Source organism: Bifidobacterium parmae, assembly GCF_002860365.1.
GTDB classification, from domain to species: Bacteria; Actinomycetota; Actinomycetes; order Actinomycetales; family Bifidobacteriaceae; genus Bifidobacterium; species Bifidobacterium parmae.
This window is the reverse complement of sequence record NZ_NMWT01000028.1, coordinates 1-111,511: the sequence shown is the minus strand read 5'-3', so window position 1 is coordinate 111,511 and position 111,511 is coordinate 1. Positions and strand designations below refer to the sequence as shown.

108 protein-coding genes, 4 tRNA genes, 3 pseudogenes and 1 riboswitch (1 of these 116 cut by a window edge) are annotated in these 111,511 nt (G+C 66.5%); of the genes and pseudogenes, 47 read left to right on the top strand and 68 right to left on the bottom strand.

Annotated elements, in window-relative coordinates:
• Both Uis4E_RS09625 and Uis4E_RS09620 read left to right on the top strand, forming a co-directional pair.
• On the top strand, positions 1-308 hold the 3' portion of the coding sequence (locus Uis4E_RS09625; protein ID WP_101622941.1) for a type II toxin-antitoxin system RelB/DinJ family antitoxin. The gene continues 67 nt to the left of window position 1, outside the view; the window shows 308 of its 375 coding nt (coding positions 68-375); its start codon lies beyond the left edge, outside the window; its stop codon occupies positions 306-308.
• Positions 305-901, top strand: a complete 597-nt coding sequence (locus tag Uis4E_RS09620; RefSeq protein WP_165784947.1) for a PIN domain-containing protein — start codon at positions 305-307, stop codon at positions 899-901. Before Uis4E_RS09625 ends, Uis4E_RS09620 begins: the two co-directional genes overlap by 4 nt.
• 30 nt (positions 902-931) lie before the next feature.
• Here the strand turns inward: Uis4E_RS09620 and Uis4E_RS09615 are convergent, their stop codons facing one another.
• Positions 932-2,347 (bottom strand): MFS transporter, encoded by a 1,416-nt coding sequence (locus Uis4E_RS09615; RefSeq protein ID WP_101622939.1) that lies wholly within the window; start codon positions 2,345-2,347, stop codon positions 932-934.
• 217 nt (positions 2,348-2,564) lie between these two features.
• Here Uis4E_RS09615 and Uis4E_RS09610 point away from each other — a divergent pair, with 217 nt between their 5' ends.
• Positions 2,565-3,455: a LysR family transcriptional regulator gene (locus Uis4E_RS09610; RefSeq protein WP_101622938.1), complete on the top strand. Its 891-nt coding sequence runs from the start codon at positions 2,565-2,567 to the stop codon at positions 3,453-3,455.
• Here the strand turns inward: Uis4E_RS09610 and Uis4E_RS09605 are convergent.
• The 3 genes from Uis4E_RS09605 to Uis4E_RS09595 form a co-directional block, all read right to left on the bottom strand.
• Positions 3,452-4,072 carry a DedA family protein gene (locus Uis4E_RS09605; protein ID WP_101622937.1) on the bottom strand — a complete coding sequence of 207 codons (621 nt, stop codon included), beginning with the start codon at positions 4,070-4,072 and terminating at the stop codon, positions 3,452-3,454. The genes Uis4E_RS09610 and Uis4E_RS09605 overlap by 4 nt on opposite strands.
• A gap of 174 nt (positions 4,073-4,246) precedes the next feature.
• Entirely contained in the window at positions 4,247-5,233 is a 987-nt protein-coding gene (locus Uis4E_RS09600) for a sensor histidine kinase (protein ID WP_165784946.1), read from the bottom strand.
• 8 nt (positions 5,234-5,241) lie between these two features.
• The gene (locus Uis4E_RS09595; RefSeq protein WP_101622935.1) at positions 5,242-5,979 is read right to left on the bottom strand and encodes a response regulator transcription factor; all 738 of its coding nucleotides are present in this window, start codon (positions 5,977-5,979) and stop codon (positions 5,242-5,244) included.
• Between the two features lie 128 nt (positions 5,980-6,107).
• Here Uis4E_RS09595 and Uis4E_RS09590 point away from each other — a divergent pair, with 128 nt between their 5' ends.
• The 5 genes from Uis4E_RS09590 (at position 6,108) to Uis4E_RS09570 (ending at position 10,618) form a co-directional block, all read left to right on the top strand.
• A complete protein-coding gene (locus Uis4E_RS09590; protein ID WP_101622934.1) occupies positions 6,108-6,938 on the top strand; it encodes an ABC transporter ATP-binding protein in 831 nt (276 codons plus the stop codon).
• Positions 6,935-7,735, top strand: a complete 801-nt coding sequence (locus Uis4E_RS09585; RefSeq protein ID WP_101622933.1) for an ABC transporter permease — start codon at positions 6,935-6,937, stop codon at positions 7,733-7,735. Before Uis4E_RS09590 ends, Uis4E_RS09585 begins: the two co-directional genes overlap by 4 nt.
• Before the next feature lie 188 nt (positions 7,736-7,923).
• The gene (locus Uis4E_RS09580) at positions 7,924-9,513 is read left to right on the top strand and encodes a PolC-type DNA polymerase III domain-containing protein (protein ID WP_101622932.1); all 1,590 of its coding nucleotides are present in this window, start codon (positions 7,924-7,926) and stop codon (positions 9,511-9,513) included.
• Between the two features lie 133 nt (positions 9,514-9,646).
• A riboswitch (Fluoride riboswitch) is annotated at positions 9,647-9,722 on the top strand.
• A 60-nt stretch (positions 9,723-9,782) separates the two neighbouring features.
• Positions 9,783-10,244: a fluoride efflux transporter FluC gene (locus tag Uis4E_RS09575; RefSeq protein ID WP_101622931.1), complete on the top strand. Its 462-nt coding sequence runs from the start codon at positions 9,783-9,785 to the stop codon at positions 10,242-10,244.
• 2 nt (positions 10,245-10,246) lie between these two features.
• Positions 10,247-10,618, top strand: a complete 372-nt coding sequence (locus Uis4E_RS09570) for a fluoride efflux transporter FluC (protein WP_101622930.1) — start codon at positions 10,247-10,249, stop codon at positions 10,616-10,618.
• A 30-nt stretch (positions 10,619-10,648) separates the two neighbouring features.
• On the opposite strand, the gene Uis4E_RS09565 is transcribed toward Uis4E_RS09570, so the two are convergent.
• On the bottom strand, positions 10,649-11,182 hold the full coding sequence (locus Uis4E_RS09565) for a PadR family transcriptional regulator (protein ID WP_243394514.1): 534 nt from the start codon (positions 11,180-11,182) through the stop codon (positions 10,649-10,651).
• Positions 11,183-11,343: 161 nt separating this feature from the next.
• Between Uis4E_RS09565 and Uis4E_RS12265 the strand changes: the two genes are divergently transcribed.
• Positions 11,344-12,057 (top strand): NADPH-dependent F420 reductase, encoded by a 714-nt coding sequence (locus tag Uis4E_RS12265; protein WP_101622929.1) that lies wholly within the window; start codon positions 11,344-11,346, stop codon positions 12,055-12,057.
• 99 nt (positions 12,058-12,156) lie between these two features.
• Here the strand turns inward: Uis4E_RS12265 and Uis4E_RS09555 are convergent, their stop codons facing one another.
• The 6 genes from Uis4E_RS09555 to Uis4E_RS09530 form a co-directional block, all read right to left on the bottom strand.
• On the bottom strand, positions 12,157-12,687 hold the full coding sequence (locus tag Uis4E_RS09555) for a PadR family transcriptional regulator (protein WP_101622928.1): 531 nt from the start codon (positions 12,685-12,687) through the stop codon (positions 12,157-12,159).
• Positions 12,688-12,811: 124 nt separating this feature from the next.
• Positions 12,812-14,119, bottom strand: a complete 1,308-nt coding sequence (locus Uis4E_RS09550) for an MATE family efflux transporter (RefSeq protein ID WP_101622927.1) — start codon at positions 14,117-14,119, stop codon at positions 12,812-12,814.
• Between the two features lie 103 nt (positions 14,120-14,222).
• A complete protein-coding gene (locus Uis4E_RS09545; protein ID WP_101622926.1) occupies positions 14,223-14,693 on the bottom strand; it encodes a MerR family transcriptional regulator in 471 nt (156 codons plus the stop codon).
• Between the two features lie 123 nt (positions 14,694-14,816).
• On the bottom strand, positions 14,817-17,390 hold the full coding sequence (locus Uis4E_RS09540; protein ID WP_165784945.1) for an excinuclease ABC subunit UvrA: 2,574 nt from the start codon (positions 17,388-17,390) through the stop codon (positions 14,817-14,819).
• Between the two features lie 60 nt (positions 17,391-17,450).
• Entirely contained in the window at positions 17,451-19,160 is a 1,710-nt protein-coding gene (locus Uis4E_RS09535; RefSeq protein ID WP_101622925.1) for a serine/threonine protein kinase, read from the bottom strand.
• Between the two features lie 38 nt (positions 19,161-19,198).
• Positions 19,199-19,642 (bottom strand): helix-turn-helix domain-containing protein, encoded by a 444-nt coding sequence (locus Uis4E_RS09530; protein WP_101622924.1) that lies wholly within the window; start codon positions 19,640-19,642, stop codon positions 19,199-19,201.
• A 422-nt stretch (positions 19,643-20,064) separates the two neighbouring features.
• On the opposite strand from Uis4E_RS09530, the gene Uis4E_RS09525 reads away from it, so the two are divergent.
• From Uis4E_RS09525 to Uis4E_RS09515, 3 genes are read left to right on the top strand one after another with little or no spacing between them, the layout of a single operon-like run.
• Positions 20,065-21,546, top strand: a complete 1,482-nt coding sequence (locus Uis4E_RS09525; RefSeq protein ID WP_101622923.1) for a DUF6591 domain-containing protein — start codon at positions 20,065-20,067, stop codon at positions 21,544-21,546.
• A gap of 37 nt (positions 21,547-21,583) precedes the next feature.
• Entirely contained in the window at positions 21,584-21,820 is a 237-nt protein-coding gene (locus tag Uis4E_RS09520) for a hypothetical protein (protein ID WP_101622922.1), read from the top strand.
• 33 nt (positions 21,821-21,853) lie between these two features.
• Positions 21,854-23,074, top strand: coding sequence for an SPFH domain-containing protein (locus Uis4E_RS09515; RefSeq protein WP_101622921.1), 1,221 nt, complete (start codon positions 21,854-21,856; stop codon positions 23,072-23,074).
• A 15-nt stretch (positions 23,075-23,089) separates the two neighbouring features.
• Here the strand turns inward: Uis4E_RS09515 and Uis4E_RS09510 are convergent, their stop codons facing one another.
• From Uis4E_RS09510 to Uis4E_RS09470, 9 genes are all read right to left on the bottom strand, one after another.
• Positions 23,090-23,677, bottom strand: coding sequence for a helix-turn-helix transcriptional regulator (locus Uis4E_RS09510; RefSeq protein WP_101622920.1), 588 nt, complete (start codon positions 23,675-23,677; stop codon positions 23,090-23,092).
• A gap of 135 nt (positions 23,678-23,812) precedes the next feature.
• Positions 23,813-24,856: a zinc-dependent alcohol dehydrogenase family protein gene (locus tag Uis4E_RS09505; RefSeq protein ID WP_101623129.1), complete on the bottom strand. Its 1,044-nt coding sequence runs from the start codon at positions 24,854-24,856 to the stop codon at positions 23,813-23,815.
• A 148-nt stretch (positions 24,857-25,004) separates the two neighbouring features.
• Positions 25,005-25,688 carry an HAD family hydrolase gene (locus Uis4E_RS09500; protein WP_101622919.1) on the bottom strand — a complete coding sequence of 228 codons (684 nt, stop codon included), beginning with the start codon at positions 25,686-25,688 and terminating at the stop codon, positions 25,005-25,007.
• Positions 25,689-25,778: 90 nt separating this feature from the next.
• Positions 25,779-26,081: a hypothetical protein gene (locus Uis4E_RS09495; RefSeq protein ID WP_101622918.1), complete on the bottom strand. Its 303-nt coding sequence runs from the start codon at positions 26,079-26,081 to the stop codon at positions 25,779-25,781.
• 82 nt (positions 26,082-26,163) lie between these two features.
• Positions 26,164-26,649 carry a D-aminoacyl-tRNA deacylase gene (gene dtd / locus Uis4E_RS09490; RefSeq protein ID WP_101622917.1) on the bottom strand — a complete coding sequence of 162 codons (486 nt, stop codon included), beginning with the start codon at positions 26,647-26,649 and terminating at the stop codon, positions 26,164-26,166.
• 177 nt (positions 26,650-26,826) lie between these two features.
• Complete coding sequence (locus Uis4E_RS09485; RefSeq protein ID WP_101622916.1) at positions 26,827-27,681, bottom strand: transporter substrate-binding domain-containing protein; 855 nt, start codon at positions 27,679-27,681, stop codon at positions 26,827-26,829.
• Between the two features lie 94 nt (positions 27,682-27,775).
• The gene (locus Uis4E_RS09480; RefSeq protein WP_101622915.1) at positions 27,776-28,561 is read right to left on the bottom strand and encodes an amino acid ABC transporter ATP-binding protein; all 786 of its coding nucleotides are present in this window, start codon (positions 28,559-28,561) and stop codon (positions 27,776-27,778) included.
• Complete coding sequence (locus Uis4E_RS09475; protein ID WP_243394509.1) at positions 28,554-29,279, bottom strand: amino acid ABC transporter permease; 726 nt, start codon at positions 29,277-29,279, stop codon at positions 28,554-28,556. Before Uis4E_RS09475 ends, Uis4E_RS09480 begins: the two co-directional genes overlap by 8 nt.
• A complete protein-coding gene (locus Uis4E_RS09470; protein WP_101623127.1) occupies positions 29,266-29,928 on the bottom strand; it encodes an amino acid ABC transporter permease in 663 nt (220 codons plus the stop codon). The genes Uis4E_RS09475 and Uis4E_RS09470 overlap by 14 nt, the downstream gene beginning before the upstream one ends.
• Before the next feature lie 543 nt (positions 29,929-30,471).
• Between Uis4E_RS09470 and ychF the strand changes: the two genes are divergently transcribed.
• Positions 30,472-31,566 carry a redox-regulated ATPase YchF gene (gene ychF / locus Uis4E_RS09465; RefSeq protein WP_101622914.1) on the top strand — a complete coding sequence of 365 codons (1,095 nt, stop codon included), beginning with the start codon at positions 30,472-30,474 and terminating at the stop codon, positions 31,564-31,566.
• Positions 31,567-31,757: 191 nt separating this feature from the next.
• Here the strand turns inward: ychF and Uis4E_RS09460 are convergent, their stop codons facing one another.
• Together Uis4E_RS09460 and Uis4E_RS09450 are read right to left on the bottom strand one after the other, a co-directional pair.
• Positions 31,758-32,147 carry a GNAT family N-acetyltransferase gene (locus Uis4E_RS09460; RefSeq protein WP_279324956.1) on the bottom strand — a complete coding sequence of 130 codons (390 nt, stop codon included), beginning with the start codon at positions 32,145-32,147 and terminating at the stop codon, positions 31,758-31,760.
• A gap of 769 nt (positions 32,148-32,916) precedes the next feature.
• On the bottom strand, positions 32,917-33,801 hold the full coding sequence (locus Uis4E_RS09450) for a LysR family transcriptional regulator (RefSeq protein ID WP_101622911.1): 885 nt from the start codon (positions 33,799-33,801) through the stop codon (positions 32,917-32,919).
• A gap of 157 nt (positions 33,802-33,958) precedes the next feature.
• On the opposite strand from Uis4E_RS09450, the gene Uis4E_RS09445 reads away from it, so the two are divergent.
• The 4 genes from Uis4E_RS09445 to Uis4E_RS09430 all read left to right on the top strand — a co-directional run bounded on the left by Uis4E_RS09445 (position 33,959) and on the right by Uis4E_RS09430 (position 38,033).
• Positions 33,959-34,792: an SDR family oxidoreductase gene (locus Uis4E_RS09445; protein WP_101622910.1), complete on the top strand. Its 834-nt coding sequence runs from the start codon at positions 33,959-33,961 to the stop codon at positions 34,790-34,792.
• Between the two features lie 72 nt (positions 34,793-34,864).
• Positions 34,865-35,920: a zinc-dependent alcohol dehydrogenase family protein gene (locus tag Uis4E_RS09440; protein WP_207764573.1), complete on the top strand. Its 1,056-nt coding sequence runs from the start codon at positions 34,865-34,867 to the stop codon at positions 35,918-35,920.
• A gap of 14 nt (positions 35,921-35,934) precedes the next feature.
• Positions 35,935-36,465, top strand: coding sequence for a flavodoxin (locus tag Uis4E_RS09435; RefSeq protein WP_101622909.1), 531 nt, complete (start codon positions 35,935-35,937; stop codon positions 36,463-36,465).
• A 308-nt stretch (positions 36,466-36,773) separates the two neighbouring features.
• Positions 36,774-38,033 carry a tyrosine-type recombinase/integrase gene (locus Uis4E_RS09430; RefSeq protein ID WP_101622908.1) on the top strand — a complete coding sequence of 420 codons (1,260 nt, stop codon included), beginning with the start codon at positions 36,774-36,776 and terminating at the stop codon, positions 38,031-38,033.
• Positions 38,034-38,098: 65 nt separating this feature from the next.
• Here Uis4E_RS09430 and Uis4E_RS12260 read toward each other — a convergent pair.
• The 3 genes and pseudogenes from Uis4E_RS12260 to Uis4E_RS09420 form a co-directional block, all read right to left on the bottom strand.
• Positions 38,099-38,290 (bottom strand): annotated as a pseudogene (locus tag Uis4E_RS12260) (helix-turn-helix transcriptional regulator); the annotation flags it as partial.
• Positions 38,280-38,429 carry a hypothetical protein gene (locus Uis4E_RS11960; protein WP_165784943.1) on the bottom strand — a complete coding sequence of 50 codons (150 nt, stop codon included), beginning with the start codon at positions 38,427-38,429 and terminating at the stop codon, positions 38,280-38,282. The gene Uis4E_RS11960 and the pseudogene Uis4E_RS12260, both read right to left, overlap by 11 nt.
• A gap of 35 nt (positions 38,430-38,464) precedes the next feature.
• Complete coding sequence (locus Uis4E_RS09420; RefSeq protein ID WP_101622907.1) at positions 38,465-38,842, bottom strand: type II toxin-antitoxin system HicB family antitoxin; 378 nt, start codon at positions 38,840-38,842, stop codon at positions 38,465-38,467.
• Between the two features lie 750 nt (positions 38,843-39,592).
• Between Uis4E_RS09420 and Uis4E_RS09415 the strand changes: the two genes are divergently transcribed.
• Entirely contained in the window at positions 39,593-39,898 is a 306-nt protein-coding gene (locus tag Uis4E_RS09415) for a hypothetical protein (protein WP_243394507.1), read from the top strand.
• A 162-nt stretch (positions 39,899-40,060) separates the two neighbouring features.
• Here Uis4E_RS09415 and Uis4E_RS09410 read toward each other — a convergent pair whose 3' ends face one another.
• Positions 40,061-40,264: a hypothetical protein gene (locus tag Uis4E_RS09410; protein ID WP_101622906.1), complete on the bottom strand. Its 204-nt coding sequence runs from the start codon at positions 40,262-40,264 to the stop codon at positions 40,061-40,063.
• Entirely contained in the window at positions 40,257-40,412 is a 156-nt protein-coding gene (locus Uis4E_RS11955) for a hypothetical protein (RefSeq protein ID WP_165784942.1), read from the bottom strand. The genes Uis4E_RS09410 and Uis4E_RS11955 overlap by 8 nt, the downstream gene beginning before the upstream one ends.
• Positions 40,413-40,738: 326 nt before the next feature.
• Here Uis4E_RS11955 and Uis4E_RS09405 point away from each other — a divergent pair, with 326 nt between their 5' ends.
• From Uis4E_RS09405 to Uis4E_RS09360, 10 genes and pseudogenes are all read left to right on the top strand, one after another.
• Entirely contained in the window at positions 40,739-41,083 is a 345-nt protein-coding gene (locus Uis4E_RS09405) for an HNH endonuclease (protein WP_243394505.1), read from the top strand.
• A gap of 122 nt (positions 41,084-41,205) precedes the next feature.
• The gene (locus Uis4E_RS09400) at positions 41,206-41,613 is read left to right on the top strand and encodes a hypothetical protein (RefSeq protein ID WP_101622905.1); all 408 of its coding nucleotides are present in this window, start codon (positions 41,206-41,208) and stop codon (positions 41,611-41,613) included.
• A complete protein-coding gene (locus Uis4E_RS09395) occupies positions 41,591-42,937 on the top strand; it encodes a terminase large subunit domain-containing protein (protein WP_101622904.1) in 1,347 nt (448 codons plus the stop codon). Before Uis4E_RS09400 ends, Uis4E_RS09395 begins: the two co-directional genes overlap by 23 nt.
• Positions 42,934-44,442 (top strand): phage portal protein, encoded by a 1,509-nt coding sequence (locus Uis4E_RS09390; RefSeq protein WP_165784941.1) that lies wholly within the window; start codon positions 42,934-42,936, stop codon positions 44,440-44,442. Before Uis4E_RS09395 ends, Uis4E_RS09390 begins: the two co-directional genes overlap by 4 nt.
• Positions 44,378-45,685 (top strand): VG15 protein, encoded by a 1,308-nt coding sequence (locus Uis4E_RS09385; RefSeq protein ID WP_101622902.1) that lies wholly within the window; start codon positions 44,378-44,380, stop codon positions 45,683-45,685. Before Uis4E_RS09390 ends, Uis4E_RS09385 begins: the two co-directional genes overlap by 65 nt.
• Positions 45,686-45,687: 2 nt before the next feature.
• Positions 45,688-45,996 carry a hypothetical protein gene (locus tag Uis4E_RS09380; RefSeq protein ID WP_101622901.1) on the top strand — a complete coding sequence of 103 codons (309 nt, stop codon included), beginning with the start codon at positions 45,688-45,690 and terminating at the stop codon, positions 45,994-45,996.
• 169 nt (positions 45,997-46,165) lie between these two features.
• A complete protein-coding gene (locus Uis4E_RS12255; protein ID WP_133125447.1) occupies positions 46,166-46,684 on the top strand; it encodes a capsid assembly scaffolding protein Gp46 family protein in 519 nt (172 codons plus the stop codon).
• A gap of 16 nt (positions 46,685-46,700) precedes the next feature.
• Positions 46,701-47,609 (top strand): annotated as a pseudogene (locus Uis4E_RS09370) (phage major capsid protein); the annotation flags it as partial.
• A 10-nt stretch (positions 47,610-47,619) separates the two neighbouring features.
• Positions 47,620-48,024 carry a head fiber protein gene (locus Uis4E_RS09365; protein ID WP_133125445.1) on the top strand — a complete coding sequence of 135 codons (405 nt, stop codon included), beginning with the start codon at positions 47,620-47,622 and terminating at the stop codon, positions 48,022-48,024.
• 10 nt (positions 48,025-48,034) lie between these two features.
• The gene (locus Uis4E_RS09360; protein WP_101622897.1) at positions 48,035-48,427 is read left to right on the top strand and encodes a Gp19/Gp15/Gp42 family protein; all 393 of its coding nucleotides are present in this window, start codon (positions 48,035-48,037) and stop codon (positions 48,425-48,427) included.
• A gap of 85 nt (positions 48,428-48,512) precedes the next feature.
• Here Uis4E_RS09360 and Uis4E_RS09355 read toward each other — a convergent pair whose 3' ends face one another.
• Positions 48,513-50,327: a CocE/NonD family hydrolase gene (locus tag Uis4E_RS09355; RefSeq protein WP_165784940.1), complete on the bottom strand. Its 1,815-nt coding sequence runs from the start codon at positions 50,325-50,327 to the stop codon at positions 48,513-48,515.
• An 89-nt stretch (positions 50,328-50,416) separates the two neighbouring features.
• The gene (locus Uis4E_RS09350; RefSeq protein WP_101622895.1) at positions 50,417-51,811 is read right to left on the bottom strand and encodes a DHA2 family efflux MFS transporter permease subunit; all 1,395 of its coding nucleotides are present in this window, start codon (positions 51,809-51,811) and stop codon (positions 50,417-50,419) included.
• Positions 51,812-52,026: 215 nt separating this feature from the next.
• Here Uis4E_RS09350 and Uis4E_RS09345 point away from each other — a divergent pair, with 215 nt between their 5' ends.
• The 5 genes from Uis4E_RS09345 to Uis4E_RS09325 all read left to right on the top strand — a co-directional run bounded on the left by Uis4E_RS09345 (position 52,027) and on the right by Uis4E_RS09325 (position 54,262).
• A complete protein-coding gene (locus Uis4E_RS09345) occupies positions 52,027-52,557 on the top strand; it encodes a TetR/AcrR family transcriptional regulator (RefSeq protein WP_133125444.1) in 531 nt (176 codons plus the stop codon).
• A 234-nt stretch (positions 52,558-52,791) separates the two neighbouring features.
• On the top strand, positions 52,792-53,037 hold the full coding sequence (locus tag Uis4E_RS09340) for a type II toxin-antitoxin system RelB/DinJ family antitoxin (protein ID WP_101622893.1): 246 nt from the start codon (positions 52,792-52,794) through the stop codon (positions 53,035-53,037).
• On the top strand, positions 53,024-53,347 hold the full coding sequence (locus Uis4E_RS09335; RefSeq protein ID WP_101622892.1) for a type II toxin-antitoxin system PemK/MazF family toxin: 324 nt from the start codon (positions 53,024-53,026) through the stop codon (positions 53,345-53,347). Before Uis4E_RS09340 ends, Uis4E_RS09335 begins: the two co-directional genes overlap by 14 nt.
• A 111-nt stretch (positions 53,348-53,458) precedes the next feature.
• Positions 53,459-53,935, top strand: coding sequence for a DUF4160 domain-containing protein (locus Uis4E_RS12080; protein ID WP_207764572.1), 477 nt, complete (start codon positions 53,459-53,461; stop codon positions 53,933-53,935).
• A gap of 15 nt (positions 53,936-53,950) precedes the next feature.
• A complete protein-coding gene (locus tag Uis4E_RS09325) occupies positions 53,951-54,262 on the top strand; it encodes a DUF2442 domain-containing protein (RefSeq protein ID WP_101622890.1) in 312 nt (103 codons plus the stop codon).
• 148 nt (positions 54,263-54,410) lie between these two features.
• On the opposite strand, the gene Uis4E_RS09320 is transcribed toward Uis4E_RS09325, so the two are convergent.
• A complete protein-coding gene (locus tag Uis4E_RS09320; RefSeq protein WP_101622889.1) occupies positions 54,411-55,679 on the bottom strand; it encodes a Fic family protein in 1,269 nt (422 codons plus the stop codon).
• A 301-nt stretch (positions 55,680-55,980) separates the two neighbouring features.
• A complete protein-coding gene (locus tag Uis4E_RS09315; protein ID WP_165784939.1) occupies positions 55,981-57,492 on the bottom strand; it encodes an MFS transporter in 1,512 nt (503 codons plus the stop codon).
• 149 nt (positions 57,493-57,641) lie between these two features.
• On the opposite strand from Uis4E_RS09315, the gene Uis4E_RS09310 reads away from it, so the two are divergent.
• Together Uis4E_RS09310 and Uis4E_RS09305 are read left to right on the top strand one after the other, a co-directional pair.
• Entirely contained in the window at positions 57,642-58,334 is a 693-nt protein-coding gene (locus Uis4E_RS09310; protein ID WP_101622887.1) for a helix-turn-helix domain-containing protein, read from the top strand.
• Positions 58,335-58,380: 46 nt separating this feature from the next.
• Positions 58,381-58,770: a hypothetical protein gene (locus Uis4E_RS09305; protein WP_101622886.1), complete on the top strand. Its 390-nt coding sequence runs from the start codon at positions 58,381-58,383 to the stop codon at positions 58,768-58,770.
• A gap of 21 nt (positions 58,771-58,791) precedes the next feature.
• On the opposite strand, the gene proC is transcribed toward Uis4E_RS09305, so the two are convergent.
• Positions 58,792-59,637 carry a pyrroline-5-carboxylate reductase gene (proC, locus tag Uis4E_RS09300; RefSeq protein ID WP_101622885.1) on the bottom strand — a complete coding sequence of 282 codons (846 nt, stop codon included), beginning with the start codon at positions 59,635-59,637 and terminating at the stop codon, positions 58,792-58,794.
• 74 nt (positions 59,638-59,711) lie between these two features.
• Positions 59,712-61,208: an alpha/beta fold hydrolase gene (locus tag Uis4E_RS09295; protein ID WP_101622884.1), complete on the bottom strand. Its 1,497-nt coding sequence runs from the start codon at positions 61,206-61,208 to the stop codon at positions 59,712-59,714.
• Between the two features lie 638 nt (positions 61,209-61,846).
• Here Uis4E_RS09295 and Uis4E_RS09290 point away from each other — a divergent pair.
• Both Uis4E_RS09290 and Uis4E_RS09285 read left to right on the top strand, forming a co-directional pair.
• A complete protein-coding gene (locus Uis4E_RS09290) occupies positions 61,847-64,324 on the top strand; it encodes a DUF7134 domain-containing protein (protein ID WP_243394503.1) in 2,478 nt (825 codons plus the stop codon).
• Between the two features lie 65 nt (positions 64,325-64,389).
• Positions 64,390-65,193 (top strand): response regulator, encoded by an 804-nt coding sequence (locus Uis4E_RS09285; protein ID WP_101622883.1) that lies wholly within the window; start codon positions 64,390-64,392, stop codon positions 65,191-65,193.
• Between the two features lie 13 nt (positions 65,194-65,206).
• On the opposite strand, the gene Uis4E_RS09280 is transcribed toward Uis4E_RS09285, so the two are convergent.
• The 3 genes from Uis4E_RS09280 to Uis4E_RS09270 form a co-directional block, all read right to left on the bottom strand.
• Positions 65,207-67,867, bottom strand: coding sequence for an ABC transporter permease (locus tag Uis4E_RS09280; RefSeq protein ID WP_101622882.1), 2,661 nt, complete (start codon positions 67,865-67,867; stop codon positions 65,207-65,209).
• Positions 67,868-67,908: 41 nt separating this feature from the next.
• A complete protein-coding gene (locus Uis4E_RS09275; RefSeq protein ID WP_101623123.1) occupies positions 67,909-68,652 on the bottom strand; it encodes an ABC transporter ATP-binding protein in 744 nt (247 codons plus the stop codon).
• Between the two features lie 309 nt (positions 68,653-68,961).
• On the bottom strand, positions 68,962-70,278 hold the full coding sequence (locus Uis4E_RS09270) for an O-acetylhomoserine aminocarboxypropyltransferase/cysteine synthase family protein (RefSeq protein ID WP_101622881.1): 1,317 nt from the start codon (positions 70,276-70,278) through the stop codon (positions 68,962-68,964).
• A gap of 328 nt (positions 70,279-70,606) precedes the next feature.
• On the opposite strand from Uis4E_RS09270, the gene Uis4E_RS09265 reads away from it, so the two are divergent.
• The gene (locus Uis4E_RS09265) at positions 70,607-71,479 is read left to right on the top strand and encodes a pyridoxamine kinase (RefSeq protein ID WP_101622880.1); all 873 of its coding nucleotides are present in this window, start codon (positions 70,607-70,609) and stop codon (positions 71,477-71,479) included.
• Positions 71,480-71,569: 90 nt separating this feature from the next.
• On the opposite strand, the gene Uis4E_RS09260 is transcribed toward Uis4E_RS09265, so the two are convergent.
• From Uis4E_RS09260 to Uis4E_RS09245, 4 genes are all read right to left on the bottom strand, one after another.
• Positions 71,570-72,304, bottom strand: coding sequence for a hypothetical protein (locus Uis4E_RS09260; protein ID WP_101622879.1), 735 nt, complete (start codon positions 72,302-72,304; stop codon positions 71,570-71,572).
• An 85-nt stretch (positions 72,305-72,389) separates the two neighbouring features.
• On the bottom strand, positions 72,390-72,845 hold the full coding sequence (locus Uis4E_RS09255; RefSeq protein WP_101622878.1) for a hypothetical protein: 456 nt from the start codon (positions 72,843-72,845) through the stop codon (positions 72,390-72,392).
• 92 nt (positions 72,846-72,937) lie between these two features.
• Complete coding sequence (locus Uis4E_RS09250; protein WP_101622877.1) at positions 72,938-74,278, bottom strand: sensor histidine kinase; 1,341 nt, start codon at positions 74,276-74,278, stop codon at positions 72,938-72,940.
• Positions 74,275-74,997 carry a response regulator transcription factor gene (locus Uis4E_RS09245; protein WP_165784938.1) on the bottom strand — a complete coding sequence of 241 codons (723 nt, stop codon included), beginning with the start codon at positions 74,995-74,997 and terminating at the stop codon, positions 74,275-74,277. Before Uis4E_RS09245 ends, Uis4E_RS09250 begins: the two co-directional genes overlap by 4 nt.
• Positions 74,998-75,177: 180 nt before the next feature.
• Here Uis4E_RS09245 and Uis4E_RS09240 point away from each other — a divergent pair, with 180 nt between their 5' ends.
• Positions 75,178-75,519, top strand: a complete 342-nt coding sequence (locus Uis4E_RS09240; RefSeq protein ID WP_165784937.1) for an MGMT family protein — start codon at positions 75,178-75,180, stop codon at positions 75,517-75,519.
• Positions 75,520-75,537: 18 nt separating this feature from the next.
• Here the strand turns inward: Uis4E_RS09240 and Uis4E_RS09235 are convergent, their stop codons facing one another.
• From Uis4E_RS09235 to Uis4E_RS09225, 3 genes are all read right to left on the bottom strand, one after another.
• Positions 75,538-76,977, bottom strand: coding sequence for a DNA-processing protein DprA (locus Uis4E_RS09235; RefSeq protein ID WP_101622875.1), 1,440 nt, complete (start codon positions 76,975-76,977; stop codon positions 75,538-75,540).
• A gap of 129 nt (positions 76,978-77,106) precedes the next feature.
• Positions 77,107-78,660 carry a YifB family Mg chelatase-like AAA ATPase gene (locus tag Uis4E_RS09230; RefSeq protein ID WP_101622874.1) on the bottom strand — a complete coding sequence of 518 codons (1,554 nt, stop codon included), beginning with the start codon at positions 78,658-78,660 and terminating at the stop codon, positions 77,107-77,109.
• Positions 78,660-79,103 carry a YraN family protein gene (locus Uis4E_RS09225; RefSeq protein WP_034529977.1) on the bottom strand — a complete coding sequence of 148 codons (444 nt, stop codon included), beginning with the start codon at positions 79,101-79,103 and terminating at the stop codon, positions 78,660-78,662. Before Uis4E_RS09225 ends, Uis4E_RS09230 begins: the two co-directional genes overlap by 1 nt.
• A 200-nt stretch (positions 79,104-79,303) precedes the next feature.
• Here Uis4E_RS09225 and Uis4E_RS09220 point away from each other — a divergent pair, with 200 nt between their 5' ends.
• The 6 genes from Uis4E_RS09220 to Uis4E_RS09195 all read left to right on the top strand — a co-directional run bounded on the left by Uis4E_RS09220 (position 79,304) and on the right by Uis4E_RS09195 (position 85,166).
• Positions 79,304-81,232, top strand: coding sequence for an FAD-binding protein (locus Uis4E_RS09220; protein ID WP_101622873.1), 1,929 nt, complete (start codon positions 79,304-79,306; stop codon positions 81,230-81,232).
• A 118-nt stretch (positions 81,233-81,350) separates the two neighbouring features.
• On the top strand, positions 81,351-82,301 hold the full coding sequence (locus Uis4E_RS09215; protein WP_101622872.1) for a succinate dehydrogenase/fumarate reductase iron-sulfur subunit: 951 nt from the start codon (positions 81,351-81,353) through the stop codon (positions 82,299-82,301).
• Between the two features lie 150 nt (positions 82,302-82,451).
• Positions 82,452-83,123 carry an O-methyltransferase gene (locus Uis4E_RS09210; RefSeq protein WP_101622871.1) on the top strand — a complete coding sequence of 224 codons (672 nt, stop codon included), beginning with the start codon at positions 82,452-82,454 and terminating at the stop codon, positions 83,121-83,123.
• Between the two features lie 124 nt (positions 83,124-83,247).
• Entirely contained in the window at positions 83,248-84,240 is a 993-nt protein-coding gene (locus Uis4E_RS11950) for a hypothetical protein (protein WP_165784936.1), read from the top strand.
• A 276-nt stretch (positions 84,241-84,516) separates the two neighbouring features.
• Positions 84,517-84,837, top strand: coding sequence for a type II toxin-antitoxin system Phd/YefM family antitoxin (locus Uis4E_RS09200; protein WP_101622870.1), 321 nt, complete (start codon positions 84,517-84,519; stop codon positions 84,835-84,837).
• Positions 84,834-85,166 (top strand): type II toxin-antitoxin system RelE family toxin, encoded by a 333-nt coding sequence (locus Uis4E_RS09195; RefSeq protein WP_101622869.1) that lies wholly within the window; start codon positions 84,834-84,836, stop codon positions 85,164-85,166. The genes Uis4E_RS09200 and Uis4E_RS09195 overlap by 4 nt, the downstream gene beginning before the upstream one ends.
• Positions 85,167-85,651: 485 nt before the next feature.
• Here the strand turns inward: Uis4E_RS09195 and Uis4E_RS09190 are convergent, their stop codons facing one another.
• The 18 genes and pseudogenes from Uis4E_RS09190 to Uis4E_RS09105 all read right to left on the bottom strand — a co-directional run bounded on the left by Uis4E_RS09190 (position 85,652) and on the right by Uis4E_RS09105 (position 103,043).
• Entirely contained in the window at positions 85,652-86,419 is a 768-nt protein-coding gene (locus Uis4E_RS09190; RefSeq protein WP_101622868.1) for an LOG family protein, read from the bottom strand.
• A 41-nt stretch (positions 86,420-86,460) separates the two neighbouring features.
• Positions 86,461-87,735: pseudogene (locus Uis4E_RS09185) on the bottom strand (Na+/H+ antiporter NhaA); the annotation flags it as partial.
• Positions 87,736-87,810: 75 nt separating this feature from the next.
• Positions 87,811-87,884 (bottom strand) — tRNA-Arg (locus tag Uis4E_RS09180).
• Positions 87,885-87,916: 32 nt separating this feature from the next.
• A tRNA-Arg gene (locus Uis4E_RS09175) sits at positions 87,917-87,993 on the bottom strand.
• 45 nt (positions 87,994-88,038) lie between these two features.
• Positions 88,039-88,112, bottom strand: a tRNA-Arg gene (locus Uis4E_RS09170).
• A gap of 32 nt (positions 88,113-88,144) precedes the next feature.
• Positions 88,145-88,221 (bottom strand) — tRNA-Arg (locus Uis4E_RS09165).
• A 71-nt stretch (positions 88,222-88,292) separates the two neighbouring features.
• A complete protein-coding gene (clpX, locus tag Uis4E_RS09160) occupies positions 88,293-89,657 on the bottom strand; it encodes an ATP-dependent Clp protease ATP-binding subunit ClpX (protein WP_034529983.1) in 1,365 nt (454 codons plus the stop codon).
• Positions 89,658-89,762: 105 nt separating this feature from the next.
• Positions 89,763-90,464: an ATP-dependent Clp protease proteolytic subunit gene (locus Uis4E_RS09155; RefSeq protein WP_101622866.1), complete on the bottom strand. Its 702-nt coding sequence runs from the start codon at positions 90,462-90,464 to the stop codon at positions 89,763-89,765.
• A 5-nt stretch (positions 90,465-90,469) separates the two neighbouring features.
• The gene (locus Uis4E_RS09150; protein ID WP_101623121.1) at positions 90,470-91,084 is read right to left on the bottom strand and encodes an ATP-dependent Clp protease proteolytic subunit; all 615 of its coding nucleotides are present in this window, start codon (positions 91,082-91,084) and stop codon (positions 90,470-90,472) included.
• Between the two features lie 159 nt (positions 91,085-91,243).
• Entirely contained in the window at positions 91,244-92,566 is a 1,323-nt protein-coding gene (locus Uis4E_RS09145; RefSeq protein ID WP_101622865.1) for a chloride channel protein, read from the bottom strand.
• A 106-nt stretch (positions 92,567-92,672) separates the two neighbouring features.
• Positions 92,673-94,040 (bottom strand): trigger factor, encoded by a 1,368-nt coding sequence (tig, locus tag Uis4E_RS09140; RefSeq protein ID WP_034529993.1) that lies wholly within the window; start codon positions 94,038-94,040, stop codon positions 92,673-92,675.
• 51 nt (positions 94,041-94,091) lie between these two features.
• Complete coding sequence (locus Uis4E_RS09135; protein WP_101622864.1) at positions 94,092-95,408, bottom strand: HRDC domain-containing protein; 1,317 nt, start codon at positions 95,406-95,408, stop codon at positions 94,092-94,094.
• A complete protein-coding gene (locus Uis4E_RS09130) occupies positions 95,401-96,051 on the bottom strand; it encodes a DUF3000 family protein (RefSeq protein ID WP_101622863.1) in 651 nt (216 codons plus the stop codon). The genes Uis4E_RS09135 and Uis4E_RS09130 overlap by 8 nt, the downstream gene beginning before the upstream one ends.
• Before the next feature lie 61 nt (positions 96,052-96,112).
• The gene (gene pflA, locus Uis4E_RS09125) at positions 96,113-96,991 is read right to left on the bottom strand and encodes a pyruvate formate-lyase-activating protein (protein ID WP_101622862.1); all 879 of its coding nucleotides are present in this window, start codon (positions 96,989-96,991) and stop codon (positions 96,113-96,115) included.
• A gap of 190 nt (positions 96,992-97,181) precedes the next feature.
• Positions 97,182-99,557 (bottom strand): formate C-acetyltransferase, encoded by a 2,376-nt coding sequence (pflB, locus tag Uis4E_RS09120; protein ID WP_101622861.1) that lies wholly within the window; start codon positions 99,555-99,557, stop codon positions 97,182-97,184.
• A 211-nt stretch (positions 99,558-99,768) separates the two neighbouring features.
• Positions 99,769-99,975, bottom strand: a complete 207-nt coding sequence (locus tag Uis4E_RS09115; RefSeq protein WP_034529998.1) for a hypothetical protein — start codon at positions 99,973-99,975, stop codon at positions 99,769-99,771.
• Positions 99,976-100,025: 50 nt separating this feature from the next.
• Positions 100,026-101,723 (bottom strand): NAD+ synthase, encoded by a 1,698-nt coding sequence (locus Uis4E_RS09110; RefSeq protein WP_101622860.1) that lies wholly within the window; start codon positions 101,721-101,723, stop codon positions 100,026-100,028.
• Positions 101,724-101,798: 75 nt separating this feature from the next.
• Positions 101,799-103,043: a M20 metallopeptidase family protein gene (locus Uis4E_RS09105; RefSeq protein WP_101622859.1), complete on the bottom strand. Its 1,245-nt coding sequence runs from the start codon at positions 103,041-103,043 to the stop codon at positions 101,799-101,801.
• 151 nt (positions 103,044-103,194) lie between these two features.
• Here Uis4E_RS09105 and Uis4E_RS09100 point away from each other — a divergent pair, with 151 nt between their 5' ends.
• On the top strand, positions 103,195-103,998 hold the full coding sequence (locus tag Uis4E_RS09100) for a Cof-type HAD-IIB family hydrolase (protein ID WP_101622858.1): 804 nt from the start codon (positions 103,195-103,197) through the stop codon (positions 103,996-103,998).
• 48 nt (positions 103,999-104,046) lie between these two features.
• Here Uis4E_RS09100 and Uis4E_RS09095 read toward each other — a convergent pair whose 3' ends face one another.
• From Uis4E_RS09095 to Uis4E_RS09065, 7 genes are all read right to left on the bottom strand, one after another.
• Entirely contained in the window at positions 104,047-104,586 is a 540-nt protein-coding gene (locus Uis4E_RS09095) for a peptidylprolyl isomerase (RefSeq protein WP_101622857.1), read from the bottom strand.
• A gap of 204 nt (positions 104,587-104,790) precedes the next feature.
• Complete coding sequence (locus Uis4E_RS09090) at positions 104,791-105,471, bottom strand: methionine ABC transporter permease (protein ID WP_101622856.1); 681 nt, start codon at positions 105,469-105,471, stop codon at positions 104,791-104,793.
• Between the two features lies 1 nt (position 105,472).
• A complete protein-coding gene (locus tag Uis4E_RS09085) occupies positions 105,473-106,312 on the bottom strand; it encodes a methionine ABC transporter ATP-binding protein (protein ID WP_101622855.1) in 840 nt (279 codons plus the stop codon).
• 133 nt (positions 106,313-106,445) lie between these two features.
• Positions 106,446-107,285: a MetQ/NlpA family ABC transporter substrate-binding protein gene (locus tag Uis4E_RS09080; RefSeq protein ID WP_101622854.1), complete on the bottom strand. Its 840-nt coding sequence runs from the start codon at positions 107,283-107,285 to the stop codon at positions 106,446-106,448.
• 147 nt (positions 107,286-107,432) lie between these two features.
• Entirely contained in the window at positions 107,433-109,763 is a 2,331-nt protein-coding gene (locus Uis4E_RS09075; RefSeq protein ID WP_101622853.1) for a RelA/SpoT family protein, read from the bottom strand.
• A gap of 77 nt (positions 109,764-109,840) precedes the next feature.
• Complete coding sequence (gene dut, locus Uis4E_RS09070; protein ID WP_101622852.1) at positions 109,841-110,323, bottom strand: dUTP diphosphatase; 483 nt, start codon at positions 110,321-110,323, stop codon at positions 109,841-109,843.
• On the bottom strand, positions 110,323-110,616 hold the full coding sequence (locus Uis4E_RS09065; RefSeq protein WP_034530006.1) for a DUF4193 domain-containing protein: 294 nt from the start codon (positions 110,614-110,616) through the stop codon (positions 110,323-110,325). The genes dut and Uis4E_RS09065 overlap by 1 nt, the downstream gene beginning before the upstream one ends.
• 154 nt (positions 110,617-110,770) lie before the next feature.
• Between Uis4E_RS09065 and sepH the strand changes: the two genes are divergently transcribed.
• Positions 110,771-111,511 (top strand): septation protein SepH (sepH, locus tag Uis4E_RS09060; protein ID WP_101622851.1); only part of this gene is annotated, 741 nt, incomplete at its 3' end.

Sequence of the window (111,511 nt, the reverse complement as noted above, 5' to 3'; positions counted from 1 at the left end):
GCGGGAGCGGCGTTTCCGCGAGCGACGTGGTCCGGTCGCTGTGGGCGTATATCGCCGATCGCGGTCAGGTGCCCCGGTTGGAGACTTCGGCCGAGGAGCGGGCGCGCGAGGAGGAACGCCGGCGGAGGATGACGGTCGTCGAGGATTCCGCCGGGTGCCTGCAACGGGAGCTGGCGGCGGCCGGCATGGCCGGCGGGTCCGCGGACCCGTTCGCATCCGCGTTCGGCGGTATGACGTCCAAGCGGATTCGTGATGCCGTGTACGACCAGATGCTCGACGACTATCTCGCCATGGGGAGGAGCGAATGATGTCGGACCCCACCGCTTCCATCGAAAACACCCGGCCCTCCGGACATGTCGTCGCACCGGACCCGCCGCGCGATGTCTTCCTCGACACCAACGTGCTGCTGGATCATCTCATGCGCCGGAACGGGTCCGAACAGGTGACGTCCATGCTCAAGGCCTGCGTCCGGCATGACGTCGTCCTGCGGTGCGCGGCGACGTCGTTGAAGGACATCGCCTATGTAACCGAGGCGGCTCTTCGACGGGAATTCGCGACGGTCCGGCATACAGGAGAGGATCCCTCCCCGTCCAAGGAGGGTGCGGAGGGATCCCCGCTCGAGGACGGGACGATGCGCATGCTCATCCGGCGGATACCATGGCATTGCGTCGAGCAGGCCCGTGCGCTATGCGACGTCGCGGTCGTCGGCCGGGAGACGTGCGACGCGGCCCTCGCCCTTCGCACACGGCACGACGATTTCGAGGACGATCTCATCATCGCCGCCGCGCAGCATGCGGGGAGCCGTTACGTGGTGACATCGGACCGGCGGCTCATCGAGCACTTCCCGGAGATCTGCATCGCCCCGACCGCCCTTATGGAGCTGCTCGACGGTTCCCGCTGACGCGGCGCAATGCGGCGCCCCCGCCGCACGTCAGCGTTCCCGCCAGCGCAGGAGTTCGAAGGCGAGGATGAGGGCGAGCAGGAGCGCGGAGGCGAGGAACACGGCTCGCAGGGCCAGGGTGAGCGAGGGCAGGAACGTGGCGATGACGCCGAACACGGCCACGCCGACCGCGCCGCCGACCTGGCGGAACGTGTTGAACATGGCTGAGGCGATGCCGGCCTGCGCCGGGTCGACGCTTTTGAGCACCACGCCCGCGGCCGCCGGCGTGGTGATGGCGGCGCCGAATCCGACGACGCTGAGCCCCGTGGCGATCGCCCATACGGGTATGGGCGACGGGTAGCTGAATTCGAACAGGAATCCGGCGATCATGATCGCGAGCCCCAGCGTGATCGAGAACTTCGATCCGCGCGCGGTGATGATGCGCCCGCCGGCGAGGTTGCCGGCGATGGTGACGAACGCGGACGGCACGAACACGAGCCCGGCGGCGAAGGCGCCCATGCCGAGCCCGTTCTGCAGGAACAGCGTGCAGATGAACACCATGCCGTACCAGTTGAAGATCATGACGAACCCGATGAGCAGCGCGACCTGCATGCCGCGCACGTGGAACAGGTTCAACGGCATCATGGGCGCGCGCACCTTCGCCTGGGAGCGGACGAACGCGACGAGCAGGACCATGCCGACGCCGACGAGCGCCCATGCGAGGGGCGAGGCGACGCCGAGGGCGCCGATCTCGATGACGCCGGCGATGAGGATGACGAGACCGGACAGCGCGAGCGTCTGCCCCACCCAGTCGAACCTCCTGACACGCTGCGGCGAGGGATTGACGCGCGTGCACAGGCCGAGGACCAGCAGGCAGAACGGCACGTTGACCGCGAACACGAGACTCCAATGGATGGGTGTGAGCAGCCCCCCGAGCAGCGGCCCCACGGCGGATGCGCTCGCGCCGCCGGCGCCCCACAGGGCGAGAGCCCAGGCGCGTCGTTTCGGATCGGGGTTCGTCTCGTTGATGAGCGACATGGAGGCGGGCAGGATCAGCGCGGAGGCGACGCCGAGCAGGCATCGGCCGAGGACGAGCGCGCCCATCGACCACGCGAACGAGCTGAACAGGGACGCGGCGGCGAACAGGGCGGCCCCGCAGACGAACACGCGCCTGGCGCCCCACCGGTCGGCGAGGTTGCCGCACAGGAGGAGGAGCGCGGCGAACAGGAGGCTGTAGCCGTCGACCACCCACTGCTGGACGGCCATGTCGCCGCCGAGGTCGCGGCTGATGGTGGGCAGCGCCACGTTGACGATGAGCACGTCCATGCCGACGAGGAACGAGGCGATGGACGCCGCCGCCGTGGCGAACGGCGCGGAACGGGCGACGCCGCGCGCGCGGTCGTCCGCAAGCGCCGGCGACGGAGTCGACTGGACTGGCGATGAAACGGTCGATGAGGTGGTCGTCATGCTCTCCTTACGCTATGGATCGGAATGTCATATCGGTTGTCGCGTAGGATATGGTACGGCGCGCGAGATGTCGGGGACGTTGGGATGTGAGTGATTATGGTTCATGGTGTATGAACCATAGGTTCACACCCACCCCCTCAGCCGGCTTCGCCGGCAGCTCCCCCTGAAGGGGCGCAGATGAAACGTCCGTCCGGACGGACGGACGGAAAGGACGACGATGTACGACAGGCGGTTGGATGCGATCGTGGCGGCGGCGGACACGGGCAGTTTCGCGAAGGCGGGCCGGCTCCTGCACATCTCGACGCCGGCGCTCGCCAAGCAGGTCAACACGTTCGAGGCGGAGTACGGGCTCACCCTGTTCGCCCGCTCGCATGGCGGCGTCGCCCTCACGCCCGCGGGCGAGGAGCTCGTGGAGGGGGCGCGCGATCTGATCCGCCGGTCGGACGAGATCGTCCGCAGGGCGCGGCGGCGCGCCCGGCCGGACACCGTGCCGGTGCGTCTCGGCATCTCCATGCTGCGGCCGGGCAGACGCATCCTCGACCTGTGGCAGCATGACGCCGGCCGTACCGCGGGCATCCGCCTCGAACTCGTCTCCCTGCCGGACAACCGCATGTCCATCACCGACATCATCGCCCGGCTCGGCGACACGATCGACGTGATCGCCACCGCGTTCGTGCCCGACCATTGGACCGGCGTATGCAACACGTTGGCGTTGTCCTACGAGCCGCTGAGCCTGGCGGTGCCCCTCACCCATGCGCTCGCCCGCCGTGCCAGGGTGACGCTCGACGACCTCGCCGGCACGCGCATACGCATGCTGCCGCGCGGCAACGGCACGGACGACGTCGCACGCGACCTGTTCGAGCGCGCCGGCGGCATCGAACTGGCCGACATCGACCATTACGACCTGGACGTGTTCAACGAGTGCGCCCAGACCGGCGACCTGCTCATCTCCAAACCGATGTGGGCCGACGTGCACCCGCAGCTCGCCAACGTGGCCGTGGATTGGCCCGAACCGGTCGGCATGCAGTACGGTCTGCTCTACCCGCTCGACCCATCGCCCGCCGTGGCCGCGTTCGTGGACCGCATCGCCGAGCTCGCCGGCGTCTAGACGCGCCGCGCGGCCAGACGCGAACGCACCTTGACGACGACGTACCAGACGAGCGCGGCGAGCGCGACGGCGGCGACCGCGTACTGGAACCGGTCGAGGAGGCCGAGGATCGAGCACCATCCGGCGCCGAGCAGGTAGCCGGCCATGACGAGGATCGTGTTCCACACGGCGGAGCCGACGGCGGTGAGCAGCGTGAAGCGCGCGAGATCGGTGCTGGCGATGCCGGCGGGGATGGAGATGAGCGAACGGACGATGGGGATGACGCGGCCGATCAGCACGGAGAGGAGACCGTAGCGGGCGAACCATGCGTTCGCCTTGTCGATGTCCGTGGCGTCGGTCAGGGGCATTCGGTCGAACAGGCGGCGCATGCGTTCCGCGCCGATCGCGTAGGCGACGCCGTAGAGCATGAGCGCGCCGATCACGGAGCCGGCGGTCGCCCCGCCGATCGCCTCGGCGAGGGTCATGCGCCCCTGTGCGGCGGTGAAGCCGGCCAGCGGGAGGATCACTTCGCTGGGGATCGGCGGGAACAGGTTCTCGAGGAGGACGGCGACGCCGGTGCCGAGCCCGCCCATGACGGACATGAGGCCGACGAGCCAGTTGGTCATCGCGCCGACCATGCCTCCCGTGTCGATCGGGCAGACGGAGGCGGGGGCGACGGCGGCGAGCGTGGACGGGGATGCGGCGAGCGCCGCGATGATCGTGGTGTTCTGGCCTTCACGCTAGGCCATGCCCGCTTGTCTGCCGCTAAGGTTCGTGAAGACGCCGTGGGCGTCGGGAGGGACGGCCGGAGGCTACCGTTCCCCGTCCGCGAGCGGCAGGGTGAGGCGCATCGTGGTGCCGGCGGGCGACGTGGATTCCACGTCGAGCGCGCCGCCGTACCGGGTCGCCACGTCGCGGGCGAGCGCGAGGCCCAGCCCGTAGCCCTGGTGCGCGGTGCCGTCGTCGTCGCGGGCGAACCGGCGGAACAGCCGTTCGGGATCGTCGCCGATGCCGCCGCCGTGGTCGGTGACGCGCACGACGGCCTGTCCGCCGTGCAGGTATCCGGTGGAGACGGTGACCTTCGCGCCGTCGGGCGAGTGGGCGATGGCGTTGTCGAGCACGGCGACGAGGCACCGTGACAGTCCGATCGCGTTGCCGCGCACGACGAGCCGGCCGCGCTCCCCGTCGACGCGCACGTCGAGGTTCACGCCGCGCGTCTCGGCGAGCGGACGCACCTCCTCGACGGACTGGTCGGCCACGTCGGCGAGCATGACGGGTTCGGCGTTGACGGCGCCGCGTGCGGCGACGAGCAGGTCGGTGATGATCGCGGTCATGCGGTCGACGTCGCCGCGAAGGGCGGCGAGCGGCGCGTCGATGTCGCCGCCGTGGGCGCGGCGGAAGTCGATGAGGTCGATGCGCGTGGCGATCACGGCGAGCGGCGTCTTGAGCTCGTGGCTCGCGTCGGCGACGAAGTCCTTCTGGAGTTCGAACGCGCGTTCGAGCGGTTCGACCTCCTTGCGCGCGTAATACCGGCCGACGACGGCCACGGCGGCGATGACGCCGACGACGAACAGGAGGGTGAACGCGATGGCCTTCCTCGTGTCGATGACCATCATGCCGGAGCCGAACTGTTCGGTGACGCTCATGGCGTCGGGGTCGAGGCCGCGTTCGGCGAATTCGTGGCGCGAGCCGAGCAGCACGCCGAGCGTGAAGAGGATGCCGCCGATCGCGGTGATGGCGGCCATGGCGATGGTCATGCGCAGGCTGATGAGCCGTGCGCGCCCCTTGTCCGATGGCATGGTTCTTCTCATCCTTCCGGTGTGCCGATGCGGTAGCCGCGGCCGCGCACGGTGTCGATGATGCGGCGCGTGGTCTTGCCGCGCACGTAGGAGACGTACACGTCGACGGCGCCCAGGTCGCTGCCGGGCGAGAACGCGCCGGCGAGCAGCTCCTCGCGGGTGAACACGTGGTCGGGCGAGGTGGCGAGCATGGCGAGCAGCTTCGTCTCGACGTCGGTGAGGGGCACGGCGCGCCCGTCCGGATCCTCGATGATGTTGGAGTCGGGTTTGAGCAGCCAGTCGCCGACCATCACGCCGTTGGCCTGCGCGTGGAAGCCGCGCAGGAGGGCGCGCAGGCGCGCTTCGAGTTCGACGAAGTGGAACGGTTTGGTCAGGTAGTCGTTGGCGCCGGCGTCGAGCCCTTCGACGATGTCGTCGACTTCGGCGAGCGCGGTGAGGATGAGCGCGGGCGTGGTGACGCCGGTGCCGCGCAGCATGCGGACGAGGTCGAGTCCGTCGCCGTCGGGCAGCCGCCGGTCGACGATGAGCGCGTCGTGGCGTGCGCCCGCCATGAGCCGGTTCGCCTCCGTGACCGATTGCGCCCAGTCGGTCCGGTAGTCGGCGGCGAGCATCTCGGCGGTCATGGCGCCGAGGTTCGGATCGTCCTCGACGAGGAGGACGGCGGGCAGGAGCAGTCGTTCCGGGGATGCGGCCGCCGCCGGCCCCGGCGCCTCCGGCGTCGCCGTCGCGTGCGTCGTCTTGTCCATGCGCGTCTCACCTCACGGGGAATCGGGGATTCTCTTACGGTTATATCAGACCGCCGGCCGGCTTAGGAACCGCTAAGAAACGCGGTCGCGGTTGGTCTGCCGGCGGCCGCGGCGTTATCGTGCGCGGTATGCGAAGTGATTCCCCTCTTTTCACCGCGGACCGGGTGTCGTGCACGGTGCCGTCGCCGGACGGCGACCGGACGGTCTTCTCCGGCCTGTCGTTCGCGATCGGCCGCGGCGAGATCGTCGACCTGGTGGGTCCGTCCGGTTCGGGCAAGAGCAGTCTGCTGACGGCGTTCGCGCGGCTCAACCCGCATGCGTCGGGATCGTTCGCCCTCGCCGGGCGCGACGCCGGATCGTTCACGCCGCAACGGTGGCGCCGCGAGGTCGCGTACCTGCCGCAGAAGCCGATCCTGCCGGGCGACACGGTGGCGGACGCAATCAGGCTGCCGTTCACGCTCGCCGTGCGCGCCGACTCGACGGTGCCCGCCGGCGGCGGCGATGGCGACGCACGGGACGGAGGCCGGCGGATCGGCCTCGTCGGCCGGTTCGCGCGCCTGTTCCGCGACGATGCGGCGCACGCGCGCGGCATGCTGCCGGACGCGCGCATCCGCGAGACGTTGGACGCGATGGGATGCGGGGACATCGATCTGACGCGGCGGCCGCACGACCTGTCCGGCGGGCAGGCGGCGCGCGTCTCGCTCGCCCGCACCCTGCTGACCGAACCGAAGGTGCTGCTCGCCGACGAGGTGGACGCCGGGCTGGACGACGAGAACGCCGCCAAGGTCGCCTCGATCATGGCGTATGCGGCGGGGCGCGGCATGGCGATCGTGCGCATACGGCACCGCCCGCCGGACGGGCGAGCCTCGCGCGTCGCCACGCTGGCCGACGGCGCGCTCACGTGGACGGACGCGACCGGATCCGCGACGGGAGCGACGAATGGGAGGGAGACGGCATGAGCGGCAACGCGTACGACATCGACATCTGGGGTCTCGCCGTGGCGATGGCGATGGTGGCCGTCGCCGCCGGCGTGAGCGGGCTCATGCGCATGGGCATCGGCCGGTCCCTCCTGTGGTCCGCCTGCCGGGCGCTCCTGCAGCTGTGCGCGATGGGGTTCGTCGTCGGCTACGTGATCCGCGCGGACGACGTGTTCCTCGTGTTCGCGACGATCGGCGTGATGCTCGTCGCCGCCGTGCAGATCACCCTGTCGCGCGCCAAAGGCGTGCCGAAGGGGCTCGCCGGCCCGGTGCTGCTGAGCCTGACCATCACGATGCTGCTCATGATCGCCCTGGTCACCGAGCTCGTCGTGCGCCCCCACCCGTGGTACGCGCCGCAGCTCGTCGTTCCGTTGACCGGCATGCTGCTCGGCAACACGGTCTCCGCGCTCGCCGTGGGCCTGAGCCGGTTCTACGAGAGCATGGACGAGCGGCGCGACGAGATCGACACGATGCTCGCCTTGGGCGCGACCGCGTGGGAGGCGGCGCGACCGTCCATCGTCTCGTCGATCAGGCTCGGGCTGCTGCCGACGATGGCGACGCTCGCCTCCTGCGGCATCGTCACGATCCCGGGCATGATGGCCGGCCAGGTCATCGCCGGCGGAGACCCGTTGGAGGCGGCGAAATACCAGTTCGTCGTGTTCGCGGCGATCGCCGCGCTGACGCTCGTCGCCGACGGGCTCATCATGGCGATGACGTACCGCACCTGCTTCACCGAGGCCGACCAGTTCCGCCCGCGGGACATGCGCGGCGTGCGCTGAACGCGGGAACCCGGTACGGACGGCAAACGGCGGGTGGCGGGGCGCGGAACCCCCCCCACCCGCCGTTTCCCCATTGTTTCCGGCGATTCGCGCATGGGAGCCGCCGTGAGCGCTACCATGGAGGTGACGGGACAAGGCTCCCGCAGGTATGAATGAGTATGAGTAGCGAAGAAAACAGTACAAAGACAATGGAAAACAGTGGATATGCGATCGACCGCTCGTGGCTGACCGAGGCGAAGGAAAGCATCAGCCAGTGGTCGTACATCATGTTGAAGGACGCGGACGACAACGACATCGACTGGGATTGGGTGCGTTCGCTCGACCTGGAGCACGGCATCGGCGTGGCCTCCCCCGAGGACTATGAGGCGGGCGCCGCGTCCAGCGTGCACGACCTGCTCAAGGCCGATCTCGCGATCCGCGACCGGCTCGAGGCGATCATCGCGAAGATGAGCATGACGTTCATGCGCGACTTCGACCGCAGGATCAAGACCTATGATCTGCCGCGCGCGCTCGCCTACGCGGACCGCCGTCTCAACGACCAGATCGCGCTGCTGCGCGACCGCGGCATCGCCGAGGGCCTGTGGACCGTCGAGGACGAGGACCGCCAGCGCGTCACCGTGCCGGTGCTCACGCCCGCGAAGGAGGGCGTGGCCGTCGACGACATCCAGGACCGCACCGCGGAGATCGTCAACGCGCGCGCCGAACGCCGCAAGGCGGACCGCGCCAAGCGCGAGGCGGCGCGGGCGCACCGCGAGCACGCGCTGTTCGAGGCGGACGAGGTGCGCAACGGCTCCGTCGAGGCGGGTCCGGACGAGTCCGCGCCGATCGAGTCGAGCTCCGACCAGGGCAGCTCCGACTATCTCATCGAGGGCCAGCCGGTCATCAACGACGACAATCCCGCCGTGCCGACGGTCGAGCAGGTGAACCGCGACGAGACCGCCGTACCCGAGGCGCGCTTCGAGAAGTCGCGCCACGCGGCCGCCGAGCATGTGGCGGCGCGCGAGGCCGCACGCCCGAAGGACTATTGGCGCGAGGTGTTCCTGCCGGGCCGCGACGTGGACAAGGTGATGGGCATCGACCTGGAGACGAACGGCACCGAACCGTACCGCGCGTACATCATCGACGTGGGCTTCGAATATATGAACATGCGCTCCCCCCGTCCGGCGGACGCGCCCACCGGCTACCAGTACGACAAGGACTACTACGAGGGCGGCGACGCCTACGACCAGCACCGGTTCTCGTTCGGCGTGACCGACGAGGCGGCGCGCCACGGCAACCCGTTCATCATCCAGCTGACCGGCATCGACATCAAGCAGCGCGTCGGCGCCGACTATCCGATGTTCGACGAGGACGCCGAGGCGCAGGCCGACCTGCTCAAGCGTCTGACCGCGCAGCCGTTCGTCGCGCACATGGCCACGTTCGAGCACAGCTTCTTCATGCTCAACGTGAAGGGCTACGCGGAGGCGTACCGCAACGGCCACGTGACCATCATCGACACGCTGCCGATGAGCCGCCTGTGGGACGAGGGCTCCATCCCCAGCGAGGAGCATCCCGACGGCGACAACCGTCTCGACGCGTACGCGAAGCGCCAGGGGGCGCTGCGCGAGGACGACGCGGAACGCCACCTCGGACTCGAGGACACGCACATCATGCTGCTCGCCATGAAGCACCACCTCAAGCAGCTCCAGGCCGAGGCGCGCGGACCGTGGGGCCCGAACGGCAAGGCGGGCGTCGGCGGCAAGCGCATCGTCAGCCATCGCCGCCATTGGCGTCGCTGACCGGCGCCGCGATTCGGCGCGATCGTTGAACGGACACCGTGTCGTCTGTTTTATGCAGTTGAAACAGACGACACGGTGTCCGTTTATGGTATCCCACGTATATGCCGCCGCATTGTCGCGGCGCGGAGTAGGCTTGCACGCAGGCGATGGAACCCGCCCGGAAACCCCGTTTTCCGAACCGCATTACCGCTGATAGTTCCTACACGATTCCCCACCTAGGGGCCGTCGTGTCTTCAGCGGACCGCGGCGGCATCCGGAAAGGCACTGACATGGGTCATCGCATACCCCAGATCCATCCCGACATCCTCGCCGTCGTCTTCGTCGGCGGCGCCATCGGCACCGCATTGCGCTACGCGTTCGCGCAGATCCCCTCGTCCGGCGACTTCCATACCGGCACGTTGGCCGCGAACCTGCTCGCCTGCTTCTGCTATGCGGGCCTGACCACGTTCCTCGCCGGCTCCACCGCGTTCGCCGCGCGGTTCGGCGCACGCGGGAAGGAGTATGCGAGCCGCGGGCTCGGCATGGGCCTGTGCGGAGGCCTGTCCACGATGTCCACGCTCGCGCTGGAATGCTTCACCGCGATCCGTTCGGGCGATGCGGGCGTCGGCGTCCTGTATCTCGCCGTGACGTTCGCGCTCGGCATCCTGTGCGCCGTGGCCGGCGCGTGGGCGGGCGGGCGTCTCGCCGCGTCCGGCGCCGTCGCCGACGACGACGTGCGGAAGGAGGCGTGACGATGGCCGCATTCCTTCCCGTGCTCGTCTGCCTGTTCGGCGGTCTGGGAGCCTCCTGCCGCTACCTGCTCGACACGGCCGTCAAGACGTATTGGACGCGCGCGTTCCCGCTGTCCACGTTCGTCATCAACCTGCTGGCGGGACTGCTCGCCGGCCTCGTCGCCGCGGCAGCGCTCGGCGGCGGGCTGGACGAGTCGTGGCGGCTGACGCTCGCCACCGGTTTCCTCGGCGGCTTCTCCACGTTCTCCACCGCGATCAACGAGATGGTGACGCTGTTCCGCAGGCGCCGCTACCCCACCGCCGCCGGCTATCTGCTGGCGAGCGTCGTCGTCCCGCCGCTCGCCGTGGCGGCCGGGTTCATGCTCGTCGCGTGACGTGCGGTCGCATGGGCTCCGGCGTCCGGATCATGCGCGGACGCCGAGCTCGCGTTCCAGCCACGCGCGTTCGGCGTCGATCTCGGCGTCGTGCACGGCGATGATGGCGCGACGGTACCGGTCCTCGACCTTGTCGTTGTCGATGGGCCCTTCGCCGTCGCTGTAGAGGCGGCGCACGTCGGCTTCGGCCAGTGAGTCGAGCCGACGGCGCAGCACCGCGTTCCTGTCCGCCTCGTCGGGGATGACGGACAGGAACGACATGACGACCGCCCACTTGGTGATGTTGGTGAGCATGTATCCGCTCGTGCCCTTGAGCTCGGCGATGAGCGCCTCGCGACCGGCCGGTTCGAGATGGAATTCGCGCAGACGACGGCCGTTGACGACCGTGTGCGTCTCGCCGATGTAGCCGGCCTTGACGAAGCGTCCGGTGACCGCGTGCAGCGTGCCGTCGGAGACCGCCTGCATGTAGCCCTGGAGCTGTTCCATCTTCTTGCGCAGCCTGTAGCCGCACGCGGGCCCCTCCGTGAGGAACCCCAACGTCATGAGTTCTATCGTGTTCATCATGCCCACCATGATACCTCGCTTCGATATATCTCGAAACGACACGCCGACGGCGAAGAGCGATCGCCGCGCGCCTCTTCCGCGGAATCACGCCGTTCTGCAACCCGCCATACATTGATTCGATATATCTCGGCTTGAAATATCCCTATACCTCGAATAGAGTGATGACCAACGCGAGGGCGACGGTAACGGCGACCGCACCGCCGCCGGCAGCGACAAGCAGAACGACAACGAAACCACACCACCGGAAGGAAACCATCATGAGCACCATCACCATCTTCGGCGCGGGCAACATCGGATCGGCCGTGGCGGGCATCGCCGTCAAGGCGGGCGCGGCCGTGCAGGTCATCGACCGCAACCCGGACAAGGCCGCGGCCGCCGCCGAGGGCGTCGCCGGCGCGAAGTTCGGCGAGGCAGTCACCGGCGACATCGTCGTGCTCGCCCTGCCGTTCCCCGCCTACGAGGAGACGCTCGCCGCCTACGCCGACCAGTTCGCCGGCAGGACCATCGTCGACGTGTCCAACCCGATCGACTTCACCACCTTCGACCTGGCGCTGCCGGAGGGCGCGAAGTCCGCCGCCGAATGGCTGGCCGGCAAGCTGCCCCAGTCCAAGGTCGTCAAGGGCTTCAACACGACCTTCGCCGCGACCCTCGCCACCGGCGTCAACGACGGCGCCCCGACCGTCGTCCAGCTCGCCTCCGACGACGACGCGGCCAAGAAGTCCGTCGCCGCGTTCATCGAGGCCGCCGGCCTCAAGACCGTGGACGCCGGCCCGCTCAAGCGCGCCCAGTACCTCGAGGGCTACGGCGCCCTGCAGATCGTCCTCGGCGTGACCGAGCAGACCCCGTGGACCGGCGGCTTCAAGGTCGTCAAGTAAGCGGTCGCCCGAACACGACGAACGGCTGGGCCCCGACGCGATACGATTCGCGTCGGGGCCCAGCCGTTTCGACGTACAGAAGGAAGCGCCGCCGCGCCGTCACGCCTCGATGCCGAGCATCGAACGCAGCCAGTCGAGTTCGGCCGCGACCTGGGCGTCATGCACGGCGATGAGCCCCCTGCGGTACGGGTCGTCGATGTGGTCGAGCGACAGCGGGTTGCCGGCATCGCAGTAGAAGAAATGCACGTCGCCGCCGGAGAGGAAGTCGTAGCGGCGTCGCAGCACCGCGTCGCGGTCGGCCTTGTCCGGCACGACGGACAGGAAGGTGAGCACGACGCGCCAACGGTTGAAATCGGTGAGGATGAAGCCGTCCGCGGTCTTCAACGCCTCGACGAGCGCCTCGCGTCCCGCCGGCTCCAACGTGAACAGGTGACGCTGGCGGCCGTCGCGCACGTCCGTCTGCTCGGAGATGAGGCCGGCCTTGGCGAGACGGCCGGTCGCCGGGTAGATGGCGCCGTCGCTGAACCGGCGCATGTCCCCCTGCAGCTGCTCCATCTTCTTGCGCAGTTCGTAGCCGCACATCGTCTTCTCGGACAGGAATCCGAGGATCATCATCTCGATCAGGCTCATACCCTACTTCTCACCTCGTTTCGAATACCCAGCCATGATAGCGGCCGGCGCGGATGCACGCCGCCGCGTTCCGCCCGCGGCTGACCGCCGCACGGGCGGACGTGACGGCCCACCGCCGCATCGCTCAGCGCAGCACCTTGCCGAGGATATGCCGCATGAACGGGATGGTCGTCGCGAACGTGAGGATGTCCGCCAGCGACTGTGCGGCCTCCACGCCGGTCACGCCGAGCAGATGCGGCAGGACGAGCACGATCGGCGCGAGGTAGAGGCCGGTGCGGCATACGGCGAGGAAGGAGGCGATGCCGGTCTTGCCCAGGGTCTGGGAGATCATGTTGCCCATCATGTTGACGCCGTTGAGCACGACCGTCACGCATTGGAAGTGCAGGGCGGCGACACCCACCGCGACCACGGCCGGGTCGGAGCGGAAGATCTCCACCAGCTGCGGCGCGATCGCCCAGATGACCACGGCGAGCACGAGCAGCACGCCGGTGGCGAGCTTCACGCAGAACCAGTAGGCCTCGCGCACGCGCGCGAACTTCCCGGCGCCGTAGTTGTAGCCGCACACGGGCTGGAATCCCTGGCCGAGGCCGATGATGACGGAGTTCGCGCCGAGCATGATGCGCATGACGATGGCCATGCCGGCGATGGCCGCGTCGCCGAACGGGTTGGCCGCGATGTTGACGCACGTGGTGGCGATCGATCCGGCGCCCTGCCGGACCAGCGACGGCAGGCCGCCGCCCGCGATCTCGCGAAGAAGCAGCGGGTCTGGACGGCAGTTGCGCAGCGACAGCTTCAGCACGCCGAACCGGGCGCTCATCACGGTGAGGATGACGAAGCTCACCGTCTGGCAGATGCCGGTGGCGAGCCCCGCGCCGAAGATGCCCATATGCAGGACGAAGATGAACAGCGGGGCGAGCAGGAAGTTGAGCAGCGCGCCGGTGACGAGTCCGATCATGCCGAACGCGGACTGCCCCTGATAGCGCAGCAGTCCGTTCAGCGCGAACGAGCCGCACACGCACGGCGCGGCCACGAGGATGGGCGTCAGATAGGTGACCGCGTACGGTGCGATGGTCGCGGTCGAACCCAACGCGACGACCAGCGGGCGCAGCGTGGAGAGGCAGACGACGGTCACGACGAGGCCGGAGAGCACGGCCCCCGCGAATCCGATGGCGAGCAGTTTGGAGGCGCGTTCGTCGTTGCGTTTGCCGAGTTCGCGGCTCATCGAATTGCCCGCGCCGTTGCCGAAGAAGAATCCGAGCGCCTGCAGGATCGTCATGATGGAGAACGCGATGCCGATCGCGCCCGACTGCGAGGTGCCCAACTGGCCGATGAAGAACGTGTCGGTGAGGTTGTACGCGGTGGTCACCAGATTCGACACGACCGCCGGGATGCATAGTCTCAAGATCAGCGGCTTGACGGGGCTTTGCGTCATCTGCCGGTATTTCGCGTCGGCCGACGCCTGTTTGATTCCTGCGAGATTCTGAGCCACGGAACGCTACTGTACTCCCGTCGCGGCGGATGCGCCCCGCGTCGTCCTACCGGCTGGTCTGCGCCTGCGCCTGAAGACGTTTGACCTGCGTGATGACGTCGCGATGTTCGTCGAGCAGCGCCTGCGCGTCATCGTCCCGGCCTTCCGCGACGGCACGCCAGTAGAGGGTCTTCAATGAGACGTACGCCTGCTGCATGCGGATGGCCTCGGCGCGTGCGGCGAGCCGCAGCGCCTGCGCGTCGAGCAGTTCGATCTGGCGTTGCGCGCCCGCCGCGCCGTCCTGCGAGTTGCGCAGGTATTCGCGCATCGATTCGAGCGGCATGCCCGTGGCGGACAGGCATGCGATCGTCGTGAGCCGGGTCAGGTCGTCGTCCGAATAGGCGCGGTGCCCGGACGGGTCGCGGGCGATCGGCGGGATGATGCCGATCTGCTCGTAGTAGCGCAACGTGGATTCCGGCAGTCCGGAGGCGAGCGACGCCTCACGGATCGTATGCCAAGCGATGGTGTTCAGGCTCATGCCACCCATCGAAACACCACGGTCCGGCGATGTCCAATGCCCGCGCCCAATCGTCGATCATGCCCGTCATGCATGTTGCAGCGCGATATCTACGATTCCACAGACGATCGACGGCGATCGCACCTACCGCAGATACCGGCCCGTCACGCTGCCCGGGTTCACGGCGACGGCTTCCGGCGTGCCGGTGGCGACGATGCGGCCGCCGGCGGCGCCTCCGCCGGGTCCCATGTCGATGATCCAGTCGGCGTTGGCGATCATGTCGAGATCGTGTTCGATGACGATGACGGTCGCCCCGCCTTTGACGAGCCGGTCGAACACGTCGAGCAGCACGCGCACGTCCAACGGGTGCAAGCCGATGGTCGGCTCGTCGAACACGAACACGGCGTCCGACTGGGCGCGCCCCATCTCGCCGGCGAGCTTCAACCGCTGCGCCTCGCCGCCGGACAGAGCGGGCGTCGGCTCCCCCAACGTGAGGTAGCCGAGTCCCAGATCGTGCAGGGTCTCCAACCGCGCATGCACCTTGCGCATGTCGCCGGTCGCGTCCAGCGCCTCGTCGACGCTCATCGCCATCAGCTGCGGCAGGGTGAGCGAACGGCCGTCCTTCGACACGCGGTGAACCGCGCCGGCGGCGGGCGCATAGCGCGAGCCGCGACAGTCGGGGCAGTCGATGCTCACGTCTGGCAGGAACTGCACGTCGAGCGAAATCGACCCGGTGCCGTCGCAGGTCGGGCAGCGCAATCGCCCCGTGTTATAGGAGAAGTCGCCGGCCTTCCAGCCGCCCCGCTTCGCCTCGTCGGTGCGGGCAAACGCGCGGCGCAGGTCGTCGTGGATTCCCGCGTAGGTGGCAACGGTGGAGCGCACGTTCGCGCCGATCGGCGTCGCGTCGATGAGGTTCGCGCGCCGGATGCCGTCCGCCGCGATGGCGCGCACATGTGTGGGCACCGCGGCATCTTCCGCGTTCGCCCGCAGCGCGGGGATCAGCGACTCCAATACCATCGTCGTCTTGCCGGAGCCGGACACGCCCGTCACCACGGTGAGACGGCCGCGCGGCACATCCACCGTCAGCGGTTTCACCGTGTGCAGCGGACCGGTCTCCATGTGGATCGACCCCAGGTCGAACATGTGCGACGCGTCGACCCGCGCACGCACCCGTTCCGGCCCGGTCTCGGCGAGGAACGGCGCGATGCGGCTGCCCCGATTCCCCATGGCCGCCACGTCGGCGACCGTGCCCTGCGCGATCACGTGGCCGCCGGCCGCGCCCGCCACCGGCCCCATCTCGATGAGATGGTCGCACGCCTTGAGCACGCGCACGTCATGATCGACGACGACCACGGTGTTGCCGTCCGCCACGAGGTCGCGCATCACGCCGATCAGCCCGTCCACGTTCGCCGGATGCAGGCCGATGGATGGCTCGTCGAGCACGTACAGCACGCCGGTGGTCCTGTTGCGCACGGCGCGCGCGAGCTGGACGCGCTGCCGCTCGCCGGTGGACAACGTGGCGCCCGCGCGGTCGAGGGAAAGATAGCCGAGGCCTAGCTCCAGCAGGCGTCTGGCCACGTCGAGGAACGATTCGGCGATGTTCGTCGCCATCGGACGCATCGCCTCGGGCAGCGCGCCGGGCACGCCGCGCACCCAGTCGACCGCCTCGTCCAGGGTCATGGCGCTCGCCTGGGCGAGATCCAGCCCGCGCACCTCGGGGCCGCGCGCCGCCTTGCTCAGGCGCGTGCCGCCGCAGTCCCGGCACGGCTTCTCCTCGAGGAACCGTGCGACGCGTTTCAGCCCCTTCTCGTCCTTGGCTTTGGCGAGCGCGTTCTCGACCGTGTACACGGCGTTGTAGTAGGTGAAGTCGAGTTCGGCGAAGTCGTCGCTTTTCTTCGACCGGTAGAGGATGTGCTTCTTGACGGCGGGCCCGTGGTACACGATGTCGCGTTCCTTGTCTGTGAGCTCGCGGAACGGCACGTCGGTGCGCACGCCCATCGCGCGGCACACGTCCTTCATCAGGTCCCACATGAGCGACCCCCATGGGGCGACGGCGCCTTCGTCGATGGTCTTCGACTCGTCGGGCACGAGCGAGGCGAGGTTCACTTCGCGCATGACGCCGGTGCCGGAGCAGGTGGGGCATGCGCCGGCCGAGTTGAAGGCGAGGGATTCGGCGCCGGGCCCGTAGAACGTCTCGCCGCAGTCAGCGCATCGGATGGGCAGTTCGGCGGCCACGTCGAGCGTGGGTTCGTGGCGGGCGCCGCAGTGGGGGCATACGTGCGCGCCGCAGCGGGAGAACAGGAGGCGCAGGCTGTTGAGCAGTTCGCTCATCGTGCCGAACGTGGAGCGCACGCCGGGCACGGCGGGCCGTTGGTGGAGTGCGAGCGCGGCGGGCACGTGGCGCACGTCGTCGACCTGCGCGCGCGTCGCCTGGGTGAGCCGGCGGCGCGTGTACGTGGACAGGGCCTCCAGGTAGCGGCGCGAGCCTTCCGCGTAGAGCACGCCCAGGGCGAGCGAGCTTTTGCCCGATCCGGAGACGCCGGCCACGCCGGTGAGCGCGTTCAGCGGCACGTCCACGTCGATGTCCTTGAGGTTGTGCACGTGCGCGCCGCGCACTTCGATCGCGGTGGGCGCATGGCGCTCCCCCTCGCGGATGCCGTCTTCCGTCCGCGCTTCCGTCCGTTCTTCCGTCCGTGCCTTCGCATGCTCATCCGTCATGCGGCCCATTGTAGGTGCCGTGCGCCCGTTCCCGTCGCGCGCCCGTCCATGCCGCGCCGCTCACGCGGTGTGCGCGTGGATCTCGTATGACGCGTATGCGGGCAGATCGTAGGTCTCGATGGAGAACGCGCGGCTCGTCCCCTTCGCCGGTTTGGCGACGTACTCGTTGCGCCCGAATACGATGCGTCCGGTCTTGTCGCGCAGGACGAGCGTCACGATGATGTCGTCCGTGTACACGCCTTTGCCGTTGTCGTCGTCGCGGTCAGCCGTCACCTCGCCGCCGAACGTGACGCCGTCGAGATCGGTCTTGCGTTCCTTCACGTCGTGCACGCCGTACGATTCGGCGCCGCCCGTGTCGAGCAGATCGTCGGAGGCCGGCGTCTCGACGCTGAACTCGACGGTCGCGGGTTGCTCCCCGTCGCCGCTCTGCCCGCTGAAGTACGCGGTCTCGCCGGCGAAGACGAGCGGGAAGACGGGCGTGTCGGCGAACATGACGGATCCGTCGGCGGCGCGTCCGGTGATGGTGACTTTCGGGAATTGGACGGCGTGCGTCGTATCCGTGTTGCGCAGGGCGAGCGCGTATTCCACGTATCCGTTTTCGGCCGACCAGCCGGATTCGACGAGTTCCAGCGGATTGTGTTCCACGGTGTCCGCGCCGCCGGTCGAATCGCCGGTCGAATCGTGCGAACCGTCCGCACCGGTTGCACCCTCATCGGAGGATGTCCCATCACCGCCCGTCGAGGGCCGCGACGTCGCCGACGATGCGGATGATGCATCGCCGGCGGAGAGACGCACCGCCACGTATCCGATGCCGCCGGCGAGCAGGAGCGCGACGAGACCCGCCGTCGTCCACGCGACGATGCGGCGGGAGGCGGGGACACGGCGCACGGCACCGGTCGGCGCGGACGCGCCAACGGTGCCGTCGCCGGCGATCGTCGACGTGGATGCCGCGACCGGACCGCCGGCGGAAGGCGCCACGCCTTCCGCGCCGCGTTCCGCCCGTTCCAATTCGTCGCGCAGTTCGCGCACCGTCTGCATGCGCGCGCTCGGCTCGAACGCGCACGCCTTGGCGACGACGGCGCGCAACGCGGGCGGCGGCGTCGCGGCGTCGGCGAGCGCACGCCCGTACGTCGCCGTATCGGACGGGTCCACGCCGGTGAGCATGAATCCGAGCACGCGCCCGATCGCGTACACGTCGGTGCGGGCGTCGGTGGGCGCGAACCCGTACTGTTCCGGCGCCGCGTACCCCCATGTGCCGAGCGTGGTCGTGTCGCGGGCGCGCGCCGCGCCGCCCGCGACGATACCGGCGTGCTCGCGGGCGATGCCGAAGTCGATGAGGTGCGCGCCGTCGGCGGCGATGATGACGTTCGTGGGCGTCACGTCGCGGTGGATGATGCCGTGCGCGTGGAGTTCGCCGACCGCCTCGCACAGTTGGACGGCGATGGCCGTCGCCTCGGGCGCGGCGAGCCGTCCGTGTCCGGCCACGTGCCGTTCGAGCGTGACGCCGGGCACGTAGTCGTAGACGACCACGAACCGGTCGGGCAGTTCGTAGGTCGCCTCGACGCGGGGCAGGCGCGGCGACGTGCAGTCGGCGAGCGTGGACCAGAGGCGTCGGCGGGCGAGACGCAATGGGATCTTCTTGCGGACGAACGGGCCGGCGCCGTCCAATGTGACGAGTTCGGTGACGCCGGACGGCCCGTCGGCGAGCGTGCGTTCGACGTGGTAGGCGTCGTCCAATCCCATGGCGTGCAGGGTCTGCGTGTCGTCCATATGATCGCTCCAGTCGCTCCCGTCGTTCCGGTTCCCGCTCAGTCCCGCGGCGTGAGCGTCGGCTCGTCGAACCGGTAGAGCTCGTCGTCGGTGGCGGCGAGGTCGAGGCCGTTCTCCATGCACCAGATGACGATCGCGTCGCGGCGTTGCCGGCACCACAGTTCCGATACGCCGGCGAGGCGCAGCAGGCGTTGCGTCTCGCGCAGGTCGCAGCCGAGGCCGAACGCGAGCCGGATCGCGTGGTCGCGGCCGGGGCGGCTTTTGCCGGAGAACACGTCGTAGACGACGGTGGAGTTGATGCCGGAGGCGCGCGCCACGTCGGCGCGTTTGAGGCCGTGACGGTCCAAGAGGAACCTCAGGTAGTCGACGAGCCGGTAGTCGCGTGGGCGTTCCTCGTCGAGGTACGCGTCGATGCTGCCGCTGGCGAGCAGACGGTCCAGCAGTTCCTCGGTGAGCCGCCGCTCCCCTCCCGTTGCGTTCATTGCCATGTCTCCTTTATACCCTGCGTGGTCATGTCCGCGGCGCATCGACGCGGCCCGGCGCCGGCATCGCGCGCCTTCATCCGATCGCGTCCGGACGCATTCGGCCGCATTCAGTCGGCGACTGAGGACGGGCGGCGTGCCGTCCGTGACGATGCCTTGTAGGAATCATGCGCCCCTGTGCCATGGACGGCGGTCCTCCGCCATCCGCATATGCCAATTTAATAACACTACGCCAATTTGATTACGTTTTCACATTGGATTACATTGAAGGGGACGCATGGACGCATCGCATGCACGGGAGAAGGAAGGGCAGTCATGAGCGAACGTTGGAGAACCGCCATCGCGGTCGGTTTGACGGTGACGGTCGCCGGGCTCGCCGCGTCCACCATCACCATGCTGCTGCTGAAGAGAAGGAACAGGATATGACCAGCCCCACGGACCAGCCCACCCAGCCCATCGAACCGGCCCCGGCGTCGCTGCCGGACCAGCCGACGCAACCCATCGAACCGGCCGCGCGGGAGCCGCAGGCCGCCGCTCCCGCGGCTCCCGCGGCCGACCGCATCTACCAGGCCGCCCCGCAGCAGGTGTTCCAGGCGGCGCACGACCAGCTGTCCACCGGCGCGACGTTCACGTTGGACACGGAGGACGCCCGCACCGGCACGATCGCCTTCCACGACTACGAGGACGCCCGCTTCACTCTGACGTTGACGCCGACGCCGGAGGGCGGCACCGAGGCGCGCCTCACCGCGGATGGCGACGGCAACGGCAAGCGTGCCGGCGAATTCTACACGGCGCTCGACGCCGCCGCGTCGATGCTGCCCGCCCCATCCCCCGTCTCCGCCGCAACGGCAGCGTCCGGCGCCGCAGCCCCCGGAGCCCCCGCGACGCCGGTCATCCCCGCCAAGGGAAACGCCCATGCGGAACCGGCGAAGAAGACCTCCAAGCTGGCGGTGTCCGCGATCGTCATCGGCGCGCTGTTCCTCATGGGCGCGTTCACGACCCTCAACGAATGGTCGGACGTGGTGGCCTTCGCCGTGTTCAACGGCCTGCTGTCCGGTTTCGCCGTATACGCGACACGCAAGGGCGGCAAGGTCCGGGGACGGCTCCTCGCGTGGGTCGCGGTCGGACTCACCGTCGCGGCGTTCGTCGTCGGCGGCGTGCACGTCCTGATCGCCGCCGGCCAGGAGAAGGCGGACCACGCCGCCTTGGAGCAGTCGTTCAAGGAATCCCAGAAGGTCACCTGCAAGGACCTCGCATGGCCGACGACCGGACTCGCCACGCAGCTGCCGCAGCCCGCATCCTCGTCCGGAGAGGTCAACAACGAGAGCTCCAGCTCGTTCTCCGTCTCCGTGTGCGACACCGACGCCTCGCAGTACGCGTCCTACGTCACCTCCGTGCAGGAGAAGGGCTTCACCGTCGACTACTCCAAGACCGACACCGCGTTCAACGGCAAGAACGAGGCCGGCTACAGCGTGCACGTGTCCGTGAACGAATACAACAAGAACGTGATGGACATCGCCGTCTACCCGCCGGACGACTCCAGCGACGACTCCGCGACCACGGATTCCGGCTCCTCCGACGGCGCCGACGGCTCCACCGGCACGGATTCGGGCGCGGACACCTCCGGCCAGTCCTCCACGCAGTCCGGCGCGTCCGACGACTTCAAGGCCGCGATGGACAGCTACGAGCAGACCATGAACGGCTACGTCGACTTCATGAACAAGTACAACGCGGAAGGCCAGCCCGCCTCGATGCTCGTCGACTACACCAAGTGGCTGAAGCAGTACACGGACACCGCGCAGAAGCTCGACGCGATCGACGAGTCGACGCTCAGCCCGGAGGACCAGCAGTACTACATCGAAGTGCAGACCCGCATCAACCAGAAGCTCGCCACGCTGCAGTGACGACCGCCATCGGACAGAACAGGAGCAGGAGACCGGCATGGGACTGATCGACATCGTCAGCAAGGGGCGGAAACCCGGGTTCTCGCGCGCCATCCCCGGCGCCGAGGAGCTGGGCAGCACGTTGAAGGACACGTTCGGCGCGTTCCGCACCGGTCTCGGCGTCCCCGAATCGAAGTCGACGGGCGTGTGCGAGGGATGCGGCGCACCGTTGTCCGGAGCACGCCACGAGACCGTGCAATGCCCGTACTGCGACCGCCAGACGCGCCTTGCCTGACCGGCCATCCAACGACAAAAGGAACCTCGAAACATGGCAATCATCAGGGCGTTCTCCGGCGCACTCGGCGGCACGTTCGCCGACCTGTGGAAGGACATCATCACCGCCGGCGGGTTCGCCGAGCATACGGTCGTCTCCCCCGGCGTGCCGCGCGGCACGAACAACGGCCGAGGCTCGAACGATTCGGGCTCGAACGGGGTGATCACCAACGGTTCGCGCATCTATGTGCCCGAGAACACGGCCGCGTTCATCTTCAGCCAGTCGGGCATCGAGAACGTGATCCGCGAACCCGGCGGCTACGAGTACCGCAACGGGGAGAAGAGCGTCCTCGCCGGCGACGGGTTCGGCTCGCTCATCGACCAGGTGGCCGACCGGTTCACGTTCGGCGGCCAGCCGGGCGTCACCAAATACGTGGCGTTCATCAACCTGCGTGAGATCCGCGGCGTGAAGTTCGGCACGCCGTCGCCGCTCGTCTACCACGACCGCTTCTACGACACGGATCTGGAGATCCGCGCCCGCGGCGCCATGTCGCTCAAGGTCACCGATCCGGTGCGCTTCGTGCGCAACTTCGTGCCGGCGAACGTCACCTCGTACTCGTTCGACGAGCCGGGCGCGCGACGGCAGATCCTGTCCGAGTTCATCCAGTCGTTCAGCGTGGCCGTCAACTCGCTGTCCGACGAATACCGGATCTCCCAGCTGCCGGCGCAGTCGAACGCGATCGCGCGCACCGTGCGCGCCGATCCGGCGAACGCCGGCACCTGGGGTCCGCGGTTCGGCTTCGAAGTGACCAACGTGGGCATCGAAAGCATCGAGTTCACGGACGAATCGCGCGAACTGGTGAAACGCTTCTCCTCGAACCGCATGGACGTGACCGCCTACGAGGGCGTGTCGGCGCAGGCGGGGAACATGGCCGCCCAGCAGCGCATCGCCGCGGGCATCGGCGAGCACGGGTTCGGCGACGGCGGCATGCTGCTCGGCATGAACATGGCGCAGGCCATCAACCCGATGAACGCGGCCCCCGCGGTACAGCCCGCGCCCTCCGCCGCGCCGGCTCCGTCATCCGTTCCACCGACGCCATCCGCTCCTGCCGCGCCGGCCGCGACACCATCGCCCTCCCCCACGCCGTCGCCGGCTCCGTCACTGTCGTTGGACGAGCAGCTGGACGCGTTGAAGAAGCTCAAGGAGCTGCTGGACGCCGGCATCCTCTCGCAGGAGGAGTTCGAGGCGAAGAAGAAGGAGATCCTCGGACTGTAGGCGACGGCAGTCGCGTCAGCGTTTGCCGAGACCGCCGTCGGGGAACATGAGGAACGCGAGCGCGCCCGCCGCGGCGCCGCTGGCGAGCGCGCCGGTCACGACGGTGAGGATGCGCATGGCGGCGCCGGGCGTCACGCGTCCGTTCTTCGCCGCGGCGCGTGACGTCACTCCGGCGCCGGCGATGCGCTTGCGCGCCGCGTCCGTCGACGTCGCGCGTCCGGCCGTGTCCGGAGCGTCGCCGCTGTCCGTCGTCGCGCCGTCGGCGTGCGTGTCGCCGCCGCTCTCCGCGGCCGTCGTCGCGCCGACCGTCGCGTCGTCGCCGTCTTCCTCGCCTCGCAGCGGCTCGTCGACGAGCGTGGTGATGACGCGGGCGAGGTCGCGGTTGTCGTGTTCGGCGATCTCCGCGTTGAACACGGTGCGCAGGGCGAGGTATTGGAGTTTGCTCATCGGCGTCTTGCCGGTCTCGAGGTTGGAGACGGTCTGCCGGGCGACGCCGAGCTCGTCGGCGAGCTCCTGCGTGGTCCATCCGGCGACCTTGCGTATGATCGACAGGTTCTCCTGGAACTTGCCGATCCATCGGCGTTCGATTTCGGGTACCGCCATGACGTGTTCTCCTTCCGCGCTGCCACCCATCATACGCAATGGCCGCGTGCCGTCCCGTTTCCTGCGGGTGGCACGCGGCCATGATGTCGCGCGGCTTCGGCCGGATCCGTCGGAACGGCCGGAGGCGTCGGCGCGTCAGAAGCGGATGAGCGACTTGATGACCTCGCGCCGGTCCATCGCCTCGTACGCCTCCTGGATGCGGTCGAGGTCGTAGGCGCCGGTGAACACGCGGCCGGGGTCGATCTCGTGGTTCACGACCGCGTCGAGCAGTCCGGACTCGAGGTCGTAGTGGCGCACGGGCGCGAGGCCTCCCTTGATGCCGATGTTGCCGTAGAACGTGCCTTCGGCGCTGATCTCCACGTCGTGCGGGAGGCCGACGCGGCCGATGACGGCGCCGCGGCGGGCGAGGCCGATGGCCGTGTCGAACGACTGCTTGGAGCCGACGCATTCGAGCACCGCGTCCGCGCCGTAGCCGCCGGTCATGGAGAGCACCTTGTCGACGGCGGCCTGGTCGCGTTCGGCGACGACGGCGGTCGCGCCGAATTCGCGGGCGAGGACGGCACGGTCCTCGTGGCGGCTCATCGCGATGATGCGCGCCGCGCCGAGCATCCTCGCGGAGAGGACGCCGCACAGGCCGACGGCGCCGTCGCCCATGACGACGGCCGTGTCGCCGGGCTTGACCTCGGCGGAGACTGCGGCGTGGTAGCCGGTGGACATCACGTCCGCGATGGTCAGCAGCGAGGCGAGCGTCTCGTCGTCATAGTCCTCCGGCGTGCCGGGGACCTTCACGCACGTGCCGTCGGCCTCGGGCACGCGCACGTATTCGGCCTGGCTGGCGCCGAAGTAGCCGCCGTGCGGGCACACGGACTCGAAACCGGCCTCGCACACCGGGCACTTGCCGCAGCTGTACGGGAACGGCAGCACGACGAAGTCGCCGGGCGCGACCGTCGTGACGGACGCGCCCACCTGTTCGACCACGCCGATCGACTCGTGGCCGATCTGGCTGTTCTCGGGGTGCGGGGAGAGCCCGCGGAAGTACCACAGGTCGGAGCCGCATACGCAGGCGCGCACCACGCGCACCAGGGCGTCCGTGTCCTGTTCGACGCGCGCCTTCGGCACCTCGCGCACGGCCATCTCGCCGGGCTTCACGAAGATCGCGGCCTTCATCGTCTCGCTCATGATCGTCTCCTTCATCGTTGTCGTCGTTCGATCCGCGACTTCACATCGCGGCGACGGCTCCCACCGTACGCACCTGAAGCGCTTGAGGGGCAACCCGCGACACGCCGCCGCGGCGTGGCCGCGGGCCGGTCGCCGGCCGCCACGTGGTTCATTTCACGCGCGTGATGGCGTTCCCCCTGACCATGAACCCCTTGCGCGCCATGTCGATCATCGGCTGGTCGAACATGCTGTCCGTGTAGAACTCGTCGATGACGGCGCCTGCGCCCAGCACCTCGCGCAGACGCTTCGGCTTGTTCGTGTTGAAATTGAGGTACGTGACCTCGAAGGTCGCGGGGTCGATGGTGGAGGCGATGAGACGTCTGACGCCGAGCCGACGGCACGCCTCCCCCACGGTCGCGTCGAACGAGGCGGTGAGGATCACGTCGTCGGGCCGCGGCTCGTACCACGGTTTGATCTTGCGCATGTTGCGGTCCCAGAACGCGTTGACCAGGGATTTCAGCCCGCCGGTCAGGTCGTCGGCGCCGGCCGCCGAGGCGTCGGCGGCGAGGATGTCGTCACCGAGCCCCGCCTTCGCCGCGTCGTTCAGGGCGCTCACGCGCAACGCGTCGACGCCCTTCGACGTGGAGAGGTCGCGCAGGTACTTGCGCGCCACCTCGCCCACGCCGCTCTCCATCTGTTCGAGCGTCGCCCTGCCCAGCTTGTATTTGACGGCGTAGCGCAGCACGGGGGCGAGATGGCGAAACACCTTCATGTCGTAGCGCGCGCTGAACAGGTAGAGGTCGAACAGGCTCTCCCCGTCGTAGATGGTCCCGTCGAAATCGAATACCCGCATACGCCCCTCGCAATCATCGCCCGGCTTCACGATCCACTATAGACGTGCCGGCCATGGATGCGACGGCCATGGCCGCGACGCCGAGGGGCGTCATTGGTTGAGGCTCGTCGTCACCTGCTGCTCGACGCGGTCGTACGCCTGGGAGAGCAGCATGTTGCCGGGCACGGTGGTCAGCAGGAACGCGAGCACGGCGGCGATGACCGACGCGATGATGCCCTTGATGAGCCTGACGACGATCCTGAAGACCACGTAGGCGATGGCCGCGCCGACGGCGACGGTCAGGCAGGTCCGCACCTCGGCGGGCAGGCTTCCGTACCATAGGGCGATGCGGTCGAAGACGGACAGGTCGAGGCCGGACAAGTCGACGTTGGTCAGGTCGATGGCTGGGATCATGGGGTTTCCTTTCGAAGTATCGTGCGGTTGGACCGGTGGCGGGGATGTCGGGAGAAGAGGGCGTCGGGGAGGCGGGCCACTCTCACGCCTTGTGCGGCATGTCCGTCTCGGTGTCGATGACGATGGTGACCGGCCCGTCGTTGACGAGGCCGACGCGCATGTGCGCGCCGAAACGGCCTTCGCGCACCGGCACGCCGCCGGAGCGCAGCGCCTCGTTGAAGCGGATCCACACGAGGTCCGCGTGTTCCGGCTTGCCCGCCTTGATGAAGCTGGGACGGTTGCCCTTGTGCACGTCCGCGTAGAGCGTGAACTGGGAGATGGACAGGATCTCGCCGCCGACGTCCTGGATGGACCGGTTCATCTTGCCGTGCTCGTCCTCGAAGACGCGCAGGTTGAGCACCTTGTGGGCGAGCCAGGCGATCTCAGCGTCGCCGTCCGCGTCGGACACGCCGACGAGGATCATGTAGCCGTGGCCGATCTGCCGCGGCTCGAACGTGGGGTCGATGGTCCCGAGCTCGTTGACCACGTCGACGCTCGCCTGGGACACTTTCTGGATGACGATTCGCATGCCCCCGATTATGCCACGGGTTTGTTCGCCGGAACCTTGCGGCCGGCTGGAAGCCTGCCGCCGTGGGGATGGAAGACGGCCGCCCGGGGCGCGTGCGCCGCGGATACGCGAAAGGCGGGAGGCCCGGTCGTGGACCGGAGCCTCCCGCCTCGTCATGCGTGACCGGCGGTCAGCGCGTCACTTGATGATGACGTCCTCGGGCTTGATGTCGGAGGTGAAGCTCGGGGCGAGCTCGCTCTCGTACGCCTTCTCGAAGAAGCCGTCGTCGGTGAGGGTCTTGATCTCCTTGTTCATCCAGTCGAGCAGGCTCTTGTTGCCCTTCTTCACGGCCGGCGCGATCGTGGACTCGTCGCCCAGGGTCTTGATGCCGACGGTGTAGCCCGGGTTGTCCTTGGCCCACGCGTACAGGTACGTGTTGTCGTCGGCAAGGGCGGCGACGCGGCCGTCCTTGAACGCCTGGAACTGCTGGGTCTTGGAGTCGAACTTCTGCAGGTTCACGTCCGGGTAGTTCTGGGTGAAGTAGGTCTCGGCGGTCGTGCCCTTGGTGACGGCCAGATCCTTGCCCTTGAGGTCGTCGGCGCTGGTGATCTTCGCCTTGTCCGGGGAGACGACGCCGATGGAGACCTTCATGTACGGGCTGGCGAAGTCGACGACCTGCTTGCGCTCGTCGGTGACGGTGAAGTTGGCGAGCACGAGGTCGACCTTGTCGGACTTCAGCGAGTCGACGCGGCCGTCCGCGTTGACCTGCACCCACTCGACCTTCACGCCCAGGTCCTTGGCGACCTGGTTGCCGAGCGCCACGTCGTAGCCGGCGCGGGTGCCGTCGTTCTTCACGTAGCCGTACGGCGGCAGATCGCCGAACGTGGCGATGCGGATCTTGCCGGCCTTCTTGATCTGCTCGACGGTCTGGCCCTGCTGGCCGGACGCGGACGAGCCGCCGGCCGCCGGGTCGGGGCCGTTGCCGCAGGCGGCGACGGAGATCAGCGTGGCCGCGGCGAGCACGCCGGCGGCGATCTTCTTCAGGTTGAACATGATGGTTCCCCTCTCTCTGTTGGTTGGTAAATTGGCAAATCTTGATGGCGACGCGCCGGCGGTCCGGGGCTTCCGGGAGCCGGCGCCCGGCATGTCACTCGTCGCCGACGGGCGACATGCTGTCGAGGAAGTTCCTCGCGCGGTCGGTCTCCGGGTTGGTGAAGAAGTCGGAGCCGGACTGGCGTTCGAGGATCACGCCGTTCTCGAGGAACATGACGGTGTCGGCGACGCGACGCGCGAACTCCATCTCGTGCGTGACGACGATCATCGTCATGTGGCGCTTGGCGAGACGCAGCATGAGCTCGAGCACCTCGCGCACCATCTCCGGGTCGAGCGAGGCGGTGACCTCGTCGAACAGCATGAGCTCCGGGTTCATGGCGAGCGCGCGCACGATGGCGATGCGCTGCTTCTGGCCGCCGGACAGTTCGCGCGGGTACGCGTTCTTGTATTCGGACAGCTGCACGTCCGCGAGAAGCCTGTCCATCTGCTCGTCGACCTCGGCCTTGGGGCGCTTCTGCACCTTGGTGGGACCGAGTTCGATGTTCTTCGCGACCGTGAGGTTCGGGAACAGGTCGTAGCTCTGGAACACCATGCCGATCTCGTTGCGCAGACGGCGCCACGCCTTCTCGCTGTTGTTCGGCACGACCTCGCCCTTGAAGCGGATCTCGCCGCCCTGGATGGTCTCCAGACCGTTGAGGCAGCGGATCAGCGTGGACTTGCCGGATCCGGACGGACCGAGCAGGACGAGCACCTGGCCGCGCTTCACGTCGAAGCTCACGTCCTTGAGCACCTCGTGGTCGCCGTAGGATTTGCGCAGATGGCGCACGGACAGCAGCGGCTCCTCGCCCGCGACGGTGGTTTCGTTGTCGGCTTCAGCCATTGTTACGCTCCTTGGCTCGCTTCTCCAGGACCTTGGCGATCATCGCCAGCGGCCAGCAGATGATGAAATACAGGAAGAAGATGAATCCGTACACCCAGAAGGCGGCGTCCGGATGGGTCATGCGGTTCGCCTCCATGATCTGCTGGCCGACGGTGATCACGTCGATGACGCTGATGAGCAGCAGCAGCGACGTGGTCATGATGACGCGGGCGGCCAGGTTGATGGTGGCGGGCACCATGAGGTTGACGGACTGCGGGATGCGCACGTACCACAGGATCTGCAGGCCGTTCATGCCGAGCGCCTTGCCCGCGTCGACCTGATGGTCGGACACGGAGATGAGGGCGCCGCGCACGATGTCGCTGATCTCCGCAGCCACCCACAGGCCGAAGGCGACCACGGCGACGGTCACGCCGTCCACCTGCACGCCGAGTTCTCGCGGCAGGATGTAGTAGGACAGGAACAGGATGACCAGCGTGGGCACGATGCGGAAGAATTCGAGGTAGAGGCGCAGGACGGCGCGCAGGACCGGATTGTGCAGGATGCGCAGCGCGCCGAGCACGATGCCCAGCGGGATGCCGACGACGAGCGCGAGGCCGGCGACGGTCACGGACGTGCCGAGACCAGACAGCAGTCGCGTGAGATTGTCTCCCGTGAAGATGACGCCCGCGCCGGAGGCCACCGTGACGTATGCGGCGCCCGCGGCGTCAGTTATCGCCAAAGGTTCCACGACGGACCCTCCTTTCGATGAGCGTGAGGATGACGGACAGCGGGATCAGGATGATCGCGTAGGCGACGACCAGCATGAACAGGTATTCGTCGCTGCGGTAGTACATGCCGATGAGGTCGCGCGCCGTGTTGGTGAGCTCCGGCACGGCGATCACCGTGAACACGGACGTCTCCTTGACCATGAAGATCACGTTCGCGGCGACGGCGGGCACGCTGCGCGTCAGGCCCTGCGGGAGGGTGACGTGGCGGATCATCTGCAGCGGCGACAGGCCGAGGGCGCGCGCCGACTCGTTCTGCACGCGAGGGATGCCGGTGAAGCCGCCCTCGAACGCGCCGCACATGTAGGCGGCGCCCAGGATGGACATGCCGACGACCGCACAGGTCTCGGCGCTCCACTTGACGCCGATGGACGGCAGTCCGTAGTACAGGAAGAACAATTGGATGAGCAGCGGGGTGTTGCGGAACAGCTCCTGGAACACGGTGCTGATCTGGGCGAGGACGGGCACGCGGTATTCGCGCAGCAGCGCGAGCACGAGCCCGAGCAGCGTGGCGAGCACGACGCTGACGGCGGAGAGCCTGAGCGTTAGGACGAACGCCTTCTCGAACAATGGGAGCGCACGTTGGATGACTTCCCAGCTCACTGCCGTCCTCCTTTCCTGGTCTTGGTTTGCTTTGATGTCATGGTCATGTGATGTTCGCGGGTGCGCGATTCTCTCTTGCGGTTTCTTCTTGTCTTGTTTTCGTCCCCGGCGGGCCCGACGTGTCGTGCGGAACCGGATCCGATCCGCCCGGTCGGGGGCGAATCCGTTTGCTACCCATAAGAATAACGGGTAGCAGACCAGCCGATTCTACCAAATATCGAACATTTGCAACCATTATCTCACAATCGGTTTCGATTCGCGAGACGCCGGAACAATCTGAAAAACGTAACACCACCTATGGAAAACCAATGGTTCCAACGCCTGAGACAATGTTGCGACATCACGCGGACCGCTTCGGAAACCCCTGCGACGGGAATGTCGCTATGAAGATTGCTTATACCCCGCTATCGGATAGTCGGAAATCGGAAATGGACATGCGCGCGGAGACGACGCTCCCCCGCCGCGTCGCCCGGCTCCCGCACGCCGCGGACGGACGCGCGCCGCGGCGCCGGCGTTGTCGCTTTCGCCCTTAGACTGGAGGGCATGTCTCTAACTATCGGAATCGTCGGACTGCCGAACGTCGGCAAGTCCACCATGTTCAACGCACTCACCCGCAACAACGTGCTCGCCGAGAACTACCCGTTCGCCACCATCGAGCCGAACACGGGCGTCGTGCCGCTGCCGGACGACCGCCTGCCGGTGCTCGCCAAGCTGGTGCACACGGAGAAGATCGTGCCCGCCACCGTGACGTTCGTCGACATCGCCGGCATCGTCAAGGGCGCCTCCGAAGGCGAGGGCCTGGGCAACAAGTTCCTCGCGAACATCCGCGAGGCCGACGCGATCTGCGAGGTCGTGCGCGCCTTCGAGGACGACGACATCGTCCACGTCAACGGCAAGGTGGACCCGGCCGACGACATCGACACCATCAACACCGAACTGATCCTCGCCGACCTGCAGACCATCGAGAACGCGCTGCCGAAGCTGGAGAAGGACCTCCGCGGCAAGAAGATCGAGCCCGAATACATGGAGGCCGTCAAGCAGGCCAAGACCATCCTCGAAGGCGGCGAGACGCTCGACAAGGCGGCGCGCGAAGGCCGCTTCGACAAGGACTCCGTCTACGACCTGCACCTGATGACCGCCAAGCCGTTCATCTACGTGTTCAACGTGGACGACAACGAGCTCGCCAACGACGAGCTCAAGACGAAGCTCGCCGCTTCCGTCGCCCCCGCGCCGGCCGTGTTCCTCAACGCCCAGTTCGAGGCCGACCTGACCGAGCTCGACGAGGCGGACGCCCGCGAGATGCTCGAGGACGCGGGCCTCAAGGAGTCCGGCCTCGACCAGCTGGCGCGCGTAGGCTTCGACGTGCTCGGCCTGCAGACGTTCCTGACCGCGGGCGAAAAGGAGGTGCGCGCCTGGCAGATCCACAAGGGCTTCACCGCCCCGCAGGCCGCCGGCGTGATCCACACCGACTTCGAGAAGGGCTTCATCAAGGCCGACATCGTCTCCTACGACGACTTCGTCGCCGCCGACGGCTCGATGGCCGCCATCAAGGAGGAGGGCAAGCTCCGCCAGGAAGGCCGCGACTACGTCATGCAGGACGGCGACATCGTCGAGTTCAAGTTCAACGTGAGCAAGTGATTGGCGAATAGTGCCGGGGGCCTTGGAATCCAAACGGTTCCAAGGCCCTTGTTTATACCGGCCATACGGAACTCTTCAGGGGTGCTTCCATCTCGAATCGCCATGCCGGACGCCATTGGCGGCTCCTCCGGGTTTGTCCCAGACCTCGGAGTCATGCCATAGACAGGTCTTCAGTCAGCGGCCGCCAACCGCTACGGACGGGTCATCAGATAGTTGGTGAATGAAACAGTCCCGATCGTCGGATGCCGAGTCTCGACCATGCGGAATCCATGACGGGCAAAGAACGGATGCGCGGTGATGCTGGCGTGGACGGCGAGACGTACGATACCATGGTCGGCCGTGAATTGCTCCACTCGCGCAAGCAGCAACGTGGCGACGCCCAGACGCCCGTACGCCGGGGCGACGAACAGCATGTCGATGTATCCGGAGTCGTCCACGTCGATGAAACCAATCGGAGTGCCGATTGCGGAATCGGGCGAATCGCCGTCACAGGCGTCGTCGGCCAGTGCGGCGACCCATGTATGCGCCGCCATCCGACGGATATTCCATCCGGCGGCCGAACCTGTTCGGCTGGCCCACATGCGCGTCTGTTCCGCATCGTAATCCCGCGACGCCGTTTCGAGGATAGCGCGACGGAAGACTTGCATCGTTGCCGTCGCGTCGGATGGCCGATACTTCCGGATGATGACTCGCATGATGTCTCAGTGTAGGGGGCATCGGCCCCATCGTGAAACGGTTCGGCGACCAGTTGGTTCTCTTCGAGATCGAGTTCCATGAAGCCAGCGTGACGATCGATCTCGCGCATTCGGGCATCTTGAAGCTCTAGACATGGCCATGCCCCTCGATTTCATGAATTGATCATTTCATTGGGCTTCTTCGCGGGCTTCATCGACGCTTCCAGAAAGGAAGGAAGCCTTCCTGGTTGCGCACTGTGAGGAGGCGTGGAAGGCTGCTATTGGCTTGAATTCTATTTGCGTGACCATGACCGTGCACAAGCCGATTGCCGGCGACGACGCTCCCGCTGCGGGATGAGAAGACGTTCGAGGACTTCCATATCGATCACGGGGTTCTGACCTGGTGTGACGGAGACATCGACATCTCTCCCACGTATCTGTACGGACATTCGTATGAGTACGCCGCTCATGACGAACTGGTTTCGGTGTGATGTCGTTCAGCGACATCACACCGAGTTCAAGTTCTCACCAACGCCTAAGAAGTGATTGCTTCATAGCATCGAGGGCCTTGGAATTCCAGTGATTCCAAGGTCCTCGTCTCGTATATTGTGATCGGCCACCGTCGTGTGGGGTTGCGGCGTAAAGGATGCGGCGTGAGTTGGTGGACGATGGCGTCCTATGCCGCTATCACGGCGCGCAGCGCGTCAAGGAACGCGGTGGCCGACGGGGTGAGGGGCTGCTTGTTTTTCCACGCAACGGCCAGTTTTGTATGCATCGGTGGGTCGAGCGAGCGGAATGTCAGCCCCGATTCCCATGAGGTGTCGATCAGTTTGGCTGGACCGATTGCGCAGGCATAACCCTCCTGTACGAAACAGCTTGCGTTGTACATGAGATTCATCGTGCCGACGATGTTCATGGATTTCGCATGATGGCCGAGCCAGCCGGATAGGTCGCCGCGTGCAAGCACACCCTGCGGTACGATGACCGGAACGCCATTGAGATCAGCGGCGGTGATGGTTTTGCGAGCGGCCAGAGGATGGTCATGCCGCATGAGCACGCCCATCGAGTCCCCGCCCGGCAGTGGCAGGTAGTCATAGCGGCTCATGTCGATCGGTTGGACGAGCACGCCGAAGTCCGCGAACCCGTTGTCGAGCCGTTCGATGATGTTTGCGCCGTAGTCGTCGTGCAGGCGAATGCAGATCCCCGGATGGCGCTGGCGCAGCCGCACGGCCGCCTTGGCGACCGTGCGCATGGCGGCGGTCTGTGCGCCGGCGATGTGCACGTCCCCCTCGATCATGTCGCCCTCCGTAATCTCGTCGCGCGTCCGGTCGGCCAATGCGACGATTTCCCGTGCCCGACGGTACAACAGTTTTCCCTCGTCGGTCAGGCCGATTGTGCGGGAACGGTTGCCGCGTATGAGCAGTGTGGCATTCAGCTCGTTCTCAAGCTCTTTGATCTGGCGGGACAGTGCCGGTTGGCTGACATGCAGCGTGTCGGCCGCGGCACTGATTCCCTCTTCCTGCACGACCGTGATGAAATTGCGCAGCGTTTTGAGTTCCATGCGGCCCTTCCGGTTTCGACGACGAAAATTATATGCATTAATTCTATCTATTGAGATAGAGAAATCATATTTGTAATGCATTGCGCATGGGCATATCGTGACGTTAGCGTCCGGCGGCAAAGCCGGGAGGACGCGAGACACATGGGAAGGAAGCGATATGACAACACGACGCAAGGTGATGCTGCTGGTCGGCGCCGGGCAGATCGGCATGGCGATCGCACGGCGCATGGGCTACGGCATGCGCATCCTCGTGGGCGACAAGAAGCCGGAGAACGCCGAGGCGGTCGCCCGGACCATGACCGACGCTGGATTCGACTGTACGCCGACGACCGTGGATCTGGCGTCGCGCGATTCGATTCGCTCGGCCATCACGCTGGCACAGGGCATGGGCGAGATCACGATGCTGATCAACGCGGCCGGCGTCTCGCCGAGCCAGGCGCCCATCAAGGCGATTCTCAAGGTCGATCTCTACGGTACGGCCGTGCTGCTCGAGGAGGTCGGCAAGGTGATCGCGCCCGGCGGCGTGGGCGTGACCATCTCCAGCCAGTCCGGCCATCGCATGAGGCAGCTCACACCCGAGGAGGACGAACAGCTCGCCGTCACGCCCGCCGAGGAACTCTTGGACCTCGAGCTGCTGCAGCCGGAGAACATCCGCGACACCCTGCACGCCTACCAGCTGGCCAAGCGCTGCAACGAGAAGCGCGTGATGGCTGAATCCGTGCGCTGGGGCGAACGTGGGGCACGACTCAACTCCATTTCGCCCGGCATCATCGTCACGCCGCTGGCCATCGACGAATTCAACGGGCCGCGCGGCGACTTCTACAAGACCATGTTCGCCAAATGCCCGGCCGGACGACCCGGCACCGCCGACGAGGTGGCGAACGTGGCCGAACTGCTCATGTCCGATCGCGGCGCGTTCATCACCGGCGCCGACTTCCTCGTCGACGGCGGCGCCACCGCCAGCTACTTCTACGGTCCACTGCGACCGTGAAAACGTACGGCGGTTCGGCGATAAACCCATTCATTAATTCATTGCATAAACCCTGATCCAAAGGAGAACATCATGACCAACAGTATGAAAGCTGCGGTATTCGTCGAACCCGGACGCATGGAGGTGCACGAGGTCCCCCGACCTGTGATCGAAAAGCCGGACGACGCGATCGTGCGCGTGATCAAGGCGTGCGTATGCGGTTCCGACCTGTGGTGGTTCCGCGGCATCTCGCAGCGTCCGCACGGTTCGCTCACTGGACACGAGGCCATCGGCATCATCGACGAGATCGGCGACGAAGTGCGAGACCTTCAGCCTGGCGATCTCGTGATCGTACCGTTCACTCACGGCTGTGGGCATTGCGCCGCATGTCGCGCCGGATTCGAGGCGAACTGCGTGAACGCCGAACCGGGTGGTAACGCCGGCTATCAGGCCGAATACCTGCGTGCCGCCAAGGCCGACACCGCGCTGGTGAAGGTTCCCGGCGATCCGAAGTCATACGGTGACGCGACGCTGGACTCGCTGCTCACTCTGGCCGACGTGATGGCCACCGGCTACCACGCGGCGGTCTCGGCCGAGGTCAGGCCGGGGGATACGGCTGTCGTGTTCGGTGACGGCGCGGTAGGACTGTCCGGCGTGCTGTCCGCGCGCATGCGCGGGGCCTCGCGCATCATCGCCATGAGCCGGCATGAGGATCGTGCGGCGCTCGCCCGAGCGTTTGGCGCTACCGACATCGTGCCCGAGCGGGGCGACGACGCCGTGGCACGAGTCATGGAACTGACTTATGGCGACGGTGCGGACGCGGTGCTCGAATGCGTCGGCTCGGCCCAGTCCATCGAAACCGCCGTACGTGTGGGACGCCCCGGCTCCACGGTCGGACGCGTGGGCGTTCCACACGACGCGCATATCGACGTGGATGCCCTGTTCTGGCGCAACATCGGACTGAAGGGCGGCCCAGCATCGGTCGCCACGTATGATCGCGAGGTGCTGCTGCCCGCCGTGCTGTCCGGCATGATCGAGCCCGGTCTCATGTTCACCGGCGCGTTCGATCTCTATCACGTTCAGGATGCCTACGAGGCGATGGATCAGCGCCGCGCAATCAAGTCGCTCATCAACATCAGCGAAATCTGAGGGGAAGCATCACGATGAACAACAATGGCAATACGGTGGTTGTGTACTTCTCGCGCACCGGCGAGAACTATGCGGTGGGGAAAACCACCGTAGGCAGTACAGCAAAGGTCGCGGCTGAAATCATGCAGCAAACAGGCTCGATGGGCGTGGAGATCGTGCCGGTCGAACCGTATCCGGATGCATACGATCAGGCGGTGGCGCAGGCGACCGAGGAACGTAGGAATCATGCACGTCCGGCGTTCGTGCTGGACGGGGACACGGCGGCGCTGGATACGGCTGAGATGGTCTTCCTTGGCTATCCGATCTGGTGGTCGGATATGCCGATGCCGGTGTACACGTTCCTCGAAAGCCGTGACTGGACGGGCAGGACCATCGTCCCGTTCTGCACGCACGAGGGCAGCGGATTGGCCGGCACCGAAGAGACCTTGGCACGTGTCACCGGGGCAAGGGTATGTGACGGGTTGGAATTGCGAGGTGAGCTAGCCCAGCATGATGCGGCCTCGGTCAAACAGGCCATCGAGACATGGCTGAAGGCAATCGTCTGACGACGATTGCCGAATCATGCCACCGATTTTGTAGCTGCAACGACAGGCTGCTGGAGGAAGGACAATCGGTCGAGTTCAAGTTCAACGTCTCGAAATAGGGGGTAAGCCCCTGTAAAAACGGCGGAATTCCAACGTTTCCGGTTCGTGGAACGGTGCGGATTCCGCCGTTTTTCGATTCACGGGGAATGGCGGATTATGCCCCGTATCTGGCCGTTTGCGGCACCGTTAGGGTACCTTTAGGGTACCTTTGGGAGGCCGGCGCGGGCGGTGGACCCGGAAGACGCCCCCGACCTCGCAGGGAGGGCATCATGACGGACACGAGACGACGCACGCCGGGAGCCGGAAGCGTCATCCACGCCAAGGATGGCACGTGGATCATCCGCAGGGAGCTGGAACGCGACCCGGCCACTGGCCGGCGCCGGCGCATCCAGGCCAAGGGCAGGACGAAGGCGGAGGCGCGCGAACGCTTCGAGGCCAGGGTGGCGGAGATGGAGCGTACCGGGCTGCTGCCCGGCACGAAGTCGCCGTATCTGAAGGACTACGCGGAACGGTGGCTGGAGGAGTACCGCATGAACGTGAAGCCGACCACGTACCGGACGCGGGCCGGGCGCATCAAGGCGTGCATGGAGGTCATCGGCCACGTGCGCCTCACGGATCTGACTGCCGAGCACGTGCGCCTGTGCATGCGCGTCCTGTCCAAGAGGCTCGCGCCCTCCACGTTAAAGGACCATTTCGTGAGCTTGAAGATGATGCTCGACCAGGCGGAGCTCGAGGAACTCATTCCCGTGGACCCGTGCCGCAGGGTGCGCCCGCCGCGCGTGGAGCCCACGGAGACCCATATCCTCTCCCCCGACGAGCCGAGGAAGCTGCTCGAGGCCGTGCCCAACCGCGGGGCGAAGCGTCGCGGCCCCGCGCCGACCGCGGACATGGACGAGATGTGGGCGCTGCTGTTCGAGCTGGCGTTCGCGGCCGGCATGAGGGAGGGAGAGCGGTACGCGCTCATGCCGTTCCAGTTGAAGCGGCGCGACGGCGTGCCCGGCATCGACGTGTGCCAACAGCAGATCCAGCAGTATGGCAGACCGGGCGAGGTGGAGATACCCGGCTGGTTGAAGGCCGAGCACCTGTACGGCGTATTGTGGCTGACCACGCCGAAGACGAGGGCCGCCCGCCGGTTCGTGCCAATCCCGGAGAGCCTGTGGGAGCGGTTGTGGGCGCGCATCAAGCGGCTGGGCGTCGGGCCGCGGGAGCTGGTGTTCACGAACTCGCGCAGCAACCCGGTGCGCAGCTCGACGGAACGCTACAACTGGCGCAAGGCGTTGAGGGCGGCCGGCCTGCCCATGGTCAACGTCCACTCCGCACGCCACTGGACCGCGTCGATGGCCGCCCGCGCGAACATGCCCGACGATGCGCGCACCACCATCATGGGCCACGCGAGCATCACGATGACCAACCGGTACACGCACAGAGACGCCGCGTCCCTCGCCGCACTATTGTGCCGGGCGATACCCGACCTGCATGGCGACGCAGGCGACGTGATCGACGCCGAGGTCGTCGAGGAGGCCGCATAGGCGAAACGGACGAGGACGCCCCGGCGCCCGCCGATACAGGCGCCGGGGCGTCCTGCATCTATTCCTTGGGGTGTTCCGCCGCCGACCCCGCGGCCGGGGCGGGCGGCGTTCCACGCGTCGATCGTCTCGGGGAGCCAGCCGCGCGTGCGGCCTATCAGCGCGTCCGGCTCGGGGAGCCTGTAGCCGGAGGCGCTCGCGTTCTTCACGCCGATGCGTTCGGCGACCTCCGCGATGCTGAGATACCGTCTAGTCGTCATTCCGTCCCCTTCCGGCCAGCCAGCCGAGCGTGCCGGCGCAGAGGGCGAACACGCCGCCGGCGACGTCGTGCGAGGTGACGGCGATGACGAATCCGACCGCTCCGAAAAGGAGCGAGAACAGTCCTGTCTTGTCTTTCATGGTGGTTCATGGCCAGTCTTGGAGCAGGGGCGCGGTCAGGCGTTCTGCAGGGCGCTGACGCGCTGGGGGCTGACGCCGGTGACGGTGGCGACGTCGCGCACGGTCAGCCCTTCGCCGCGCAAGGTGGCGACGGTGCTGCGGGCGAGCTTCGATGCCTCCTCCTGCGCCTTGCGGGCGGCCTCGCGCTTGGCGAACAGGTCGTCGACCATGCGCTGCGTGGCCTCGTCGAGCTGCGGGTCGATGGCGACGTCGCCGACCTCGACGCCGAGCATGTCGGCGGCGTCGCGCACCATGGCCTCGACCTGGTCGAGACGACGCGCCTGGGTGAACAGGCCGGGGATTTCGGGGACTTCGACGGCCCACCAGCCGTCCGCGCGCCGGCAGACGGCTGTGGCGTTTACGGGATTGCTCATTTCATGTTCCTTTCGATGTAGCGCAGGATGCCCCTAGCGGTGATCTCGTTGACCTCCCCGTGCCGGGGGACCGTTGTCTGGGCGTTGCCGACGGTGACCTTGCTGTGGTTGCCGCCTTCGGTCCAGATGTCTTCGAGGCCGTTGTCCTTGGCGAGCTTGTGGATTCGCTTCTCGAGGTCTTTTTCTTTTCATATCTATAGTCTATAGTTATTTACTTTTCAAGTAAAGTAGTATTGACTAAGTTGTGTCGCGGGTGGAATCCGTGGAGACCCACGACGAAACGGACACTGGGACGAACAAAGAAACCCCCGGAGCTCGCCAATGGGCACCGGGGTGTCCTATTCGCCGCAGGACGACGCCCCGCCCCCGCCGGCCGCAATATCAGGCATCCGCACGGGGGACAGCCCCCACACCCCCGGCGATGCGTTCGACATCCCCAATCGCCCACTCCTTCTCCCCGGCGATACGCTGCCTGACATATGTCTCGCTCCGGCCTATCGACCTCGCCAACTCGCGCCCCGACATCCGCCGCACGCCCAATTCCGCGCGCACCTGAAGACCATCCGCCGACCAAGCCCGCTCACGCCGATTTTCCGTTGTCCCATGACCCCTCCCGTCAGACGGCACGATCGTGCAGCAGCAGCCGATACGACTCTGCGTTCCGCCGTCCACGCGCGCCTGCGCATCAACCCACTCGTCGACCGGCGGCCGCGCACCCGGCGCATCGTCGGCCACTGCCCCACGTGCGGCGTGGAAATCACCGCAGCCAAGGGCGAGCAATGGCGCGTATGCGAGACCTGCAAAACGCTCGTCGATGTACGGGAGCTTCGCGAGCAGGTCGCCGAGACCGTCGACCGGTACCATCTGACACGCACGCCCGCCGGCCTCGCCGAATGGCTCAGAAGCGAGTACGGCGTCAAGGTGAGCCGCAAGCAGGTGTCGAACTGGATCAACCGCGGCAAGCTCCCCGGCACCCGCCCGGTCGACGGCGCACCCGGCTACTACGAATTCAGCATCCGCGAGATTACGGCACTGGCGGTTTCCAAGCGGCAGTAGGGTGAATCCGCTTCGTGGTATACTGCGTATCAGCAGTAGTGTGAGAACCCGGAGACCGAATGGATTCCGGGTTTTTCACTACCCGCCAGCCCGTAGTCGCTCAACTGCAGAAGCAGCCCGACAAGGGACCACGGTGCGGGTATCGAATCCCGCCTACGGGTATCAATCACGTTTCTTGCGTGGGCGTCCGCCGCCGACGCCTCGGCCGGGGCGGGCGGCGTTCCACTCGTCTATCGTGGTCTCGCTCCAGCCCCGTGCCCTGCCGACGGTCACGTCGGCTTCTGGCAGCTTGTATTGCGCGAGGGCCCCCTTGGTGATGCCGAGTTTTTCGGCGACCTCGGTGAGGCTGAGGTAATGCCTAGTCATGGCGGCCGCCTTTATCGTATGCGGCGGCGAGGCCGAGCAGCCCGGCGGTGAGGGCGAAGCCTCCGGCGAACATGCCGGCGAGGTCCATCGCCAATGCCAGCAGTCCGAAGGCGAGGGAGAGGATTCCCCAGATGCGGGGGCGTTTCATTGGATTCTCCGTTCTGCTAGAGTCTGAGTAGAGGGGTTCTGGATGATACCCGCATCCGGAACCCCCTGCCCTACTCACTTCTTGTGTCGGGGCTTCTTTTTATCTCGTGTCCCCCATGCCACCCAGAACGCCGTTCCGGTGGATATGGCCTGAAGGATGAGCGATAGCCAATCCTTGATGGTCATTGGCCTGCCCTTTCACTTTTCTGCTATCGTCGGTCTTCCTTGCCGACACATCTATAATAACAAAGTATGTAAAGATATGCAAGTCGAGAGGGCGCGACACGCCAGACATTCCAACGTTCTCAGAGACGGGGAGATGCGGCAATGAGCCGATACAACCCACGCTACAAGAACGGCCACCGCCGCCGCCAGATGCGCGCCCGCCTCAAAGCCGCCAACACCTGCTGCTACATCTGCGGCCGGCCCATCGACTACACACTCAAACCACCACACCCATGGAGCTACGTCGTAGACGAGACCATCCCATTGGCACGCGGCGGCACGCTCACCTACCACAACAGCGGCGCCGCACACCGATGGTGCAACCAAGTCAAAGGCACCCACACGCTCGCATGGGCACGCGAGGAAGTCAGACGCATCCTCACCGGCCAAGGCAAAGGCACACAGACCAGACCGACCGCGATCCCATTCACCGCGGTCGACCTGTGACCCACCCCGGTACGCCCCTCCCGCCCGGCCTTGGCTCCCCCCGGCGCATAGAGCCTTCCTCTCCCCGAGGTTTCGGTAACGGTAACGCGTTACGGCAACGGTAACGGCCCGAAGGAGGCGTTATGGCTGGGAAAACCCGGAATTGCGTTGTCTGCGGCCGTGAGCTGCCGAAGGACGTGCGCGCCGGCGCCGAATACTGCTCCGCCAAGTGCAAGCAGAAGGCGTACCGGTCGCGCAAGGCGAAGGGCGAGCCCGTCAAGCCGAAACCGAAGGCGAAACCGTCGCCGGCGATCGACCGGCGCGAGTTCGAACGGATGATGGACGAGCCGATGGAGGACGCGCTGCGGCATACGCGCGACGTGCTCCGCAAGGCGTTGGACGACCCGGACACGCGGGCCTCGGACCTGCCGGCCTTGTCCCGCCAGTATCTGGCCGTGTGCCGCGAACTCGAAGCCCAGTCCGGCGCCGGCAGCCTGTTCGACGACGACACGATGGAGATGAACACGAATGCCGGAACGTCGATTGTCTGAACTGGCCCGCGTGCTGTCCATCCCGTCGGGCATCGTCTCGTCGGACTTCCCAAAGGTGGAGAAGGCCGCCAGGCGTATGGGCATCGAATACGACCTGTGGCAGAAGGGCCTGCTCTACCTCATGTTCGGCCGTCGCGAGGACGGATTGTACGCGTGCGGCGAGGGCGGCGCGGTCATCTCGATATGCCGTCAGGTCGGCAAGACGTTCACCATCGGCAGCGCGATCTTCATCCTGTGCGCCGGCCGCAAGGACCTCAAGGTCCTGTGGACCGCGCACCGCACGAGAACGTCGGACGAGACGTTCCAGACGATGTGCGGCTTCGCCCGCAACAAGCAGATGACCCCCTACGTCGACCACATCCGGCGCGCCAACGGCCAGCAGGAGATCGCGTTCCGCAACGGCAGCCGTATCATGTTCGGCGCACGCGAACAGGGCTTCGGCCGAGGGTTCGACGCGGTCGACATGGAGATATTCGACGAGGCGCAGATCCTCACCGTCAAGGCGCTCAACGACATGGTGCCCGCCACGAACGTCAGCCCGAACCCGCTGATCGTGATGATGGGCACCCCGCCCCAGCCCGGCGACCCGTCGGAACAGTTCTCGCAGAAACGCGCCGACGGACTCGCGCACACGGACGGCATGCTCTACGTCGAATTCTCCGCCGACCGCGACGCCGACCCCGACGACCACGAGCAGTGGGCGAAGGCCAATCCAAGCTATCCGAAGCGCACGAGAGAGACGGCCATTCTGCGCATGCGCAAGATGCTGGGCGGCGTGGACAACTTCCGTCGCGAGGGTCTGGGCATCTGGGACGAGGACACCACCACGAGCGCCATCGACCCGAAACAATGGGCCGCCGGCACCGTCGAGACCCCCGACCTCAAGGGCCGCGTCGCCTACGGGCTCGACATGCCGCCCGACAGGTCGGCGCTCGCCATCGCCGCCGCCGTCCGCCACGACGACGACACCGCGGTCGTCATCGACGCGCAGTCGCCGGCCATGAGCCTCGTCCCCGACCTGCGGAAACAACACATCAAGGTGACCATCACGCAGACGCGCGACCTCGGCGCCGCCACGGGAAGGACGCTCGACATGATCCACGCCGGCACCCTCCAACACCTGGACGCCGACCACCAGCCCCAGTTGAACACGGCCGCCCTGAACGCCACCACCCGACCCATCGGCCAATCCGGCGCGTTCGGATGGAACAAGACCGGCGGCGACATCGACATCAGCCCCCTCGTCGCCGTCACGCTCGCCGCCTACGGCACCACCATCACCAAACGCAACCCCAACCGACGCCAGATCATAGGAGGCGCATGATGCCGGAAATCACCATGTCACAGAACGGCTGGACCGGTGGCGGCCATGCGGCCGCGCTCAAGCTGCTCGCCCCCTCGCATGTCGAAGGCCTGTCGGACACCGAGAACGCACTGCTCGCGGAACTGTGCGACACGTGGACGCGCCATGCCGGGCGCAACGCCACGCTCACCGCATACTACGAGGCCAAGGAGCCGTTGAAGGATTTCGGATTGACGATGCCGAAATCGATCACCGCGAACTACACTCCTTTGGGGTGGGCTCGCAAGGCCGTGGACATGCTCATGGAGCTGTGCGTGTTCGAGGGGTTCGTCGCCCCCGGCATGGACGACCCGTTCGGCCTGCAGGATTTCATGGCGTCCATCAGGTTCACGAGCGTGCTGCAGCAGGCGATCCAGACCGCCCTCATCCACGGATGCTCGTTCCTCACCGTCGGCCGCGCGGCCGACGGACAGCCGACGATCCGCACCCACACGACCGAAGCGTCAGCGGCGATATGGGACTACCCGAACCGGCGCATCAAGGCGTGCATGAGCATCTGCGACCAGGACAAGCACGGCAACGCCACCGGCCTGATGCTCTACATGCCCGAACGGAACATCCTCATCGAGCGACGTGACGGCGTGTGGGCCATCCCGCAGGATGCCACGCCCGAGCCGACCGTGGGCGGCCGGTGCATGGCGTTCCGTCTCGCCTACAATCCCACGCAGATCAAACCGTTCGGACGTTCCCGCATCAGCCGCGACGCCATGCGCATCATCGACGGCGCCAACCGCACCATCTGCCGCGCCGAAGGCAACGCGGAATTCTACTCGTTCCCGAAGATCCTGCTGCTCGGCGTCAGCGAGGACATCGCCTCCATGAGCGGCGACCAGGCCTTGGGCCTGTACATGGGCCGCTGGAACGCAATCAGCAAGGACATCGACGGGGACACACCTTCGGTGGTGCAGCTGTCCGCGTCGACCATGGACCCGCATCTGACGATGCTGAAATCCTGGGCGGCGATGTTCGCCGCCGCGGTCAACATCCCCGCCTCCAGCCTCGGCGTGGTATCGGACTCGAACCCGACCAGCGCCGAAGCGACGGAAGCCCAACGCGAGGACCTCATCATCGAGGCCCGTCACGCGGACAGGGATTTCGGCGACAGCATCCTCGAGACGATCCGCATGGCGGTGCGCATGCGCGATCCGTCCGTCGACGAGGCGGATCTGCTCAAGCTCCAGGTCGATTGGATGAACCCGAGCATGCCCGCGACGAGCATGAGCGCCGACGCGTACAGCAAGCTCGCCGGCTCCATCACCGGGTTCGGCGACAGCGACGTGGGCATGACCCGCGCCGGGTTGAGCCGCAGCGAAATCATCCGCCTGAAGGCCGACCAACGCAGGACGAACGCGTCGAAGATCATCGACAACATCAGAGCAGGGAACACGGTCGGAGGCGTGAATGTACTACGACAGCCTGAACCTGCCGGCGGAGAAACGCCAGCAACTGGAACAGGAGCTGAATGACCTGTACGACGACTACGTGGACACGCTTTCCCGACTGGAGCTGGAAGCGGGCAATCTCGCATCCGGCATGGTATGGGACGGGGAATCACCCGAACTCGTCAAACAGGCCATGGTCCAATACGCGGAGGCTTCCAACGAGTTGACGGCCTCCTACTACCAGAGCGTACGCGACACATGGTCAAGGTACATGGGAGTGGATTTCCCCGCGTTCACTCCGGCGAGCATTGACGCCGACCGTGCCGTCTGGCAGATCGAGGGCGGCTTCGCGAACACCGATTTCAACGGTCTGACCTACAAGCAGGTCATGGAGGGACGGTCACGGGCCGGTAAGACTATCGACGACCTATGGCCCAGTTTCACCGTTGACAAGTACATGGACGCCTATCGGTACGCGAAGGAGCTGGTCAGGACGACCGCCCGGCTCACCGTCGAACGCAGTGCCGCCGTGGACCCGACACGGCCGAAATACGCGCGAGTGCCGACCGGCTCGTATACGTGCGCGTTCTGCGTCATGTGCGCGTCCCGAGGCTTCGACTATTCCAGCGAGGAGACCGCCGGCAAATTCAAGCCGTTCCACACGGGGGACGATTGCCGGATCATCCCGAGTTGGGGCGTGTACAAGTTCAATGCGTACAACCCCGAATACTACATGTCCATGTACGAGGCGGCGAAGAACAAGGCGCCGGACACGTCCAGCGATGCGATCTGCGCCGAAATGCGCCGTCTTTACCCGAAGGCCCTCACCGATGGCGTGTTCAAGGACGACGCGAAATTCACCAAGGACAACAGTCTCCGATATGGCATCTGGCGCGCGAACCGTGTCAAGGCCATGCACGCGCACAGCTTCACCCGTTCCCCGCTCGACCTCATCCCACCCCCGACACCAGCCGAAGCCCCGGAATGGCCGTCCGACCTGCCGTTGACCATACGCGCCAAGGAATGGAACCACATCCTCTACGGGTCGGACGACGGCGGCGGCCACCTGCACGGGTACGGTTGGCAGAACCCGGGGAAGACCGTCGAGTTCCCCGAACACTGGACGGCCGACGACATCCGGGACGCCGGCATCACGATTCTTGATTCGAAGGAGAACCGTGCGTTCATCACACAGCTCCTCGCCGAAGGCAAGAACCGTGGCACCGTCTCGGGTACAATCGATGGCATCGAAATCAAAGTGGCGTTCGCCAAGGCAGGCAAAGGAACAGCCCGCGTCACCAGCATGTTCCCGGTCAGGAAGGAGTAGTCATGGGGTTCAACCAGGTAAGCCTCGCCTATCAGCATCACGAACAGCTCGCCGCCGCCATGATCTCCCTACTGCGCCGGCACGGCGACTCCTATGACGCCGACCTCGCCCAAGACCTGCTCGACCACGACGGCCCGGGCATGGCGGTCGAAACCTGCTGCGAATCCATCATGGAACAGGGAATCAACCCCGCATCCATCACCCCCTTGTTCACGCTCCTACGGGAGGAGGACGACGTGTTCCGCGAGGAAAGCCAGGAATTCCACGAATACCTGCAGAACCGCAGCACCGAGATCGTCCCGCTCGACTGACCGCATCAAGACAGCATGAAGCCACTCGATTCGAGTGGCTTTTCTCATATTCCACGGATTTCACACCCGCATCCCGTGCGGGTGGGCGCAGCCATGCGCATCACAACAAGAATGGCCGTCCACGCGCGACGTCAGCGCGGAAACCCCTAACCACAAGGAGCCGTATCCCATGGCAGAAGACCAGTCAGACAACCAGTCGCAGGCACAGGAGCATCAGGACGACACCGTCACGTCCCCCGCTCCCAAGGAGCCGGAGCAGCGGTCGCGTTCGTACTCCGAAGACGATGTGAACCGTATCGTCAAGGACCGTTTGGCGCGGGAGCGTGCGAAGCACGCCGACTACGACGATGTGAAGCGCCGGGCCGGCGAAGCCGACACGCTCCAGTCGGAACTGGAGAAGTCCAAGGCCGAGACCGCCGAGCTGCGCGCCAAGGTCGAGCAGGCCGAGCATGAGCAGAAGATTGCAGGCATCCGTTCCACCGTGGCGGCGAAGTACGGCATCGCCGACCCGACCATCCTCATGGTCGGCGACGACGAGGAGCAGATCGACGCGTACGCGCAGAAGCTCATGCAGGTCTTCCGCCCGTACGCCCGCCTCGACCAGGCGCGCAGCACCGAAGCCTCCGGGAAGATCCCGCGCGACAACGCCAAGGACTTCGCCGAAGCCATGGCGAAAGCCGGCTACTAACCCCCATCATCGAAAACAACCAGCTCGAAAGGAGCAACATATCATGGCCGATCCGACTATGAACCGTCAATCCGGCGGTCTCGACCTGACCCCGGAGACCCAGGCGGAGATCTGGCAGACTGCCACCTACCAGAGCGCGTTTATGCAGCTCGTCCCGCAGATCAACCTCCCCGGCAAGGGCGTGCGCGTGCCCATCATCACCGGTGACCCGGAAGCCGACTGGGTCGCCGAGGGCGCCGTCAAGCCGAAGAGCGGCGTCGGCTTCTCCAAGAAGGACATGGTGCCGTACACCATCGCGGTCATCATGCCGTTCTCCAACCAGTTCCGCCGCGACTTCGAGGCCCTGTACGCGCAGGTCGTCGCCAAGGGCCCCTCCGCGATCGCCCGCAAGATCGACCAGACCATCATGGGGCTGGGCACGACTCCGGGCGCGGACTTCGACACGCTCGCCTCCGCCCCGCAGGTGCAGCTCGGCAAGACCGTGTGGAAGAGCCTGAACGACGCGGACGACAAGGTCACCGCCGCCGACGGAACCGTGGACGGCTGGGCCCTGAGCCCGCAGGGCCGCTCGATCCTGCGCCAGGCGACCGACAACAACGGCCGTCCCCTGTTCCTCGGCAGCATGGGCGAATCCGACGTGAACACCGTGCTCGGCAACCGCACCTACATCAGCAAGGGCGTGCACGTGCCCGCCGGCACGGGCGAGACCGCGACCCCGGAGATCGTGGGCGTGGCCGGAGAATTCGCGTCCGCCGCATGGGGCACCCCCGAAGGCATCCAGACCTCCATCAGCGACCAGTCGACCATCACCATCGACGGCCAGCCCGTGAACCTGTGGGAGCAGAACATGTTCGCCGTGCGCATCGAGATGGAGTTCGGCTTCCGCGTGCGCGACATCAACCGCTTCGTCCTGCTCACCAAGTGAGGCGATGACCATGACGTTCAAGATTCACGCGATCCCGGCCGCCGACGCGGCCGACCGCATCGCCCCCTATGACGGCGTCGCCGAAGCCGTGTTCGTCGACGCGGACGGCAATCCCGTCGACCTGACGGCCGGCTCCACGCCGGCCGATGGTTCCATCACCTCGGACATGCTCGCGGCCGGCGCCGTGAACACGGCGGCGATCGGCGACGGGCAGGTCACGGCGGCGAAGCTCGCGAAGGGCGTGCTGCCTGCCGCGTACACGCTGCCGGCCGCCACGGCGACCGCGCTGGGCGGCGTGAAGCAGGGCGCGGCCGTGCCGAACGTGGCGGCGGACGCGGACGCGGCGGCGCTGGCGTCCGCGTTCAACGGGCTGCTCACCCAATTGCGCGCGGCCGGCGTGATCGCCCCCAAGTAAGGAGGCCGTCATGGCGGACGACAATCCCACGCCGGCGCCGCCGTTCGCGCTCGTCTCCGAACTCGAATCCCGATGGAGGCCGTTGACGCGGGACGAGCGGGTGACGGCCGGCGTGCTGCTGGAGGACGCGTCGGACAAGATCATGACCGACTGCCCCCTGTGGGCGCAGGCGTCCCCGGCGACGTTGAGGCGCGTCACCTGCCAGATGGTCAAACGCGCCATGCTCAACGCCGACCAGGCGGGCGTGTCCCAGGGCACGCAGACCGCGAACGGCTTCTCCGAATCGCTCTCGTACAGCAACCCGGACGGGGACCTGTATCTGACGAAATCGGAGAAACGGTCGCTCGGCGTGGGCGTGCAGCGCATGTGGAGCATCGATCTGAAGTTTAACGTGAGCAAGTGATTGACGAATAGTGCCGGGGGCCTTGGAATCCAAGCGATTCCAAGGCCCCCGGTTATTTCGCCATGCGGAGCTTCTCGGTTCGATATCACGGTTTTGCGATCGGCATGAGCAGGACGCTGTCGCAGACGCCGCCCGTATGCACGGTGTGCCTGCCCTGATTGACGGTGGGCAGCTGTGCGTCCGGCGCTTCATCGCTGGCGCGGGCCTCGGCTACCGGACCGCAGGCATGTCCTCCGATCTCCAGCACCAGGGTCTCTCCTTCATGCAGGAGCATATCGGTCGGCCATAATCCCAGATCGATCTGCACCGGTACGAACGGGGTGACCGGTTGCGGGTTCGTATAGGTCATGTATGGTTCGGTCGGCGTCGATCGTTTCGTATCGAGTTCGCGGTGCGAGGCGCGCAGCCGGCCGTTGGGACCGACGTAGATCGGCCCGCCGGGAAGCTGCTTGCCTTTCGGCGTGAGCGCTATCATCATGCGCAGTTTCTTCTCCAAGCCGGGGAAGACCACGTGGTACAGCACTTTGCCCTTCGCGTCCTTCTTGTACAGCTGGGCGAACAGATCCATGTCGTCGCCGGCGTCGGTGCTCATCCATAGGCGGGCATTGAGCGGCCCGTGGATTTCCATGTCCCGGGGAATCCGGTATTCGAAGCGTGCGACGGCGCTCATGTCACGACTGACGGCATCGTATTCGGCGCTGGATTCCAGTGCGGCCTTTTGCTCGTTCATAGTGCCGTCCGAGGCGTTCAGGTACAGTGCCATCGTTTCGGTCCGCACGCAGGGATAGTCGTCGGACGTGGAGAACAGGTTGTGTTTGGCTCCCACGTCAAGCCGCGAATAGCGTACGCGCGGCGCCCGCTCCCACCCGTTGTCGATGCCCTTGAGATAGTGGTCGAAGAAGCGACGCAGGTCGTCGCAGTTCTCCCGGGTGTCGAGGTCGCCCCATTCATGGGTGTCGTGGATGCGCAGCCATTTGTCCGTCGACCCGAGTCGTTTGAATCCGGAGAGTGTGCTGCGGGTATGGATCGGATGCGTCCAGCTGGCCACCACATAGGCGGGGACGGTGACATGTTCGAGATCGGGGATCTTGTCGGTCCAATAGTCATCCACGAGCGGGTGCTGTTCGAGCATGCCGGTCACATCCTCGAATCGGCTCTGCCCGTACAGGAAGCCGACGATGTCGATGTCATGGAACGTGCCGTTGGGGATGCCTCCTCGGCATACCACGTCGCGGTATTCGTCGGTAAGGCCCTCCCACGGGGCGATTGCGGCCAGATGAGCCGGCTTTGCTGCGGCGGCGGCCCATTGGATCATGGCGAGCTGTGAATTGCCCATCATGCACACCTTGCCGGTGCACCAGTCTTGGCCCGCGATGTATTCGATGGTGTCATGCACGTCTCGTCCGGCCTGAGTGCCCATGAAGTACATGTCGCCGCCGGAGTGGCCGATGCCCCGCTCGTCCACCACGCAGATCGCATATCCATACCTGCACCAGTAGGCCGGGTCGGGAGACTCGAAACGTTGCAGACCGGATACCTGATCCTTGGGGAACCCGGTGCTGGTCACATCGTAGTTGGCGTTGAACGGGCCTCCGCGCTTGCTGTAGAGCGAATAGACGAGAATGACCGGGGTGCAGGTGTCGCCCTGCCTGCGCCATAGGTCACCGTAGATGACCGTGCCGTCGCGCAGCTCGATCGGGATATCCTCCAGGCATTCGATGTCGATCGGCAGCCTCATGGCTCCCTTGGCGTTGACGCTTCCCTTCCTGTAGAGGACGGTTCGCGTTTCCAGCGGCGGAATCGGAGGCTTGGCCTTGTCCAGTGGATTCGCCGGTTTGAACAGGATGTCGCTCCCGTTGACGTCAAGCAACGGTGCGCTGCTGTTGGTGGTATCGGTCATGATGTTCCTTTCCGTGATGGGACTTGTAATGGAGGACAGATGATGCGATTCGGCCGGCATGTCCTTTTGGACGATGGGCCGGGTATTTCCTATCCGACGATGGTGTCGGTTTCGCGGTCGCGTATGAAGATCGCGATGAATGCCGCCAGTGCCAGCAGGATCGCCGCGGCGGCGATGAATGCGATTTTGTCGCCGTAATATGCCGCTTCAAGTTCCGTGGCCGTGGGCGCGATCACGGAGGATAGCGCGGAGAACGATATGATCAGCGCGACCATGAAGGAATTGCTGATCTGGTTTGAGGTCTGGGCGGCGGCGTTCGCATGGCGCACGAGAGTATTGCTCAACGAATTGATGCCCCATGTGTTGCAGGGCGTGATGATCAGCTGCACGCCTATCGAGCAAAGGGCGTATGCGATGGCGACGACCGGCATGCCGGCGTCCATCGGCATCGTTGCAAGCAGCGCGATGCCGGCGAGGGCGCACACGCTGCCCGCCCGAGCCGGGACATGCACGCCGAACCGGTCGTACAGTTTGCCGGATACCAGCGCCATCGCCGCGCTGAGCAGAGCGCCGGGCAACACGACGAGTCCGCTCATCACGGCGGATTCGCCTCTGACGATCTGAACGAACAGGGGCAGCACGGTGCCGATGCCGAGATACACGCCTTGTGTGAGTGCGATGACGACGACGGAACTGGAGAACCTGCGGGAACGGAATACGCGCATGTCAAGCATGGGTTGGTCGAGCTTGCACTGGCGAACGACGAACAACGCGATGAGAGCGGCGCCGATCACGATGAGGAAGACGACGGTGACCGTATTGCCGGTCGATGCGAACGTCGACAAGCCGTACAGTATGCACAGCAGCCCGATCGACGACAATGCCACGGACAAGGCGTCGAACGGCGTCCGAGTGGCCGTCTCCTTGGTCTCAAGCACCACCATTGAGACGCAGAGAATGATGATGCCGAGTGCGCCGACGATCAGGAACAGCGCATGCCAGCCGACGGAATCGATCAACAGGCCGGACACCGTCGGACCTATCGCCGGTGCGAATCCCACCAATAAGCCGATCAGGCCCATGGCCGTCCCGCGTCGTTCGCGAGGAAAGATGAGTACGATCTCGGTCATCACCATGGGCAGCAGAATTCCTGTACATGCCGCTTGGCAGACGCGGCCGACGAGCACGACTCCGAAATTCGGACCCCACGCGGCCAGCAGGCTTCCTGCGGAGAATATGCTCATCGCGGCGACGAACAGGTGCTTGGTCGAAAAACGTCCAAGCAGGTATGCCGACAGTGGGATGATCAACGCTTCGACCAGCGAATACGCGCTCGACAGCCACTGGGCCGTGGTCGCGTCGATGCTGAAGTCTTCCATGATGGATGGCAACGCCGGAGACAGAAACGACAGGTCGAGAATGGCGAGCACCGTGCCCGTCAACAGCACGTTGACCGTAATGCGTTGTTTTCGGGTCAATCCCATAAGAACAGGTTCCTTTCCGTCGGTGGTCCGGCGCTGATTTCGTCCGTACCGCTGCAATTTGACCGTGGTTGGTTATTGGTCTAATGTTTATTTAGCAACCAAAGTCGCATATCTTCAACCGACGGAAATCGCCGCAGGCGAGCATATGCGACCGATGAACGAAAATGTCGCTTATCGACATCGCCCATATGGATACGGAAACGAAGGGACCATGCATGGCGGAGGATCTACGTATCGTCAAAACCAGGAAGGCGATCCGCGAGGCCTTCCTGACATTGCGGCGAACCCAACCGCTGGAGCGGGTCAGGGTGCGCGACATCTGCGTGGAAGCACTGATCAACAAGTCGACGTTCTATCATCACTACACCGACGTGTTCGACCTGTCGGACCAACTTGAGGACATGGTCCTTGATGAATGCTTCGAGGCGTTTCAGTACAAGGACAAGCTGCTCACCGATCCTTTGGTCTTCCTCGGAAACGTGCCGGCGGCCATGAACACGAGAAAAGACGCCATAGACATACTGTTCCGCGGCAGGCAGGACGTGCTGTACGACAAGATAGAACGACATCTACGGCAGTTCTATCTGACGGAAGACACCACCGAGCAAGAGGACATCCTCCTTACCTTCATCATCGGAGGAGCGATGTACGCCATGCGTACGCTCGCGGCCGAAGGGCCGTACAGCCGGGAATCCGTCACCGAGGTCTCGGCCCGCATCATCGGCAAGCTCGCGCAACGGGAATGAGACCCGCCTTTCGGCGGCTGACGCGATTCCCTCCGTTCCGAACCGCCGTACCGAACACGGTCCGTTTTCTGCCACAGTGAGGCGAAAAGGTCGAGCCCAAGCTCTCTCCAACGTCTAAGAAGTGATTGCTTCATAACATCGAGGGCCTTGGAATTCCAGTGATTCCAAGGCCCGTGTCTATAATTTGATATAATAGCGGTGCAAAAAGATAGTGAATAGTAATAAGGAGTGGCTATGAGCATACAGATTGCCACGCGTGTTGATGATGAGCAAGCGGCGTTGTTCAAGGAGACCACCCGACAGTTGGGCACCACTCCGGCCGATGCCCTGCGCATGTTCATCGTTGCATTCAACGATTACCGCGGGTTCCCCTATGAGGTGCGGTTGCCGCGGAATGACGTGGAGCCGTTTGCGTCCGAACGGGAGGCCACTGAATACGCCAGCCGCCTCGCCTTGAGGATGTCCGATGAAGCGAGGTGAGATCTGGGCGTTGCAGGCCGACGGCTACGCCAGTAAACCTCGACCGGTCGTCATCGTGCAGAACGACGTCGTCGACCGGTTCGACTCCGTCATCACCTGCCTGCTGACCTCATACGATTCCTCCGACATCGACACGCGGGTTCGATTGGAGCCGAGTCCGGAGAACGGCCTGAACAAGGTGAGTTACGTGATGACGGACAAAATCGTCACCGTCGACCGCAAACTGCTGGGATACAAAGTCGGCGTGGTCGACGATAGGGCCATGGCGAATATCGGACGCCAGCTCATGCGGGTTCTAGGTTTGCTGTGACGCTTGGGATGGCTGGCGGGCGTGCGTCTACTTGTGACATCGTTTATGCGCCCTTAAGACTGTACGGCAAGTCGGTCGAGTTCAAGCTCAACGTGTCCAAGTAGTTGTCGAATGACGCGCAGCGTCGAGGGCCTTGGAATTCCAGTGATTCCAAGGCCCTCACTTATTTTGGACGACGCCATCGCTTTGAGAGACGAGGCTGTCTTCGATTCGGTGTTGGCGAAATTGGATGTCGCCGTCAAGCACGATGCCGGTGCACTTGATTGGAATATACTCGAACTATCGTCTTCCCCCGTATGGGATATCGGATGGAAGGTGCGGCATGCCGAGTTGAGTCGGTTCTTTGGAATCATCATCCGCATGATGTATCAGGACGAGAGCGAGCACCACAAGCCGCATGTCCATGTGTACTACGGCGACTTCAAGGCGTCCATCGGCATCGACGGCGAGCTGTTGGCCGGCTCCCTTCCCGCCAAGCAGTACAAGCTGGTGGCCGCATGGCTGGTGCTGCATGAGGATGAGCTGTACAAGGCGTGGAACGAGGCCGTGTCCGGACGTCCGTTCGACCGTATCAAGCCGCTTTCGTGAGGAAGGGGACCCGTCATGTTCGAGATAAACGGCATCCTGTATGCGGATGAACCCGCCCGGGAGTTGGAAGTCCGGTCGGCCCGCGTCACGGATGATCACATCATGCTGGTGACGTTCTCCACGGGCGAGACGCGCCTGTGCGATTTCACCGAAATGTACGACGATGTCCCCGCCTTCGACCCGCTGCGGGATGAGAAGACGTTCGAGGATTTCCATATCGATCATGGGATTCTGACTTGGCGCGACGGCGATATCGACATCTCTCCCACATATTTGTACGAACATTCATACGAATACGCCGCCCACGGCGAACTGGTTTCGGCGTGATGGCGTAAAGCGATGGCGTCGAGCTCAGGCTCTCCAGCGTACAAGAAATGATTACCGTATACTCCGGAACCTTTGAAACCTTAGCGATTCCAAAAGTTCCGGAGTATCGGAGGGGCGGTCGCCTTCGGAGGAGACGGCCGGGGTTCGACTACCGCTCTTCGACGGAATCCTCCGTCCCCGGCGAGAGGACGCTTCTCACCGATTCCGACACCCGTATCCTCAACGGGCGTTTCCCGGACCGGGTCACGAGTCCGGTTTCCAGAAGCTCTCCCACGTATTTCCTCGCGCTCTGCCTGGATAGTCCGATCTGGCTGGCGGCGTCATCCAGCGACATAGACTTGGACGAATCGAACAGCTCCTCTTGAATCACGCCGTATAGGATCGAAGACGCCTTCGAGGACAGGTTCCACTCCCGTTCGAGCCGTTCACAGACCGCGCCGCCCTTGTCGAGCCGGTCGACTCTGACCTCGAGTTCGTCGATCAGCTCGTCCTGGGCCTTCCTGACGAATCCGAGGATGGTGTTCACGAAGAACGTCAGCTCGCCGCAGTTCAGCTTATCCTCGGCTTCGGTGAACGCCTTGTAGTAGGCATTCTTGTTGTAGGCTATGGTCCTGGACAGGGACAGTACCGTGGGCACGGTCAGATCGTGGTTCAGGTACAGGGCCAGAAGATACCTGCCGGTCCGGCCGTTGCCGTCGTAGAACGGATGGATGTATTCGAACAGGAAATGCGACATGATGGCCGATTGCAGACGGGGCATCTCGTCGGAGGTCGCAAGATGGATCATATCGGCGAGGAGCGCGCCGATATTGCTTTCGCCGCGGACGCCGTTGTGGATCGCGAGACCGTGCGGTCCCTGTATCTCCACGTCGTCTTTCCGGAACAGTTCGCCGTCGGGTATGTCCTTGTCGTCGATCTCGTCGAGCACAACCTTGTCGTAGATGCCGCGGATGTCCGCGATTCCCGATGGCAGCGCGGTTTCCTTGTCGGTGAGGTTCAGATACAGTTTGGCGAACTCGCTGAACCGCGCTTTGGAAGCGTCGCCGTCCTTCATTGCTTTGTCGGCGGCCTCCACGGCGTTACGCATTTCTCTGCGGGTGCTGCGCACGCCTTCCATCTCGTTGGTGGCGAACAGTTCCTCACTGACGGCGTGCCGTATGTAGTCCCAGTGCATGACGCCCGGAATCTGGTTCCAGAGCCGGGATATGCGCCGTTCGGCGAGGAGTATCTTCTCCGTGAGCATGGACGTCTCGCGTGGCGTTGCGGTGAACAGTTCGCCCAGTGGCGTGATGATGCCGGTACGGAACGTGGAGTCGGCTTCAAGGCGCTGCCGGGCAAGTTTCTCATGGTTGCTGAAGGAGTCGGTCGACCGGTCGGCGTGGAACACTCTTGCCAAACTTCTATATTTCATATCCATGATAACACCTACCGCATCAAATGCGTCGTAATGATAAAAACTATAAGATAGAATACGCGGTAAGTCAATGCACGACTTCAAGAATATAGAACCCCATAGGATTGTGGGGCGCCGCACCTCTATGCGATGTCGTCGTCGAATATTGTTCGCGAAAATGCAACTAGACCACACATACCGCGCCCGCAAGAACCCGGCGGGAGAAGGGCGCACGTAAGATCCATCAACGCCTAATCCCCACCTATACAGCCGATTCTATGCCTGTAACGGGGAAACACCGACGGAATCCGCCGATGCCCGACTCTCACCGCGACGCCCTGCGGGATATCAGCGCGACGATTCCGAGAGTGACGCCGATCACCGCGGCGGCCGCCGCGAAGCTGCCGGTCATCGCGGATTCATAGGCGCGGGAGGCCACCTGCCGCATCAGGTCGCCCATAGTCCCCGCGGATCCGGCCGCCTGCTGGAAGTCCAATGTCACGGAGCCGACGGACCGCAGGTCCAGTCCGGCGGATCGTGCGAGATCGCGGAACCCCGCCGCATACAGTCCGCTCTGTATGCTGCCGAAGATTCCCACGCCGATGATGGATCCGAATTGGCGGAACACGGTCAGCAGGCTGGAACCGGCACCGGACCGCTCGACCGGGACCCGGCCCATGGCCCAGGTCAGCATCGCCGGCTGGCCCACGCCCAATCCGAATCCCGCCACGGTCTGGCCGATCATCGCCGTCGATTGCCTCATCGTTTCTCCGGGCCACCACATGGCGTCGCCGATCGTCAGCATGCCGGCGGCCAGACAGCCCAAGGCCATCAGGCTCGCACCTCGCGAACCGATCCGGGAGACGACCCAGTCATCCATCCGCGCCCCCACGATGGACGCGACGACCAGCGGCATCAACAACATTCCTCCGACCAGCGCACCGTGGCGCAGCACCGTCTCCAGATAGGCCGGCATGATGAAGATGATGCCATACATCGAGAAGTTCAGCATCATCAACGCGGGAGCGCAGGCGGCGAACGCCCGATCCCTCATCAGTCCGAGCTCCATCAGCGGGTTGCGGGATGCGCGGTCATGCAGCACGAACCCTGTCGTCAGCATGACTCCGACCACCATCGGAATCCAGGCATCTACGGATAGAATGCCATGTTGCGCATTGACCAGGCCGGCGGAGAACAGGGTGAATCCGGCGAACATCATCGCAACCGACATCCAAGGCATACGCAACGACCGCGGCCCATGCGACGCTCCCCTCCGCGGCACGTTCACGCGGATGACCACGATCACGGCGAGGAACACCACGCCGTCGAATCCGAAGATGCCGCGCCATCCCAGCGTCGCGGTGAGCGCTCCCCCGACGAGCGGGCCGAACGGGACGCCCAAGGTGCCGGCTATCGCCCATGCGGTCATGGCGCGGGACAGTCCGGGCCCTCGGAACAGGATGCCGAGCAGCGCCTGCCCCATCGGGATGACCACGCCCGCGCCGGCGCCCATGATCGCCCGCGAGACGAGCAGCACCGGCACGTTCCCGGCCACGAGACCGATCGCGGACGCGACGACGAACATCATCAGTCCCGCAAGCATGGTCTTCAGGTGGCCGAGCCGGTCGCCGAGGAATCCGGCCAGCAGCACCACGGCGGCGAACACGAGATTGTAGCTGGAGACGATCCACTGCTGTTCTGCCATGCCCGCTCCGAGGGATTCGGCGATGTCCGGCAGCGCTACATTGAATGCGGTGGTGTTGATCATCATCACCAGCTCGGCCGAGCACAGGCAGATCAGGGAACGACTCAGATTCCCCGTTTCCGTTTCATCCATCATCCAGCCCTTTAAGATACCGATACGTTTCTTAACAACAACACGTGATTATAGACACCGGTAGATAAGAAACGCCGTGGTATCTTGTAGAAAGGAAGGCGAACAATCATCAGACACGACACCCATGCGCCGCGAACGGAGATGGACCGATGGAAGCGAACGAATCGACGGAAGCGAACGGACCACTGGAAGCGAACGGACCACTGGAAGCGAACGAATCACCGGAAACGACCAACGCACCGAAACAGACGCGCCGACGGGGCAAGGCCCTGGAAGCGGCCATTCTCGAGGCCGCGTGGGAGCAACTGTCCACGCGCAGCGCCGAAGAGTTCACCTTCGACAACGTGGCCGCCAGAGCGCACACCAGCAAACCGGTGCTGTACCGCCGATGGCCGAACCGCACGGAACTGTTCGTGGCCGCGGTGAGGCGGCATCGCCGTCACGCCGCCATCGAACGTCCGGACACCGGCACGCTCAGAGGCGACGTCATCTCGATCCTCCTGCAGCTCAACAGCAGACAGTCCGACGCGGTGATGGTGCTGGCCAAGTTCGGCGTCTACGCCGACTGGCTCGGCGTGGACGCGCACGACCTGTACGAGCGCACGATGATGAGCGACCATCCCAGCATCATGATGGCCGTCGAGAACGCGAGGGCGCGCGGCGACATCACCTGCGAGCTGCCGGAATCGCTGCTGCGCATGCCCGGGGAGCTCGGCCGCGCGATCATCCTGCGCGACATGCGCCCCCTGTCCGAAGCGGACATCGTCGCCACGGTCGACGAACTGTTCCTCCCGCTCGTCGATTATTACGAGCATCGGGCACGGACCAAGGCCGGCAGGTGACGCATCGGCGGACGTCCGACACGTCACGCGACTACAGTGGAACGGTATGGCGGATACGGTACGTGTGATCTTCGAATTTCCCGACGAGGAGGCGGCGCACGCGTGGCTCGACGCGCTCGCGCTGCTCGGGTCGGGCACGCCGACGCCCCTGATCGACGGCGCCACCGTGACGGGCACGAAACGCAATGGCCCGCAGCTGGCCAAATGGCTGACCGCGAATCCCGGATGGCATCGCGTCGCCACGCCGGCGAACCGCGCCGCGGCGTTGAAGGCCGCGTACAAGATCAACCGGGGCGACCGCCGCGGCTTCGAGTCGGGCGAGTTCGAGGCGCGCGCCCGACTGGCCGACGGGGCATGGATCGTCGAGGCGCGCCTCATCCCGAAACGGCGCAGGGCGGCGACGCCCGAAGGCATGTCGCCGCTGTTCGGGGAATAACCGCCGCCCCGACCAATCCCATTACGCCATGATTGCGTCGACGCCGTCGATGACGGCGCCGCGGAACCCGTCCTTCTCCAGTTTCGCGACGCCGCGGATCGTGGTGCCGCCGGGCGAGCAGACCGCATCCTTCATCACGCCCGGATGGTCGCCGGTCGCCATGTAGAGCGCGCCCACGCCTTCGACCATCTTCGCGGCGAGACGGTAGGCGGTGGCGCGCTGCAGACCGTATTCGACGCCGGCGTCGCCGAGCGCCTCGATGTACATGTCGGTGAACGCGGGGGCGCACCCGGCGATGACCATCGCGATGGTCATATGCGCGGTGTCGACGCGTTCGATGAGGCTGATCGGCGAGAACAGCGCCTCGAACGTCGCCGCCTCTTCCTCGGTCAGCGTGTTCGCGGTCTCGGTGACGAGCACGCCCTTGCCGACGGCCATCGGCGTGTTCGGAATCGTGCACTGGACGTGCACGTCCGCACCGTCCGCAGCCCCGGCCCCGCCATCCGCGCCATCAGCACCGCCGGCGAACAGGTTCCGGTACTTCTCCAGATCCCAGCCGGCGGCGATGGACACGACGATCCTGCCGGGCTTGGCGAGCTCCTTGGTGAGCGGGCCCACGACCTCCTCGATCTGGTACGGCTTGACGGCGACGACGACCACGTCGGCCGCGACGGCGACCTCGAGCGCGTTGTGCAGCGGACGCGCGCCGAGTTCGGTCGTGGTCCGCTCCAGCTTGTCCCAATGGGCCGCGCAGGCGACGATCTGGCCCCCGCGCACGACGCCCGCGTCGACGAGTCCCCGCGCGATGGCCTGCGCCATGTTGCCGTAGCCGATGAATCCGATGGTGATGTCGTTCAGATCGGTCATATCCGTCCGTAGCCTTTCCCTAGGTGCCGTGCTATCCGCACGCCATCATAGCGCCGCCGATGTTTCGGGAAAGGTCAGAACAATTCCGCGAGGTCCCCCCTGTTCAGCGCCTCGTCCCACAGGCGACGGAACACGACCGGACCGTGCAGGCCGTCATGCTCGAACTCGTTCGTCGTCCAGTAGTGGCTGTTGCCGACGCGCGACAACGTGTCGATCTGGAGGCCGGAATCGACGTACATGTCGTCGAAGTAGACGGCGGCCTGCAGCGGCACCTCGTTGCGGGCGAGCTGCTCCTCGTCGTAGATCACACCGAAGTGTGTGTCCTCCATGAGCACATCCATCGCCGCCCTGAACGGACGCAGCGCCGCCTCCTGCTCGAACATCCACGGGAACATCGCCTCGCCGGTGAACGTGAGCGGGCGCTCCCCCGCACCGAATTCCGGTTTCGTGTCGCGCACGCGCTGCGCCGCCCAGCGGATCGGCGCGTCGAGCTCGCCGTTCGCGTAGATGAACTCCTGCAGCGGCCAGTAGAGCGGGCGCGACGAGGTGGCGTTCATCACCTTGGCGAGGAACTCGTCGGACAGCGTCGCGCCGCCGGCCGATGGCGTGGAGCCGTCGCCGTCGGCGAACGCGTCGTCGAGGATCCAGTGGACGCGTTCGAAGCTCGGCTTCATGCCGAAATCGGATCCGAGGCATTGCAGTCGTTCGACGGTCAGCGGGTCGCCGTTGGGCAGCACCGGGAAGCCGTACGCGGCCATGCCGGCGATCATGCCGAGCCGGCGTCCGAGGCCGTCGGAGGACATCGTCTCCGGCACGGTGCCGGCGAGGTGGTCGGTGAAGTCGCGCACGTCGGCGACGGTGGGCAGCATGTCGGCGAGCGCGGCGACGCGTTCGCGGTCCTGCGGGTAGCGTTCGTAGAACCGCCGGGTCTTGCGCGCCATGCGCGGGAATGTGTGTTCGTAGACTTCGGTGGCGTCGGCGGGCACGTGCGGGATGCCGCCGGTGGTGAAGCTCGCGGTCACGCCCTGCGGGTAGAGGGACAGGTAGGTGAGGGTGAGGAATCCGCCGTAGCTCTGGCCCAATGTCACCCATGCGCGTCCTCCGAATGCGGTGCGGCGCAGGTGTTCGAAGTCGCGCACGATGGAGTCGGCGAGGAACTTCTTGAGGTAGTCGGCCTGTTCGCGTGCGGCGGCTGCCGCGGATCCGGCTCCGTCGCCGTCATGCGCGGCGGCGATGCGCGCCATCGTGTGCGTGTCGACGCGGTTGGAGCGGCCGGTGCCGCGCTGGTCGGGCAGGATGACACGGAAGTGCTTCGTGGCCTCTTCGATCCACCCGTCGCTCGTCGGGTTCAGCAGGCGCGGGCCGGCGCCGCCGGGGCCGCCTTGCAGGAAGACGAGCAGCGGCAGGTCGTCGTGGATGTGTTCGGGCGTGGTGACGACGCGGTAGAAGAGTCTGATGCTCTCCCCGCCGAAGCCTTTGCCGGGTTCGTGGCCGGTCCAGTCGAGCGGCACGTCGATGGCATGGTCTTCGATGTGCAGTCCGGGCACATAGTATTCGTCGAGCAGCGTCATGTGCAAGCGTCCTTTCCGATGTCCGCCGCACCCGGAATGGCCCGGCGGAATTCCTTCTCTCATTCCACGTGTGCGGGCGGACAACGGTCGGACGACATTCAGACGGCATTCCGGCGGTGCGCTTTTCCGCTTGCGGCATCATACGACGTCTGGTGTCCCTCGACGCTGCCGATATCGTTCGTGTATGGTTCGACACCGTTCCTGCATGGTTTCCGGTCACTTGTGCATGGTTGGGAGCGCAACCTGCATGGTTCGTCACCATTGCTGTAGGATCGGAGCCCCTATCTGCATGCCTCCCTCGGGTAGACGGCCGGATTCTCCGATGCCGCTCGATGCCATATCGGCCATTTTCCGCGGTTCCGCGTAATCGTCGCCACCGCCGCGACCGATTTCTTCGGCACCACACCATGCAGGTTCGACCGAAAAACCTACAGGTTCGCCCTCGAACCATACACGACAGTTGCCACACCATACAGGTAGTCTCCCGAACCGTACAGGTTCGCCCCTGAACCATGCAGATCGCGCCTCGACGACCATGCATCCCACGTATCCAGTCGCGCACCTTCCATCCCGGCTCATCCTCGAGCATGATTGCGGGGAATCACGGACGCGATAGCCTTGAGCGTATGGGTGTCGTAATGGGACGGATCGCGGCGTGGGGCCGCTCGCACATGCTGGTCGTGGATGTGCTGCTCGCATGTGCCGTGGAGGTGTTCTCCCTGTGGCTGACGGCCAGCACCGATCCGAGCACCGTTCCGGGGTTGGTGTTTCCCGCGACCCTGCGCTCCATGTATCTATGGTCGACCGTCGTCCTCGTGCCGGTGGCGCTGCGCCGACGTCAGCCCGAGGCGGCCGCATGGCTGTTCGTCGCGCTGTGCGCGGCCCAACTCATGTTCGGCCCGACGGTCACGTACACGGATCTCGTCTCCCTGCTGATGCTGTATTCGGCATTGCTGTACGGCGATCCGCGTCACGCCCCGCGTTTCGTCATCGCCGCGTTCGCAATGGGTGCGGTCGCCTCCCTTGCCTGGTCGCTGGCGTTCAATCTGGGACCGTTGCTCGACGGGGCAGGAGATCCGGCCGCCTGGCCGCCGACGGCACCGTCCACGCCGGCGTGCCGTTCGGCGACCAGCGGCGTGTTCGGCGCGCAATCGGCGAGCTGCGCCGGCAGGATCGCGATCGACGCGGGACTCATGTCCCTGTTCGTGGCGGCGTGCCTCGTCAGCGCGATCGTCATGGCGTTCTGGCAGCGCGCACGGCTGGCCACGCTCAACGCGATTCGCGAACGCAATGCGTCGATCGCCGCGCGGGAGGCCGAGGAGACGCGTATCGCGCGGTTGGCCGAGCGCGCGCGTATCGCCCGGGACATGCACGACGTGGTGGCGCACACCCTGTCGACGATCATCATCCAGTCGGATGGAGGACGGTACGCCGGTGCGCACGATCTTGCCGTGGCGAAACGCACGATGACGACGATTCGCCGCGAGGCGGCGCACGCCCAACACGACATGCACCGGCTGTTCGACGTGTTCGGCGGATCGGCCGGCACCGGATACGCGGGCATCCCCGACCTGTTCGACGGCCGTCCGCCGGTCGCGCGTCACGTGTGCGGCGATGCGCGTCCGGATCGCCTCTCCCCCGATGCGGACACCGCCGTGTTCCGCCTCGTGCAGGAATCGCTGTCCAACGTACGCAGGCATGCGGGCGACGGCGCGCGCGTGACGATGAATGAGACCTGGAGGCCGGACGCGTTGAAAGTCGTTATCCGCGATGACGGCGTGGGGGCGGCTTCCACCGTCGACGGCCATACGCCAGGATATGGGCTGGTCGGCATGCGCGAGCGCATCGTCGCCGCGGGAGGCGCCGTCGAGGCCGGGCCGGCGCCCGCCGGCGGGTTCATGGTCGTCGCGACGGTTCCGCTGCGGCCCGACCGCCGCTCTTCCCCCGACCGTCCCGCCCGTCCCGCCCGTTCCGACCGCGTGGGCTCCGTCGGCTCCGTCGATTCCGCGAGGCCCGACGACGTCAATCCGGCGGCCCTGTCAAAGCTGCACGCCGGTCTGGCGTCGCTGCGCTCCCGCCTGTCCGGCATCGATGTGGGCGCCGGCGGCAATGCTCCCGCCGACGCGTCGGGCGGGACGCGCATCGCGCGGCTGGCATGGTGGACCGAACGGCACTACCTGTTCATGGACACGTTGGCCGCGGCGCTGCTGACGCTCGTGTTCCGCACCGCGACGTTCAACGATTCGGGCCTGGCCTCCGCCGCGTTCGCACCGCTGCCGGCGAGGCGCGCGGTCGCCGTCGCGGCGACGGCCGCCCTGCTCGCGCCGTACGCGTTGCGCCGCCGCTTCCCGGAGTCGGCCGCCCTGGCGATGGCCGTCATGTCCGCCGTGGAACTGCTGTTCGCGCCCTCGACGCTTGCCGTGAACGTGTTCGCGTTGGCGTCGGTGTATTCGGCGGTGCTGTACGGGCGAGATGGGGCCTGGCGTTGGGTGTTGGGGTGCGTCGCGTTCGATTCGTGGCTGTTCGGGGCCCGCGTCATGGCGGGTCGTGCCGGCTGTGATTCGCTCATCCGGGCGCTGCTGCATGGCGATGGCGGCGGGCCGGCATGGGATGTGGCGCTCGGCGGGCTGCCGGTCGGCGGCGTGGTGATGCTGCTGTGCGTGGCGTGCATGGCGATGGCCGAATGGCGTCGTTCGAGCGGGACCGACGTGTTGGTGCTGCGACAGCGCGAGGAGGCGTTGCGTGCCGAGGAGGATCGGCGGAAGGTGCTCGCGGCGAATGTGGAGCGCGATCGCATCGGCGCCGCCATGCGTTCCGAGGTCGCGGCGACGCTCGGCACGGTCATCGATTGCGCCGACGAGGGACTGGCGATGCTCGACGGGACGCCCGCGCCGTCGCCGGAACGCATCGCCGCATTGTTCTCCGGCATCGGCGCGCAGGGGCGTGAGGCGCTGGCGCACATGCGCGGGTTGCTCGCCGTGCTGCGCGAGACCGGGTTCAGCGATGCGACGCACGAGCATGCCGGAGCGGAGGCGCCGCTCGCCCCGGCGGCATCGTTGGATGACCAGTTGGGCAGGCATTCGGGCGGACAGGCGGACGGTCGGATCCGGGATTGACTCAGGGAGGAATCAGGGTGCGGCGACGTCCATCGGATGCCGGACACCGGGTAGGGTGGTTCGGTATGAGTGGAAGCGACAGGATTCGAGTGGTCATCGCCGACGATCAGGAGCTGGTGCGGGCCGGGTTCGCCATGGTCATCGGCTCGCAGCCGGACATAGATGTGGTCGGGCAGGCCGGCGACGGCGGCCGCGCCGTGGCGTTGGCCGAACGGCTGCACCCCGATGTGGTGCTGATGGACGTGCGCATGCCCGGCATGGACGGCATCGAGGCCACGCGGCGGATCGTCGGCGCCGGTGCCGTCACCGGTGACGCCGATGCCGCGGCAGGCTCCGGCACGTCCGACGCCGCCGACGGCGAGACTCCGCGGGCGCATGCGACGCGCGTGATCATCCTCACGACGTTCGATTTGGACGAGTACGTGATGGCGGCGATTGATGCCGGCGCCTCCGGATTCCTGTTGAAGGACGCGGAACCGGAGACGCTGCTCGATTCGATCCGCACCGTGTTCCGCGGGGATGCGGTCATCGCGCCGTCCGCGACGAAACGGCTCATCGAGCAGATGATGAACGACGGGTATGCCGAGGGGCGCGTGGCGGGGGATGATGCACGGTCCGCGTCACGCGTCGCGGCCGGCGGCCGGCCCGACGGACCGGGCTACACCGATCCGGAGCTGGAGCTGCTCACCGACCGCGAACGCGAGGTGCTGGTGGAAGTCGCGCACGGCCTGAGCAATCAGGAGATCGCCGACAAGCTGTTCATATCCCTGCCGACGGTGAAGACGCATGTGGCGCACATCCTCGCCAAGATCAACGCGCGCGACCGCGTGCAGGCGGTGGTGTTCGCCTACGACAACCGGCTGGTGTGAGCCCGGTTCTCCGTCAGGCTTCGGCGAGCGCTTCGACGGGCGGCGTGTTCGCGGCACGGCGCGCGGGCAGAAGGCTGGCCAGGAGGGCGGCGAGCGCGGAGACGGCGAGGACGATGCCGTTGGTCTTCCATGCGAAGGGCATGGCGACGGTGCCGTAGAGGCTGAACACCATGGTGGAGCCGAGCCAGCCGAACAGGGTGCCGAGAAGCACGCCGGCCACGCCGGAGACGAGCGACAGCAGGAGCGCTTCGACGGCGAGGGATCGGCGCAGCTGGCCGCGGGTCATGCCGATGGCGCGCAGGGTGGCGGATTCGCGGACGCGTTCGATGACGGACAGGCTGAGCGTGTTGGCCACGCCGATGAGGGCGATGAGCACGGCGACGGCGATGAGTCCGACGAGCAGGGCCATCATGGCGTCGATGCTGGTGTCCCACATGTCGCGTTCGGCGATGGGTCCGGTGACGTTGGCGTCGGGGGTGGCGTTCAGGGCTTCGCGGACCCCGTCGATGACGCCGCCGACGCCGTTGGGGTTGGCGTCCGGGTCGGCGGTCATGAAAAGGATGCGCCCCTGTTCGGTCAGGTCGCCGTCAGTGAAGTGACCGGCGGTGACGAAGGCGACGGCGTCGTAGACGGAGGAGACGCGCCGGTAGTCGGCTTGGACGACGGTGAGGCCCGGTCCGGACGCGCCCGTGGCCGCAGCGGTGTCGGTGCCGTCCGTGGCGGCGGCGAGGTCGGCCGTGTGGGTGCGGTCGAAGTCGATGACGGTGCCGCCGAGGCTCTGCCGGGGCATGAGGATGTCGCGGTCGGTCAGGGTGACGCCGGTCAGGTCGGCGTGCATGACCTTCGCGAGATCGTGGAGGCTGGGGATGCCGACGATGAGGACGTCGATGCCGTGGCCTTGGTCGTCGGTGACGTGGCGCAGGGCGGTCGGCGCGTCGAGGACGCGGCCGACGCCTTTGACGCGGCGCACCTGCCGGCTCTGCTCTTCGGTCATGCCGGTGCCGGTGGCGATCATGTCGACGCTGTAGCGGGTGGCGAGTGCGTCGGCCATGGTGGTTTTGGCGCTGGCGGCGCCGGTGGCGATGGCGGAGACGAGCGTGACGCCGATGAGGAGGGCGGCGCCGGTGGCGGCGACCCTGCGCGGATTCTTCTGGATGTTGGCGTGGGCGATGGCGGCGCTGGGGCCGGTCGTGGCGGCGAGCGCGCCGGCGCCGCGCATGAGGGCGGGCATCCAGTGGACGGCGGAGACGACGAGCGCGGTGAACGTGAGCGCGCATCCGCCCATGGCGGCGAGCAGGACGGCGGGGTAATGGTCGTCGGCGAGGGATGCGCGGCCGATGACGGACAGGTGCGTCTGCCATACGCCGAACGCGCATAGCGCGATGCCGCTGGCGAGCATGAGGGCGGAGAGGATGGCGCGCGCACGCCCGCGGCGGGTGGTTTCGGCCGGTTCTACGGGGCGCAGCGCTTCGAGCGGGGTGACTGCGGTGGCGGCGCGTGCGGGGCCGAGGGAGGCGACGACGGTCATGATCATGCCGAAGGCGACGGGGACGGCGATGGCGGGCCAGGTGACGATGAGGCGCAGGGGCGCGCCGGTGGTCTTCATGACGCCGGTGGCGCACAGCAGTGCCATGAGTCCGATGCCGAGCGTGACGCCGAGCAGGGATGCGACGAGGCCGAGGATCCCGGCTTCGCAGAGGACGGAGGCGTACAGCTGGCGGCGATCGGCGCCGATGGTGCGCAGCAGGGCGAGTGTGCGCCGGCGTTGGGCGACGAGCACCTGGAACGTGTTGGCGATGACGAGCGCGGCGACGAGCAGGGCGAGCACGCCGAAGCTCATGAGGAACGTGGTGACGACGCTGGTGCCGTTGGTGCTGAGGGATTCCACGGCGAGCCGGTCGGCTTCGTCGCGGTCCACGAGCCGGCTGTATCGGGGAAGGAGGAGCGTGATGGCGGCCGTGTCGGCGTGGGCGTCGAGGTCGAGGTAGACGGAGGCGGCGTTGACCTGGCCGAAGTCGGCGACGCCGTTGACGGCGGCCATGAGGTCGTCGGAGAGGATGGAGACGCCGCCGTCGTACGCGTAGGCGCCGTTGGGGTCGGCGGTGAGGCCCGTCACGCGCGCTTCGACGCCGTCGGCGGGGGCCTGGCTTCCGGCGGTGTTTCCGGCGGTGTTCGAACGTGGGGAGACCCGCACCGTGTCGCCCACGCGCAGGCCGAGCTGTTCGGCGATGCGTTCGGGCAGGGCGATCCCATGACCGCCGACGGGCCGGTCGCCGTGTGTGACGGTCACGGGCAGCAGGCTCGTCTCGCCCGTGCCGATGGCATAGCCGGTGGCGTGGCGGGCGCCGTTGGACAGTGCGATGGCGGCGGCGGTGACGGCGCGCGCGCCTTCGACGCCTTCGATGGCGCGTATGCGGTCGAGATGGTAGTCGACCACGGTGCGCGAGTATGCTTCGTCGGCCTGCTTGTCGGTGGGGTGTTCGGGCAAGTCGGTCAGGACCATCGCGTCCGCGCCGGCGTAGATGGCGGTCTGCTGGCGGGTGAGGGAGTCGTTCATGGCGTTGCCGAACAGGAACGTGGAGGCGATGAACGCGGTGCCGATGAGCACGGCGACGCCCGCGGGGATGAGCATGCGGGCGGTTTTGCGCATGAGGTTCACGGTGATGCGGAACATGGGTCGTCCTTGTCTGCGTGGGATCGCTGGGATCGTGTCGGTCAGCGGGCGTGGCGTTCCGCCATGAGCAGCGTGTTCATGCGGTCGGCCGTGGGATGGGTCTCGTCGGCGACGATGCGCCCGTCGGCGAGCACGATGGCGCGGTCGGCCCAGGATGCGGCGACGGCGTCGTGCGTGACCATGATGATGGTCGCGCCGAGTTCGTCGACCGCCCGCCGCAGGAAGGAGAGGACCTCGGTGCCGGAGACGGAGTCGAGGGCTCCGGTCGGTTCGTCGGCGAACACGAGCCTGGGTTTGGCGATGAGGGCGCGGGCGATGGCGACGCGCTGCTGCTGGCCTCCGGACAGTTCGTTCGGACGGTGGTCGAGCCGTTGGCCGAGTCCGAGCGTGGCGACGAGCAGCCGGAACCATGCGCGGTCGGGTTTCGCGCCGGCGAGCGTCAACGGCATGAGGATGTTCTGCCGGGCGGTGAACATGGGCAGCAGGTTGAAGCTTTGGAAGATGAATCCGATCTGCTCGCGCCGCAGCAGGGTGAGCTGGTCGTCGCCGAGCTTCGTCAGGTCGCGGTGCTGGAACAGGATGCGGCCGGAGGTCGCCGAGTCGAGACCGGCGAGCGTGTGCATGAGCGTGGATTTTCCGGAGCCGGACGGCCCCATGATCGCGGTGAACCGCCCCTTCCCAAAGCTCACGTCCACGCCGCGCAGCGCGTGCACGACGTTGTCGCCTTCGCCGTAGTCCTTGGTCAGTCCGATCGCCTGGATGGCGGGGTTCGCCGTCTCGTCCATGTCGTCGCTCCCATACGTCAGGCCGGACCCGTCGTCCGGCGTATGGTCCATACGATATGGGCGTTCTCCCGCGCGCCCCATCGTGCGCGGGAACGATTCGCGACGGCCGCCCTGCGCGCCGCATCATCCTCGAGGATGATGCCGGCAACGCGAAAGGGGCGGTGGACGACGAGCAATCGTCGTCCACCGCCCCTTGTCGGGCGTATCGCCGTCAGCCTTCCCTTGTCTCGGGCCTCCTATCCGTCACGTCGCCGCGTCATGACCCGTGGCGACGCCCCTTCATACGGATGGGATCCCCTCAGGCGAGGCTCACTTGGCGAGGCCGGAGGCGCGGACGGCCTCGAAGCCGCCCTTGAGGTCGTCGAGGATGTCCTCGATGTTCTCGGTGCCGATGGACAGGCGGATGGTGCCCTGGTGGATGCCCTGGTCCTCGAGCTCCTCCAGCGTCTCCTGGGAGTGCGTGGTGGAGGCCGGGTGGATGACGAGGGACTTGGCGTCCGCCACGTTGGCGAGCAGGCTGAACAGGTGCAGGTTGTCGATGAAGACGCGCGCCGCGTCCTTGCCGCCCTTGATGTCGAACGTGAAGATGGAGCCGGCGCCCTTCGGGAAGTACTTCTTGTACAGCTCGTGGTCCGGACGGCCCTCGATGCTCGGGTGGGAGACGGACTCGACCTCCGGCACGGTCTGCAGGTACTCGACGACCTTGAGCGCGTTCTCGACGTGGCGCTCGACGCGCAGGGACAGGGTCTCGGTGCCCTGCAGCAGCAGGAACGCGGCGAACGGGCTCAGGGTGGCGCCGGTGTCGCGCAGCAGGATGGCGCGGATGCGGGTCACGAACGCGGCGCCGCCGAGCGCCTCGTAGAAGTTCAGGCCGTGGTAGGACGGATCCGGCTCGGTGAGGGTCGGGAACTTGCCCGGGACGGCGTTCCAGTCGAAGTTGCCGCCCTCGACGATCACGCCGCCCAGCGTGGTGCCGTGGCCGCCGATGAACTTGGTCGCGGATTCGACCACGACGTCGGCGCCGTGCTCGAGCGGACGGAACAGGTACGGGGTGGCGAACGTGTTGTCGACGATCACCGGCAGATGATGCTTGTGGGCGATCGCGGAGATGGCCTCGAAGTCCGGCAGGTCGGCGTTCGGGTTGCCGAAGGTCTCGAAGTAGACGAGCTTCGTGTTGTCCTGGATGGCGTCCTCGAACTCCTGCGGGTTCTCGGCGGAGACGAAGGTGGTGGTGATGCCGTCGCGCGGCAGGGTGTGGCGCAGCAGGTTGAAGGTGCCGCCGTAGATGTTCTTCGCGGCGACGATGTGGTCGCCGGACTGGGTGATGTTGCGCACCGCGTATTCGACGGCCGCGGCGCCGGAGGCGACCGCCAGGCCGGCGGTGCCGCCTTCGAGGGCGGCGATGCGGTCCTCGAACACGCCCTGCGTGGAGTTGGTCAGACGGCCGTAGATGTTGCCCGGGTCGGCGAGGCCGAAACGGGCCTCCGCGTGGTCGAAGTTGTGGAAGACGTAGGAGGTGGTCGCGTAGATCGGCACCGCGCGGGAGTCGGTGGCCGGGTCGGCCTGCTCCTGACCCACGTGCAGCTGCAGCGTCTCGAAACGGTAGTTCTTGTTCTTCTCGGCCATGATGTCGTGCTCCTTGTCGGTTGGTCGCGAGGTCTTGTTTCTTCGTCACCCGCCGGCCGTGTTCGGCGGTTGGCGAGGTGTTGGTTATGAAGGTACGACCCGGGCCCCGCGCGCCGCAAGCCCGACGTTATCGGGGTTGCCTATAGGGGCTTATCATCCGTTGGCATCATTGGCGTCGCGGGGTGCCGCGATCGCCGGATTCATCGCCGCGAACCATGCGACACGCCGTGACGACCCGCAATGTGGATGGCGCGCGCTCCCCCGCCGACGACGCGACTACGCTCGTCGATGCTGCAAGTTTTTCGTCCGATTGTCGATTGGAGTTCCCATGACCGACGTCACCCTCTACGACCGCGATCCCCTGTACATCCCGCGCGTGGCCGCCGTGCACGACATGTGCGGCTACGGCAAGTGCTCGCTGACCGCCGCCATCCCGATCCTGTCCGCCGCCGGCTGCGACGTGTGCCCGGTGCCGACCGCACTGTTCTCCGCGCACACGCGCTACGAGGTGTTCACCTTCCACGACACGACGGAGATCCTGCCCGGCTACCTCGACGCGTGGCGCAAGGAGAACGTTGACCTGGACGGCGTGTACTCCGGCTTCCTCGGCTCCGCCGAGCAGGTGGCGCTGATCCAGCGCCTGTACCGCGAATACCCGAAGGCGCTGCGCCTGGTCGACCCGGTGATGGGCGACGCGGGCCAGATGTACCCGACGTACACGCCGGAGCTGTGCGATGCGATGGGTGCGCTCGCGGACGGCGCGGACGTGCTCATGCCGAACCTGACCGAGGCGTCGATCCTCACGAAGCGCGACTACCCGGGCCAGGATCTGAATGACGCGGCCGTCACCGACCTGCTGGACGCCCTGCTGAAGCTCGGCGCGAAGAACGTGGTGCTGAAGGGCATCGACCACGGCGACGGCAAGATCGTCAACTACGTGGCGAGCGCGGAGACCGGCGCGGAGAACAAGATCGAACTCGCGCACGAGAAGCTGCCGTACATGATCCACGGCACGGGCGACGCGTTCGCCTCCGCCCTGTGCGGCGCGGTGCTGGCCGGCCGCGGCCTCGCCGAGTCGGCGAGAATCGCCGGCGAGTTCGTGCGCCATTCGATGGAGAGCACCCGTCACCAGCCGAACTTCGAGGAGCGCGGCGTAAGCTTCGAGCTGAACCTCGGCGAGCTCACCGGCCTGGTGAAGTGACGTTCCGCCCGTGACGGCGGGGAGGGGTGTGAGGCTTCGCGGCTCCACGCCCCTCCCCCGTTTCATGCGCGTCCCGCGCATATCACACCGTCACTGGTGCAACGGGTCGGTCTCGCACAGGTAGAACTGATGCCCCTTCTGCGTGTTCTGGCCGTATTTGAAATCCGGATTCGGCCGGTCGCCGATCTGTTCGAAGTATTCGCCGAAGAACTCCTGGTACCGTCGGTCGGCCTCCGTGATCTGCTCGGCGCTGGGCCGCGTGACGGCGCTCACGGTCATCGTATCGATGTACTCGTCCTCGCTCAGCGGCCCCGGCAGCAGATCGTGTTTGACGTAGCACCGGTAGCTGGCCCGGGCCAAGGCCTCGGCGTCGAGGTTGTCGGGATTGTCGCGCATCTGCTGGTAGATGGATTGCACGTTCCACCAGTCGGTCTTCTTCGCGCAGTCCTCCTGCACGTCGAGGATCTCCTGGTCGGAGAGGCTGCCGCGCATCTGCCGTATTTCGGTTTCGTTGGCGACCAGACCGTAGGGCGCGAGACATTGCTGTTGCGCGGCGAGGATCTCGTTGAGCTCGGCGTCGGTCACCTGACAGTCCTCCAGGATGTGTTTGGCGAGTTCCGTCTTCGCGTTCCCGTATTCCCGTTTGAATTCATCGGCGTATGGACCGGAGAAATCAGGCGCCTTGCAGGTCGCCGACGACGCGGCGGCCGAACCGTCGCCGCCCGCCGCGTCGCCTCCGTCGGCGCCGTTCGCACCGATGCCGCATCCGGCGAGCGCGACGCACATGGCGGAGATGACGGCTACCGTGACGATTGTCCTGTTCATGACGGCCTCCTTGCCTTCCGATGCCTGTGACGCCCAGCGTAGGCCCGATGCCGCACGACGCGCTGACGCGCCGTAGTCCACGCGGTTACGCGCCGGCCAACGGTTCCAGCCATTGGTAGTCGGATTCGATCCGGCATTGGTCGACGATCGACGACTGTCGCCGGTCATCCATCGAACCGCGGACCGGGACGACGCTCTCGCCTATCGGGTTGCCGTCGCCGTCCGTGATCGTCCTGACCTGCATCCCGTAGACGGACAGGCACGCGTTGTAGGCCTTGCGCACTTCAGCCAGTTCGTCGGGCGTCACCGTGCCGTCTTCGAGTATGCTGCGCCCGAGTTCGGTGTGCAGGTTGTTCCAGGCGTCCAACGCCTCGTACTTGTGCGGACCGGTGAATTCGGGGTGGTCGCTGGTGGTAGGCAACGTGCGGCTGGACCCGTCGCCCGCGTTGGACGCCACGTCGCTCCATGGCCGCGGGAGCAGCGACGTCGGCATCGCGGTGACGGCGATGCACGCGGCGAGGAGCGTGACGGCCGTCAACATGAGGCGATGCCGCCGATCGAGTCTGGCGACGATGCCGTGGATTGGTGTCCGGCGACCCCGTCTGCGTGGTCGGTCACCGCCGCGGATTCCGGTCATGATGCACGCTCCCGGCGACGTGCCGGACCGGGATGCGCGGGGATGCGGGCGTACAGTATCCAGTCGCCGTCTTCGGCCGTGGTGTTGAGTTCGCCGCCCATTCCCCGGATGATGCGCCGGTGCAGGGCGAGTCCGCTGCCATGCGGTCTGGGAGCGTCCGGCATGCCGTCGCCGGCGTGCCGCGCGGCACCGCCTTGCGGGGCGGCCGGATTGGTCTCCATGATTTCGACGGCGTGTTCGCCGAAGGTGATGACGCAACGGTATTCGCCTGCATCCGGGCTCATGTGCCGGGTGATGTTCGCCGCGATCTCGCCGATGAGGTCGGCCGCGGCCGCCAGCGACTCCCCGGAGCACTCGTCGCCCGTTTCGCCGCGCAGGTCGAACCGGCCATGGAATCCGAGACGCGCGAGCCTTGTCTCGGCCGTCCGTGCGGCGGTCGAGACGTCCTCCCGCCGGCGGGAGACGGCGCGAGACGCCGGAGGGATCCCGTCGTCCGGCGAAGCGTGACGTTCCGGCGCCTCCGATGCCGCCGGAACGGGCCGCCCACCGCCGTCGGAGGATGACGGCCGCTCGAGCAGGTCGATCACATGGTGGATCTCATCGAGCACGGACAGCGCCTGGTCGTTGACGAACCGCCAGTCGGCGCGTTCGCCCGCATGCGCCGCGTCGTCGCCGATGCGCCGCAGCTCGCGTTGCGCGGTCAATGCGATGTAGGAGAGCCCGCCGGATGCGGAATCGTGGATGCGCGAGGCGAGACGCGTGTTGCGTTGCAGCGTGTCGAGCTCCCATTGCCGTCGTTCCAGGGCCATCGCCTGTTCGCGCATCTCGTCGCGTTGCCTGCGCCAGCGGAACGACATGCCGCCCATCGTGGCGAGCGTGAACATGCCGATGTAGTTGACCATGCCGATCCATGTGGCGGACAGCGCGTTGAACGTGTTCAACGCCACCGGCACGCATTCGGCGAGCGTCACCGTGAGCAGCGCGCCGACGGCCACGGGGATGGCGCTATCGTATCCGATGACCGCGAGCGCCAGGTACGCCGCCCACAGCGGGTTCGGCCCGGACAGGTCGAGCACGAAGAGTCTGGCCACCACGGTCATGATGATGAGCCAACCCGAGATTCGTGGGAGGAACGGCGAGAGCACGATGGCGACGACGGAGATCCCGGAGAACAGGAAGTTCAGCGGGTAGACCGGAGGGATCGCCGCCCATTCGATCAGCGTGGCGGCGAGGGTGAACGCGGCGATGGCGATGCGGAACCAGTGCGTGCGCAGCCACTGGAGCGGACGTGACGGTCCGCCGCCGGGATCCACGTCCCTGTCCGGCACGACGTTCATCGTTCGTCCTCCATCGAGCCCGTCCACAGGGCGACGGCCTGGCCGCGCGTGGAGACGCCGAGCTTGTGGATGGCGCGCGTCAGGTAGGTCTTGGCGGTGGAGACGCCTACCTGCATGTCGGCGGCGATCCGGGCCGTGTCGAGGCCGCGCGAGCACAGGTTCATGGCTTCGGCCTCCCGGTCCGACAGGAGGAAGCGGCGCGGAATACGCCCGCCGGCGAGACGCACGTGCGCGGCGGCGGACGTCTCGAACGTGGCGTCCGTCGCGCCGGACGGCCACGTGCCGCCGGCGGCGAGCGCGCGGACCGCCTCGACGATCGGTGTTTCGACGGCTTTGGGGACGATGCCCTGCGCACCGGCATCGGCGGCTTTGGACGCGTAGACGGCGAGCGAGAACGAGGTGACGGCGAGGATGGCGACGCGTGCGGTCTTCACACGGATGGCGCGGCAGACGGCGGGACCGGACAGTTCGTCCATGCTCATGTCGGTCAGGAGCACGTTCGGCGCGGTATCCGGGGAAAGGCATCGGGCGAGCGCGTCACGTCCGGACGTGGTCTTCCAGATGACGCGCGCCTCGTCCATGAGTTCGGTGATCGTGCGTTCGAGGAAGGCGAGCGCGAACGGGTCATTGTCGAGCAGTCCGATGGTGACGATGGGACGTGCGGTCCGTGCGGTTGCGGCGTGTGCGGGCGAGGCGGGCGGCCTGTCGTCGGCGGTCATGGCGTTCCCCTTCCTTGGCTCCCGTCGCCTCCGCGTCGATGCGGGCCGTCCCGGAATCCGGTTTCCACGGTAGCACCGGATGCCCTCCGGCGACGGCATTGTCGTCGTCCGCCGGATGACATTCGGCCGCATCCGCTTCGAGCCGCGCCGGCGGCGTTCCCCGCTCGTAGACTGGAGGGCATGGGTTCTGCTTCGTTCAATGAACGCGTGTATGCGGTGGTGCGCCGCATCCCGCGCGGCATGGTCGCCACGTATGGGCAGGTGGCGGCGTTGGCGGGCGCGCCGCGCAACGCACGCATGGTCGGCTACGCGCTGCACGCCAATCCGGAGCCGGGCGTGATCCCCTGCCATCGCGTCGTGTTCCGCGACGGTTCGCTCGCGCCCGGTTTCGCGTTCGGAGGCCCGGACGAGCAGCGCGCCCTGCTCGAGGAGGAGGGCGTCGTGTTCGTCCCGCCGGCGGCGAAGCCGGCGGGCGATCCGGGTTGGCGGGTCGATCTCGACCGCTGCCGGTGGAAGGCGTAGACGTCAGAGCTACGTCGATCACGTTCCCGCCGTTCCTCGGACCGGCCACACCTCCCCTCGTTCGCGGCGGATGAGACCGCGCGCCTCCAGTTCGCCCAGGTCGGCGAGCAGACGGGGCATGCCGGCGTCCGGGTCGTCCTCGCGCAGACGCGCCAGCAACGTGTCGCACGTGACTGGTTCATGCCGTCTCCGGCATGAACGGATGGCGGTCAGCACGACCCGCTGCGATGCGGTGGCCGTCACGTCGCCGCCACCGTCGCCGTCGGTCCCGTTCCCATCCGCGTCGTCTCCCTCCGCCGCTTCCGGCTCCTTCCACGGCTCCTCTCCCAGCTCGGGCTTGTGCGCGGGGTGGACGAGTTCGTCGATCTCCTCGATGGAGGCGAGCAGCATGGCCTGATGGTCGGCGATGATCCGGTTGCATCCGGCGTTGTGCGGCATGGTGATGGGGCCGGGCACGGCGATCACCTCACGGTTGAGGTCGTTCGCCCAGTTGGCGGTGCTGAGCGCGCCCGAGCGCAGTCTCGCCTGCGCGACGACGACGGTGGAGGCGAGCGCCGCGATGATCCGGTTGCGCAATAGGAACCGTCGCGCTTCGGGGATGGTCCCCGGGCACAGTTCGCTGATGAGCGCGCCGCCCTGTCCGACCATCCGCTCGAACAGGGGCAGGTTCGTGGAGGGGCCGATGTGGTTGAGCCCGCCGGCGAACACGGCGACGGTTCGTCCGATATCGTTCGCGGGATTCGCGTCGTCATGATCGGCCATGCCGCCGCGGCTTCTCCTTACACGTTCGTCCACTGCGGCGAGCGCGCCCCAATGCGCGGCGGCGTCGGTGCCGAGCGCGCCGCCCGAGACGATGAGATGCCCGGAGGCCGCGCACCGCATCGCCACATCGCGGGCCACGGCGCGCCCGTAGTCGGTGGCGCCGCGCGAGCCGACGATGGCGACGGGTTTCGCGCAGCTGACGAGCGCGCGCACGTCGCCGACGCCCCATAGGCACAGGGGCGACGCCCAGTCGCGGCGTGTGGACAAATCCTGCAGCTGGTGCGGCCAGTATGGGCTGGTCGGGCCGATGATCCATTGCGCGCCGTCCATCGTGAACCAGCCGTCGAGATGCTCCCAGTCGAGGGTGGGCAGCGTGTCGAGGCGGGCGTGCCATCCGGCGAGCGCCTTGTGGAACGCGCGCGTGCCTTGCGGCGTGACCTTGCTACCCCATCTGGCCAGGCCGACGGCGAACACGTGGTCGAGTGTCCTCCTCGCCGTCGCGGCCGCCGCGCCGGCGTTGCCGGGTCGTGACCCGATGATGAGCCTCAACGCCTCCGTCCCGCTGCCCGCTCCCTTGATGGTGGCGTACATGATCGCGTCCGCCCCGTCGAGGCAGTAGGTGAGCGTGGCACGTGCCAGCGTCTCCCGGTCGGGAGGCGGGTAGCGTCGCTCCGTAGGGGAATGTGGTGTCTCCATGACCGTGTCCTTCCATCGATGCCATGACCATCGGCCCCATGATTCCCATGGGATCCTCGTAATCCGTCGGTTCCGTTCCGTTGCCGTCCATGCCGGCTCCTTTCCGTTCGCGTCCCTTGTGTGGGACGCTCATATCAGCCGCGTGCGCAGGGCGATGCCCTGCAGGGTCTCCTCGCGGCCGGGGGACGTCCGCCCGGCCAGGTCGGCGAGCGTCCAGGCGAGGCGGAGCGCCCGGTCCGCGCCTCTCAGGCTCAGCCGTTGCGTCTCCAACGCGCGGTTGACCGGTTCGAGCGCGGATTGGGCGATGTGTTCGCGCATCCACGTGCCGGACGCCTGCGCGTTGCATGTCCACCCGTGCATCCGGTAGCGTTCGGCGGCGGCGTGACGCGCCTGGATGACGCGGCGGCGTATGCCGGCGCTGTTCGGTCCGCGCCCGTACCGTTCGCCGCCGATGATGCGAGGCACGGGCGGCACCTCCACTTGGATGTCGATGCGGTCGAGGATCGGACCGGAGAGCCTGCCGAAGTAGCGTTGCCGTTCCTTGTGCGTGCACACGCAGCGCTCCCCCGTGCCGTAGCTCATGCCGCACGGGCATCCGTTCGCCGCCATGACGAGTTGGAACGCGGCCGGATAGTAGGTGGTGCCTTTGGAACGGGACAACGCCACGTATCCGGATTCCAGCGGCTCCCTCAATGTCTGCAACGCGCGCGCCGAGAATTCGGGCGCCTCGTCCATGAACAGGACGCCGCGGTGGGCGCGCGTGATCGCCCCGGGTTCGGCGAGCCCGGTGCCGCCGCCCACGAGCGCCGCCGTGGAGGACGTGTGGTGGGGCGCCTCGAACGGCGGCACGTCGCTGATGCCGTAGGCGTTGAGCGTGCCGCACAGGGAGCGGATGGACGCGACCTCCAGTTGTTCGGCGTCGGTCAGCGGGCACATGATGCCGGGCATGCGCGAGGCGAGCATCGTCTTGCCCGAGCCGGGCGGGCCGACCATGATCATGTGGTGGCCGCCGGCGGCCGCCACCTCCAACGCCCATTTCGCCTGCTCCTGCCCGACCACGTCGGCCATGTCGCCGGTCTTCGGCGACGTGAACGTCTCATGGTCCCGCGGCGCGGTGGACGCGGACGCCCCGCCGCCGAGCGCCGGCTCGTCCGGCAGCCGGTAGCGTGCGGAGCCACCCATGAGTTCGATGAGCTCGCCCACATGGCGCACGCCGACCACGTCCACCCCGTCGATCAGATGCGCCTCCTCGAGGTTGCCGGCGGGCAGGATCACCTGTCCGACGCCGCGTTCGCGCGCGTGCAGGAGGATCGGCAGCACGCCGTTGATGGGCAGCACCGTGCCGTCGAGGTTCACCTCGCCCATGACGACCGAGTCGATGAGGCAGTCGTGCGGGATCGCGCCGGACGCGCCGAGCACCGCGGCCGCGATGGCCAGATCGTGCGACGAACCGCGTTTCGGCATGCTCGCCGGGCTCAGGTTCACGGTCACGCGCGTCTCCGGCCAGTGGAATCCGGTCGCCTGGCAGGCGGATTTGACGCGTTCGCGCGCCTCGGACAGCGAGGCGTCCGGCAGACCGATAATCGAGAAGTACGGCAGGCCCGGGCTGATGAACGCCTGCATGGTGATGATGAACGCCTTCAATCCGATCAGCCCGATCGACAGCGCGTTGCCGATCGCCATCAGAACGCCCCCGGAATGAGGTGGACGAGCGGTCTGCCGCCGCGCACGACCACGGTGACCACGTCGAAGCGCACGCCGGTATGCCCGATCCGATGCTCCGGTTCGAGCAGCCATTGCACGCCCGCCCGGCGCAGGTTCGCCTGCTTCGTGTACGTGACCGCCTCCTGCGGCAGCCCATGCTTCATGGTGCGCCGCGTCTTCACCTCCACGAACACGATCCGCCGTTCGGGAGACAGGGCGACGATGTCGAGCTCGCCGTAACGGGACCGCCAGTTGCGGTCGACGATCGTCCAGCCGCGTTCCGTGAGCCACGCGGCGGCGTAGTCCTCGCCGAGCGCGCCCAACGCGCGCGTGGCGAGCGTGCCGTCCTTGAGCCGTTCGGCGATCCGGTCGAGCGGTTCGAGAGCGGGTAGGCCGGACGTCAGGGCCTCCGGCGGCGCCATCTGCAATGCTGTGGTATCCATGCGTCCACTGTGCCCGCCGGCGCCCGGTCGGGGCCAGCCGCACGGGGAATGTGGACGGAGCCCCCGACCCCGCGCGTGTCGTGGACAACGTGTGGACGGCAGGCGGGTTATCCACCATTCGTCAAGGGCCTTGACAACAGGAGCCGGCGAAGTCCGCCCTTATGGAACAATGGGGTGATATGAGTCCGAAGCAGTTGGAAGACATGTATGACGCGGTGATCGTCGGCGCGGGCGCGGCCGGCCTGTCCGCCGCCCTGGGGTTGCTCCGCTCCCCCGAGATCAGGCAGATGAAGGAGAGGGGCATCGACCCGAAGATCCTGGTGGTCTCGAAGCTCCAGCCGTTGCGCTCGCACACCGGATCCGCCGAAGGCGGCATCGCCGCATCGCTCGGCAACATCGAGGCCGACGACTGGCATTGGCACTACTACGACACCGTCAAGGGCGGCGACTGGCTCGTCGACCAGGACGCGGCGCGGCTGCTCGCCGAATACGCGCCCGAAACGGTCATCAACCTGGAACGCGGCGGCGTCGCCTTCTCCCGCACCGAGGACGGCCACATCGCGCAACGCCGCTTCGGCGGGCACACGCGCGAATTCGGCGGCGCCCCGGTCAAGCGCGCCGCCTACGCGGCCGACCGCATCGGCCACCAGATCCTGCACGCCCTGTGGCAGCAGTGCGTGGCCGCCGGCGTCGCGTTCGCCGAGGAATGGTACGTGACCGACCTGGTCCTCGCGGACGACGGCGCGAAGGCCGCCGGCGTCGTCGCCTTCGACACGCACAAGGGCACGATCCACGCGGTCAAGGCGCGCAACGTGCTGTTCGCGACCGGCGGCGCGGGCCGCCTGTTCCACACCACGTCGAACTCATGGGATCTGACCGGCGACGGCATGGCGCTCGCGCTCGCCGCCGGCCTGCAATTGGAGGACGCGGAGTTCGTGCAGTTCCATCCGACCGGCCTCGCGCATACGGGCATCCTCCTGTCCGAGGCGGCCCGCGCGGAGGGCGGCGTGCTGCGCAACGCGGACGGCGAGGCGTTCATGGAACGCTACGCGCCCGGTCACGCCGATCTGGCCGCGCGTGACGTGGTGTCCCGTTCCATCATGGCGGAGGTGGACGCGGGCCGCGGCGTCGCCGACCCGAAGGACCCGGACGGGCGCAGGGACTGCGTCTGGCTGGACATGACGGGCATCGACCCGGATCACATGCGCGCCGTGCTGCCGCAGGTGGTCGAGACCATCGAGAAGTACGCGGACATCGACCCGTCGAAGGATTTCGTGCCGATCAAGCCGACCGCCCACTACACGATGGGCGGCATCCCGATCACCGTGGACGGCGAGGTGTACCGCTGGAACGCGGGCGACGGCGAAACCGGCGAGGCGACCGGCGAACGCGCCGTGGTCGACGGCCTGTTCGCGGCCGGCGAATGCTCGTGCGTGTCCGTGCACGGCGCGAACCGTCTCGGCGGCAACTCGCTGCTCGACGCCTGCCTGTTCGGCACGCGCGCCGGCCGCACGCTGGCCGCGCGCGTCGCCGCGCAGCCGGTCGGCGATCCGATGGCCGTGGACGATCCGGACGTGCAGGAGATCGACGACGCGATCGCCGCCGCCGCGGACGCCGCTTCGGCCGCGCGCGAGAACGAATTGAAGGACCTGCTCACGCCGCGCGCCGATGCCGCGGACGATACGGACGGAACCGCCGCCGCGGACGATGCCGACGACAACCCGTACCGGCTCATGGCCGACCTCGGCCAGGTGATGGAGCGCGCCGCAGCCGTGCGCTGCGACGCGGAGGGTCTCGAAGCCGCGCTGCGTACGGTCGACGGCGAGCTCGCCCCGCGCGCCGACGCGCTCGCCGCGCACGACAAGACGGCCGCGTTCAACCAGGAGGTCACCGCCATCTGGGAGGTGCGGCATCTCATCGGACTGGCGCGCGCCGTGCTCGCCGCGTCCGACGCGCGCCACGAGTCGCGCGGATCGCTCAAGCGCAACGATTTCCCCGAACGCGACGACGAACGCTTCCTCGCCCATTCGATGACCGACGCGTCCGGCCATATCGCATGGCAGCCGGTGCACATCGTCGACATCCCGCCGAAGAAACGCGAATACTGAACCGCACGGCCGCATGCCGTGAAGACCCCGTACGGGCCGTCGCTCACCGATGTCCCGTACGGGCACGGCTTATGTCACAATGGAGAGTTGTTTTGAGACCGATTCAGGAGGCGCGCGCATGACGAATTCGAACGTGACGACGGTGACGTTGAAGGTGAACCGTTTCACGCCGCGTCCCGAACGCGAACGCGACCGTGCGCGCGGCGGCAGCCCGTTCGCCCGCACGCGCAAGAGCTCGCCGTTCGGCGGCAGGTCGGACGCGCCCGCGCGCCGTCGGCCCCGCGGCCGCCAGTGGGTGCAGGAGTACACGATCCCCGCACGCCCCGAGGACACGGTGCTCGACTGCCTGCTGGCCATCAAGCGCACCGTCGACCCGACGCTCGCCTTCCGCTACTCGTGCGGCCACGGCATGTGCGGTTCGGACGCGGTGGCGATCAACGGCACGCCGAACCTCCTGTGTACGGCCACGCTCAAGGATTGGGTGAAGCCGGAGGGCGGCGCTCCGCTGACGGACGACGACGGGTTCCGCCGCACCGGCGACGGCGCGGCGGATGCGGACGGGACACAGGGAGCGGCTCTGCCCGAATCCGGCAGCCTCGGCGTCATCGAGCTCGGCCCGCTGCCCGGTTTCCCCGTCGAACGCGACCTCATCGCCGACATCGACCCGATGCTCGACCAGATCAGGAAGCTCAAGCCGTATCTCGAAGCGGACGGCGTGCTCGCCACCACGCACGAGGGCAAGGTCGACGTGTTCGAATACCTGCAGCATCCGGACGAGCTCGCCAAATACGAGCAGTTGAGCAACTGCATCGCCTGCGGCGTGTGCGAGGGCTCCTGCCCCGTGTTCGCCGGCGGCGACGCGTTCATTGGCCCGGCGGCGCTCATCTGGGCGAGCCGCTTCGTCAACGATTCGCGCGACACGATCACGATGGATCGTCTCGACGCGATCGACACGGCGGACGGCGTGGCCGCCTGCCAGTCGGTGCGCGCCTGCACCCGCCAATGCCCGCGCGGCATCGACGTCGGCGAGGAGATGTGGCAGATCGTCGCCAAGGTGCGCGAACGCTGACCGGTCGCGCGGGATCGCCGGAACGCGGCCATCCCGCGTGGACTCGCACGGATGCCGCACGGCATCGGCGCGGTATCGGCTGCGAACGATTGCGGTCGGTCTTCGGGACCGGCCTAACGAGGACTTCAGAGGATTGTAAAGGACGTGTTCATGGATAGGACGCAGTACACGAATCTCACACAGGCCTGGGGATTCGTGGAGAATCACGCGCTTTCCCGCCAGACGCCGGCTATGGCGCAGATCCGGGCCGCCACCGAGAAGGCGGGCATGCCGCAGGGTTCGGCCGCGCAGGCGGAGGTCCTGTCGATGCTGGCCCATCTGACCGGCGCGAAATCCGTGATCGTGGTGGGCACCGGTTCGGTGATGGAGACGCTGGAACTGGTGCGCGGTCTTGACGGCACGGGCCAGCTCACCGCCGTGGACTCGTCGGCGAAGGGCATCACCGTGATCCGCAAGGCGTTCGACGTGGTGCAGGATTCCACGGCGACGAAGCTGCGCGCGGTCAACGCGCAGGCCGGCGTGTTCCTCCCCCGTCTCAACGCGGGCGACTACGACATGATCGTCGTGGCCGGCGACGCCGTCAACTACGCCGCGTCGTTCGAGCAGGCGCCGCGTCTGCTGCGCGCCCACGGCGTCATCGTGTTCACCGACGTGCTCGCCTTCTACGACGGCATGAACTCGGGCGGCGTGCTCGACCCGGCCGACCGCAGCGAGAAGGCGACGGCGATGCGCGAGCTGCTCGACACGGTCGAATCGGACGAACGCTTCCGCACCGTCCTCACCCCCACCGGCACGGGACTGCTCGTCGCCTCCAAGCTGTGAGACCAATCGCCGGCTCTCGGTTTTCTGCGTCTTGTCCGGTTCCTCCCAATGCAGGATGCCCCGTCCACTGTGGCGGGGATTATCGTAGGGAGATCGGAGAGAACCGTATAGGAGAAACAGAACGATGAGTGAGATCAAGCATGATGTGAGCGGGTTGCCGCCGGTGCCGCTGCCGGACGGCACGCAGTCGGACACGATCGGCGCGACCGGGAGGCGTCGCCCGAAGTGGCTGCTCCCCCTGGCCGGCGCCGGCCTGGCCGTGCTGCTCGTGGCCGGCGGGCTGGGCGGGTACACGGTCTGGTCCAACCATGAGCTGGCCGTCGCGAAGACGGCGTGCGCGGAGGCGTCGGATCGCGTGCGCGTGGCGGCGAACCGGTACAACACGCTGCTGGACGGCGAGGCCGCCGGTCTGGCGAAAGTGAAGACGTCGCAGGTGAAGGACGCGAAGACCATCGGCACACTCGTCGACCGGATCAACGAGAAGACGCCCGACTATGAGGGATGCGTGGCGGACCGCAAACCCGACCTGGACGCCGCCGCGGCGAAGCTCGACAAGCAGGCCGACTGGTACGGGAAGCACACGAAAAGCCTGAAAACCGCGGTCAAGGCGGTCAGGGACTCCAAGCTCGCCAAGACCATCGACACGGCCAACACCCTGTTGAAGGACTCCGACGGGAAGGTCGCCGACGGGAAGACCCGCGACGAGCTGGCGAAGGCCATCCGGGCGAAGGACGAGACCGCCATCGCGACGGCGTCCAGGAAGGTCACGGATTCGATCGACGCGAAGAGGAAGGCGGACGAGGACGCCAGGGCGAAGGCGGAGGCCGAAGCCCAGGCGGCGGCCCAGGCTGCCGCGGCCCAGCAGGCGGCGCAGGCGTCGCAATCGTATTCGGGCGGAGGCTACTCGTACACGGGCGGCGGATACGCGAACAGCGGCTACTCGGGCGGCTACTCGGGCGGCTACTCGTCATCCGGTGGCTCCACCGGCGGATACACGGGCGGAGGAACCTCATCCGGCGGCAACACCGGCTCGTCCGCGACCATCGCCCCACCGATCAGCGGCGGACACGGATGCAGCAGTAATTGTGGTACAGATGATGGTTGGTATCATCACTGATTTTCCTTTTCACCCACCCTAGGAACGGCATTTACGAGCACTGAGCTCGCTTGGCGCTGATTCCTGTTTAGCGGTCTTCTTTCGGAGGGTTCTCTGACATGTCCATGTCGGAGAACCCTCTTCGCATTTGTTCCTATATGGCCAGCCGGTCATGTCATTTGAATGGAGAGTCTGCCGCCGATCGCGTGAATCACCTTGAGAATGGTGACAAAACCAGGTCTGCCGCGCCTATGATGATGTTAATATCGTCATAGACAACGATATAAGGAGGAATCGATGAGCGTTTCCACACTGCCCCGCATCAACCAGACGGTCTCCATCAGCGATCTCAACCGCGGCAAGGCCACCGAAACATGCCTCCTCGCCCGCAAGGCCCCCGTGGTCGTCCTCAACCGCAACAAGCCGACGGCCGTCATCCTTGACATCGACCAATACAATCGGATTCAGGAATACCTGGAGGACATGGACGACGCCCGCATGGCCGAAGAGCGTTTGGATCATTGGAACGGGACCACCATCAACGAGCATGATGTCATGCGGCACGCCGGCATCACGGAGGCGGACATCGCCGCCGCGCCGGAGGTCGAATTCGAGTGACCGCATGGGAACGGGAGTGGCTTCCCGAAGCGGAACATGATTTCAGCAAGTTCGACGCCTCGATTCAAGCCCAGGTCATCAAAGGATTGCGGAAGGTCGCCGAGAATCCGCTTCCCACGACCGAGGGCGGGTACGGGAAGCCGTTGCGCAACGGCAACAAGACGAAGCTCGCCGGACTATGCAAAATCAAGTTCAGGAACATCGGCGTACGCGTCGTCTACAAGCCGATTCGCACCGACAGCCGCATGCTCATCATCGTGGTCGGCATCCGCGCAGACGACGAAGTGTACCGGATCGCGGACAAAAGACGACGAAGCCACGACATCTGAACCGAACCGCCTGCTACGGCAGTCGAATCATCGTCCCACCAATCAGCGGAGGACACAGATGCGGCGACCAATGCCATGGCGGAGATAACCGCACTCGTCATTAACCTATTCTGCATCGGCTTACCGATATAGTATTTTGCTGTCCTCAGTCGAGGAGGCATCAAAGCACCTCTGGGCAGTTGCCCTTGCCGACGTTATTCCGCGCCTCGCATGCTTCTTGCTTCATGCCGGGCAAAGCGGAAATTCGCGCCGCGCGTGATAGCCGGCAGGATTCCACGCCGCGTAACCACATATCGCAGTGGAAACGGGTTGTCCGGCGGACATTCATGCCGGGTAACGCCAAACAGTCGGGTTTCCGTGTTGTCCGGCAAGGAATCATGCCGGACAACACGTTTAGTCCGGATATGCGTGTTGTCCGGCACCGATTCGTTCGTTGCATCCGAACCGTGACGCGCATCTCCCAATGAGACAGGCACCCTTCGGACTCAGCCGATCGTGACGCCGGGAATCGCGCCGGCGGCCACGCGCACGGCCTCGTCGGGGTCGTCGGTGATCGTCACCAGACGCGGGTCGACGCCGGAGATCATGCCGTGCTCCTTCACCGGTCCCTCCAGCCAATCGAACAGGCCCTGCCAGTAGGCCCTGTCGTAGAGGACGACCGGCATGCCATCCACCTTGTGCGTCTGCACCAGTGTGAGTACCTCGAACATCTCGTCAAGCGTGCCGAACCCGCCCGGGCAGACGATGATGCCGGACGAGTATTTCACGAACATGAGTTTCCTCACGAAGAAGTAGCGGAAGCTCATGCCGAGGTTCACGTAGTCGTTGATGCCCTGCTCGTGGGGCAGTTCGATGCCGAGTCCCACGGATTTGCCGCCGGCCAGCGCGGCTCCCTTGTTCGCCGCCTCCATGATGCCGGGTCCTCCCCCGGTGATCACGGCGACGCCCGCCTTCGCGAGCCGCTCCCCCATGCGCCGCGCCGCCTCGTAGGCGGGGTCGTCGGAACGCGTGCGCGCGGAGCCGAACACGGCGACCGCGGGCCCCAGCTCGGCCAGCGCGCCGAAACCGTCGACGAATTCGGATTGGATGCGCAGCACGCGCCACGGGTCCATGTGCAGCCAGCCGGTGCCGTCGTCAGGGCGCAGCAGGTTGGCGGTGGTGTTGTCGGCGGGAATCATGTCCCCGCGCATGATGATCGGCCCGCGATGATAGGTCTGTCCGAGAGGCGCGTCCGCGTCGTTGTCATTGCTCATACCGCATGATTCTAACGCGCGACGGCCGCATGTCAGACGCGCGACGCAGCCTCGCGTTCGTAGCGTTTCGACTGGCGGCTCAGCAGCACGCCGGAGATCGCGGCGGCGATGAGCGAGCCGACGAGCACGCCGAAGCGCGCCTCGGCGGACAGTTCCGGATTGTCGTAGGCGAGGGAGGCGATGAAGAACGCGACGGTGAAGCCGATGCCGCACGCGCATGCGGCGGGGAACATGTCGCGCACGCGCAGCCCCTTCGCCATCTTCAGGCCGAACAGGTGCGTGGACAGCCATGCGGTGGCCATGATGCCGAGCGGCTTGCCGACGACGAGCGCGACGATCAGCGCGATGACGATCGGCGAGAGCATGAGCGCGGGCGTGAGCGATTCGAAGTGCACGCCGGTGGCGAACAGGGCGAACACGGGCAGGGCAAGCAGCGCGGAGAACGGCTGGAGTTTGCCCGCGTACCGGTCGGCGCGGGGCGTCGATTCGCCGTGCACCTCACGCGCGGGGGTGAGCAGGCCGACGAGCACGCCGGCGAGCGTCGGGTGCACGCCCGCCTCGAACATCATCACCCAGGCGAGGATGCCGACGACGGCGACGAGCGGCCACGGCACGCGCCTCATGCGCACGAGCACGTACCAGACGACGGCGCATGCGGCGATGCCGATGAACCAGTACCATGCGTTGAGCGCGGAGAAGAACACGGCGATGAGGATGATGGCGAGCAGGTCGTCGACGGTGGCGAGCGTCATAAGGAACGCGCGGATCGCGCCGGGCAACGCACGCGCGAAGATGGCGAGCACGGCGAGCGAGAACGCGATGTCGGTGGCGGTGGGTACGGCCCAGCCGCGCGCCATCTCGGCGAACGGGATCTCGCTGCCGGTGGTGGTGAGTACGAGGGAACCGGCCGGTCCGGGACCGTATTGCGCGAGCAGCGCGGTGACGGCCGTGAACAGGATGGGAGGCGTGACCATGCCGCCCACGGCGCATAGCATCGGCACGGCGGCGGCCTTCGGATTGGCGAGCGAGCCGGTGGTGAGCTCCTGCTTCAAGTCGAGACCGACGGTGAGGAAGAAGATGGTGAGCAGACCGTCCTGCGCCCAATGCCCGACCGGCAGGTCGAGGTTGGTGCGCGGCACGGCGATGTGCGTTTCGGCGATGGTTTCGAACATATGGGCGGTGGCCGGTAGGTTCGCGAGGATGAGGCCGAGGAACGCGAAGGAGAGCATGATAAGTCCGGCGAGGCGGTCGGACGCGGCAACGTGGCGGATCGTGCCCCACACTCCCCTGCGGCGTGTATCGTTGCCGTTCGTCATTCGTCCTCCCCTGTGCCGATGCCTGATGCTGATATTGGAAAAGCCCCTGTCACATACGTGAAAGGGGCTTTATCGTGCGCGAGACAGGATTCGAACCTGCGACCTGCTGATCCGTAGTCAGCTGCTCTAATCCGCTGGGCTACTCGCGCATACCACCTGGTTTACCTCGTGCGGTCCGAGGTGGTGCGCCGGACAGGATTCGAACCTGCGACCTGCTGATCCGTAGTCAGCTGCTCTAATCCGCTGGGCTACCGGCGCATACCGAATCTTCGGTTATCGTGTCACGGTATCACCCGTGACGAGTGCGCGAGACAGGATTCGAACCTGCGACCTGCTGATCCGTAGTCAGCTGCTCTAATCCGCTGGGCTACTCGCGCATACCGCCTGGTTTACCTCGTGCGGTCCGAGGTGGTGCGCGAGACAGGATTCGAACCTGCGACCTGCTGATCCGTAGTCAGCTGCTCTAATCCGCTGGGCTACTCGCGCATGTTGTCTTGCTCAGGCAACTCGACATATATTACCCATCGTCCGCAGATTCGCAAGGTCGGCGTGTCGCACTATGCGGCGCGACGTCGTCTGCCTGTCGTGCGCGACGCGACCGGGTGCAGCTCCTGCGTGTCCACGTTTTCGCTGGAACGCACCATCTTCGGCACACCCGCGCCGGTGACGGACGCCTTGTCGACGATCACCTGCGTCACGTCCGGCATGCTCGGCAGCTGGAACATCGTGTCCTGCAGCGTGCGCTCGATGATGGACCGCAGTCCGCGCGCGCCCGTCCCCTGCCGTATCGCCGTGGCGGCGATGGCGCGGACGGCCTCGCGCGTGAACGCGAGATCGACGCCATCCGCCGCGAACAGCTTCATGTACTGTTTGACGAGCGCGTTGCCCGGTTTGGTGAGTATGGCCGCCAGATCGTCCTCGCCAAGCTCGTCGAGCACGCTGACGACGGGCAGACGGCCGATGAACTCGGGAAGCAGGCCGAATTCGGCGAGGTCGTCGGCGCTCACCTGCGCGAGCAGCTCCTCGTCCGGCACCTGATGGTCGTGCCATGCGGCGCCGAAACCGCTTTCACGCGCGCCGAGACGCGTCTTGATGATGTCCGTAAGACCGACGAACGCGCCGCCGCAGATGAACAGGATGCCTCGCGTGTCGATCTGCACGGTCTCCATGTCGCGGTGCTTGCGTGTTCCCTCGGCAGGGACGGCTGCGACAGTTCCTTCAAGAATCTTGAGCAACGCCTGCTGCACGCCTTCGCCCGACACGTCGCGCGTGATAGACGTGTTCTCGCCGCTCTTGCGCGCGATCTTGTCGATCTCGTCGATGTAGACGATGCCGTGCTCCGCCTTGGACACGTCGCCGTCGGCCGCCTGGATGAGCCGTTGCAGCACGGTCTCGACGTCATCGCCCACATAGCCGGCTTCGGTGAGCGTGGTCGCGTCGGTGATGACGAACGGCACGTTCATCACGCGGGCGAGCGTCTGCGCGAGATACGTTTTGCCGACGCCCGTGGGCCCCAATAGGAGGATGTTCGACTTGGCGACCTCGACGTCGGCGAGCGGGTCGCGACGACGCCCGCGCGCCCGCTCGTGCGTCTCGTCGAGTTCGCCGGCACGTTCCGCAAGCTCCATGTTGACGCGCTTGTAATGGTTGTATACGGCGACGGACAGGGCGCGTTTGGCCGTCTGCTGGCCGACCACGTACTTGTCGAGATACGCGTTGATCTGCACGGGCTTGGGCAGTTGCAGTGCGTTGACCTCGGCGTCCTTGTGCCGTTCCTCGGAGATGATGCCGACGCACAGTTCGATGCACTCGTCGCAGATCGCAGCCCCTTGGCCGGTGACGAGTTTGCGCACCTGATGCTCGGTCTTGCCGCAGAACGTGCACTTCGGCACGTCGTCGTCGTAGCTCACCACATGCCCCATCGCATCTCCTTCACTGTGTCGGCGCGGGTTCCGCCCGTCCTTTTTCGCCGGAAAACAAACAAAAGGCTCCCTTTCCCGTATGGCGGGAAAGGGAGCGCGCCACGCCTACTGGCGGTGTTCGAGCACCTCGTCGACGATGCCGTAGTCCTTGGCCTCGGCGGCCGTGAGGAACGTGTCGACCTCGATATCCTTGGCGATCTTCTCCTGGGACTGGCCGGTGTGCTTGGCGAGCGTCTTCTCAAGCCATTCGCGCATGCGCAGCATCTCACGCGCCTGGATCTCGATCTCCGTGGCCTTGCCGAAGCCCTGGTCGATGGCCGGCTGGTGGATGAGCACGCGCGCGTTCGGCAGCATGAGACGCTTGCCCTTGGTGCCGGCGGCGAGCAGGATCGCGGCGGCGGAGGCGGCCTGGCCGAGGCACACGGTCTGCACGTCCGGCTTGATGTACTGCATCGTGTCGTAGATGGCGGTCATGGCGGTCATCGAACCGCCGGGCGAGTTGATGTACATCATCACGTCGCGGTTCGGATCCTGCGATTCGAGCACGAGCAGCTGCGCCATGATGTCGTCGGCGGAGGTGTCGTCCACCTGCACGCCCATGAAGATGATGCGGTCCTCGAACAGGCGCGTGTACGGGTCCTGCCTCTTGAAGCCGTACGGGGTCTTCTCCTCGAACTGCGGCAGGATGTATCGGTTCTGCGGCGCGAACGCGGCGTCGCGGCGCGCGGCCGGCATGAAGCCGACGACGCCGGCGGGGCCGGCCAGACGGTCGGCGCGGGCGGCGAACTTCGCTTCCTCGGATGCCATGCTGTTCACTCTCCCTTCGTCATCGAATCGTGCGTGGTGATGATCTTGTCCACGAAACCGTACTCCAGCGCCTCGGTGGCGGTGAACCAGTGGTCGTACTCGTTGTCGCGGTAGATCTCCTCGACCGTGTGGCCGGTCTGCTCGGCGGTCAGCTCGCTCATGGTCTTCTTCATGTCCATGATGAGCTCGGCGTTGATGCGCACGTCGGTGGTGGTGCCGCCGATGCCGCCGGACGGCTGGTGCATGAGCACGCGGGCGTGCGACGTCAGGAAGCGCTTGCCCTTCGTGCCGGAGCTCAGCAGGAACTGACCCATCGAGGCGCACATGCCGAGGCCGACGGTCGCCACGTCCGGCTCGATGAGCTGCATCGTGTCGTAGATGGCCATACCGGCGGTGATGGAGCCGCCCGGCGAGTTGATGTACAGCCAGATGTCCTTCTTCGGGTCCTCGGCGGCCAGCATGAGCATCTGCGCGCAGATGCGGTTGGCCATGTCGTCCTTGACCTCTTCACCCATCCAGATGATGCGGTCCTTGAGGAGCCTGTTGAAGATCGGGTCGGCGAATCCGGCGGCCGGTGCGTCGTCGGCCATGACCGGGAGGGTTGCAAGAGTGTTGCTCACCTTATTCTCCATTTCGAATACTGTCATAAACAGTATTCAAGCCTACCGCCTTCAAGCGACGGCGCGGCGCATTTGCGCCCGCTTTCGGCTCGACGCGTACACGCGCGGAGCCGGATGACGGGATGCGCGCTGGTTGGACTGGCCGGCCGGACGAACCGCTCACCGTTTCCACGCGTCGAGCACGCGCTTCGACGTGAGCGCGGAGGCGGCGACGGCCAATCCGACCGGCACGAAGAGGGCGATGGGGGCTTCGGCGAGCTCCATGACGAGGCACATGGCCATGAGCGGGGCCTGTTGGGATGCGGAGAGCAACGCGGCCGCGCCGATGAGCGCGCACACGCCGACCGGGTCACCGGGGAATGTGAACGACCAGAGGATGCCGAGCGTCGCGCCCAACGTGGCGCCGAGCGCGATGCCGGGCTGGAGCACGCCGCCGGACGCGCCGGAGCGGATGGTGGCGAGCGTCGTCACGGCCTTCGCGAGGAACGTGGCCGCCAGCAGACCGATGAGCGGCCAGACCTGCGCGGCGTGTACGGTCTGCGCGGAGTACGCAGCCACCACAGCCCCCATGTCGAGCCCGTCGAAGCCGAGCTGGGCGGCGGCGCGGCCGTTGCCCATCACCTGCGGCGCGAACACGGCGACGAGACCGGTGAACAATCCCGCGAGCGGCATCTGCCACAGCAGCGCCGCGCCCTTCGGCTGGTGCGCGGTCGCCCACGAGGAACCCTTGCGGAACAATGCGCCGGCCGCGCCGCAAGCGGCGCCGCACAGCAAGGCGAACAGCATGAGGCTCGGCGTGTAGTCGGCGGTCATGCCGGCCACGGCGTAGAACGTGTGGCGGCCTTTGACGAGCGAGGCGACGTAGGCGGCCGTCGCGGACATGCCCAACGCGAATCCGACCTTCTCGATCGTCACGTCGGCGAGCAGGATCTCGACGGCGAAGAACATGCCGGCGAGCGGCGCGTCGTAGACGCCGCCGAGACCGGCTCCGGCGGCCACGGCGACGATCATGCGCCGGTCGGCGAGTCCCGCCTCGCCGCTTCCCTCCCCGCCGATATGGAACAGGTCGCAGAATCGCTGGGCGAGCATCGCGCCGAGTTCGCGCGGCGCGACCTCGCGGCCGATGGACGCGCCGGAGCCGACGATGAAGATCTGAAGCACGACGTGCACGATGGTCTGCCACCAGGGCATCCGCTCCCCCGCGACCGCCTTCTTGACGGACGGCACCTTCGTGGTCTTCGTGCGCAGCAGCCACCAGACCAGCGCGGCGACGGACAGGCCCACGGTCACGGAGACCGCGCGGCGCACGGCCGGCACGTGGAACGGCCCGGGCGCGGCGCCGCTCTCCACGTAGCCGAGCATCACGTGCTCGACGCCGTACAGCAGCAGCGTGAGCAGCCCAGCCCCCGCGCCGATCAGCGCGCCCAGGACGAGCGTCGCCGCGACGAGCAGCCCTAGGCGTCGGAAGTCCGCAGAACGCATGTCATAACTCCTTGCACCAACATAACGGAAAGAGCCCGGAGTCATTACACTCCGGGCTCTTGACTACGCATATGGCGCTATCGCGTCATCGATGCGGCGTGATGGCTCACTCGCCGTCCTTGGCGGACAGCTCGTCGGCGACCGCGGCGGCGGCGGAAGCGGCCTCGACGGACTCGGCCTCCTCCTCTTCGGCGGCGTCACCGAGGAACGCGGAGAGGTCGACCTCCTCGCCGTTCGCGGTGAACTTGACGGCGCGCATGCCGGCGAGCAGGCCCTTGGAGCGGCCGACTTCCTGCACGGCGGAGCCGAGCTGGCCGTTCTTGATGATCGCCTGGATGAAGGCGTTCGGGTCCATGCCGTACTGCTGGGCGATGGAGGCGAGGAAGTTGAACACGTCGGCCTGGGAGACCTCGACGTTCATCTTCTCGGCGAGGGTGTCGAGCAGGATCTGGTCCTTGATCTCCTTCTCGGCGCCTTCCTCGGCCTGCTGCTTCTGCTCGTCGGTGGCCTTCTCCGGATCCGGGGTGAGGCCCTTGAGGTGCTCCTCGACCGCGGCGGCCTTGACGCCCTTCGGCACCGGGATCTCGAGGCCCTCGGCCAGCTTCGCGAGGAACGCGTCGCGGGCCTCGGTGGCCTGACGGCCCTTGGCGTCCTCGCCGGCGGCCTTGCGGATGTCGGCCTTGAGCTCCTCGAGCGTGTCGAACTCGGAGGCCTCCTGGGCGAAGTCGTCGTCCAGCTCCGGCAGCTCCTCGGCCTTCACGGAGTTGACCTTGACCTTGACGGTGGCCTTCTCGCCCTCGTGCTCGCCGGCTTCCAGCGTGCCCTCGAAGGTGGTCTCCTCGCCGGCGGACAGGCCGTCGAGCGCCTCGTCGAGGCCGTCGAGCATGGTGTTGGAGCCGAGCTCGTAGCTCACGCCCTCCTGGGAGTCGACGGTCTCGCCGTCGATCTCGGCGGACAGGTCGATGTTGGCGAAGTCGCCCTTGGCGGCCGGGCGGTCCACGCCGACCAGGGTGCCGAAGCGCTGGCGCAGGGCCTCGAGGCGCTTGTCGACGTCCTCGTCCTTGACCTCCGGGGCGGCGATGGCGATCTCCATGCCGTCGATCTCCGGCAGCTCGATCTCCGGGCGGCGCTCGACGGTGGCGGTGAACTTGAGCTTGGTCTCGTCCTTGGCGGACTGCGGGACCTCGACGACGTCGAACTCCGGCTGGGCCATCGGGTGGATCTTCTTCTCCTCGAGGGCCTTGGAGTAGAGCTCCGGCACGCCATCGTTGACGGCCTCACCGGCGACGGCGCCGAAGCCGAAACGCTGGTCGATGATCTTGCCCGGAACGTGGCCCTTGCGGAAGCCCGGCACGTTCACCTGCTTGGCGATGTCCTTGCGAGCGGCATCGAGGTACGGGTCGAACTCCTCCGGTTCGACGGTGATGGTGAGCTTCACCTTGGTGGGTTCGAGGTTACGAACGCTGATCTTCACGCTAAACGCTCCTGAAAAGTTGTTTTTCCTATATCTGCCCGAAGGCAACCGTCACAGTATAACGCGCGACACGGACGCTGCGATGAGTTTCACCTGCCAGTCGCGCGCGCCCTGCGCCGTGAGGAAGGCGGCCACGTCGCGCGAGGCGGGGTCGTCGGTCCAGCACAGGTTGCGGATGGTCTGCGGGCGGACGATCACGTCGGCGGGCGTGCGCGTGTCCTCGGCGATCTGGTTGACGACCTTCCGCACGCGTTTGAGCCGTTCGAGCCGTTCCGGCCGCCGCTCCCACATGCGCATGCCGCGCGGCGCGTTCGTCTCCTCGCCGTCGTCCCGGCCGCCGCGGGCGTCGTGGCCGGACGGCATGACCGGCAGTTCGGAGGCGGGCAGGTCGAGCGCCTCCTGGATGACCGTCTTCCAGATGGACGGTTTCACCGCGCGCTGAATCGGCGCGTATCGTTCGAACATCTTGTCCTGCTCACTGCCGGTGTGCATGCGCACGCGCTCGTTGAGGCAACGCACGGCGCGGAATTCGCGCGCGTTGTGCGGCTTGCGCTTCGCCGCCTCGATGATCGACGAGTCCTCGAGCAGCAGCGTCGGGGAGATGTCGTAGCGGCGGGCGAGCTCGTCGCGTTTCGTCCACAGGGCGCGCGCGACGGCGAGGGCGCGCGGGTCGCGGTTGATCTCGGTGATGTGGGAGATGCGCAGCCACGGCACGGGATGCTCGTGGCGGGGCCGGCCGGACGTGCCTTCGGCGAGGATGTGCGCGAATTCCTCCTCCGCCCACTCCTCCTTGCCGGCGCGTTTCAGGTCGGCGCGCATCAGCGACTCGAGCTCGATGAGGAGCTCGACGTCGAGGGCCGCGTAGTTGCGCCAGTCGTACGGCAGCGGCCGGTACGACCAGTCGGCGGCGGAGTGCTCCTTGGCGAGCGTGATGCCGAGATACTGTTCGGTGACGGAGGCGAGGCCGAAGCGGTGCAGTCCGAGCAGGCGCGCCGCGATCTCCGTGTCGAAGAGCCGGCGTGGCGTCAGCCCGATGTCGGCGAAGCCGGGCAGGTCCATCATCGCGTCGTGGATGATCCATTCGGCGTCGCCGACAGCGTCGTTGAACCGGTTCCAGTCGACGCCGGCGCGGGTGAGCGCGATCGGGTCGAGCAGGACGATGCCCGCCCCTTCGCGTTTGAATTGGATGAGCCAGTCCTCATGCCCGTAGCGGAATCCGGACGCGCGTTCCGCGTCGGCGGCGAGCGGCCCGGTCGCCCCGGCCAGCGCCTCGCAGGCGCGAGAATAGCCTTGCGGCGTGTCGGTGAGGGAGGGCACTCCCCCGCGCGGTTTGGTTTGCAGTCGTGGTTCCGCTTTCGGTTCAGTCAACGTCCGTTTCCCCGTCGAAGAGAATGGTGGATTTCAGGAAGCGCGCCCATACGGACACGCTCGCTCCGGCATCATACGGCATGCCGTCGAACGTCGTGGGGGTGAAGGAGACGCGGATCTCGCATCCGGCGGAATCGTCGCGCCCGAGCGCGCCGAACGCGGTGTTCCGCGTGACGGTGACGGTGCCGCCCACGCTGTCCGGGTCGACGGCGTCGAGATGGGCGCACATGAGGTCCCAGTAGAGGTCGGGGGTGAGCGCGTCGTCCTCGCCGTTGTCGAGCGGGAGTCTCGCGAACGCGACGCAGCGCCAGCGCGACCCCCAGTCCTCGCGCCTCGTCGCGCTGTAGAGGATCATGATCCATCCGGTGGCGACGCCTGCGGGAGCGGCGCCGTCGAACGGCGTCCCCACATCGTCGTCGCGCGCGCCCGCCTCGAGCTCGACGCCGATGCCGTAGTCGGCGAGCGTCGAGGGGACGGGGATCTCACGGTAGCGTACGTCCCCGATGCGCTGCATGCCGCGGACCGATTCGACCGCATGCCATACGTCATCGGGCACGCCGGCCGGCCGGCCCGGCAGTCCCGGACCGGCGTCACGCCCGGTGCGCGATTTCACGCCCGTGGGAAATGCGTAGATGTCGGCCATATCTCCAGCGTAGGTGCCCCCGCGCGCTTTCAGGGCATCGGCACGCGGGGATTTGGCGAATCTAGTACACGGTGAAGCCGTGCGCCTCGAACTGCTTGGCCACGCGTTCGCGCAGCGCGGCGCTCGGACCCTTCTGGTCCTCCAGCGGGTACGGGATGCGCAGCTCGTGCCACTTCGGGCGCCCGAGCTGGTGGAAGCCGAGCACGTCGATGTGCTCCACGGCCCCGTCGAAGCTCTCGCAGATGCGGGCCACGTTCTCGACGTTCTCCTCGGAGTCGGTGAGTCCGGGCACGAGCACGAACCGCACCCAGATCTTCTTGCCGGCCTTGGCGAGACGCCGCCCGAAGTCGATGGTGGGCTGGAGCACGCCGCCGGTGACCTTGTGGTAGGTCTCCTCGTCGCCGGATTTGACGTCGAGCAGGCACAGGTCGATGTCGTCGAGCATCTCGTCGGTGTAGTTGGTGTTGAGGAAGCCGGACGTGTCGAGGCAGGTGTGCACGCCCATCTCCTTGGCGGCTCGGAACACGCGGGAGACGAAGGCGGGCTGCATCATCGACTCGCCGCCGGAGAACGTGATGCCCCCGTGCGTGGCCTTGAACAGGTCCTTGTAGCGGTCGACCTTCTTGATCATCGCCTCGAGCGTGACGGGCTTGCCGTCGCGCATCTTCCAGGTGTCGGGGTTCTGGCAGTACTGGCAGCGCAGCGGGCATCCGGACATGAACACGGTCATGCGCGTGCCGGGGCCGTCGACGGACGTGTTGATGTCCCACGAGTGGACGAAGCCGATGTCGCCGGACTTCAATGCGGCGATGCGGTCGCGGCGGTCGAGTCCGATCGGCGATTCGAAGCCGGACAGGCCTCCCATGAGGGTCTGCTTGGCGTAGGTCTTGGATTCGCGCAGCATGTGGCGCGTGGTGGTGCGGAACTGGGTTTCGGGCATCGTCGTCCTCCTGTTCCTAGACATGACGAGTCGGTTGAAGGGGTGTGCGGATAAGCGGGTTCACAGCATGGCCCCCGCCGGCGGGCTGTCGGCGGCGGCCGGCTGGGGGTGGAACCGTTGCGGTTCATCCACCCCCAGTCAGCCCCGGGCTGACAGCCCCCGCCGGCGGGGGCCCATAGATCGGACGCGATCAGTCGGTGACGGCGCCCTGGTGGAAGGTACGGGAGATGACGTCGAGCTGCTGCTCCTTGGTGAGCTTGACGAAGTTCACCGCGTAGCCGGAGACGCGCACGGTCAGGTGCGGGTACTTCTCCGGGTGCTCGACGGCGTCCTCCATGGTCTCCTTGCGCAGGACGTTGATGTTCGCGTGGTAGAGGCCGTGGCCGTTGCCGGCGTCGAGGATGCCGACCAGGTTGCCGATGCGCTCCTCCTCGTCGCGACCGAGGCCATCGGGGGTGATGGTGTTGGTCAGCGAGATGCCGTCAAGGGCGTCGTTGTAGTCGATCTTGCCGACGGAGAACATCGACGGCAGCATGCCGTGGGAGTCCATGCCGTTCTCCGGGTTCGCGCCCGGGGCGTACGGGGTGCCCTTCTTGTGGCCGGACGGGAAGGAACCGGTGTTCTTGCCGTACTCGACGTTGGAGGTGATCGTCAGGATGGACTGGGTCGGGACGGCGCCGCGGTAGACCGGCAGGCGCTTGACCTGGCCCATGACCGTGGAGACGACCCACTTGGCGATGTCGTCGGCGCGGTCGTCGTCGTTGCCGTAGATCGGGAACTCGCCCTCGGTGCGGTAGCCGACGACCAGGTCGTCATCGGCACCCTCGACGTACTCGTACTCGTGGCCTTCGAGGTTCTTGGCCTCGGCGTTGGTGATCGGGTACACCTTGGCGTACTTGATCGCGGCGAGGGAGTCGGCGGCGATGGACAGACCGGACATGCCGCAGCCGAGGGTGCGGTACACCTCCTTGTCGTGCAGGGCCATCTCGATGGACTCGTACGCGTACTTATCGTGCATGTAGTGGATGATGTTCAGCGCCATCACGTAGGTCTCGGACAGCCATTCGAGGGCCTTCTCGTAGTTGTTCTTGACCTTCTCGTAGTCGAGGGAGCCGTCGGCCTCCGGGGTGATCGGGTCGATCACGCCCTTGTCGATGACCTGCATGCCGGTCATCTCGTCGCGGCCGCCGTTGATGGCGTACAGCAGGGCCTTGGCGGAGTTCACGCGGGCGGCGAAGAACTGCATCTGCTTGCCGACGCGCATCGGGGAGACGCAGCAGGCGATGGCCGCGTCGTCGCCCCAGTGGCCGCGGATCTCGCGATCGGACTCGTACTGGATGGCCGAGGTGTCGATGGAGATCTTGGCGCAGAAGCGCTTGTAGCCTTCCGGCAGCTTCGGATCCCAGAAGATGGTGATGTTCGGCTCCGGGCCGGGTCCGAGGTGCTCGAGGGTCAGCGTGTTGAGCAGACGGAACGAGGTCTTGGTGACCAGCGGACGGCCGTCGTCGCCGAAGCCGGCGTCGGACCAGGTCGCCCAGTACGGGTCGCCGGAGAAGATGGCGTCGTAGTCCTTGGTGCGCAGGAAGCGCACGATACGCAGCTTCATGACGATGTTGTCGATGAGCTCCTGGGCGTCGGTCTCGGTGATCTTGCCGGCCTGGAGGTCGCGCTCGATGTAGCAGTCAAGGAACGCGGAGTTGCGGCCGAAGGACATGGCGGCGCCGTCCTGGGACTTGATGGAGGCGAGGTAGCCCATGTAGGTCCACTGCACGGCCTCCTGCGCGGTCTGCGCCGGGCGGGTCAGGTCGAGGCCGTACTCGTTGCCGAGGTTGATGAGCTGCTTGAGGGCCTTGATCTGCTCGTCGTGCTCCTCGCGGAAGCGGATCCAGTGCTCGATCTCCGGCTCGGTGAAGTCGTTGCGGTACGGCACGGAGTCCTTGTCGCGCTTCTTGAAGGCGATCAGCTTGTTCACGCCGTACAGGGCGACGCGGCGGTAGTCGCCGATGATGCGGCCGCGGCCGTAGGCGTCCGGCAGACCGGTGAGGATCTTGTTGTGGCGGGCGACCTTGATCTGCTTGGTGTACACGCCGAAGACGCCGTCGTTGTGGGTCTTGCGGTACTTGGTGAAGATCTTCTTGATCTCCGGATCCGGCTCCTTGCCGGCCTCGCGGATGGCCTGCTCGACCATGCGCCAGCCGCCGTTCGGCATCATCGCGCGCTTGCAGGGGACGTCGGTCTGCAGGCCGACGATCACGTTGTCGACCTCCGGGGAGTCGATGTAGCCGGCCGGGAAGGCGTCGATGCCCGCCGGGGTGTGGGTGTCCACGTCGTAGACGCGCTGCTTGCGCTCGACGGCCAGGTAGTTGTCGTCAAGGTACTTCCACAGGTGCTTGGTCTTCTCGGTGGCGGGGGCGAGGAAGCTCTCGTCGCCGGTGTACGGGGTGTAGTTCTTCTGGATGAAGTCGCGAACGTCGATGTCCTTCTGCCAGTTGCCGCCCTCAAAGCCGTCCCACGCCTTCGCGTCGAGCTCTTCCGCGGTCAGTGCAGCAGATTCAACAGCTGTCATTTCCACTCCTTGGTGTTGTATCTTCCGACGCACCTTCGTCGTCGTTGGTTCCCAGTGTAACCGCACGAAACTGGAAACCGGCGCAAAACGGGCGTGACATATCTCACATTACGTTATCGTTCACACGCCCGTCCCGCGCCGGTTTCCATCGGTTGCCGCAACCGGCGGTGACCCGGACGGGCATTCCGTCTCGGGCCGCCGCCCAAGGCCGCTACGCCTTATGCGGCCGGTCCCAGTCGAGGTTCCACTGGCGGTCCTGCTCCTTCCAGAGCGTCTCGCGGTCCTGGAAGATCCTCCACGCGTCGAGCGCGTCCTCACGGGACTTGTACGGCCCCATGCGCTGCTCGATCGGGGATTTCGGCCCTTGTTCGGGCTCCCCGGTGACCATGTTGAAATACCATCGCGTGTCCTTCGCCATGATGATCTCCCTTCTGCGACTTCTGCAACGGCACGACTGGTTGTTTCCGATTACTCGCGGAACGCGTTCGTGATCGGCAGGCGGCGGTCGCGTCCGAACGCGAGCGCGGTGACCTTCGGTCCCAGCGGGTACTGGCGACGCTTCCATTCGGCGCGGTCGACGAGACGCATCACCGTGTCGACGGTCTTCTCATCGAAGCCGTCGGCGAGCAGGTCGGCGCGGCCGTGCGCGTGTTCGATGTACGCGGCGAGCACCTGGTCGAGCAGCGCGTATTCGGGCAGCGAGTCGGAGTCCTTCTGACCGGGGCGCAGCTCGGCGGAGGGCGCCTTCTCGATGGAGGCGACCGGGATCATCACGCCGTTCTCGAGCGGCGTGCCCGGATCCCCCTCCTCGTTGCCCACGATCTTCAGGCCGCCGATGCCGACGCCGGCCGCCGCGGCCTTGTTGCGCCAGCGGGACAGCTCCCACACGCGCGTCTTGAGCAGGTCCTTGATCGGCGCGTAGCCGCCGACCGCGTCGCCGTAGATCGTGGAGTAGCCGCAGGCGAGCTCCGACTTGTTGCCGGTGGCGACGGCGAGCAGGCCCTTCGAGTTCGAGTAGGCCATGACGATGACGCCGCGGATGCGGGCCTGCAGGTTCTCGGCGGCCACGCCGTCGAGGTCGAGCTGGCCCTGGAAGGCGTGGAACAGCGGTTCGATGGGCTGCACGTCGTAGTGGGCGCCGATGTTCGAGGCGAGGTCGGCGGCGTCGTCCTTGGAGCCGTCGGAGGAGTACATGGAGGGCATGGAGATGCCGTGCACGTTGTCGCCGCCGACCGCGTCGGCCGCCATGGCGGCGACGAGCGCGGAGTCGATGCCGCCGGACAGACCGAGGGTGACGCCGTGGAAGCCGTTCTTGGCCATGTAGTCCTTGAGGCCGAGCACGCAGGCGGTGTACACCTCCTCGTCCGGGTCGAGCTTCGGCGCGATCGTGGACTTGGCCTGGTGCACCTTCGCCGTGTCGAGCGTCCAGAAGGCGAGATCCTCCATGAACATGGGGGCGCGTTCGAGCAGCGTGCCGTCGGAGTCGACGACGAAGCTGCCGCCGTCGAAGACGAGGTCGTCCTGCCCGCCGACCTGGTTGACGTAGATGAGCGGCGCCTCCACCTCGGCGGCGCGGCGCTTCGCCAGTTCGAGGCGCACGTCGGTCTTGCCCTCCTCGTACGGGGAGCCGTTGATGGTGACGAGCGCGTCGATGTCGCGGCCGGCGAGTTCGGCGACGGGGCCGCCGTCCTGCCAGATGTCCTCGCAGATGGCGACGCCGAGGCGGGCGCCGTCCACGTCGAGCACGACGGAGCGTTCGCCGGCCTTGAAGATGCGGAACTCGTCGAACACGCCGTAGTTGGGCAGGAAGTGCTTGTCGTAGCCGGCCCACACGACGCCGTCGTGCAGCACGACGAGACGGTTGTACGGCTTGGAGGTCTCGTGGTCGGTGCCGACGGTGCCGACCACCACGTACAGGTCGCGCAGCCCCTCCTTCCTCAGGGATTCGGCGAGCCCGTTGGCCTTGTCCCACGCGGCCTGGCGGAAGGTGCGGCGCAGGGCGAGGTCCTCGATCGGGTATCCGGTGAGCGTCATCTCCGGGAAGACGACGACCTGTGCGCCGTCGGCGGCGGCGCGGCGGCTGTAGTCGAGCACCTTGGCGGCGTTGGCGTCGAGCGCGCCGACGCAGGTGTCGATCTGGGCGAGTGCGAAGCGAATCTGTGTCATGTCTCCCTATCCTAATCCGTGGTCGTCGTCCATCCCGTCAACGCCGTCCCGAGGCGCCGTCCGGGTCCCGTCGCGTCAGCGCGCGGCGTCGCCGGAACCGGAACCGGAGGTTCCGAGTTCGGCGAGCACGCGCAGCGCGGCGTTCACGTAGAAGTCGACGAACGTGGGGATCGACGCGTCGAGGCCGACGAACCGCGGACTGTGCCAGTCGGCGCATCCCTCCTCGCCGTTCGATCCGATGAACGCGAACACGGATCGTGTCGTGCGCGCGAACTCGCAGAAGTCCTCCCCCGCCATGGACGGGCGGATCGGCTCCAGCGCCGCGTAGCCGCGCACGTCGGCTGCGACGGCGCGCGCGAGCGGCGCGTCGGAGACGACGGGATCCTGGAAGTCGTCCCACGCGACGTCCGCGGTGATGCCGAACGCCTCCGCCGTATGTTCGACGACCGCCTTGAAGCGGCGTTCGGCGAGCAGGCTGTCCTCCTTGTGGAAGTAGCGCACGGTGCCCTGGAATCCGGCTTCGGCGGGCACGACGTTCCACACGCGGCCGCCGTGCACCTCGGTGATGGACAGGACCAGCGGGTGCAGCGCGTTGACGTTGCGGCTGACGATGGTCTGCAGTTCGAGCACCATCGACGCGAGCGCCTCGATCGGACCGGTGCCCTTGTGCGGGTATCCGGCGTGCGTGCCGTCCGCGTGGAGCGTCACCTGGAAGCGCACGCAGCCGGCCATCATCGGCTCGACGCCGACGGCGACCTCGCCGGGCCTGTAGTTCGGGTTGTTGTGCGTGCCGATGATCGCGTCCACGTCGTCGAGGAGACCCGCGTCGAGCATCGCGAACGCACCCTGGCCGGTCTCCTCGCTCGGCTGGAAGAGGATCTTCACGCTGCCGGCGAACCGGTCGCGGTGCGCGGCGAGCCAGAACGCGGCGCCGAGCAGTCCGGTCATGTGCAGGTCGTGGCCGCAGCCGTGCATGACGCCCTCGTTGACGGAGGCGAACGGCAGGCCCGTGTCCTCGACGATGGGCAGGCCGTCGATGTCGGCGCGCAGGGCGACGCGCGGCCCGGGGCCGCCCTCGCCGCGGACGAGGCCGACGACGCCGGTCTCCAGCGGGTTGTCGAGGACCTCCACGCCGTGCGCCTTCAGCTGGTCGGCGAGGTAGATGCTGGTGTCGTATTCCTTGAAGCTGCGTTCCGGGTGCGCGTGCAGGTAGTGCCGGATCGCGACGAGGTCCGGGGCGGCCTCGACGTGTCCGACGACGGCGGAGGCGGTGATGTCGGTTGCGTGGTCTGCGTGGTCTGTTGCGTTGCGTTCGCTCATACGCCCGATTGTAGGTCGCGTCCGCATGGACGGGGCATATACGTCCGGCGACGATTCCGACACTCGTTCCGCCCGTCGTCTCCCCTCGCCTCCCTAGACTGGAATGCGGACCGAACCGATCCGATCCAGACGATTCCCGCGAGGAGGCACCATGACCACGCCCGACATCCGCGCCGTGTTCTTCGACATCGACGGCACGCTCACCAGCTTCGTGACGCACACGATCCCGCAGTCCACGATCGACGCGCTGCACCGGCTGCAGGCGAAGGGCGTGAAGGTGTTCATCTGCTCGGGCCGCGCGCCCAGCCACATGACCGTCGTGCTCGACATGATCCCGGTCACGTTCGACGGCATCGTCGGCCTCAACGGCCAGTACTGCGTCGACCATGACGGGTTCCTGGAGAAGGAGGCGCTCGACCCGGCGGACGTGCGCACGATCGTCGCCTGGCTGGACCGCCATCCGGACGTGGTGGCGAACTTCTGCGAATCCGACTACGTGTACTTCAACCAGGTGACCGAGCCGATGCGCGCCACATGGCGCCAGCTCGGCAAGACCGCGCCGAAGGTGTTCACCGACGACCCGCATACGCGCCCCGAGACGCACGAGACGTTCCAGGTGAGCCCGTACATCGACGACGAGCAGGAGAAGGAGATCGTGGGCCTGTGCCGCAACGTGGCGGGCGTGCGCTGGCATCCGGACTTCGTCGACCTGATTCCGGCGGACGGCGGCAAGCCGAAGGGCATGGAGCGCTTCATGCGCCACCACGGCTGGACGCGCGAGCAGGTGATGGCGTTCGGCGACGGCGGCAACGACGAGACGATGCTGCGGTTCGCGGGCATCGGCGTGGCGATGGGCAATGCGACCGAAGGCCCGAAGGCCGCCGCCGACTACGTGACCGACGACGTCGACCACGACGGCGTGATGAACGCCCTCAAGCACTTCCACGTGCTCTGAACATCAAAAGGAATGCCTCCCTCTGACGAGGGAGGCATTATCGGATCGTCACTCGGCGACGTCGACGGACAGAATCACGGCCGGTTCGGTCGGACGGTCCATCGGGTCGGTCGGCAGCGCCTCGAGCTTGTCGACCACGGCCTTGGACTGGTCGTCGGCGACCTCGCCGAAGATCGTGTGGTGGCCGTCGAGCCACGGGGTCGGCACGGTGGTGATGAAGAACTGGGAGCCGTTGGTGCCGTGGATTTTGCCGTCGCGGCCGCGGCGCAGGCCGGCGTTCGCCATGGCGAGCAGGTAGGGGCGGTCGAACTTGAGCGTCGGGTCGATCTCGTCGTCGAAGTCGTAGCCGGGGCCGCCGGTGCCGTTGCCTAGCGGGCAGCCGCCCTGGATCATGAAATCCTTGATGATGCGGTGGAAGCTCAGGCCGTTGTAGAACTTGCCGTGGGAGGGCTGGCCGGTGTACGGGTCCGCCCACTCCTTCTCGCCGGTGGCGAGGCCGAGGAAGTTCTTGACCGTCTCCGGGGCCTTGTCGTCGAACAGGTTGATGGTGATGTCACCTTCGGAGGTGCGCATGATAATCGTAGTCATGGCGTCAAGTCTGTCATAGTCGCAAGACGACGGGGACGGCTTGCGCGGCCGGAGACGCCGTCGGCCCGCGTCCCTCCCCCGTGCGGATACGGGTACGGGAGGGACGCGGGCCGACGGAAGCGGGGGCAGCGGACGGGGACCGGCTGGTCGCCGCCCCGTCGGGTCGCCGACTCCCCCGCGACCGGACGCCGACTCCCCCGCGAATCAGCGGGCGTGGTGGTCGATGCGCTTGGCGAACCGGTCGCCGAACGACTGGATGACCTGCACGAGGATGACGCTCAGGACCACGGCGACGAGCATCACGTCGTACTCGTAGCGCTGGTAGCCGTAGCGGATGGCGATGTCGCCGAGGCCGCCGGCGCCCACGGTGCCGGCCATCGCCGAGTAGCCGAACAGGTTGATGAACGTGATGGCGGCGCCGCGCACGAGCGACGGCAGGCTTTCGAACAGGAGCACCTTGGTGACGATCTGCCAGTTGTTCGCGCCGAAGCTCTGCGCGGCCTCGATGAGGCCGCCGTCCACGTCGGCGAGCGACTGTTCGACGACGCGCGCCACGAACGGCGCGGCGGAGATGACGAGCGGCACCATCGCGCCCTCGACGCCGAGCGACGTGCCGACGATGAGACGCGTGAACGGGATGATGGCGACGAGCAGGATGATGAACGGGATGGAACGGCCGATGTTCACGATCCAGCCGAGCACCGTGTTGAGCGGACGGTTCGGCCAGATGGACTTCGCGCCGGTGATGGTGAGCAGCACGCCGAGCGGCACGCCGAGCACGTAGGCGAGCAGGGTGGAGCCCGCGGTCATGACGAGCGTGTCGCGCGTGCCTTCGAGCATGAGTTCGCCGTAGTTGGCGATGAATTCGGTGATGGTCTGTCCCATGTCAGCGTGCCTCCTCGGTATTCGCGGCGGTCTTCGCGTCATCCGTGTCGGAGCCGGCCGGCTCGACCGGCTTGCCGTCCTCGTCCTCGTCGCGTCCGTTCTGCTCCTCGGCGCTGGCGATGAGCGCCTTGAGGATGTCGCTCTGCGGGTTCGCGAACAGGGCGGCGGTCTCGCCGGTCTCGACGATGTTGCCGCCGTCGATCATGGCGACGCGGTCGCAGATGTTGCGCGCGACGGACAGCGAGTGCGTGATGATGACGAGCGTGACGCCGAGCTCGCGGTTGATGCGGCGCAGCAGGTCGAGGATCTGCACGGTGGTGGTGGAGTCGAGGGCGCTGGTCGCCTCGTCGCACAGCATGATCTTCGGCTCGTTGGCGAGGGCGCGCGCGATGGCGACGCGCTGCTGCTGGCCGCCGGACAGCTGGCTCGGGTAGCGGTCCTCGAAGCCTTCGAGGCCGACGAGGCGCAGGAGGCGCTTGCCGCGTTCGATGCGCTGCGCCTTCGGGCGGTGCGCGAGTTCGAGCGGGAAGGTGACGTTGCGCAGCACGGTGCGCTGCTGGAACAGGTTGAAGTCCTGGAAGATCATGCCGATCTTCGTGCGCAGTTCGGCGAGGTCGTGGCCGGTGACGTGCGAGACGTCCTTGCCGTCGATGACGACCTTGCCTTCGGTGGGGCGTTCGAGCAGGTTGATGGTGCGCACGAGCGTGGACTTGCCGGCGCCGGAGGAGCCGAGGAAGCCGAACACCTCGCCGTCGTTGATGGTCAGGTTGATGTCGTGGAGCACCTCGTGCGCGTCCGCGCCGGTGCCGTAGCTTTTCTTGAGATGGTCGAATTGGATCATGGAAGGTTCCTGTCGTATGTGGTCGTGATACGCACGATGCCGCACGGCGTCCGGCGGCGCGGGGAGCGGTCATGCTTCCCGCGCTACGCCTTCGCTGCCGTGCGGCATGGTATCGGAAGGACTGGAGCGCCGATCAGAAGACCGGGACGACGGCGCCCTTGTAGTTCTTGTTGATGTAGTCGCGGACCTCGCTGGAGTTGAGGGCCTTCTTGAGCTCCTTGGTCTTGGCGGTGTTCTCGTTGCCCTCCTTGACGACCAGGATGTTCGCGTAGGTCTTGGCGGCCAGACCGTCGGCCTTCTCGATCTGCAGGGCGTCCTTGGTGACGTCGAAGCCGGCCTGGATGGCGTAGTTGCCGTTCAGCGCGGCGATGTCCACGTCGTTGATGACGGTCGGCACGACGGCGGCCTCAAGCTCCTTGAACTGGAGGTTCTTCGGGTTGGAGGTGATGTCCTTCGGCGTGGCGTTGATGTCCTCGGGGTTCTTGAGCTTGATCAGGCCGGCGTCCTGCAGGAGCAGGAGGGCGCGGGCCTCGTTGGTGGCGTCGTTCGGGACGGCCACGACGGCGCCGTCCTGGAGGGCGTCGAGGCTCTTGGTCTTGCCCGGGTACAGGCCGAACGGCTCGAAGTGCACGGTCTCGACGGAGACGAGGTGGGTGCCCTTCTCCTTGTTGAAGTTGTCGAGGTACGGCTTGTGCTGGAAGTAGTTGGCGTCGACCTCGCCATCCTCGGTGGCGGTGTTCGGCTGCACGTAGTCGGTGAACTCCTTGACCTCGAGCTTGTAGCCGTCCTTCTCGACGAGCGGCTTGACGGCCTTGTTGAGGATCTCGGCGTGCGGGGTCGGGCTGGCGGCCACGGTGATGGTCTTGTCGTCCTCCTTGCTGGTGGCGGTGGACGAGTTGCCGCAGGCGGACAGGCCGAGCGCGGCGACGGCGACGACGGTCAGGGCGGCCGCGGCGGACTTGGTGAAGCGCATGATGGTTTCCCCTCTCAATTCACATCATTCATTTCGGCGGTGAACGGCTTTCGTCGTTCCCAACGCTTCGCCACTATACAAACGTTTGCCGCGCGCAACGCGGTTCCGTAATCGACGTTGCTTATAGCGCGCGCACTCAGCGCGCACTCACTGCATGCGGCGCAGGCGCGGCTCGGCGGAGTCCTTCGCGCCGGTGATGCGGTACACGTCGAACACGCCGTCGATCTTGCGCACGGCGGCGAGCAGCGTGTTGAGGTGCTGCGGGTCGGCCATCTCGAAGCTGAACTGGCTGGTGGCCACGCGGTCGGAGCCGGTGGAGATCGAGCCGGAGATGATGTTGACGCCGTGGTCGGAGAGCACGCGCGTCACGTCGGAGAGCAGGTTGCGCCGGTCGAGCGCCTCCACCTGGATCTTGACCATGAACACGCCCTTCGTGCTCGTCCATTCGACCTCGACGACGCGTTCGGGCTGGCGGCGCTGCAGGTCGATCATGTTCTGGCAGTCGGTGCGGTGCACGGACACGCCCTGGTTGCGCGTGATGAAGCCGATGATCTTGTCGCCGGGCACGGGCATGCAGCAGCGGGCGAGCTTGACCCACACGTCGCCGACGCCCTTGACGGACACGCCGGAGCTGCTGTTCGTCTTCTGGCGCGTCTCGACGGGCTTGAGCGGCAGGACCTCCTGCTCGATCTCCTCGTCGACCTCGTCGGCGCCAGCGTCCTTGACGAGATGCGAGATGACGTTCTGCGTGGAGATCTGGCCGTCGCCGATGGCGGCGAACAGGCCGTCCGCGTTCGGGAAGTTCAGTTCGTCGGCCACGCCGATCAGCGCCTCGGGCGTGAGCAGCGTGTTGATGGGCAGGCTGCGCTTGCGCATGGCGCGCGTCAGCTCGTCGCGGCCCTCCTCGATCGCCTCGGAGCGGCGCTCCTTGGAGAACCACTGGCGGATCTTGTTGCGCGCCTTCGGGCTCTTCGCGAAGCTCAGCCAGTCGCGCGACGGGCCGGCCGTGTCGGACTTGGAGGTGAGGATCTCGACGGTGTCGCCGTTCTCGAGCTTCGTGTCGAGCGGGACGAGACGCCCGTTGACGCGCGCGCCCATCGTGCGGTGGCCGACCTCGGTGTGCACCGCGTAGGCGAAGTCGATGGGGGTGGCGGCCGCCGGCAGGGAGATGATCTTGCCCTTCGGCGTGAACACGTACACCTCGGCCGAGCCGAGGTCCTCCTTGAGCGAGCCGAGGAACTCGTTGGAGTCGGGGGTCTCGCTGGTCCAGTCGGCGAGCTGCTGGATCCACTTGAGGTTGTCGGCCTCGCTCAGCTCCTGGTTCTCGGAGCCCTCGCGCTTGCGGTCGGACTTGTCGGGCGAGCTCAGCGCGCGGCCGGCCTGGCCGTTCTCCTTGTACTTCCAGTGCGCGGCGATGCCGAATTCGGCGCGCCGGTGCATGTCCCACGTGCGGATCTGGATCTCGACGGGCTTGCCGCCGGGGCCGACCACCGTGGTGTGCAGCGACTGGTACATGTTGAGCTTCGGCATCGCGATGTAGTCCTTGAACCGGCCGGGCACCGGGTTCCACCGCGCGTGCACGGCGCCGAGCGCCGCATAGCAGTCCTGGATCGAGTCGACGATGATGCGCACGCCCACCAGGTCGTAGATGTTGGCGAAATCGTGGCCGCGCACGATCATCTTCTGGTAGATGGAGAAGTAGTCCTTCGGGCGTCCGGTCACGTACGCCTTGATGTGCTGCTCGTCGAGGTCCTCGTTGATCTCGGCGAGGATCTGCTTCAAGTACACGTCGCGCTGCCCGGCGCGGCGGGCGACGAGCACGACGATCTCGTTGTAGATCTTCGGGTAGATGACCTTGAAGCTCAGCTCCTCGAGCTCGGTCTTGATGGCGTTCATGCCGAGGCGGTTGGCGAGCGGCGCGTACACGTCGAGCGTCTCGTGCGCCTTCTTCACGGCGCTGGAGGTCTTCACGTAGCGCCAGGTGCGCGCGTTGTGCACGCGGTCGGCGAGCTTGACGACGAGAACGCGCACGTCGCGGCTCATCGCGACGACCATCTTGCGGATCGTCTCGGCCTGCGCCGAGTCGCCGTACTCCATCTTCGAGAGCTTGGTGACGCCGTCCACGAGGCCGGTGACGGTGTCACCGAATTCGGCGCGGCATTGGTCGAGCGTGTAGTCGGTGTCCTCCACCGTGTCGTGCAGGAGGCCGGCGGCGACGACGAGCGGGCCCATGCCGAGGTCGGCGAGGATCTGCGCGACGGCGAGCGGGTGGATGATGTACGGTTCGCCGGACTTGCGCCGTTGCGTGGAATGTTGGATGACGGCGCGCCGGTACGCGCGTTCGAGGATGGTCAGGTCCTCGTCGGGATGGTGGACGCGGCATGCCTGCATGATCGGCAGCAGCGGATTGATCGGATCGGTGCTGACCTCGCATCCCAGTTTGCGTGCGGAATCGAATTCCATCTCGTCGCCCGCCATGGCGCACCTCCCTCGCTCGTGTGGATTTCCATCCTAACGCGTCTTCCACGCGTCCGACGCGTTTATCCTACCGCGTATCAGGCGACTCCCGTGGAGCCGAATCCCCGTTCCGCGCGATCGGATCCAGGCAGCGCCTCGGCGGGGACGAACCTCGCCTCGACGTAGCGCTGGATGACGAGCTGCGCGATGCGGTCGCCAACCTCGAAGCGCGCGGTGCGCTCCGGATCGAGGTTGATGAGCGGCACCTTGATCTCGCCGCGGTAGCCGGCGTCGATGGTGCCGGGCGCGTTGAGCACGGTCACGCCCTGCTTGGCGGCGAGGCCGGAGCGCGGGTGGACGAGCCCCACGTAGCCGGCGGGCAGCGCGATGGCCACGCCGGTCGGTACGAGGGCCCGCTGGAACGGCTTCAGCTCGAACGCCTCGGCGGCGCGCAGGTCGGCGCCCGCGTCGCCCGCATGGGCGTAGAACAGTTCGGCGAGTTCGGCCGGCTGGCCCGGATTCACGGCCTTGACGAGAACCTCGGTGTTCTCGGGTTCGTTGTACGCGGGATCGAAGGTCATCAGGCGGCGCACTCCTGGCACACGGGCTGGCCGTCGTCGGTCATGTAGGCGAGCTGGCTGCGGTGCTTGACGAGGAAGCATTCGGAGCAGATGAACTCGTCGCCCTGCATCGGGATGACCGTCACGGAGGAGTCCTCGTTGCTCAGGTCGGCGCCCGGCAGCTCGTAGTCCTCGGCAATGGCGTTCTCGTCGTCGTCGATGTCGCTCGATGAGTTCTGCGAGCCCTTCCCCAGAGCCTGCAGCGATTCCTCGTCCTCATCCTTGTTGCGGGGGGAATCATAATCCTGAGCCATCGCGATCCTTTCGTAGCACGGGGCCCGCCGCGTGGCGCGGGGCCCGAAGACTGGTTTACTCGCCCATAGAATACACGATTTCAAATACTCGTAAAGTTCGACACGTGGGGCATACTGTATTGTGATACAAGTTTTTGAGGAAAGTGGTGCGCGCATGCCTGACAATTCGCCTCGGGGAGCCCGTCTCGACCATGTCTCCGAAGCCGGCGACCTGGTGTTCGAAGCGGGCGGTGAGCGGTTCGTCGTCACGGTGGACGAAGCGTTGGAGCGGGCCCTGCTGGAGGCCAAGCAGATCCGCTCGGAGACGTTGAAGCGCCGCGAGCCGCGCACGACGGACACGCTGCCGATCTCGCAGATCCAGCAGCTGATCCGCGCGGGCGCCGACCCGGCGAAGGTGGCGGCCCGCTACGGTCTGGCCGAGGCGCTGGTCCGCCGCTTCTCCGCGTCGGTGCAGACGGAGAAGCAGTATGCGATCGAACAGTTCAAACGCGTGCCCGCGCCGAAGGAGTCGCGCCTGCGCACGCTCGAGGAGATCATCGACATGACGCTGCTGGCGGCGCGCGTCGACCGTTCCACGCTCTCCTGGTCGGCGACCCGACGGCACCATGAGCCGTGGCACATCGTCGCGCGGTTCATGTCCGCGGGGCGCAAGGTGCACGCCGAATGGACGTGGGACATGCACGACAATTCCGTGGTCTGCCTGAACGCGGCCGCGCGCAAGCTGATCGGCGAGCAGAGTCTCGGCGTCGGCCCGGAGCCGGACGCGTCGGCCGCGGCGAGCGGCGTCGCCGGCGCGCCGTCCGTCACGCGTCCGGCCGCCGCGCCGTCCGCGGGCGGACGCGAATCGTTCCCCGTCAATCTGGGTGCCGCCGCACCGGCCGCTGGTCAGTCCGCG

What these genes read in the sequence shown, in the direction of transcription:
- Uis4E_RS09335 (WP_101622892.1), top strand. Translation starts at nt 53,024, where the DNA reads ATGAAGCGAGGTGAGATCTGGGCGTTGCAGGCCGACGGCTACGCCAGT.
- Uis4E_RS09090 (WP_101622856.1), bottom strand. Translation starts at nt 105,471, where the DNA reads ATGGGACAGACCATCACCGAATTCATCGCCAACTACGGCGAACTCATG.
- Uis4E_RS09315 (WP_165784939.1), bottom strand. Translation starts at nt 57,492, where the DNA reads ATGGATGAAACGGAAACGGGGAATCTGAGTCGTTCCCTGATCTGCCTG.
- Uis4E_RS09080 (WP_101622854.1), bottom strand. Translation starts at nt 107,285, where the DNA reads ATGCGCTTCACCAAGTCCGCCGCGGCCGCCCTGACCGTCGTCGCCGTC.
- Uis4E_RS09130 (WP_101622863.1), bottom strand. Translation starts at nt 96,051, where the DNA reads ATGGCCGACATCTACGCATTTCCCACGGGCGTGAAATCGCGCACCGGG.
- Uis4E_RS09210 (WP_101622871.1), top strand. Translation starts at nt 82,452, where the DNA reads ATGGATAGGACGCAGTACACGAATCTCACACAGGCCTGGGGATTCGTG.
- Uis4E_RS09275 (WP_101623123.1), bottom strand. Translation starts at nt 68,652, where the DNA reads ATGGACGAGACGGCGAACCCCGCCATCCAGGCGATCGGACTGACCAAG.
- Uis4E_RS09580 (WP_101622932.1), top strand. Translation starts at nt 7,924, where the DNA reads ATGGAAAACAGTGGATATGCGATCGACCGCTCGTGGCTGACCGAGGCG.
- Uis4E_RS09620 (WP_165784947.1), top strand. Translation starts at nt 305, where the DNA reads ATGATGTCGGACCCCACCGCTTCCATCGAAAACACCCGGCCCTCCGGA.
- Uis4E_RS09440 (WP_207764573.1), top strand. Translation starts at nt 34,865, where the DNA reads ATGACCAACAGTATGAAAGCTGCGGTATTCGTCGAACCCGGACGCATG.
- Uis4E_RS09285 (WP_101622883.1), top strand. Translation starts at nt 64,390, where the DNA reads ATGAGTGGAAGCGACAGGATTCGAGTGGTCATCGCCGACGATCAGGAG.
- Uis4E_RS09540 (WP_165784945.1), bottom strand. Translation starts at nt 17,390, where the DNA reads ATGACGGATGAGCATGCGAAGGCACGGACGGAAGAACGGACGGAAGCG.
- Uis4E_RS09610 (WP_101622938.1), top strand. Translation starts at nt 2,565, where the DNA reads ATGTACGACAGGCGGTTGGATGCGATCGTGGCGGCGGCGGACACGGGC.
- Uis4E_RS09590 (WP_101622934.1), top strand. Translation starts at nt 6,108, where the DNA reads ATGCGAAGTGATTCCCCTCTTTTCACCGCGGACCGGGTGTCGTGCACG.
- Uis4E_RS09310 (WP_101622887.1), top strand. Translation starts at nt 57,642, where the DNA reads ATGGAAGCGAACGAATCGACGGAAGCGAACGGACCACTGGAAGCGAAC.
- Uis4E_RS09565 (WP_243394514.1), bottom strand. Translation starts at nt 11,182, where the DNA reads ATGATGAACACGATAGAACTCATGACGTTGGGGTTCCTCACGGAGGGG.
- Uis4E_RS09555 (WP_101622928.1), bottom strand. Translation starts at nt 12,687, where the DNA reads ATGAGCCTGATCGAGATGATGATCCTCGGATTCCTGTCCGAGAAGACG.
- Uis4E_RS09575 (WP_101622931.1), top strand. Translation starts at nt 9,783, where the DNA reads ATGGGTCATCGCATACCCCAGATCCATCCCGACATCCTCGCCGTCGTC.
- Uis4E_RS09510 (WP_101622920.1), bottom strand. Translation starts at nt 23,677, where the DNA reads ATGGCGGTACCCGAAATCGAACGCCGATGGATCGGCAAGTTCCAGGAG.
- Uis4E_RS09400 (WP_101622905.1), top strand. Translation starts at nt 41,206, where the DNA reads ATGGCTGGGAAAACCCGGAATTGCGTTGTCTGCGGCCGTGAGCTGCCG.
- Uis4E_RS09280 (WP_101622882.1), bottom strand. Translation starts at nt 67,867, where the DNA reads ATGTTCCGCATCACCGTGAACCTCATGCGCAAAACCGCCCGCATGCTC.
- Uis4E_RS09345 (WP_133125444.1), top strand. Translation starts at nt 52,027, where the DNA reads ATGGCGGAGGATCTACGTATCGTCAAAACCAGGAAGGCGATCCGCGAG.
- Uis4E_RS09600 (WP_165784946.1), bottom strand. Translation starts at nt 5,233, where the DNA reads ATGCCATCGGACAAGGGGCGCGCACGGCTCATCAGCCTGCGCATGACC.
- Uis4E_RS09115 (WP_034529998.1), bottom strand. Translation starts at nt 99,975, where the DNA reads ATGGCGAAGGACACGCGATGGTATTTCAACATGGTCACCGGGGAGCCC.
- Uis4E_RS09385 (WP_101622902.1), top strand. Translation starts at nt 44,378, where the DNA reads ATGTACTACGACAGCCTGAACCTGCCGGCGGAGAAACGCCAGCAACTG.
- Uis4E_RS09100 (WP_101622858.1), top strand. Translation starts at nt 103,195, where the DNA reads ATGACCACGCCCGACATCCGCGCCGTGTTCTTCGACATCGACGGCACG.
- Uis4E_RS09105 (WP_101622859.1), bottom strand. Translation starts at nt 103,043, where the DNA reads ATGAGCGAACGCAACGCAACAGACCACGCAGACCACGCAACCGACATC.
- Uis4E_RS09270 (WP_101622881.1), bottom strand. Translation starts at nt 70,278, where the DNA reads ATGGCCGAGAAGAACAAGAACTACCGTTTCGAGACGCTGCAGCTGCAC.
- Uis4E_RS09520 (WP_101622922.1), top strand. Translation starts at nt 21,584, where the DNA reads ATGGGACTGATCGACATCGTCAGCAAGGGGCGGAAACCCGGGTTCTCG.
- Uis4E_RS09500 (WP_101622919.1), bottom strand. Translation starts at nt 25,688, where the DNA reads ATGCGGGTATTCGATTTCGACGGGACCATCTACGACGGGGAGAGCCTG.
- Uis4E_RS09480 (WP_101622915.1), bottom strand. Translation starts at nt 28,561, where the DNA reads ATGGCTGAAGCCGACAACGAAACCACCGTCGCGGGCGAGGAGCCGCTG.
- Uis4E_RS09250 (WP_101622877.1), bottom strand. Translation starts at nt 74,278, where the DNA reads ATGAACGTCGTGCCGGACAGGGACGTGGATCCCGGCGGCGGACCGTCA.
- Uis4E_RS09360 (WP_101622897.1), top strand. Translation starts at nt 48,035, where the DNA reads ATGGCGGACGACAATCCCACGCCGGCGCCGCCGTTCGCGCTCGTCTCC.
- Uis4E_RS09225 (WP_034529977.1), bottom strand. Translation starts at nt 79,103, where the DNA reads ATGGCGCCGCCGGAGGCCCTGACGTCCGGCCTACCCGCTCTCGAACCG.
- Uis4E_RS09220 (WP_101622873.1), top strand. Translation starts at nt 79,304, where the DNA reads ATGAGTCCGAAGCAGTTGGAAGACATGTATGACGCGGTGATCGTCGGC.
- Uis4E_RS09410 (WP_101622906.1), bottom strand. Translation starts at nt 40,264, where the DNA reads ATGACTAGGCATTACCTCAGCCTCACCGAGGTCGCCGAAAAACTCGGC.
- Uis4E_RS09295 (WP_101622884.1), bottom strand. Translation starts at nt 61,208, where the DNA reads ATGACGCTGCTCGACGAATACTATGTGCCCGGACTGCACATCGAAGAC.
- Uis4E_RS09595 (WP_101622935.1), bottom strand. Translation starts at nt 5,979, where the DNA reads ATGGACAAGACGACGCACGCGACGGCGACGCCGGAGGCGCCGGGGCCG.
- Uis4E_RS09245 (WP_165784938.1), bottom strand. Translation starts at nt 74,997, where the DNA reads ATGACCGCCGACGACAGGCCGCCCGCCTCGCCCGCACACGCCGCAACC.
- Uis4E_RS09390 (WP_165784941.1), top strand. Translation starts at nt 42,934, where the DNA reads ATGATGCCGGAAATCACCATGTCACAGAACGGCTGGACCGGTGGCGGC.
- Uis4E_RS09545 (WP_101622926.1), bottom strand. Translation starts at nt 14,693, where the DNA reads ATGAGCCTGAACACCATCGCTTGGCATACGATCCGTGAGGCGTCGCTC.
- Uis4E_RS09435 (WP_101622909.1), top strand. Translation starts at nt 35,935, where the DNA reads ATGAACAACAATGGCAATACGGTGGTTGTGTACTTCTCGCGCACCGGC.
- Uis4E_RS09535 (WP_101622925.1), bottom strand. Translation starts at nt 19,160, where the DNA reads ATGGACGACACGCAGACCCTGCACGCCATGGGATTGGACGACGCCTAC.
- Uis4E_RS09570 (WP_101622930.1), top strand. Translation starts at nt 10,247, where the DNA reads ATGGCCGCATTCCTTCCCGTGCTCGTCTGCCTGTTCGGCGGTCTGGGA.
- Uis4E_RS09325 (WP_101622890.1), top strand. Translation starts at nt 53,951, where the DNA reads ATGTTCGAGATAAACGGCATCCTGTATGCGGATGAACCCGCCCGGGAG.
- Uis4E_RS09430 (WP_101622908.1), top strand. Translation starts at nt 36,774, where the DNA reads ATGACGGACACGAGACGACGCACGCCGGGAGCCGGAAGCGTCATCCAC.
- Uis4E_RS09190 (WP_101622868.1), bottom strand. Translation starts at nt 86,419, where the DNA reads ATGAGCAATGACAACGACGCGGACGCGCCTCTCGGACAGACCTATCAT.
- Uis4E_RS09515 (WP_101622921.1), top strand. Translation starts at nt 21,854, where the DNA reads ATGGCAATCATCAGGGCGTTCTCCGGCGCACTCGGCGGCACGTTCGCC.
- Uis4E_RS09290 (WP_243394503.1), top strand. Translation starts at nt 61,847, where the DNA reads ATGGGACGGATCGCGGCGTGGGGCCGCTCGCACATGCTGGTCGTGGAT.
- Uis4E_RS09605 (WP_101622937.1), bottom strand. Translation starts at nt 4,072, where the DNA reads ATGGTCGGCGCGATGACCAACTGGCTCGTCGGCCTCATGTCCGTCATG.
- Uis4E_RS09095 (WP_101622857.1), bottom strand. Translation starts at nt 104,586, where the DNA reads ATGACTACGATTATCATGCGCACCTCCGAAGGTGACATCACCATCAAC.
- Uis4E_RS09380 (WP_101622901.1), top strand. Translation starts at nt 45,688, where the DNA reads ATGGGGTTCAACCAGGTAAGCCTCGCCTATCAGCATCACGAACAGCTC.
- Uis4E_RS09550 (WP_101622927.1), bottom strand. Translation starts at nt 14,119, where the DNA reads ATGACGCAAAGCCCCGTCAAGCCGCTGATCTTGAGACTATGCATCCCG.
- Uis4E_RS09495 (WP_101622918.1), bottom strand. Translation starts at nt 26,081, where the DNA reads ATGATCCCAGCCATCGACCTGACCAACGTCGACTTGTCCGGCCTCGAC.
- Uis4E_RS09235 (WP_101622875.1), bottom strand. Translation starts at nt 76,977, where the DNA reads ATGGAGACACCACATTCCCCTACGGAGCGACGCTACCCGCCTCCCGAC.
- Uis4E_RS09260 (WP_101622879.1), bottom strand. Translation starts at nt 72,304, where the DNA reads ATGAACAGGACAATCGTCACGGTAGCCGTCATCTCCGCCATGTGCGTC.
- Uis4E_RS09585 (WP_101622933.1), top strand. Translation starts at nt 6,935, where the DNA reads ATGAGCGGCAACGCGTACGACATCGACATCTGGGGTCTCGCCGTGGCG.
- Uis4E_RS09230 (WP_101622874.1), bottom strand. Translation starts at nt 78,660, where the DNA reads ATGGCGATCGGCAACGCGCTGTCGATCGGGCTGATCGGATTGAAGGCG.
- Uis4E_RS09420 (WP_101622907.1), bottom strand. Translation starts at nt 38,842, where the DNA reads ATGAGCAATCCCGTAAACGCCACAGCCGTCTGCCGGCGCGCGGACGGC.
- Uis4E_RS09075 (WP_101622853.1), bottom strand. Translation starts at nt 109,763, where the DNA reads ATGGCGGGCGACGAGATGGAATTCGATTCCGCACGCAAACTGGGATGC.
- Uis4E_RS09155 (WP_101622866.1), bottom strand. Translation starts at nt 90,464, where the DNA reads ATGGCATCCGAGGAAGCGAAGTTCGCCGCCCGCGCCGACCGTCTGGCC.
- Uis4E_RS09395 (WP_101622904.1), top strand. Translation starts at nt 41,591, where the DNA reads ATGCCGGAACGTCGATTGTCTGAACTGGCCCGCGTGCTGTCCATCCCG.
- Uis4E_RS09445 (WP_101622910.1), top strand. Translation starts at nt 33,959, where the DNA reads ATGACAACACGACGCAAGGTGATGCTGCTGGTCGGCGCCGGGCAGATC.
- Uis4E_RS11960 (WP_165784943.1), bottom strand. Translation starts at nt 38,429, where the DNA reads ATGAAAGACAAGACAGGACTGTTCTCGCTCCTTTTCGGAGCGGTCGGA.
- pflB (WP_101622861.1), bottom strand. Translation starts at nt 99,557, where the DNA reads ATGACAGCTGTTGAATCTGCTGCACTGACCGCGGAAGAGCTCGACGCG.
- Uis4E_RS09320 (WP_101622889.1), bottom strand. Translation starts at nt 55,679, where the DNA reads ATGGATATGAAATATAGAAGTTTGGCAAGAGTGTTCCACGCCGACCGG.
- Uis4E_RS09215 (WP_101622872.1), top strand. Translation starts at nt 81,351, where the DNA reads ATGACGAATTCGAACGTGACGACGGTGACGTTGAAGGTGAACCGTTTC.
- Uis4E_RS09200 (WP_101622870.1), top strand. Translation starts at nt 84,517, where the DNA reads ATGAGCGTTTCCACACTGCCCCGCATCAACCAGACGGTCTCCATCAGC.
- Uis4E_RS09460 (WP_279324956.1), bottom strand. Translation starts at nt 32,147, where the DNA reads ATGTGGGCCAGCCGAACAGGTTCGGCCGCCGGATGGAATATCCGTCGG.
- dtd (WP_101622917.1), bottom strand. Translation starts at nt 26,649, where the DNA reads ATGCGAATCGTCATCCAGAAAGTGTCCCAGGCGAGCGTCGACGTGGTC.
- Uis4E_RS09505 (WP_101623129.1), bottom strand. Translation starts at nt 24,856, where the DNA reads ATGAGCGAGACGATGAAGGCCGCGATCTTCGTGAAGCCCGGCGAGATG.
- Uis4E_RS09525 (WP_101622923.1), top strand. Translation starts at nt 20,065, where the DNA reads ATGACCAGCCCCACGGACCAGCCCACCCAGCCCATCGAACCGGCCCCG.
- Uis4E_RS09405 (WP_243394505.1), top strand. Translation starts at nt 40,739, where the DNA reads ATGAGCCGATACAACCCACGCTACAAGAACGGCCACCGCCGCCGCCAG.
- Uis4E_RS09350 (WP_101622895.1), bottom strand. Translation starts at nt 51,811, where the DNA reads ATGGGATTGACCCGAAAACAACGCATTACGGTCAACGTGCTGTTGACG.
- clpX (WP_034529983.1), bottom strand. Translation starts at nt 89,657, where the DNA reads ATGGGGCATGTGGTGAGCTACGACGACGACGTGCCGAAGTGCACGTTC.
- ychF (WP_101622914.1), top strand. Translation starts at nt 30,472, where the DNA reads ATGTCTCTAACTATCGGAATCGTCGGACTGCCGAACGTCGGCAAGTCC.
- Uis4E_RS11955 (WP_165784942.1), bottom strand. Translation starts at nt 40,412, where the DNA reads ATGAAACGCCCCCGCATCTGGGGAATCCTCTCCCTCGCCTTCGGACTG.
- Uis4E_RS11950 (WP_165784936.1), top strand. Translation starts at nt 83,248, where the DNA reads ATGAGTGAGATCAAGCATGATGTGAGCGGGTTGCCGCCGGTGCCGCTG.
- Uis4E_RS09485 (WP_101622916.1), bottom strand. Translation starts at nt 27,681, where the DNA reads ATGTTCAACCTGAAGAAGATCGCCGCCGGCGTGCTCGCCGCGGCCACG.
- Uis4E_RS09145 (WP_101622865.1), bottom strand. Translation starts at nt 92,566, where the DNA reads ATGCGTTCTGCGGACTTCCGACGCCTAGGGCTGCTCGTCGCGGCGACG.
- Uis4E_RS09450 (WP_101622911.1), bottom strand. Translation starts at nt 33,801, where the DNA reads ATGGAACTCAAAACGCTGCGCAATTTCATCACGGTCGTGCAGGAAGAG.
- Uis4E_RS09265 (WP_101622880.1), top strand. Translation starts at nt 70,607, where the DNA reads ATGACCGACGTCACCCTCTACGACCGCGATCCCCTGTACATCCCGCGC.
- proC (WP_101622885.1), bottom strand. Translation starts at nt 59,637, where the DNA reads ATGACCGATCTGAACGACATCACCATCGGATTCATCGGCTACGGCAAC.
- Uis4E_RS09065 (WP_034530006.1), bottom strand. Translation starts at nt 110,616, where the DNA reads ATGGCTCAGGATTATGATTCCCCCCGCAACAAGGATGAGGACGAGGAA.
- Uis4E_RS09255 (WP_101622878.1), bottom strand. Translation starts at nt 72,845, where the DNA reads ATGTTGACGGCCGTCACGCTCCTCGCCGCGTGCATCGCCGTCACCGCG.
- Uis4E_RS09085 (WP_101622855.1), bottom strand. Translation starts at nt 106,312, where the DNA reads ATGATCCAATTCGACCATCTCAAGAAAAGCTACGGCACCGGCGCGGAC.
- Uis4E_RS12255 (WP_133125447.1), top strand. Translation starts at nt 46,166, where the DNA reads ATGGCAGAAGACCAGTCAGACAACCAGTCGCAGGCACAGGAGCATCAG.
- Uis4E_RS09355 (WP_165784940.1), bottom strand. Translation starts at nt 50,327, where the DNA reads ATGACCGATACCACCAACAGCAGCGCACCGTTGCTTGACGTCAACGGG.
- Uis4E_RS09305 (WP_101622886.1), top strand. Translation starts at nt 58,381, where the DNA reads ATGGCGGATACGGTACGTGTGATCTTCGAATTTCCCGACGAGGAGGCG.
- Uis4E_RS09340 (WP_101622893.1), top strand. Translation starts at nt 52,792, where the DNA reads ATGAGCATACAGATTGCCACGCGTGTTGATGATGAGCAAGCGGCGTTG.
- pflA (WP_101622862.1), bottom strand. Translation starts at nt 96,991, where the DNA reads ATGCCCGAAACCCAGTTCCGCACCACCACGCGCCACATGCTGCGCGAA.
- dut (WP_101622852.1), bottom strand. Translation starts at nt 110,323, where the DNA reads ATGACCTTCGATCCCGCGTACAACGAACCCGAGAACACCGAGGTTCTC.
- Uis4E_RS12080 (WP_207764572.1), top strand. Translation starts at nt 53,459, where the DNA reads ATGACGCGCAGCGTCGAGGGCCTTGGAATTCCAGTGATTCCAAGGCCC.
- Uis4E_RS09110 (WP_101622860.1), bottom strand. Translation starts at nt 101,723, where the DNA reads ATGACACAGATTCGCTTCGCACTCGCCCAGATCGACACCTGCGTCGGC.
- Uis4E_RS09530 (WP_101622924.1), bottom strand. Translation starts at nt 19,642, where the DNA reads ATGAACGCAACGGGAGGGGAGCGGCGGCTCACCGAGGAACTGCTGGAC.
- Uis4E_RS09240 (WP_165784937.1), top strand. Translation starts at nt 75,178, where the DNA reads ATGGGTTCTGCTTCGTTCAATGAACGCGTGTATGCGGTGGTGCGCCGC.
- Uis4E_RS12265 (WP_101622929.1), top strand. Translation starts at nt 11,344, where the DNA reads ATGACCAACGCGAGGGCGACGGTAACGGCGACCGCACCGCCGCCGGCA.
- Uis4E_RS09365 (WP_133125445.1), top strand. Translation starts at nt 47,620, where the DNA reads ATGACGTTCAAGATTCACGCGATCCCGGCCGCCGACGCGGCCGACCGC.
- Uis4E_RS09615 (WP_101622939.1), bottom strand. Translation starts at nt 2,347, where the DNA reads ATGACGACCACCTCATCGACCGTTTCATCGCCAGTCCAGTCGACTCCG.